This is a genomic window from Paenibacillus sp. J22P51 (genome assembly GCF_059692215.1).
This window is the reverse complement of sequence record NZ_JCAUAZ010000017.1, coordinates 1-115,343: the sequence shown is the minus strand read 5'-3', so window position 1 is coordinate 115,343 and position 115,343 is coordinate 1. Positions and strand designations below refer to the sequence as shown.

Genomic DNA, 115,343 nt, shown 5'->3' with positions numbered 1-115,343 from the left:
GACACATCCGTTGCGGAATCCAACGGATCACCTAAATGAAGCTTCTCCGTTTGCGATACGAATTTCCTAACAAATTCATCAAAAAGCTGCTCATGCACATAAATGCGCTGAATTGAGATGCAGACCTGACCAGCGTAAGAAAATGCCCCTGTGACCGCCCTCGCGATCATGGCGTCCACATCAATCCCTTGATCTACTATTAGAGCAGAATTGGAGCCTAATTCTAGAATGACCTTTTTCAAGCCAGCCTTATTACGGATGGCGATCCCGACCTCAGGACTTCCTGTGAAGGTTATCGCCTTAATCCTTGGATCCCTCACCAAGATGTCGCCAATCACACTGCCGCTGCCAGTAATCACGTTTAGTGCTCCTGCCGGTAGACCTGCTTGCTGCATAAGCTCTGCCAAAAACAAAGCAGTTAACGGCGTTTGACCTGCAGGTTTCAATACAATCGTATTGCCTGCAGCGATGGCTGGGCCAACCTTGTGCGCAACCAGATTCATCGGAAAGTTGAATGGCGTAATGGCCGCCACAACCCCTAAAGGCTGATGAATCGTATACGCAACACGACCCTCACCTCCAGGAGCCGCATCCATGGGGATCGTTTCTCCATGAATCCGCTTCGCTTCCTCGGCGGCAAACTTGTAGGTCGCGATCGTTCTCTCTACCTCTGTTCTCGCCGTAGTTATCGGTTTAGCGGCTTCGAGCGCAATCAGACGGGCGCATTCTTCCTTCTTCTCGCGGATCAAAGCTGCCAGCTTCTCCAGAATCGCTGCCCGTTCATGGAACGGCATACGCGCCATGATCGGTCTAGCTCTCTCGGCGGCTTCAATCGCACACTCCACTTCAGCTGCAGCTGCAAATGCGACCTCCGCTATTTGCTCGCCACTGTAAGGCGAGAATAAGGGACGATACTGCTCCGCTTCTACCCAGGCACCATCTAGAAATAGGTGCTTTCTCATGCCTCAATCCCCCTTCCACATTCGTTCATGAAGGCTTACTTGGGTGAATGCACGTTTTGATCGCTTCCTCCAGAACCTCCAAGCCCTCAGCAAGCTGCTCATCGGAAATGACCAGCGGACTTAATATACGAATCACATTACCGTAAATGCCCGCACTCATCACGATAACACCACGTTGATGCGCCTCTTGTATAATCCTGCTCGTCAGTTCTTTATCTGGCATTTTGGACGACGAATCCTTCACGATCTCAATTGCGCACATAGCGCCCAATGTACGTACTTCCCCTATGCAGCCTGCTTCCTGTTGCAGCTGAATAAATCGTTCGCTTACTGCTGCCCCAATCGCTGCTGCACGTTCAGCCAGTCGTTCTTGTTCTAGCATTTCAATGACTTGTAAAGCTGCTACACAGCTGAGCGGGCTGCCTCCATAGGTGCCGCCGATCTCACCGGTGCCTGGTGCATCCATGATCTCCGCCCGTCCAGTCACAGCACTAATTGGGAGCCCTGCGGCAATCGATTTGGACATGGTCATTAAATCAGGTACAACGCCAAAGTGCTCCATCGCAAATAGTTTCCCTGTTCGCCCGAACCCAGTTTGCACTTCGTCGGCAATTAGCAATATTCCGTATTTCTCGCAGATTGCCTTCACACCTTGCACGAACCTGACGGAGGGGATTACAAAGCCCCCTTCGCCTTGAACGGGTTCCATGATGATCGCAGCAACTTCTTCACCAGGAACCTCCGATAAGAAGAAATCCTCGAATTTCTGTAAAAGCTGATCATCCACTTCATCCTGCGTCATGCCGGAAGGAGCGCGATAGTAGTAAGGATAGGGCATTTTGTACGTATCAGGCGCAAAAGGACCGAAGCCATTCTTATAAGGCTTTACCTTACTGGTTAAGGACATCGCCATATACGTTCTCCCGTGAAAGCCACGCTCGAAGGATATCACTGCTCTTCGTCCTGTAAATTTACGGGCAATTTTCACCGCATTCTCAACCGCCTCAGCACCGCTGTTCAAGAAAAATGTTTTCTTCTTATGATTCCCAGGCGTCAACGCATTAAGCTTCTCAGCAAGCAGCACATAAGGCTCATACATCATGACATGAAAGCAAGGATGCAGATAATGATCTAGCTGGTTCTTTAAAGCATCCACGACCTTTGGCGGACAATGTCCGACATTTAAAGAGCCAATCGCACCTGCGAAATCAATAAAGGTATTTCCATCCACATCAGTAAGCAGGGCTCCCTCCCCTTTGGCCGCAAAGGTTGGCACCGTATTGAAAGGACCTCTTGGAATACTCGCCATGCGCCTCTCCAGCAATAACTGTGCCTGTGGCCCCGGAATTGCCGTTTTCATATCAATGAACTTCAACAGTTTCGGGTTCATCTCCATCCCTATACCTCCATTCCATCCAAACCACACCAATGAATCATGGTCAATGCGATGATTTCAGCCACTTCGAACACATGTTCCAAAGCAATATGCTCATTCGGATAATGAGCGACATGTGTGATACCTGGGCCAAAAATGATACAAGGTGTTTCACCAAGCTGCGTAAGCAAACCCCCGTCTGTTCCCCATGGCGATGCCTCAATCGTAGGTTCTTCCTGTTTAACCTCTCGATATTGCTGCATAAGCACCTTCATCAAGGCGTGCTCAGGATCCACGCTGCCCGGCACCCACTGAGCTCCAAACCATTCTACACTAGGCGGATGCTTCTCAAACCAAGGGTCTTTCGCGCTAAGCCTAGCCATCCATTGGCACATTTCCACCTTAGCATCATCAAGCTTTTCCTCGGGGGCAACGCCCATTCGTCCCTCTAGCTTCACCGTGTCCGATACAGACGATGGCCAATTGCCACCTTGAATGACTCCAATATTAATCGGAATCGGAATCGGGTTATTGGCGTACAACGGATCTGAGATCCGGGCATTTCGCTGCTCCTCAAGCTCGCGAATATGCTGGATCACAGCCATACTTTTCTCAATGGCGCTAACGCCCTCGTACCTCGTTCCCCCGTGAGCCGAACGTCCCTTCACCTCAATACGGAACCACATGGAGCCTTGTTGCTTCGGAAATATGCGCATATTCGTAGGCTCGGGGATAAGCGCAGCATCGGCCCGATACCCTTTTACAATGGCAGCCAGTGTCCCTGCCCCACCGCTTTCTTCTTCAATGACGCTTTCAAAAATGACGTCGCCTTTCAACCTCAGTCCGAGACTCTGAACAGCCTCAATAGCCAAAAGCAGAGAGACGTTCCCGCCTTTCATATCCGTTGCCCCGCGACCATACAGCTTCCCGTCAACCACTTTGCCGCTGTAAGGATCATCCTGCCATTGTTCGCGATTTCCTTCTGGAACGACATCCATATGACCATTAAGCAGCAGCGAGCGCCCCCCGCCTGCCCCTTTCAAAACACCAACAACATTGGGACTGCCTATAAAACGGTTTCGCGGGGAACAAAAATAAGGATGCGAAGCAAGCGACCCTCCATCCGGCTCCCACACATCCACGTCGAGCGCCATCTCCCATAATTTATCAGCAATTAAGAGCTGTGCCTCCTTCTCATTGCCCTGCACACTCGGAAGCCTTACCAGCTTCTGCAGTAATTCGATGCCGTCATTGCGATGAAGCCATATCCAGTCGTGAATTTGCTTTTGCAGCTGAGCATTCTCATTAGACAAAGGAAATCCCTCCTTCCGGGTATAGCCAAACACGGTTTTAACCACCGTCTATGGAATGTAAGTAATGTGTTCCGGGATGAGTAAATCTGCTTCCGTATGATTGACAACGTCCTCCACCGTATAGGGCAGCATAATTTCTTTTAAAAGCAAACCTTGCTCCGTAACCTCCATCACAGCCATTTCCGTAATAATCAATTTCACACAAGCTACTGCCGTAAGGGGCAATTCGCATTGTTTTTTAACCTTAGATTCCCCCTGCCGATTCACATGGTTCATCAGAACGATGACTTTTTTGGCTTTCTGGGCAAGTTCCATCGCCCCTCCGATTCCCGCCACACGCTTCCCAGGTACGATCCAATTGGCCAAATCCCCACGCTCACTCACCTCAAGCGCACCAAGTATTGTGATATCGATACAGCCTCTGCGAATCATGGCAAAAGCAATGGAGCTATCGCAGTAGGAAGCACCGCTTGTAATCGTGATGGGATACCCGCCCGCGTTGCAGAGAAAAGCATCTTCTTCCCCTGGAATCGGGCCGCCGCCTGCACCTAAGATCCCATTTTCCGCATGAAATACGACTTGAATGCCTTCTGGCACATAATCCGCGACCTTGGTCGGGATGCCGATACCTAGATTAACAGCCATGCCATCCTTTAGCTCTTGAGCAGCACGTTTTGCTATTCGGTCGCGGGTTTCTTTTCCCATACCCATGCCCAGTTCACCCCTCTGCTCAACATTACCATATCGACGAAAATGCCTGGCGTAACGATACTTTCGGGGTCCAGTTCACCGAGCGGCACAATTTCGTCTACTTCGGCAATGGTTATTTTTCCTGCCATCGCGACCAAAGGATTGAGGTTTCTGCCGCTTTTATCGTAAATGAGATTCCCATAGGGATCAGCCTTTTTCGCATGAACGATGGCGACGTCTGCCGTCAGTGCTGGTTCTACCAGATAGGTTTTCTCGTCGATGGAAACAGTCGCCTTACCTTGCTCCATGATCGTACCGACACCGACATCCACCAATATCCCGCCAAGTCCAACGCCGCCAGCTCGAATTTTTTCACAAAGCGTACCTTGCGGGTAAAAGACGACCTCCATGGTGCCCTGCTCCATCATTTGACCAGCGTTAGGATTTGAACCAATATGAGAAGCGATCACCTTCTTCACGCGACCTGCTGTAACTAAACGCCCAATGCCGATATGGGGAAATCCCGTATCATTCCCAATGAGTGTTAAATCCTTAACACCCTTTTGTAAAATCCCCTCAATTAACGTTGGAGGCGTACCGATGCCGCCAAATCCGCCAAACATTAATGTGCAGCCATTGGTAATCGAAACAAGCGCTTCTTCTAAAGTTCGAACTTTACCACCTGCGACCCCATGTGCATGTTCGTTTGGCATCATCCTATCTCCTCCGTTGCGGATGAGGTCATATCAGCCATGACTTCCCGTATGGACTCTTCCAAAATGTGCACTAGCTGGTCGATTTCTTCCTCGGTTATGACCAAAGGCGGCGCCACAATAATCGCATCCCCTTCCCCATCGACCGCCCCTGCCGCGGGGTAAACAAGAAGCCCTTTATGAAAGGCTTTCTCAATGATCCGTGACGTGACACCTAATCCAGACGGAAACGGCCGCTTGCTGATTCGATCAGCCACAAACTCTAAGGCTAGAAGTAGCCCTTTACCACGTACATCGCCGATTATATCGATCTCTTCCGCCATTTGCTGCAGATGGCCCATCAAATAACCGCCTTTGGTCTTGGCAGCGCTGACTAATTGATGTTTGTCGAGATAGTGAAGAACTGCCAATGATACAGCCGCCGATTGGGGATTCGCACTGTACGTGTGTCCTGACATGATACTTCTGGAGCCTTTCAAAATGGGTTCCATCACATGATCTTTGACAAGCGCTGCTGCCATTGGCGTATAACCGGCGCTCATGCCTTTTCCAAGCGCCATGAGATCGGGTTCAACACCATAGTGCTCCATACCGAACATGGCTCCGGTCCGGGCAATACCAGTCATAACCTCATCGGCGATGAATAAGATCTCATTTTGTTCGCAGATAGACTTGATCTTCTTGTAATAGTCTTCAGGTGGAACAATTGCACCGCCCGCGGCTCCAATGATCGGCTCCGCGATGAATGCAGCGATATGTTCAGCACCGATCCGCTTAATCGCGGTTGCCAAATCGTCCGCACATGCCAAGCTGCATGCTGGAAAGGTCTTACCCAGTGGACACCGATAGCAATAAGGCGGAACGACGACCGGAAAGTCCTCCAATAAAGGAATAAACCGTCTTCTTCGCAGGACATGACCTGACATCGAAAGAGCACCCAATGTGATCCCGTGATAGCTCATTCGCCTTGAAATCACTTTATTTTTGCCCAGCCGCCCTTTCTCTTGCCAATGCTGTATCGCGATTTTCATCGCAGTCTCCGTTGCTTCGGATCCACTGTTCACGAAGAAGGTCCAGTAATCGTTGCCGGGTGCTAAATCGCTTAACTTCTCTGCGAGCTTTTCGGCGGGTTCACTGGTAAATTGGGACCTATAGACAAAAGAGACCTTATTAGCTTGCTCCAGCATCGCATCAATGACTTCTTGCACCCCGTGCCCGATGCCTGCAGTCACAGCTCCCGACGAACCGTCTATATAGGCTTTGCCTTGATCATCGTATAGAAAAACGCCTTTCCCAGATTGAATGGTGGGATAATGGTGATCCAAAATCGGTTTGATGACATGCTCCCGCTTCATACGGCACCCCCACAGATCACTCTCGCTAAGTTTCTACTTCAGAAACATATTCTTTACCCGCGGAGCCTTCAACAGATCTTCATATCGAAAAGCAGTTCCTAACGCGGATACATCATGCCAATATAGCGTCTCTTCGATGTGCTGCGCAGTGCTTTCCAATACATAAGTACGACAGTTGGCGCATTCGATCGCGGGTATTTCCAATATCTGAACCGCCATTCTTCCATTTGGCAGGATCCAGTAGCAATCTTTCACACTTTCACGAATATCTTCCGCATCACACCACATGCAATTCATATGTCCCGATCCTCCTTCATATGGTATAGAACATTCTTCGCCTATCTGTATAAGATGCAAAATAGATGCCAACTTTTCGCAATGGGTATTTGTACAGCTACCAGGTTGAATGTATGGGAATAGCCGCCAAACTTTTGGCAGTATTTATTTTTTTGCAGCAAATTGAGGGTGTTAGGGGGATGCTGAATGCCAAATGAACTGCCGACCTACACGAATCAAATTGTGAACGGCACCGTTTATTCGATCATGATTTGCCTTGATTTTATGAATAAAAGGTTGCGGGTAGATGACTATTTGGGGAATATAGATGCCATTTATGTGCGGATAGTTGAAATTGCTAAAGAACATACCTTGACCAAAGTGTTCATCAAATCAAGAGAGGCTGACTGGCAGCTATTATTATCGAAGGGCTGTATGCTTGAGGGAATTTATAAAGGATATTACAACGGCTGCGACGCTTATTGTATGGCTATGTATAGTGATTTGGAGCGGCGAACCAGCGACTATTGGTTGGAAGAAGATCACATTCTTAAGCAAGTGCTCGCTCTCCCTCTCAAGCCGAATCGGCCATTGGTCCCGAACGACTACACACTGCGAATGGCTCAACTGGAGGATGCTGAACAACTTTCCGATTTATACAGTCACATTTTCCAAACGTACCCGACACCGATGAATGATCCGATATATGTCGAGAAAACCATGCGGGAAGGAACCATTTATTTTCTTGTTGAATCGCAGAATCAGCTGATTAGCGCTGCCTCCGCAGAGATCAATTCGGTCTATGCGAATGCTGAGATGACGGACTGCGCTACTCTACCCGCTTATCGTAATCAAGGACTGATGAGACTGCTTGTGCATGCCTTGGAAGATGAATTACTCGCACGGAAGATCACATGCGCCTATTCCTTATCAAGAGCGCTTTCCTTCGGTATGAATGCCGTTTTCTACCAGATGGGATACCGCTATTACGGCCGACTTACGAAAAATTGTGATATCTATGATAAATTTGAAGACATGAATTTATGGACCAAATCGTTAAAATGAACACCCCCTATCACCATGTATTCCAACTATATGCGTTTCCTTCTAACAGAAGAAGAAATACCAAGCTCTTCCCTATATTTGGTTATGGTTCGGCGGGAAATGTGAATACCTTCCTGCCTCATAAGCTCAGCCAGCTTTTGATCGGAATATGGCTTTTGATGGTCTTCACTGCTGATCCATGCCTTTATTATCTCTTTTACACGCTCAGATGAGGCGGAGTCTCCCCTGTCCATCTGCAATCCCGAAGGGAAGAAGTACTTCAGTTCGAAGATGCCCCAGGGCGTTTGGGCGTACTTCCCTGCCGTAGCGCGGCTAACTGTCGATTCATGAACACCCAATTTATCTGCAATCTGATTTAAGGTCATTGGTTTGAGATGGGCCGTACCCTTCCAGAAAAAATCGGCTTGCTCCTCCACAATAGCCTGCGCTACCCGGTATATGGTCCTACGTCTTTGCTCCAAGCACTTCAAGAAGAATTTCGCGGCATGTAATTTACCTGTGAGGAACTTCGTTACTTCGTTCTTATCACTGTTCTCCAGGACCATACGTTCATAATAACCGTTAATCGCAACTCGGGATGACACTGATTGGTGAAGCAACACAACGAGCTGATCACTCCCCTTCTCGATAATGACCTCAGGTATGATATATTGTATTGCTTCTATATGAAAGACTGCGCCAGGTCTAGGATTCAAACCTTTGATCACATCGATCGCAGCCTGTATTTCTTGTGTGCCCACTCGCAGCGTCGTCGCTAATTTATGAATTCTGTAATCAGCAACATCCTTTAGATGACCACGAATTAATACGGAGACTAATGGAAAGCTATCAGTCATGGACTGGACCTGGAGAAGCAGACATTCCCTCAAGTTTCTTGCTCCTACGCCGCGGGGCTCAAAGCTTTGCAAGATCTTTAGCGCTAGCTCCGCTTGGGCAAGCTCTGTTTTACATACTTCGGAAATTTCATGCAAAGTGGATCCAAGGTAACCATTGTTGTCCAGATTTCCGATCATAAATGAGACTAAATGCCGGATGGAAGGCGATATTTTTTTTACAAAGCTCAACTGCTCCTTTAATTGTCTTTCCAAGGATACCTCGTTAGATGCAGCGGATCGTATAGGGTCATAGATGTGATCACTACTGCTACTGCCAATCCCACGGAATAATTGAGGTTTGGCGTTATTAGCATCCCATTCGTTGCCGGCGAATTCCAATACCGGATTCTCATTGATCTCCTGTTGGACAGCTTCCAGCAATTCTGGTGTCGAAAGCTTGAGGATCGTTATTGCTTTACGCAGCTGAGGAGTCAATCGCATTTTGGCCGTTTGTTGTTGGAACATGCCGTAACCTGGGCGCATGGACATCACCCCCTTTTCGTTGTTGCTTCTATATGTATTCAGCAATGTTACCTTTTAGCAAATTCTATGTATATTGTCTCAGCAGCCCGGACATAATAATTTATGACGGTGACGCAGTGGTGAGGTGTTGTGTCGCAGACAATTTACACAAGGGAATTTGTTATTGAATCCATATGGAGGCGAGGAGATGTGCCGCATACCACTTACTGTAGTACCCGTACTGCAATGATGTGATGAGGTAGTGACCTAGCGAAGTAAGGTTCAAAGCAAGAGTACCAACAATCTACTCACCGTCGAAGAGGACTCCGCAAGGAGTCCTCTTTTCTATTTCCATATACTGGTCCCGAAAATACGGACTAAAGGGATAAGATTTCAACGAATTATTTAGGAACTATCGGAAAGTATGAGGTATATCTACATGAGGATTAGAAATGGTTTCCTTCAAGGTGTGAAGATTACAATTTTGAGCATAGTACTACTTCAAGGAACGTCGGTTCAAGCCGCTGAGAATGTGTCTCCCTCCGTATTTCTAGATGGACATCCGTTATCATTTCAGACACCACCTGTAATTGAAAACGGCTATAGTCTCGTTCCGATGCGTGCCCTATTTGAGGCTGAAGGTGCTAAAATCTCTTGGGATGAGAACACGCGAACAGTTACTGCCGTGAAAGAAGGCACCACAGTTACATACCAAATCGGAGACACGTATGCTTATAAAAATAAAGAGCGGCTAGAGCTGCCCCTACCCGGCAAAATTATTGATGGTTTTACCATGATTCCATTGCGATTTATTAGTGAAACACTAGGAAACCTCGTGAAATGGCATGATTATTCCCGATCGATTACCATTTCATCGGTTCACTCTTATGAAACCACGATCCAATATGGCGTCAACCTGCGTGACTTACCAGGCAAGGATCAGGATTCCCGCGTTCTCCGGATGCTTCCGAAAAGCGATAAAATTCACGTCATCCGAGAAATAAACACGGATTGGCTGGAGGTACAGACCCAAGACGGTACAATTGGTTTCATTTCTGCTGCTTCGATGTATACCGATTACAAGAGCTCGGAGTTAGTAGCGAAGCAAGCGGATGAAATTATCAATTTCGGGTCGAAATACCTCGGAACCCCATACGAATTCGGAGCCGCATCCGGTCAAACGAATACATTCGATTGCTCCTCATTTGTTCAATATGTGTTTAAACACGTGCTATCCATTGATTTGCCACGAGTCTCTTACGACCAAGCACTGGATGGAAAAGTCATCGGGATTAATGAAATTCGTAAAGGCGATCTTCTATTCTTCACAGCTCGCGGGCTCGATATTGGTCATGTAGGCATTTATGCGGGAGATGGTAAGATCCTTCAAACCTATTCCAAAGAGCTTGGCGTTCACTTCACGGATTTCGATGAGAAATGGAAGAAGCGTTTTGTTACAGCTAGGCGATTATTCTAAAAAAAACAAAAAGTCAGTGTTCCCTTTAGTGGGAATACTGACTTTATTCATTAGCTCTCGTGCGCGTATAATCTGTATAACGAAACTTTTGAATGGCAATAATGATGATTTCAAATCAATGAAAGTGATTGGCACAGTTTTAAAAGGAGGTATTGAACATGAAAGTTGTTCTGGGGCTTGTTATGTTTGTTTTGTACGCGTTGGTCACTTTTTTTGGTTTAGGTCCTGTGTTGTTTGCTGATGGCACTACCAAAGAGCGCATGATCACTCTTGTAGTTGTTATTCTCATCTATGTTGTATTAACAACGATCACTTATCTCATTTTCCGCAAAAAATGATAAGCCTTGCTCTCAATCTTTGAACAACTCATCTAGGATCATTTTCCTATTGTCGAGAAATCGTTTCGTAATCATGTAATGCAGCGTTTCCTCATATTGAATTTCACTGATCGGTTGCTCATCAAAATTAAGAATTTGTACATCTGGAAATCCAAGCAGTATCGGAGAATGTGTGGCGATAATGAACTGCGCTTCATTTTCCAAATCCTTAATCACGCGCATTAAGGCCAATTGTCTTGCAGGGGATAATGCCGCCTCTGGCTCATCAAGCAGATAAATCGCCTTTTTCCCAAATCGATGCTTAAAAAGTGAGAGAAATGCTTCACCATGGGATTGCTCATGTAAGGAGCGGCCGCCATAATAGTCCAAGCTTTCAGGCATCGTGTCTAAATAGCTGGCAAAACTATAAAAGGTTTCTGCTCTTAGAAAAAAGCCATTCGTAATTTTGGGCATCCACGAAAGACGTAAATGATCTCCCAGAATAGACTGGGAAGCATCAACATCATAAACATTGTTTCTCCCTCCACTTGCCGTGTTAAATCCGCATTGATACGCAATGGCTTCAAGAATCGTTGATTTGCCCGAACCATTCTCGCCAACGAGAAATGTGACATTCTTCTGAAAAGTAAGCGAAGTCAACGATTGTATAGAAGGGATTGTAAAAGGATATTTATTAGGATCGATATTCTCATTCTTCTGAAGGTCAATTCTTCTCAAGTACACGGTTAGTCAACTCCAATTAAAAACTTCCAATCCATACTTCTATTCTAAAGTTATATTAAAGTTCAATAATCTTGGTTGCTACTTGATTACAAAATTCCCTGTCATGCTCCACAAAGAGCAGGGTTGGTGCGTATTCAAGCAGTAACTCTTCAATCTGCATGCGCGAAATAACATCAATAAAGTTAAGCGGTTCATCCCAGATGTGCAAATGAGCTTTCTCACTTAGACTTTTGGCAATTAGTACTTTCTTCTTCTGGCCGCCGCTGAATGAAGAAATATCCTTTTCAAATTGAACTCTGGCGAAGTCCAGCTTTCTTAAAATTGCTTTAAAGAGACTCTCATCAATCTCATTTTTCTTCGCATAGTCCGTTAAATTACCTTGTAAATGCGAGGTTTCCTGTGAAACATAGGAGATTTGAAGCTGGCTTCCCACTCTGAAAGTACCTGTATAGTTTATGTTCTGACCACATAGTAACTTTATAATACTTGATTTGCCAGATCCGTTTTTACCTGAAAGCGCAATTCGATCACCTTGCTCAATGGTAAAGCTGATATCTTGGCAAACCACCTTCTCGCCATAATAAATCGAAACATGCTCGAGCTCCGCAAGTTGGTTCTTATGATAAGCTAGTTGTGTAATCTTTAAGTCTTCTGCGCTTTCGATATTCTTAAGAAGCTTAGACCTTTCATCAATCGCAGATTGCTGTCGTTGTTCGATGGATTTAGAACGTTTCATCATTTTTGCAGCCTTGTGACCAATATAGCCTTTATCAACCTTGGAACCAGAATTTCTTGAACCGTTTTTTGTTTTCTCGACTTCATGAGACCAGTTGCTTGTTCGTTTAGCAGATTCAGATAATCGTTTAATGTCTTTCTTCAGCTTTTCGTTTTCTGCGAGTTCGAAATGATCTTGTCGCTGTTTATTTTCCCACCAATCGGTAAAGTTGCCTTTTTGAATTTCGATATTCGTCTTATTGATGGAAAGAGTGTGATCAACGCAGTTATCCAGAAACGATCTGTCATGAGACACCAGAATATAACCGCTTTTGGTATTCAGATAATCACTGACCAATTTCCGAGCCTTCATATCCAGATGATTGGTGGGTTCATCAATTAACAGGAAGCTATTCTCCTTAAGAAACAATGCAGCCAGCAACACTTTCGTTTGCTCTCCATTGGACAATGATTCGAAGGGCCGATACAGCACATCCTCAGAGACCTTAAGCAAAGTTAGTTCACGCATTAATTCCCAGTGTTGATAGTCCGGAACAATGTCGTTGATGACATCGAGGGTGTTCATATGTTTATTTTCAACTTGGAAAGGGAAATATTCAAAGCCGACATTCGCAGCAATATGACCGCTGTATTCGTATTTACCAAGCAATAAGTTAAGAAATGTGGTCTTCCCTCTCCCGTTTCTTCCCGTAAATCCTAATTTCCAATCGGTATCGATTTGAAAATTGACGTTTTCAAATATGTTATCGTAGCTGCCATCATAGGCAAACGTTAGGTTTGTTACATTTATTAATGACATGAGTGGATCCTCCAATACTAAGCATGAACTCATCATATCATAATAGGTTTTACCAATTCGAAGTAAAGGATAACTAAAACGAAACTCTCCTTAAACACTTTAATGTTACGAAGGTTCTAGCTTTTTGGTACACGAAAACCTTTAGCTATGAGCCATACCGCTAGTGTCACTTCATAACAGGCAACTGGGATTGCTAGAACGGCTCCCCATGTGGAAAGCTGATCTATGACACTAAACATTTCTAGCAAAGCCGCGATAAATATAAGTGTTGCCCCGGTAAAACCCATATAGGAGATGAATCGGGGGACGAGTTTGGACTTATAGAGTAAATAACTACACATCATCGTATTAATGCCCAACATGAAATTAGGCCCAAGTAAAAACGTCCAGTCATGGATGGCAATAAGAAGTGTACCTGAAGCATGGAACGAGGATTCATTCGGAGCTGCTGTATTTACAAATTCCTGACTTAACGTTAATAAGGCTAGTACGCTGATTATGCCAATCGTAATGATAATGGCTTCTAGGAATCGGAAGCAAACATACCCAAGCGCGATGCTTTCATTGTGCTTTCGGAACAAAGGGAACAACAAGATCGAAGTGCCAATCGCTGAAACGACAAGTGTTAACTCGAATATCGCACCTAGGATAATTTGATCTGCATGTTCAGCACCTTGGATTAGATAATTAGCATCATTTAGAAGCGGATTATACAAAATAAGACCGATGATTGATGTTGCTGTTGCAACAATAAAAAGTATACCTACAAGAATGGCTGTCTTCCTGTTTGCGTTCATTTACTTACCTCCTTTGGATGTACATTCATTTAGACGTACGCTTTCTTCATCCAATCCGTGATGCCCACACCTTCTGATTCATGTAATTCTTCCACATCAGCCATTCTGAGTACCGAACCGTCCTTTATCGCAATGAAGCAGTCAAGTAAGGATTCAATTTCCGCAATCTCATGGCTCGTCATGATGAGTGTCTGCGTTTCCAAATCAACATAGGAAATCATCCCTTTCACAATGGAATCGCGCACCATGGGATCAAGTCCTGATAAGGGCTCATCGATCAGAAGGTAGGGTACTTCTCTGGCCAATGTCAGCATGATTTTTAAGCGGCCGCGGTTTCCTTTGGATAGATTTTTGATTTTCAAATGAGGCTCCAGCTGCATGAATGTCATAATTTCTTGCGCTTTGGTCATGTTGAAATCAGCAAATTGGGAGGCAAGGAATTCCATCGCTTGACCTACTGTGAAGAATGAATAATAGGAACCAAGCTCTGATAAATAGGAAACAACTTTACTTATTCTTCGGTTGGCTTTCTCGCCATTCACCGTTACACTCCCACTCGTTGGAAGCGATAATCCGGAAATGAGATTCAATATCGTAGACTTGCCGCTGCCATTCTCACCCACAATTCCTATGATTTTTCCAATGGGCAGTGTAAATGAAATGTCAGTAACTGCTGTTTGATTGACATACTTTTTAGAAACATTCGTCAATTGAATCACATTACTCATCTCCTTTTTCCGTTTTACTCAAATGATTCTGAACCCCTGAGATGATTTCATGCGTGCTGAAGCCCATTTCTTGCATGACCTGAACAAAGGTAAGGATCTGTTCATTTTTCAAATTTTCTCGTTGCAGGGTTAGATGCCCCTCTTGTTCCGTAACAAAAGTACCATTGCCTCTTCTTGTCTCCAGAATTCCTTCACGCTCCAATTCGCTGTAAGTACGCTGAATGGTGTTTGGATTTACGCTGTATTTCAACCCCATGTCACGAACAGAAGGCAGCTTCTCACCAGCTTTCAATTCATTACTCACAATCTGTCGTTTAATTCGATCGGCTAGTTGGAGATAAATTGGTTTTGAAGCATTAAATTCTTCCATCGTTACACCTCAACTTTGTTGTCAATCATCCATGCTGTTAGTACGAATAATCCAATAATGATAAGAAAGGTATAAACATATTCACCTGCATACGTTTGTATCGGCGATATTGAAAAAGTAGGGAAATCATAGGAAATACCGCCCCATTTGGTCAAGACATGATACAGTACAGTTCTTTCAAATAGCGCATTTATCCAGCCCGGTACGATAACAGCTCCTATTAGAATGAACCAGGTCCAACGTCCAATTCGATTTCTAAGAAAGTGGAAAAGCGCCCAGAGCAAGATTACCCATACACCAAACAGGATCGAAAGCATAATCGTATGGAGCCAAATAAGCAGCCCTGATACCCACGTATCTGTCCAATATGCTTCAATTAAATTGAACTTTGGAATGATTAACAAACCAGACATCACATATAGCATTAGAAGTGACGTAATAAGCATGATCAACCCGTTCAGAATCTTGCTAATTAGCAACATAGCTGCTGGTTGCGGATTATGCAGCCATAAGTGCAGCTGGTTGGCCTCTGATTTAAAGCTGACAAATAGCGTGATTGGCATATATAACACATGAAAAATAACGGCCGCTACCAGCGGGAGAAAAATAAATAGAGTACCCTTTGCTATCATCCCCAGATATAACGTCAGCATGACGATCAAGGCATTCATAACAAGTCCTATGAAAAATAGCGTTCGTGTTAATTTAAAATCTTTTTTGAATAAAGCTACCCATGCCCTCATCCTAATCTCTCCTTCAAATGGAAAAAATATGGCGATAAATTGTATTAATGTCATAATACACTAAGTCAGTATAACAAGTAAATAGACAAAATAAAATCTACAACCCATGTGTTTACATTCAGTTTAAAAAGGTACGTTACAATCAATTCATCAATTGTTATCTAGGAGGAATTACATTGGATTCTTTACAAAAACATACCCAAGGCGATTGGGCCGTCGAAGCGCGGGGACTTGTCAAAACATTTGGAGAAAATCGTGCGGTAGATGGCGTTGATTTGAATGTGAAGGCGGGGACGATTTACGGCGTACTGGGGCCGAATGGGGCTGGTAAAACCACCACAATTAATATGCTGGCGACCTTACTTAGGCCCGATGCAGGTTCAGCCAAAATCTTCGGTTATGATGTCGTGAAGGAATCGCAGATCGTTCGTCAATTGATTGGTGTAACCGGTCAATATGCATCGGTCGATGAGTCGCTTAGCGCAACTGAGAACTTAATCATTTTCTCTCGGCTGCTCGGGCTAAGCCGCAAAGAAGCGCGGCAAAAGTCAGAGGAATTGCTTGAGGAATTTGGCTTGACTGAGGCTGCAAAGCGCCCCTTGAAAAATTTCTCAGGCGGTATGAGACGCCGATTGGATCTCGCCGCGAGTCTTATTGCTCAGCCTCCCCTCATCTTCTTGGATGAGCCAACGACTGGCCTAGACCCGCGTACGCGTTCACAAATGTGGGATACGATTCGTCGTTTGGTCAACACCGGATCAACGATATTGCTTACAACACAATACCTCGAAGAGGCCGATCAACTGGCTGACCGTATCGCGGTCATCGATCGTGGTCGGGTCGTCGCCGAGGGTACGGTAGATGAGCTGAAGGCATCCGTCGGCACCTCCTCGCTGCAGCTAGTTGTTCAGAATCCACTGGACATTGAGCAAGCCCGTCGAACCGTTGAGCAGGTGCTCAAGGTGCCATCCACTTTGGCTGCTGGTAAGATCTCAGCTCCAATGGCGAACGCCGATCTAGTTACTGATCTGCTAATCTCACTCCGCACAGCAGGTATTCACTTGGCCGAGATGAGCGTGCAGAAGCCGACTTTGGACGAAGTATTTTTAACGATAACTGGTCATGGCGTTCAGGAGGACGATTCACAGTCGTCTGATGCAACAAGTATCAAACAGGAGGCAAGAGTATGAGTACATCCATTAAACCCGTTTCCGAACGCCAGCTGAGAAACCACACAAGTTTTCGTCAATCCGTACGAAATTCATTGACTATGGCCTATCGCGGACTACTGAAGATCCGCCGAACACCTGAACAATTATTCGACGTTACACTTCAACCGATCATCTTCACCCTGATGTTTACCTACATCTTCGGCGGCGCCATCTCCGGTGACGTGGTAAGTTATTTGCCTGTCATTATTCCCGGTATTCTCGTACAGACCGTAATCACAACGTCTATCGTCACCGGCGTTCAGCTGCGAGAGGACATGGATAAAGGCGTCTTCGACCGATTCAAATCGCTGCCCATTGCGCGTATAGCTCCTCTCGCGGGAGCCTTGTTGGCAGATACCATTCGGTATACCATTGCGACTGTCCTCACATTTTCCATGGGATTCATCATGGGCTATCGACCTGAAGGCGGCTTGGCGAATGTTGCAATCGCCGCGTTGCTTGTCATTTTCTGCTCATGGGCTATCAGCTGGATCTTCGCTTTCTTCGGCGTCATTGCTCGTACAGCGTCGAGTGTACAGGGGATATCGATGCTCGTTCTGTTTCCGTTAACGTTTCTCTCCAACGCGTTCGTACCGGTAGACACCATGCCTAACTGGCTTCAGTGGTTTGTTAAAATCAATCCGATTTCCCACCTCGTCTCTGCTGTTCGAGAGCTTGCTAATCAAGGTACAGTAGGCTGGGATCTTACGATCTCGCTCTTCGGAGCTGTTGTCATCGTGGCGATCTTTGCACCTATCACGGTTATTGCTTACATGCGCCGCACTTAATAATTTTCAGAAAATTTTTATCTGACAAACGGAAACAAGCCGCCTAATTGGCGGCTTGTTTCTATTCTTTTTGGTCTCTAAACAGGCTTCTTCATTTTCTTATCTATTGGCAACTAACTTACACGAATAATAATCTTCCCCATATGTTGCGCTTCTCCAAAATATCGCAGAGCTTCAGCCACATCATCTAATGGATAATGGCGATCAATAACAGGGACTACTTTGCCAGTTTCAATCAGCTCCATCATCTCATTCTGATCCTTGGCGTTGGGTTTGTGCATCAGGATTCCCAGTTTCTTATTCCCTCTCTTTGAAATCATTGGTCCTAGGATCATGACCTGGAAAATGCGAGACATAGCACCTCCCACCATGACATACTGACCACTGGGACTTAACGCACGTTTACAATCGAAAATCGATCGGTTGCCTGTAATATCGAGTATCAAGTCATACCGCTGCCCATTAGAGGTGAAATCGAGTTTCGTATAATCAATAACTTGGTCTGCACCAATCGCGTGAAGCATAGCCAACTTCCTAGTATGGTCCACAGCAGTCACTTCGGCCCCGATTAATTTGGCTAGTTGTACGGCAAACGTACCCACGCCCCCACCCGCACCATTAATTAATACCTTATGTCCTTTACGTATAAGTCCTTTATCTCGTAATCCTTGCAAGGCGAGAACGGCTGCTTGAGGAACAGCCGCTGCATGCTCAAAGGTTATACTAGCAGGTTTCAAGGATAATGCCTTTTCACCAGCGCAAACATACTCCGCAAACCCACCCCAGCTACATCCGGAAATGTCTCCGAATACCTCATCTCCCGGAACAAACTGTTTCACATTTTTGCCAACTGCTTCAACCCGTCCTGCAATGTCTGCTCCTAGTATGTTGAATTTAGGTTTTACAAAGCCGCCGAGTCGAACTATGTAGGGAATGCCTCTCAGAAGATCCCAGTCCCATGAATTTATGGATGCAGTATGTACTTTGATCAGTACTTCATTATCCTTGGGTTTAGGTTTTTCCACTTCTTCGAGTTTTAGAACGTCAGGCGTGCCGTATGAACGGTATATGATCGCCTTCATGAGGATTCCTCCTTTCTGATATGGTGTTGACTGTATCAGCTTATGTTAGGTTCCCTTATCTAAGTATAATCATAACGATTTGGAAAATCATAGAAGTAAAAAGGCTGAATGAAGGGTCCCCCTTAATCCAGCCTTGCATTCGTAAAGTCTCTTCTCTTTTTCCTCCAACACACCCATGCCAGAATGCCAAGAGACATAATCGCACCAGCTAATCCAAGCACCATGTCCTTATGAGAATCGAAGACATCCCCTTGCATTCCGACATATTCCTCTCCATATTGCTCAGTCACATAAGCAGCACCCATCTCGATAATTTCAAAGCTGGCACTGAAACTGAGAACGACTGCCGCGGGAATGGCATAAGACCAAAATCCACGAATTGCGGCGGCCCGAGTAAGTAATTCACGAAATGGATAGGCCCAGAACAGACCAAAAAAGAAATGGACAACCCGATCATAGTAGCTTCTCTGCGTTTCGAAGGAACCTTTCAGCCACATATCGAACGGTGTCCTTTGATAAGTATAATGGGCACCGTAGGTATGCAAGCAAAGAAAAATGAACATGAACAGGTAGGAAAGGTTGGAGAAGTGAAAAACTTTATACGTAAAAGATAGAACCAGCACCACAGCAATGAGTAACAGGTTCTCCATGAGCCATTGTATCCTGTCCGTTGGTGAAATAGCCGTATATCCCCAATACACTACGAACACGAACATCATCACATGTAAGAACCAATTTCGCGAAAATGGGATGTCGAGCCTCGTTAGCATATCGTTCGTCCCTCATCCAATAAAATTCTAATCATGGTGTCGTCCGACCTTCATTATTCAAATGTGTATGCTTTCATAGTGTTAACAAAGAGATAAGCATTATTCAGATTCTTAAGCAGCTTCGAATCCCATTCATGTAAGATGACCTCATCTTGCTATGCTTTCTTTTTTAACATAAGTGACTCTACCTTCCCGTCTTTGGATGTTGCATTGACGTACAATTCATATTCGCCAGCTTCGTAGAACAAGCCCCATACGCCATCTTCGCCATTTATTTCACTCTTAGGGTTTCCAAGAGCCTTCTTGATTTCAGGCAACGTGTAGTCTACCGAATCTGCGAGAATGCGAATCGCACCGATCCGATTATCAGGCGGCCAAAAATACAATTGATAATGATGCCACCGCTGAAATTCGACTTGCCTCGAACCGATTTCATGAGGTTTCCCCCATTTGGCGAGTACCTCATCCCGTGAAGCGCCGATGCCAAATTCCATTCCTCGAATTTTCCCCATAGCTGCTAGTTCCATAAATTTCGGATCCAACACAATTTTACTCTTCAAATGAGCAATCGTACTTTCGTCCCCAGGCACAGGCTCCTTACCATCAACTAGTGGGAAATTGGAGTAGGAATTCTGAAAGATGACTTCCCTGATCGTCATTCCCGGTATTTCCAACAACAAATAATCGTTGATTAGATCCTTATTGCTATTCGCGGCGTATTGATACGACTGGTACGAGATAACTACTTCTCCTGCAAAATTCGTCAGATCCTCCAACTCGACAGAATCCGAGTATGACGAGGAAGACTTGATCAAAGCATACGTTCGATCACCGAACGTTCGGTATTCTTTTTTCCATTCTGGTTGATTGATTAAGCTTTGAGCCCATTCCCTCACTTCCCCCGGTGCTTGAGCTAGCGAAATTGATATATACATTTCCGTAATTTGATCACCCTGAGGCACGTAATCCATAAAAAAACTAACAAGCCAAATCCCCTCATGCGAATAATCTTTTTTCATTTGGACCATGTACGCATGTTGATCCTCCGTAGTTATAAGTAGAGTGCGGGGATTGACTTGTTTACCTATCGTTTGGAATGTAGCGATTTCCTGATTTAATCGTGAGCGTACGAACTTTTGCAGAACTTTGCTATACGCCTTGTTTTCGGGATTGGCTTGCAGCTCCATCAGCTGATTATCCATGTATTCGAACCCTTCATAACTGTCATGAACTCTTGATAAAATGCGCAGTAAAGTATCCCTATCCTTTAACGATGAGCTTTGTGCAGCAATTGTTGGGGTAGCTGTGGTTTCCAGGTTAGGGGATGGACTCGGCACAGAAATCAAGGTCACCTCTTCCGTTGTCTGACCTCGCCAAATGTAGCCCAAACCAACGCCTACAATCAACACACCTATAAGGCCGATACCCTTTATCCAGCTTCTCATTGCATCCCTCCCGTTCTTTACATATCAATTAGACGTTGGAGCTACAGGAATGTTCTGTCATACTGCGATTCCAGCTTACATAATTTCGTTCGAAATGCATCAAAATAGCCACGAGGTGTCCCGAATGTCAAAAATAAGAAATCGTTATTTCATCATTTGTTCCATGCTGTTGGTTTGCACCCTTTTACACATAAACGCATATGCAGTGGAAGTTGTGGAAGAGCCTAAAAGCCAAACAGATGAGCTCGAAAAACGACTAAAAAGTCTAGAACCGCCACAACCCATGCATATGGATGAACTTCCTTTTGAAACTAATCTCAATAAACGTTATCCTTCTCAAACTGTCCCTATAAGCGAAGTAATTGAAAATGGCACAAAGATCCCATTTACTGTAATAAAAAACCTGCCTGATTATAAAAGACCCGTTTATGAAGAGCATTGGCATAGTACATACTGGGGCGGCAGATGGAGTTATATCCCGTCACGCATGTATTATGCTTCACATCGCATGTTTACCAACTATGATATTGGTCTTTCGGGTTGGATGAACTTCGAGAAAGACATGGGGATTTCCATAGAAATGTTCCAAAATGAGACTGCACTGGACATGTATATCGTAGTTTTTCAAACGGAGATTAGGGATGTTTATACGAAAGGAAATCAAGTGATTGTTGTCGGCAATCCCAAGCGAAATGGTGTAGAAGTCATTACGATTAAAACAGGTGATCTGCAACCCCTAAATAAAAAAGAAATGTTACTAGTCCAATTAGCTACCCCATCTGGCGATGAAATGGATTATTCACTTATCAGTTATGTGCCTCCTGATTTCTGGCTAAAACAGAAAGAGAAGCATAAATAAGCATCAATGAGAACAGCAAAAAGGCGCTATACTAAGCGCCTGATGCATGACGAACTATTTCGGTATTTGCTTTTTCAAAAGCATGATTTGACCGATGTGATAAGCGTTATGAATACACACATTTGAAATCACACCCCACCACTGAGCATTGAAATAAGCAGGTATCCTCTTATCAAGTTTGGCATCTTCACAGTTCGTAATCGCCTCTCTCCATTGTGCGAATCCATCGCTTAACCTCTGAACAGTTTCCTTCCAACTTACTTCATCCCGATTCATGTGCGTCAGTTCAAATGTTTCGTTGTTCGCTATATGCTCTGCATCAAAGGGTTCATCCTTAATAAAACGTTCTAACCACTTCTGATTCCAAAAAATAAGATGGTTCGTGATCTCCCAAATGGATTGTTGGTTGTCATCTAATTTCAAAACAGCCTCATTTACAGAGATATCATTTAAAATCGTTGTCGAAGATTTGAACCAACTCTCATCATTATGGCATGCGGCTAATTGATCGAGTAGGACATGTTTCACACTTGACAGCCTAACCACCTCCACGAAATTAGGACTTCCACCCTAAAATAATTTCAATTTCCAGTTATTACACCCTTCCATTTTACACTTTCTTGACGAATTTATGTTTTAATTAAGTAGTTATCGTATTTTGGGATGAAAAGGAGCGAAACCAAGTGGAAATTAAATCGTTTTTATACCCTAAGGACAAAGTATCTTACCTAACGACTTCTGCTTCAATGAAAGAAGCGATCGAGCGGCTAGAAGCCTGCCATTATACAGCGATTCCGATTATCGACGAGAATGGAAAATACGTCGGCACCTTATCCGAAGGAGATTTGTTATGGAAACTGAAGTGCACGCCCGGCCTAAATTTCGATAATATGGACGAAATTTCAGTTACCGGCATCCGAAAACGGATTTATAATGAGTGCGTCGCAATCGATGCGCATATGGAGGATATGCTTGCCCTCGCCGCTGACCAGAACTTTGTCCCGGTTGTCGATAGCGACCGCGTCTTCCTCGGTATCATCCGACGCAAGGACATTATTGAATACTATACTAGAAATATTACGGATTAATCTCAAAGGAAGAAGCAGTAGGAAAGGGCTCTAATAGCCCATACCTACTGCTTTTTCTTCAAATCATCCCCGATATGCAATGTTTCTCCGTTTGTTTATACATAAATCGCTCTCTCACTAATATTATCGATCATCACATGAAGCGAAGTCGATAGATCAATCTCATAATGGGACTTTAGCTTCTCTCCTCGCTCGTTTTTAAGCACTCTGACGACTGGTCTAGATGGAATGTAAGCGTTTTGTCGACAGACAACGCCAATTTCCCCTGTGCTTAGCTTAACGCCTTGTCCAACCGGGAAAATGGCCACTTTATTTCGAAATTGCGTTACTTTCTTAATATCGTATAAGCTCCCTGCATTCGCATATAAAATTTCCAGCGCATAATGCGGCGCTATGGAATTCCGGTAAGCTCTTGGGTGAGTCATAGCATCATAAGAATCAAGCATACCGATCCAACGAGCAAATTCATGAATCTCCATGCCTTTGAGATTATAAGGATAACCGCTGCCGTCGATACGTTCATGATGCTGCAGTGCACAAATTGCAGTCAGCAACGGAATACCGACATCCTCCTTAAGCATATTAAAGCCTAATTCAGAATGTTTCTGAATCTCCATATATTCGCTCGGGGACAGCTGTGCACTACTTAATAGCAGCTTGGATGGGATTTGAATGTTACCCACATCGTGAAGCAGCGCTCCTAGTCCTAGCTCAATTAACTCCTTTTGTGAGTACCCATGAAGCATCCCAAGCTTAGTGGCATAGACACAAACATTGATAGCATTTTGGCAAAAATGTTGTTCCAACGTAGTTGCTGGTGCCATATTGAGAGTGGTAATGGAGACAAGATGCTGTCTTCCCTTACTCATATCATCAATCACTTTATACATCCCTTCGAATAGCAATCGCGAGATATCAGAAGAGTTCGTCGATCCCCCCAAGGTGGAGGTTGCGCTGAATTTGTTGAAAATCTTGGACAACACCATCCGCAGCAAAGATCGGGTTTCTTCATCGATCGATTCTTCTATGGGAATGTCTTCGGTTTCTCTATCTTCGATGTACAAGAAGTCAAGTCCCATTTGGACTAACTTTTTAATCATAGATTGTGTGAGTTCTACACGATGTCCAAGCATTACACGTCCGTGTTCGGACATAACGGCTTTACCAATCCGCATGCCCGGTTGGCATAGGGCCGTAGGAACTATAATCATGAACTCAACCTCCGCCGAAAGATACATTTTTATCTGTATTCTTACTAAGTATACGAAGTGGATCACGAAAAAACTGTCGAACACTGCAAGTAATGAAAAAAAATTAGGCAAGAGTTACTTTTATATTCAGGAGCCTAGTTCTTGTTACCATGCCAGCACTCTCTAAAGTCTTCTTTGAGGCCTCATTATAATACCAGCATCCGCTAATTGGCTTCATATTATGGGTATAACACCAAGATTTTAAATGGAGGATGATATTTCTCCCAATTCCTTGCTTTCGATACGCATCATTAGTAAACATGCCTATACTCGCTACGCCATTTAACATTTTACTTTTTTCAAGAACGCCAACTCCTAACAATATAGGACCTCTATAATAGGTGAAGAGCTCACCTTGCTCAATTCTTACTTCATGCTGATCAAGAAAATCACCACTCATCTTTTGGATGTTAACAAGATCCTCTAACACCGCTTTGCCAAAAACGTCGCCTTGTAAGGCATCATTCACTTGAATATTGACTTGACTATCTTGAAAAAAATAGGCTTGTTTGGTGATGGTAAATTCTCTGTCTAAAGCTAAGCTTAGAAACAATTCATCACAGGTTGGAATGAAAAGTGACTTCACAGAGAAACGTTCAATGACTTGGATAAATTGAGTTTGGGCGTGCTTAAGGTGTGACGGACGAATATAAAATTGGGTAAGTTTCTCCTGATTATGAATTGCAAAATATCCTACGAACTCCAATCCATCAAGGAACACGTAGAAAGTTGACTTGAGAATATGTTCTTCTAAGAACGAATCAAAAGGCGAGGACAATGAATTTAGATAATCTTGAATGAGATGATGTATGTCATTCATTTGGCACTTTTTTGTAATCAAAATAAATTCACCCTCTTAAGATACTTATGGACTTTTTCCCATCGTAAAATAAGTTCTATGCCATTTCAAAGGATTGTTTGATTATAGTTATACTAGAACAATTTTTAGCCAATTTTTCAATCTTTCCGCTTCCCCCATGGCTTAAATACCGAAAGCAAAAACATCAAAACTAATGAAATAATCTGTATTCCTATTCCGATGAATAGCGAAATCGTGTTTACGACGAATGCCCCTTGATTCGCGTTTTCTACCCCCACATCTGTCAGTAGAGAAATGCCTTGCAATGTCCATACGTACATGCCAATCGGCCCTAAGAGAATTGCAACCAAGCTTAGTACTTCTTTCGCTATGATCCAATTATATTTCAAGAACCCCCAGTGAGTCCTTAGGGATAGAAGTATACCTGTCACGATTGTCCCGACAACTGAAGCTCTTACAGAGGTTTCGGATAAAACATGCATGGCTTTATAACATGAAAGTACTAATCCCGAGTCGTTCGTGCTCACAGCTGTTATGCTCAATATGAGAAACGTCACACTTGTCCCCAGCATAATGGCTGAGAATATGATATGTAAGCTCAGAAGCCACTTTTTCTGTGTCATGGTTAAGATTTTCATGGTTCCATTATCTCCCCTGTTATCTACTTACCTCTAAGATAATCAATTGAAATTAACTACATCTAAACCAACTATTAAATATTCATAAAGTGGGCTTTCATTCTGCTTACCGATTCGGATGTCCAGCAAGGTTTAATTCGGGATCGTACAGCTTATGGTCCTCTAGAAATGACTTTAATTTCACACTATTAAAATGTACAGCAATAAACCCATTTTCTTTCGTAAAAATGAGCAACGTAGGATAATAGGTTTTAGATGAACTGATAAACATGACAACTTCTGTAACGGTTCCAGTGATCCAGTCCGATTTCATCTTGTAAGGCGGCGTAAGCGGAATTTTAATGGCTATTCCATCGTGTGGCTCGATATCGAATGATACTACGGTACCATTAATGGAAGACAGCCATTCTTTAACCTGGTTCTGCAACAGATTTGAGTTTGGGATGGTCTGCATGATTTCACCTTTACGAATATCAAACGCCTCTGCCCCATCAGATGCTCTAATTATTTGAACCAAAAGGCTACTACATGTAACCACAAGGAATAGAACGAGCTCTAACCTTTTAAACACTATAATCAACCTCCATTCGAAGGTACTATTCCCCATCAAATGGAAATCATATCTTCTCAGCGTTTTATCAGATGTTGTCCACGATCTAAAAAAATATAAAAGGAGATGCTTTGGCATCTCCTAAACTTCTACTCGTATTATGTGCATTCAATGAATGCTGAGACAAGCTATTCTACATTTAGAAAGTACAACCGAAACAATCATTCCAGCCACTGGAATCCAAAATAGATATGATTTTAGAAGTTTAACCAATTGAAAGTGTTGTTTATTGACCATTTTTTTGTGATCGTGATTCATTTGTAAGTCTGTTAAAGCGCCTGTAGCGTTGGCGGCATTGATATAATTTGATTCACCGCCGCTCCCGGAGAGAAATATCATTACGGTTATTACCATGAAGATTAAGGAACCCAAAAATATATAATCCGAAATTTGTTGCAACATGCTTGGCCCCCCTCTCATAGTTGAACTTATCAATATTATACATGAACTATGGAAATAATACCATTTTTACCCTTTTATTCAATCTACACCACGAGTCCGCTCGATTCGTCACATTTCTTATTATGGTTAAATATAACATATACAAAACGGGTGCTCCCCCCGACGATGGAAGGAACACCCGCCTCATGTTTCTGTCATACTAGATTAGGTCAGTAGTGTAAGGAGCGCTTGTTTGACCGACGACTCAACAGTGTGATCAAAGCTCGAAGCCATCGCAAAGTACAAGGTCGATTCGTGTGTCTCGTAGCCTCCCTCTGATAGCTGCTGCGCTGTCGGGATGTAGCCAAACATCCCATTCGTATAGGCGATTGGCAACACACTTCCATGAGTTATGCGCTTGATAAAAAGTCCGTAATCAACCACAACTTCGGCATTCATGCCGATCAACGAGAGACCCTCTGCAAGCTTCAGCACCGTGATCTCAAGCGGAATACTAGAAGACAAACTGTCCAATCGTTCCAGCATGATACGGCTCCACTCACCAAGAACGCCTGAAGTCAAGGTTGCTCTCTCCAGCTGATCTCTGTCCGGTAACGATGTCAGCGGCAGTTCGATTATTGTCTTGCTCCATTGCAGCCGATGGGTATGCAAAGAGCTCATCGGTTTTTCCAACATTCCGATCACACAGTCAGCGAATGCTTTGCCGATTTGCATGACGACCTCGTTATCTCCCCGGATGACCTGTTTTCCGTCACCCGGATTAATATCACCGCAAGTTCCCTGCAAGAAGGCGGCTATTGCGCCTTCGCCCAAATCTTGCTCCACGACCTCCATGGCAACGCCAACATATTCGGAAGATACGGCATTCTCCCGCGTTATGACAGGATGACAAGCATAGTGGACTAGCAGTCCTTTCGTCGCGCCGTCCTCTTTGACAAAACGAACAACGCGCAATTCAAGATCAACCGGTCCCGTATCCGGCGGTGATTTCACCACGCCGCGACGATTAATTCCGAGCAGCGAATCCCCGATGCCTTGCTCGATTCGAACTGGATCAACCTGCTGGAATGCCATTCCGACGGCTTCGATAACGCGATTTTCCATCGCCTCTACATAGCTTAAGTCCATCACACCTAAGTACGAAGTGAACAATCCACTCGTTTGCGGCCCTGAATGTGTATGGGTGCCGTGTAGTAGTATAGCATCCTCCGATATCCCGAATCGTTCGCGAATACGCCGTTTGATTGACGGCACTCGGTCGCTGCCCCACCATAGCAAATCCGCAGATATCAATATGGCACTTTCTTCTGCCGAGTCGCCGCTCTCCCTGTTGCAATCATCACTTGTCACAAAGACAAAAATACGAGCATACAATCTGTGAGAGATGCTCTCGTATGGGCCAAGCTCGCTGCGTACGGCAAAGCCAGCGAGCGGCACGGGAAAGTCGGGTGTAATGTCCACTTTACTTACCCCTAGTCGAAAAGTTGACTTCAAATTCGGCACCATAGTCACCATTCCCTTGTGCACGATATAAGTAAGAATCAGAACTTAATACGATTCCACTACTTTTCGGATGGCCGCCGCGATGTCATACATAGCTTGCTCATCGGCTAGCAGCACATTTTGGGTAAGCCATAGGACTTCTTTGTCACTGAGCCGTTCGCTAATTGGACAAGCATACGACCTGTCTTGCCCTGACAAGGCTTGCGTGGCTTTCACAATCGCTTCGTTTCGGTTAAGCGGTACGTAGCCGTAGCTAATCGGAATTCCTTCCGCGTTCACTTTTCGAATGAAGTCTGATTTGTCAATCCGATCTGTGGCCTCTGAGGCAATTCGAAACATATACAGATGATAAGCATGCCGTGTGATGCGTGGATCCGACTTCCCGACCGTTATACCCTCAATTTGGTTCAACAGCTCGGTTAGCAGCTTCGCATTCGTTTCCCTGCGCTGCATCTGCTCTTCCAAACGGCTCATTTGTGCAAGTACAATGGCTGCTTGCAGCTCGGTCATCCGGTAGTTCTGCCCGATGCGATCATGTTGGTACCAAGCCCCTGTTCGCGAGCGGCCGACATTGCAAAGCGACCAAGCGATGTCCGCAAACTCCTGATTATTAGTAAGAATGATGCCCCCTTCGCCACTGTTCAGGTTTTTGCTAGATTGCAAGCTGAACGTTCCGAAATCGCCGATCGCCCCTACACTTCGATCCTCCCAGCTCGCCCCAACAGCTTGAGCCGCATCTTCTATCACCCGAAGCTGATGTACCGCCGCTACTTCCTTGATCCGACTCATGTTAGCAGGAGCACCGGCTAAGTGAACCGGGATGACAGCCTTCGTCCTCGATGTGATGGCGTCAGCAATCTTCTCTGGATCGAGAAGAAGCGAATCTTCTTCAATATCTACAAAGACAGGAACAGCGCCATAGGCAATTGCTGCCGCAGCCGTGGCGATAAAAGTGTACGGCGGTACGATGACCTCATCGCCTGGTTTGACCCCGGCCGCTTGCAGCGCAACTGTTATCGCTACGGTGCCATTTACGACGCTGATCGCATGCGCCGCATCGTGAAGTTCCGCAAATCGACGCTCCATCTCGGGGAGCTTCGGTGAATACTCGGGCGTTAGGACGGTTCCCGTACCGCCCCATTTGCCAGATCGAATGACATCGAGTATAAGCTGCTCTTCCAATTGCCCGAATATCGGCCAAGCCGGGAATCCATCCGTCCGAACAGGTGCACCGCCATTCACAGCTAGTGCCAGCTTCTCCATGTCCTCACCCCATCCTTTATGAAACTTCAACATTCATATTCATAACGACTTTGCGGCATGGGATTCCAAACTGCATCGCATGCCCTTCATCAGGTAAGAATCCTTCAGAAGTCAGCATCGGCACCCAAACGACAAGTCCCGCAACGGCCTCGTCTGACTGCAGCTCAACATTTCCATCGTCATCGCACGCGGTAATACGAACCGATCTGCGTAACCGCGTCCAATCTTGAATTTGCTTCGACTTCCAGAACGTGAATCCCATCTCATTTGCTGTGTTCACCAGCATCCGAATGGCGTTCCGAACTTCCTCCCGAGTATAGATGTGAATCTGATGGAATAGAAAATGCGCTGCACCGTTCACCTGCTTTGCTTGCTGCAGAAACGGTTCAATCACCGTGTTGTCAGCTAGATGGCCCAGATCCAGATCCTGCGTTAGGAATCCAATCTCAAGCACATCGTAGAACCGATTCTTCTCGTCAAATAAGGCGATAGGAAAATAAGGATGACAGGTGCCAAATAAGAAGCCGACATTTCCCTTTTTGCTAGGGCCTCTCGTTTGATCGCTCAGAATCCCGTTCCGTTCAAGCCACTGAAACAGCTCGCCCCAACCTTCCACACGGGTGTAATGGTTTTTATTGGTCGTCACCTGTTCCTGGCCTATTGCTTGCTTTAACCAACTAACTTGACGATTAAACTCCGCTTCGTCCCATTTACCATTGTCTTTCTCCAGTGCATTATAATGAAAGGCGAACTCATGACCCGCTTGCTTCACTTGTTCATAAATAGGAGTACCGTAGCCAGGTTCAATCATGCACCAGGTTGTCTGAATTTGGCATTCCTCAAGCAGCTTGAGCGTAGCAACTGCATGCTCATCCTGATTGGCATCACTGTCATGGGAAATAGTCGCGATATGACGGATGCCATCAGGCCAATATCCGGTGAATGGCAGCGTCAAGTCCTTATCAAGTGCACATTGCAGCACATGCCTTAGGAGTGCTTCTCTCCAATAGTCCGCATAAGGCCATGGGAAGTAAGGGATACCTGTTTCCGTATGAACGCGGTCATATATCCAATCCAAAGCAATGCGATCATCCGCTTTTAAAATATCCTCATTGACGTTCGCACTCCCATCGGCAGCTGGTACACCATCGTCTAGAACAGGTCCCGTGCCTTGCTGCATGTGCACGATAGTAAGTGGGATATTGACGGTCCAGCGTTGAAGGCTTCCTTGCCCGATTTCAAACTTAAGAAGTGCAGGACCTAATTCCTGCCCATCAGGGCGCCCCTGTTTGATAATACCAGTAGACGCCCAAGAAACTTGACCAGCTGCTTTCCTACTAATCTCATCGGCTTCTATCCATGGGTTGGCAGACATAAATCGCAGCGAACCCGGCTGACCAGAATTTGTCGGGTTAATTTCTGCGTAGCCAGCGCCAGTTTCTCCTGTCTGGATGTACCCGAGTCGGATGGCCATGGCGTTTAACCCAGCATAGCTAATGATTGTGCCGCCTTGCTCCGCATATGACCATAACAGGGAAGTCTTCTCACTATTCTCTTGGGAGCAAGCGACAATGAGAATATCGAACTCCTGCAGACTCAACGCATCCAACTGGGATACCGCCTCATATGGCAATCCGACATGCTGCAATATTTCTTCCACATATTTCTCAAATACGTTAAGACCGTATGTCCATTTACGTTCAGCAGCTTCGCTTTCTACGAGCACACCGACTTTGGCCATCTTCATTTCGATTCCTCCATCCGCTGTCGGCTACACGTCTTCCAACCCCGACTCACTGTAATGAGCAGCCACTTTTCGAATACCTGCAATAATGTCATCAATATCTTGTTCACTGTAAAACTCGCTGACAGGCACTCGAATCGCATACTTCAGAATGTGTTCGGCCGTGGGACAGAGCCCTTCGCCATATGCGATATCTGTCAGGTCAAATGGATAGTGACTGCCTGTATACGCTTCCCGATTCAGAAACAAAGGCTGCATATACACCGGTCTTGGAATATATCCAGCGGAGCATTCGATGCCTTCAGCTTGAAGTGCCTCGGCAAATTCATCTCGTGTGCAGGAGAGAACGGCAGGTTCAATCGTAAACATGTAGAACCAATATGTGCACCGACCCTCTGTCGTCACTTTATGCGGATTGATACTTGGCATACCGTTGATGCCGGAAGATATGTTGTCACCGTACCGATTGCGTCTGTCACAAATCCAAGTCAGTTTCTTCAACTGCGCGACGCCAACGGCACCTTGAAGTTCTGTCATACGGTAGTTTGGGGCAAGCAAACGCATCTCTCGCTGCACCTGATTACCGAATCGGCTGTAATTTTTGTCCGCAAATGCATGCGTTCGTTGATAATCCGCCTCGACTTGCGAGTTCACAACAACAATACCGCCATCCCCCGTCGAAATGTGCTTGTAATCATTGGTGCTGAAGCAGCCATAATCCCCGATCGTTCCGACTAAGCGGCCTTTATAGTAAGTCATATAACTTTGAGCGCAGTCTTCAATGACGATCAATCCATGCTCGCGTGCCACCTCAAGGATCGGATCCATATCCGCAGGATTCCCGGCTAAATGGACGACGATGATCGCTTTCGTCCTCGGCGTAATCCGATCTTGAATCGTTTCCGCCGTCATGTTGTACGTTTGAGGATCCAAATCTGCGAATACTGGAATCGCATTCTGATACAAAATACCGATGATCGAGCCCGCGTCCGTGATCGGGCTTGTAATCACTTCATCTCCTGCGCTTATGCCAGCCGAACAGATGGCCACATGAAGCGCTCCCGTGCCCGATGAGGTGGCGACACTATGTTTTACGCCGTAAAGCGCATTAAATTGCTCAAGAAACTGCTTAACTTTGCGTCCGGAATGATAAAAAAGTGTATTTTGTTCAAGCGCTTCAACAAGCTCCTTGACCTCTTCCTCACCAAATCGTTTACCGCTTCCGAAAGGCGTTGTTTTAATTTTATTTCCACCGAGAATGGCCAACTTTTCTTGGTTCATGCCAAACCCTCTCTCGTGTTGATTTAGGAGTTAAATTATATATTTCAATAGGAATATTCAGATATGTAATCACAGCACGCCCCCGTGCTTCACCTAGATAACACGGGAGTCGTGTGTGAAAGCCTTACTACGATTTCATTGTTCTTACGGGTTCTCAGACTTAAAGACAACAGGCGTTTTAAACACTTGCGAAATCGTCTTCGCGTAGTTATCGAAAATTTCTTTCCCGTGATACGTGGTCATCAGTTCTTTCCGATATTTCGGCCAGTTGCTTGCGTCCTTCTCTTCAAAGAGTATCTTCACCATATACGCACGCATTTGCGTACGGAATGCGCCGATATCAAAGCCTGGAGGAGGAGCGACGTTCGTGCCGAGTACTGGATACTTATAGGTTTTCAGCTTTGCGATGATGGCTCGGTCATGGTCAGTTTCGCGTGGGTCGATAATTGTCAGACCAATTGGGCTCGGATCTTGAACGCCATAAGCGAAAATGGAGCCATACACATCGAAGAAATTGCCGTTAGCTGTATTATCTTTCGTTATCGCATCAGGAATTAAGGTAATCGTGTTGCCGTTTTTCGTATAATTGGTGCCCTCTTTCCCATAGTGCGACAGCAAGTAACCTTCAGGGCCTGCCAACCAATCCATGATTTCAATACTTTTCTTGATTTTTTCTGGAGGTGTTTTGGCGCCAAACAAGAATGGCACACCCGGCAATGCTGCATAGTTAACAGCATCAGGCATAATGTGGAACGGAACGAAATCCGCCGTTTTAACGCCGCTGATATCAATCGTCTTTTTCTTCACGCTCGTAGCTACGTTATCAAATGCAGCCGTACGCAGCAGGCTTTGGAAAATTCCTGCTTTCCCTGCTTCTACTTTTTCGAGCTCTTGCCCTGGTTTAGCTAGAAACCAGTCAGGGTCCACTATTTTTTGCGCTATTGTTGCACGAATATCATCGAGCACTTTCCCCGCCCGAATATCGGATTGCGGATCTACATATTCACCGTTCGCTTGATCATACCAGAGATCAATCCCTAGTCCATTTTTGTACCATTCTGGAAATTGTTTTGAAACGCCGATTCCATTTCCAAATGTGGTGAAACCGTAAGTGTCATTTTTACCATTGCCGTCCGGATCGTTGAACGTGAATGCTTTCATGACATTGATCATTTCGTCATAATTCGTCGGCACCTTCAGGCCAAGCTTATCCAGCCAGTCTTTTCGCACATAATAGGATTGGTAAAGCTGCTTTTCATAAGGGACAGGAGCACGCATAAAGACTTCTTGGACTTGGTAGCGTGAAATGATTTCAGGGGTTACCCACTTGTAGTAGTTGGGCATCGTTTGCGGGTTCACGTAGGGGGTCAGATCGGCGACAGCTCTATCAATAATAAATTGATTCGTTTGCGCGCCGTCGGCTTGGAACATATCAGGGGTTGCACCAGATGAAATTTTCAAATTAATTTTGGTCTTATGATCTTCACCAGGGACGCCGTACTCCATGTTTAGTTTGACGTTGAACTTCTGTTCAATAGCTTGGCGAATGTAGTCTTTATCAGGCGAAGGCAAAGACACATCGTTGGTCGGAACGAAAGTTAACCAGTTCAAAGTCATTGGCGGTGCTTTCGTAGCTGCCGCTGTTTCTGGAGCTGCTGAGGTGGATGAAGATGCGGATGGTGTAGCCGTAGAGTCGTCTTTCGAGCACCCACTTAACACAACCAAGCTGGCGATTACGCCGAATGCTACATTTTTACGCAAATTCATGCAAACGACCTCCCATTTGTACTCGAATTCATTCACAAGTCTAATCTGGTTAATTTTGTGACTGAAACGAAGCAAAACAAAGCATCACTCCCTTCATATCCGGTTGGTCGAACCATGTTACCCTTTGATGGATCCGACAAGCATTCCTTTTATGAAATATCTCTGAATAAACGGATAGATGGCCAATAAAGGCAATGTTGTTACGACAACGGTTGCCATTCGAATGGTGTCCGGCGGCAGTGTTTGAATAACAGAAGGATTCGTGTTCAACTCTTGGCTCACGCTAGACGTAACAATCATGTTGCGCAGAATGACTTGAATGGGATACAAATTTCGGTCCGACAGATATAAGATGGCATTAAAGTAAGAGTTCCATTGAATCACGCCATAGAATAAGGCAATCGTGACGATAATCGGCATAGATAAGGGGATAACGAGCTGAAATAACGTTCTAACATCCCCACATCCATCTACTTTTGCCGACTCTTCTACCTCCGTAGGGAAATTGATAAAGTAGGTGCGCATAATAAACATGTAGAACGGTGAGACGAGTGTCGGGATAATGAGTGACCATATTGAATTGATCAATCCCATGCCCTTCACCACTAGATAGGTAGGTACAATACCACCGCTAAAGAGCATGGTGAACACGATCGCTAGTAGAAAAAATCTTCCTCCGGGTACATCCTTCTTCGAGAGTGGATAGGCTAGACAAATCGTAACCAGAAGACTTAAGAATGTGCCAATGACCGTAATCGTAACGGATATCTTAAGCGCATCCGGCACAAGCTTGCTGCCGAAAATTGCTCGGTAGGCCTGCAGAGTCACTTGTTCCGGAAATAGGACGAATCCTCCGTTACGGATCAGTTCTTTGTAGGGAGTAATTGACTCAATGAACACAAAGTACAGTGGGAACACGGCAGATAAACAACAGATCGTAAGGAATACGTAAATGAACACATCTATTAAGCGATCAGATTTGGTCTTATGTACCGCATATGACACATGTTCCACCACCTATTAATAGATTCCCGAACCACCAAATTTCTTCGCGATTCGGTTAGCGGCAATCACAAGCACAAACCCAATGACTGATTTAAATACCCCCATTGCTGCAGGAACGCTAAAATCGCTCTGCTCAATGATTCGGCGGAATATCCACGTATCTAGAATATCTCCGACATTCGTTACTCGCGCATTGAGAAATACATAAATTTGATCGAATCCTGCATCGAGAATCGTGCCAAGCCGCAGAATTAGCAATAAGATGAACACCTCGCGGACGCCAGGCAGTGTAATATGCCAAATTTGCTTCCAGCGACCTGCCCCATCCACGACGGCAGCCTCATAGAGCTCAGGATTGATCGTTGCTAGAGCTGCAAGGAAGAAGATGGCGCCGAAGCCCGTATTCCGCCAAACATCGGTTAGAATAATGAGCGGCCGGAATAAGTCAGAGTTTGCGAGTACGTTCAGCTCCCCCCACCCCATATTTTGATAGAACGTCGTGACGAGCCCTGTACCGGGTGAGAAAAACGAATACACCAAACCGTATACGATAACCCATGATAAAAAGTAAGGTCCGTAAGTGATGGTCTGCACGATCTTTTTGAACCAAACAACGCGAATTTCATTGAGCAGCAAGGCGAGAATTAAATCAGGAAGTAGGTTAAATACGAGTCGGTATACGCTTATGAGGAGTGTGTTGGTCATGAGTCGAAGAAAATCAGGTGAGTTAAAGATGATTTCGAAATTGCGCCAACCGACCCAGGGACTATCCCAGATGCCTTTGGTGACGCTGTAATCTTTGAACGCGACGAGCAAGCCTGCCATGGGGACGTAACGGAAGATGAGAAAGTACAACAGACCTGGGGCCATTAACAGATAGAACCATCGGTATCGATATACTTTTCGAAAAACACGATTTGACTTTGTACTGGCGATGGAAGCCATATGGTCACCCCCCGTTTACAATCCCATTATAATTTATAAACCTCAAAAAATACAAGTGAAATACATGTTTAAATCATGTCTTTAAATCGACCAGAACCCTTGCTGAGCCTCACTTTTTCCCTGTTGTATATTTTCCAAATATTGTTTAGAATACATACAACTGCGCTAATAGGTGGCGATTATAATTATGAGAAAAAAGGACCAATATTGCTATTCTTCTTTGACCGATATTCTGCGGGAACAAATTCTTTCTGGCTTTATCAAGAAGGATGAGTTCCTCATGTCGGAAAACGAATTAAGCAAGTATTACGAGCTCAGCCGCAGCTCCGTACGGAAATCGCTCGACCTCCTGCTGAAGGAAGGGCTTGTTGTGAAAAAGGCCGGACTCGGCACCTTCGTCTCCCCTAACGTCACCGTTCGGAAATCGAAGCGGAAGGTACTGCGCATTCTGACAATTACACCCTCTTACTTTGTCGACCACTGCTTGCCGTTTATTTGCGAAACGTTCGAACAGCAACACCTCGATGTCGACATTAAATTGCTCAGTTTTCCCATCACCCAATTCTGGGAATCCTTACACAAGTGCATCGAAATGGGCATTCATCCGGACATTTGTATCATTACAGACGGGATCTTCCAAGAGCTTAAATCCATGGATGAATTCGTTACTTTAGATCGGATAATGGACAACGAATTGACGAGTATGTACCCAAAGCTGCTTGACGGATTTCGCAAGGACGGCCATATCAAAGCGATTCCTGTCACATTTTCAGGTATCTGTCTCGCCTACAATCCGCGAATGTTCGACAAATACAACATCGAATCGCCTCGTCAAGGGTGGAACAAAGATACATTTATTCAGACGGCTGGGCAACTGACTTTTGATACGAATCAAGACGGCATTATCGATAATTATGGCTTTTCGCTGCCATCTACGCTCAATCGCTGGAATGTGATCGCTATGCAGAACGGCGTTGACTTTAATAAGCCGAATAAGAAAGCGCTTCTGGATACGCTCACCTTCATGCACGATATGATCTATCATAAACGGAGTGCACTCATTTCCCATATGCAGCTGCATCGTATCGCTTTCCAAAGCGAGCAAGTCGCCATGATGTTGACGACGATTATTGAGCTTGCTGGGTTTGGCGACAAGCTGCCGTTTGAGCCTAAGTTCGCGCCGATGCCGTTCGGCGATTCATCCAAAACATTGCTCATCGCCAATGCGCTGATGGTTCATTCCGCGAGCACAGAGCGTGAGCTGGCGATCCAATTTCTACAAACGGCGTGCAACCCAGAAGTTCAAGCCAAAATTGGCCAATCGCGATTCCTGTCGGTGCTCAACCCGATTAATGAGCAGCTATGGGACCAGCACGATCTCGCGTCGCTCCATATCTCAGACGGTCAATTACATGACGCTTATTATCAACATGAAACGATCTCGGACAATCAAGTCATGCAAGAGGTAAACAATGAGATGATGCTCTACTGGGAAGGCATGGAGTCGGCCGAGCAATGCGCGAAACGGCTGCATAAGCTGCTTTCACCACGTAAGAAAGTGACAAGCAGATGAGAAAATAAGGGCCGCCTCAAAGTAGATATACCTACTTTTAGGCGGCCCTTTTCCCTATTTATTGCAATTCAAAAAGGGAAAATACTATAAAATGTGTGCCTTACTCATTTCATTCTAGCAGGATGCTACATATGCTAGTACTAGTAGGACAACCTGATAGTGGGAGGCGATGCGCGTGTTAAGCCCAGAAGATGCCAATACAATTATTGAGACCTTTTTAAGTCCGATGTGGTATTTCGTCACTTCCCAAGAGGATAAGGATGAAATTCACCGACTTGCCAATGCGTTAAGATTAGCTTCAGGTCAGTCTCAGAATTAAGATACTTACGACATCATGATTGAGGGGGAGGTTGCTGGTGCTGCAAGAAAAAGATGCTCTCAAAATCATAGAATCCTTTCTCCAACCGCGTTTGAAATTCGTTCAATCCCAACATGAGAAAGACGAGATTCTCCGACTAGCTGATGAGCTGCGTAAAGCTGTTGAGTATTCTCCTCTCTTACGTTTTTCCGTTGTCAGTGATATTCATATTCAGTACTGGGATACTCAAGCTCAGGGTAAATTGAGTGCTGCCTTAGAGGATTTATCTCAGTTATACCCGAGTTTAGATGCTTTAGTAATAAACGGAGATCTTGGCGACGGACGTTCCAATGACTATGCCATGTTAGCTTCCATTCTGCAGAAGCATCCGGTTCCGAAAAAAGTTTGTTATACAATGGGCAATCATGATTTTTATAAGGCTTATTACAACCTTGCTGGTGATTGGTCACCAAGTACATTTCCGAATGGCGAATCTGTCCAAGCCTCTATCGCACGATTTCTATCCTTCGCACAAATGCCCAGAGTTTATTACGATCATTGGATTCAAGGCTATCACTTCATTTTTCTTGGTTCTGAGCAATATCGTCAATCCGCTCCAGCGAATGGTGAAGATGCCTGGTTATCGCAGGCACAATTAAACTGGTTGCAAAGTAAACTCCAAGAAAACTATATCAGGAACAGACCGCTCTTCTTATTTCTGCATCAGCCTCTGCAAGGCACCGTTTCTGGCAGCCTGCCTCGCGGAGTCGTACAAAAAGATGAATTAAAACGGATCCTATCTCAATACCCGGAAGTCATATTTTTTACAGGTCACACGCACTGGGAATTGCGGTTGTCTGCTACGCTCTTTAAAGATATCTTCACGATGGTCAATAGTTCGTCTGTGAGTTACCCTTACGACAGCAACGACCAACTGATTCAAGGAAATCGTTCGGAAGGCTTGGTAATCGACGTATACGAGGATCGTGTCCATATTCGGGGACGAGATTTTCAAGGGCTAACGTGGATACCTGAGGCTGATTTTACGTTAAGATTTTAAGAAAATGGAAAAAAGACCAACCACATAGTGTAGTAATTGGTCTTTTTTTCCATTCCCCCATATCAGGATCTACTCCTAATCCGCCAGATTAAGGAAGATACAACAATCCCTAAACACATGCCAGATATAGGCGCAACCACTAAGATGCCGAGAATGTTCTGGCTAGTTGATAAAAGTAATTTCATCCCAGTTAATACGATCGAAATTAATAATGCGACGCTCCAAAATAATAACTTTTGTTTGATTGTCAGGATAGGCATATCCGTGGCAATTGACTGACTTTTATATAAACTATAAATAATGAAATTAAGAATAACCATTAGCCCAACAGCAGATAAGCTATATTGCAAAATTTTATACAACGGAAGATTAAAACCTATTACTTCGCTTAAAACCGGAAAATGAGAAACAAAAAAACCATGCTCATGTGTAAAGGCATCCGTTAATACGTGCGAAAGATATCCAATGAACACAGAAAATAAGAAGATGATCCAAGCTCTCAGCTTATTGAGTCTCCATTGGCCAGAACTATTGTAAGCTCTCTGGCTAAGATTAAATCGTGCTGGTAGATGTAAGGCGAGCGCTTCTTTGACCAAATAATGAAAGATAACGGCTACAAACAAACTTAACGGTATTACTTGTATAAGTAAACCTGAGAACGAGTGACCGATACTGCGATGTGGCTCTAAATACATAAAATATTCAAGATCAGGTCCCATGCTCCCGAGAATAAGTCCCGTTAAGCTTACATATTTCGGTAACGCATATTTCAATGGGAATGCATAAGCAGGATGAGCAAATGTAAATGGCATAGTCCAACTCCTACTTGGCTTCAATCGTAAATGTAAACTCTTTCGTCCAATCGAGATCAGGCACTAGCTTCACTTCGACGATTCCTGGTTTAACGATTTGGAAGGCTTGCTTGTAGGCATCCAGGTATTTAACGATGTTTGAATTCCCTTGACCACCATCGATAAATCCTAGCTCCCTAATTTCATTCAAGTCGATTCTGATCGTTTGCACGATGGTCCCCACTGGAACTGTATACCGAGTTTTTCCAATTTTCACATGGCCATCTGGTAGTATTGCATATTCAATACGAAGTGCTCCTGGAATCTTAGGAATTATATAAGGAATCAGCGTTAAGTGACCTTTCTTGACCACCCACTCCGAATATCGGACATCTCTTTTCTCGAGCATTCTTCCATTCTCAAGGAAAATGTCTCCCTTATACAGATCCTCTTTGTCAACCATTACGACAACGTTGCCATTTTGTTTGCTTAGGATGGTATACGTTAAATAGCCGCCGCTTCCCCTCCAACCCTTAAGTATGAGAACAGGTTGTCTTGCAGCTTTAAAATAACCCGATGTAATTCGGTAACTAATCGGTGCATCTTTGGATTTCCTGTATTCGGTTATCCATTGACCTGTTTGCATATCCTTATACTGTAAGCTGATATCTTCGGCTGTTTGTACGACTCGTTCTTCTGCGTTACCTCCACCAAAATTAACCTTTGTAATTTCCAATTCTTGCTGATTACTATTTAAAGATGTCGGCCGGACGAATCGAATCGTTCGCCTGTTATTTGATTGATTTTGACGTTCCAAAGCATCTCCTCCTTCAAGCATCCACGAAATAGGAACATTACATTCTATTCGAGGCTGGCTCTATTGGAGTCAACAAAAAAGACCTACCGATAAGCAGGCCTCATACTTATTCATCATATTCATATATTACCATATTATTGAAAACCGAGTGATATCTTCTTGTGATAATTCATTGCCCAACAAAACTTCCATTACCTCTAGATCGCTAACGGCCTTAATGCCATGTTTGATACCAGCTTGAATATGCAACACTTCTCCCGCGGAAAGCTTATACAGTTTGTCCTCCATTAGAATCTCCGCACTGCCTGCTAATATAGTTAGGCTTTCTTCTCGATTGAAATGCTGATGGTAACTCGTTTGTTTCCCTTGGGAAAGCTTCATTAGTTTAATCATACTTTCTTTCCCCGATTCATTCTGCCAATATTTCAAGACTTGGTAAGATCCCCATCTTTTTTCCACATACATAGGCATTTGTGACACTTCAGAGAGCCGTTCCTTGATGAGATGAGCTTTCTCCTTATTGGCAATCAATATGCCGTCTGAATTGGCCGCGACAATCAGATCCGAGACACCTATAATTTCAATGGGATAAGGAAGTTCATTAATAAGATGTGTATCAACGGAATCGTCGGATATTCGCCCTGTTCCAATAACATGATCCTCTAAATAAGGGGTCAGCGCCTTCCAGCTTCCCACATCATGCCATGTACCCTCATATCCCATAACCGCTATTTGCGGAGTGAGCTCAACGACTTCTCGATCAAAGCTAGTATTTGAAAGCTGTTTATACGTAGTCATCCAGCTCTCAACTTGGACCGGATGTCCCTTGTCCTTCAAATAGTCCAGTATGAACTTTAAGGGAAATGCAAATACACCGCAATTCCATAAAGCATCATGCTCGATCAAATGAGCAGCTGCTTGCACATTTGGCTTTTCTATGAAATGCCGAACAAATGCAAATTCATCATTTTCTTTCGGTTGAATGGGTACGATATAGCCAAATTGATCGGAGGGCATGGTCGGTTTTGTTCCAAGGAGAGCAAGATCAGCCTTAGAACGTGAAATAACATCGGGAAATCGATGAAGCAGTCCGAAAAACGCGGAATCTACATAAGTATCAACGGGGAGAATACATATCGTTTCATCTGGATCTACGTGCATGATCTCATGCAGATACGTAGCGGCTAAAGAGACGGCTGGAAACGTTCCTCTTTTATAAGGCTCACTTATGATAGGAATGTGCTCACCAACATAATTACGTGTAATCTCCACTTGACTGTGATGTGTAACGATACAGGCAGCTTGCAGTAAGCCCACCTCATCCAATTGTCTGCATATTCGCCCAATCATTGATTCTCTGACCCCATCTTTGGATTTCAAAAGCTTAAGAAACACCTTGGAGCGAATCTCGTTGGACAAAGGCCATAGCCTTTTTCCCGACCCTCCGCACAATAGCACAATTCGCAAGCCCAATTCTCCTTTCCTTGGGAACATCATGCTGTACCCTTATTTCTTCGTTTGCATGACTTTCTCAACCACATGCTTCATCAGCATCCCCGCACGCTCCCAAGTTAAGTGAAGGACATCGCGCCTTCCCTGTCGTCCCTTACGTTTGCATAATTCGGGATTCTCGTACGCTTTTCGCATGATTATTCTCAAACTAGCATGATCAGGTTCCGCCCATAGCTGCCCTTTCTCCGCAAACAGGTAACTGAATGATCGCGAAATGGCATGCCGGCTGTTCATACTAACTGTAGGGTTCTTCAACTGGTAGGGAATCAGGAACGAGTTATTGTGCGTAAGGAAATCCATTTGACCGCCCCAAGCTGTTGCAATAACGGGAATACCACTGGCTAACGCTTCAAGAAAAGGGAGTCCCACACCCTCGCCTCGCGAGGGAAGGACGAAGGCATCTGCCATTGTGTATAACCCTTTGAGCTGGCTTTCACGGAGTCGTCGACCCATAATAACAACAGGAGCCGTATCTTTGCGAATCCCCAATCTCTTTTTGTAATTCCAAATTTGTTGTTGAATCCACTTCTCATTCTCATAGGATGCATAGCCATTCGTTTTGATGACCAGAATGACGTTATCATTCGAGGAAAATTCTTCCCAGTATGCTCTTAGCAAGCCTTCTGGGTTCTTTCGGTGTTGGAAGCCGAAGACAGATAAGAAGGTAAACTTGCCAGCCGCACGCGGCATATTAAATTTTTTATTGTTCGGATGAAATTCCTGCGTATTTACACCATGAGGTACGATGTAAATCGGAACCATAACCCCGCTATTCTGAAGTGCCCGCTTATTATGCTGCGTAGGCACACAAACCGCGTCAAATTTGTTCATGTGAGATAGCCATTTATTAGGCGTTCTGCTTGTTTCCCAAACGGTATTTAAAATAATGGAATCGTATACGCTTCGCTCGCTACTCCACTGAATAAAGCTAGGTACATCGTGATAGATCAATACTTTTTTGCCTTTGATGGTACGAGATCTAGACCTCGATGTACCGATCCTAACGTCAACACCCATCCGTTTCAGTGAAGCCGCATACGTTCTACTTGCATGACCCAGACCGCTTTCCTTGTGTACGGGTCCCTTCCAAACAACAACATAGGGCTTCATGGTGACATCAGCTTGACGGATTTCACATATCCTTTGCGTTTGTGCAGGGAAATGGACCTATATCTTTTGGCTAGAGAAGACATCCTTGAAGCTGTAAGCCCAGAATTAGGAACATGCAAGTGGATATTCAATGCTGGTTTCAAGATCATCTTATTGGCCGAGGACGAATAGAGGAAATTACCATACGTTTCAAATTCAGAAAAGGCAAACTGCCTGGATTTATTCATGCTTTTCATAATCGCTGCATACCAGCTACTGTTGTGTTTGGACTCAATAAACTGTTTCAATTGCTTAACTTTAGCTTTTTCGAACAGCATGTAATGGGTAACGAAGGACAATCGGGATGCGCGATTTCTTCCCATCAATTTACGATAGGTATTGAAATATTCTCCTTGACTCCAGTTACGGCAATAAAACACCGTTTTGCCGCCAACTTTGAAGACATGTGGACGAATGAGTACGGTATCAGCATCAATGACCATATAGTACTTGGATGAGCACAAGGTATCTCCATTTAACTTAAGTAACTGCTGATAGAGCCATCCGGTCCGATCCCACGTCTTGGATTGATAATGGATGTCCTTTTTCGTAATGGGGAGAACTGTATCTTCATTAACGAAGCGACATCCTTTTCTCTCACATAGATCAAGAATGCGTTGTTTCACCGGAGCTACAATAATGATTTCACCTATCGGGTGCTTCACATATTTTCTTACGGAATCAATCACAAGGGGGAGAGTCCCCAGATCCTTCTCAATCGCTGGGATCAGCACATCAATTTGGGTGGAGTTCACTGGCTCCTTTTTAATTTGCATGAACATTTACTCATCTCCATTATTCAAACGTATGGATTATCATATGTCAGGAGAATGAAATGGCATGGGTGAAGAGGTATGATGATTGCATTAAAATAACTTAAAAAAGCCGCCAAGGAGAGGATCCCTGACAGCTAATACTACTTCAACCTATTTATTCCAAAAGCCCGCCTAACTCTGAAGCTTTGATTTCCGCATTCGTTTTATTCCCTGGCGTCAAACCAAGACGCTGTGTCATTTGCTGGCTAATGTTCCCAAGCCGCTGCGTGTGCTCTGTAGCAGATTGAATGATCGTCCGATTCGACTGTTCAAAGAGATCCAAGGCAGCGAAAAGATCGGTCATACCTCTTTCGATCGAGTCCATTTGTAAGCCTGGTTGTCCAAGCAGCTCATTCGTTCTTTGCGTAGTTTCCTTCAACAAGCGCGAATTGTCCTCGAACATTTTGTTCAATGTTGAGTTCGCGGAATTTACCGCTTCAATCGTCTGTACTTGATCTTCAATAGCCATCGAGATCATCGCAGAGACCGTCAGCAGGTTCTGTGTTTTGTCGATCGTCGCATCCACCGCATCAATGAGTTTATCGTTATTGTCATTGATGATGTCCGTTCCTGCAATCGCCTGTTGATATAGAATGACCATTTCCTGAAAGGACTGAATGCGCGTAACAACTTTGCGAAGGCCTCTCTCCAAATGCGTTTTACGATTTTCATTCTCGGGCTTGGCTATTTCGACCTCGAAAAGCTGCTTTAAATTCTCACCCATCGCGATTCGCATCTGCAAATTGTAGACGGACTCAATCGAATTTTTCTTCAGCGTTTTCATGTACGCCATGTTCTCTTCCAGCGTTTCTTTCCCATTTCGCAGGGATTGCACAATCGCATTTACGTTCGTTTTCACGGATTGATATTTATAGATATAATTCTTTAGAGGTGTCTTCTTCATCATTTTCTCAAAGAAACCAAGCTGCTTGCTCTTGCTTAACGAGTCAATTTCGCCGCGCAGCTTCAGAATATTGTTTTGGACCTCTGAGCGTTTCCCTGACATTAATTCATTCACGGGACGCTCTAGCATTGCTAACGATTGTCCAGCCTGCTCCATGGTTTTGGAGCCCATACGTCCGATAGAATCCATCAAGGTTTCTAACTCCATGGTATCGGTCGAAGAGACTTTCTCGAGTAATTGTTTCGCTTCTTGTTCAACTTTCTGCAAATCTGTTGACTTTAATTGCACCAATTGGGTTGTCACAGTTCCATGCCTCCTTAGTCTGTTGAACGATAACGTTGTTGGATCAGTTCCATGCGAGTCTGTAACTCAATTAAATCTTTCTGTTCAATGGTTTCTACATAATCCGAGAGCTTAGAGTTAATGTCCTTAATTCCTGTAAGAAGTAACCGACGATTCAATCGTTTGGCTTCTCCTCCCAGCTTCAGAAACGGGTTAATCGCACCATTGAGGTCCTTGAAGATCAATCGCTGTATGTTATGATTCATGTTTGCATCGTTTAATTCTTTCAGCTGTGGAATCAGTCTGCCTACCCTAGCTAGCAAGCTTAGCGTTTTCTCCACAATCTCGTCATCTAACGTATTCTTCTGTCCCTCCGAGATCATCGTTTCTTCAATCACATGGATATATTCCGCAATTGGATCCCAGAAAGGATCACTTTCATCTTTGGGCGCAGCTTCCATATCAGGAGTAGAAATCCGCGTAGTTGGTGCATTAGGGGTAGTATCGTTAAGCGGAACGGGATTTGTTGTCCCTTTTAAAGCTATAGAAGTTCGGCTCAGTACAAGAATACTTCCGATCGATAAAGCCGTTGGTACTAATAAATTAATGGACTCTGGTAAAAAAGTAGCGGTTATAAGACTTGCAACATATCCTGCAACGGAGATGCCTGCAGCGACTTTGAATTGCTTATGCATAATACCTTCACACCCCTGTTCCTTTCGTGTTACCCCTTAAAATCATATATCCACTTGCGATTGATGTCAATTTGTTACAGTAAAATGATATTCTTGAAAGAGACTTGTCGTTATGTGTCACTAAGTACCATCACCTGTTTTCATGCCAAAAAGCCAGCATACGCAATATTACGTCTACTGGCTTGGCTGTATTGGTTGGTTTCCAAGCTTTACTTATTATAAAATAGGACGAATGAATTTGGTCAAATTACTTTTCGTTAGATTAATTGTGAGATTAAATATATGGAAGTCCCCCACATAATCAGGGCGGAAGCTTTATTTAGAAAAGTTATAAATGTTCTAGATTTATCTAGTTTCCCAACTTGTCTTCCTACTAACGCAAGCGCCAAAAACCATATCCATGAGACCAATATACACGCCACGGCAAATACTAGTTTTTCTTTCCCAACATAATGGATAGAGCTTGTTCCTATGACACCAATTGTATCCAAGATCGCATGCGGGTTTAATAAAGAAACGGAGGCAGCAAATGCGATTTGCTTCTTGGGCGATAATGCTTTTTCTTCGGATTGGCTTGAGGCAGGTTTACTCTTCCATGTTACGAACCCCATATAAATAAGGAACAATATACCCAGTAAAAACAGAACAGTTTTAACCATAGGCAGCGTAACTATAATCACCGATATACCCAAAATAGCCAAAGAAATGAGCACTGTATCACATAGTGATGCGGTAATAACGACTGGCAGCGCCCGAATAAATCTCGGTTGTGTCACACCTTGATTAAATACAAATACATTCTGAACGCCTAACGGCAAAATGAGACCTGCTGATAAAAGAATTCCTTGAAAGATGGCCGAAAGCATGATGTTTTTCTCCTATCTACAAATCGTTAACTACTAATAAGCACTAAGAACTTCATCAATCGTACGTCGGGATATGGCGGCGAGCCCAGGGTTCTTGTCGATGTAGTATGCGTAAGCAATCAATCCAAAGGAAAGTGCCCACCCGCATCCACGAGTCCAAGTGGCTTCGTCGATCGTTAGCGTTGTACGGAACAACTCTCGGCTTTCCGCTGAGAGGTACGTCCAAGCGACCATAATGTCGCAGGCAGGATCACCAACGCCTAACGTACCGAAGTCGATTACCGCGCTTAGTCGCCCCTGCTCTACTAATAAATTACCCGGATGAAGGTCTCCGTGGATCCAAACGGGCTTGCCCTGCCAAACAGGTGCCTGCAGGGCCTGTTCCCAAGCAGCAGTTGCCACATCTGTATCGATCATGTTGATCAAGCTTGCTATGGCCTGCCGGACAGATGCATCTCGCAAAGCCAAAGGCTCACCTCTGCCAGAATTGTGAGAACCAGGCATGGGACCATCCGTCGAATCAATTTGTTGGATGGCGTTAATGAATTGCGCAAGGACTGTTGCTGCTTGGAGTTGGTTGGCGATTGGTGCGATCGCTGCGTTCTCACCTCCGAGCCACCGATAGACGGACCAGTGCCACGGGTATCCTTCAGCGGGTACCCCCATCGCAAGCGGTACAGGGATAGATACGGGTACAAGCGGTGCTAGCATAGGCAGCCACCGTTGCTCTTTCTCCACTTGCCCGATGGCCCAATCCGCACGTGGTAATCGTACCGCCATGTCTTCGCCAAGACGAAAGATGGCATTGTCTGTTCCTGCCGAGTCAACCGGCTGTAGTCGCAGGTGTGCCCATTGTGGAAATTGTGAAGCGATCAACTGTTGTACGAGTCTTAAGTTGATCTCTATTTCATTAACTTGGCTCACTAGCACACTTCCTTCCGGCAAATACAAGCTCCATGTGTAATTACCTCAACATTTATCCATCAATGACGACCTTTGTCACTAATTTCTCCGTGCCAAACTCATATCCTGCAAACCATATATTAACTTGATTACCAACCTTAATTTCAGTAACATCTACTTTTTTTCCTTTTTTCCACACTTGGGCAAACGGAAGCACTCTATGTTTCACCCCATCAACTTCAATGATGCGCTCCACGTTCACGCCCTCGCCTTTTGTGACTAATCCTGTGAGTTTACCGCTTGCATCACCGATTCCTTTGTCCTGTGCGATTATTTGGAGGCGCAGCCCAGTAGTTTGGCTAGGGTAACTCGATAACATGATTCCCTCACCCCACATGTTGACGGTTGAACCGATTTGAACGTCACTCGGTTGAATCTTCTTCCCTTCAAACTCAATGTGTGCATCATCTGACATACCGTACCACGCGGCACTTGGCATTTTCTTTTCTTGATCAATGAATTTATCGCTGGAAACGACTAAAAACCTTCCCTTTTCGTCAATTGCTGTGATTTTCCCACTCATTCCGGATTGCTCATCAATCGTATAGACCTCTATCTGTAACGGAAACTCGACGCCAATCTCCTCATAGATAGCTTGTTTTAGCTTGGCTTTCTCTGCATCCGACAGCGTTTTGGCATGTTCGCCTACGCGGCGCACCTCCAGAAAGGCTTCTTTGTCAGTGCTATAAGAGGATTGCGGCTTCACTTGGTGTTTTTCAAATACTGCCGCTAAAGTGGCGAGTTGATTCGCATATTTTTGTAAATCTTCTTGAGAAACAGATTTCATCCTTTTAGGTGTCTGTTGGAGCTGAGCAGCTCCTTCGTTACGATCTTCTACATTTCGCTCACCGCAACCGGCTAAAAGGACCCCAACAAGAATCGTACATAGCATCGTAGGTAACCAATATCCCTTTTTCCACATGAAATACACCTTCTTTCTTCCACGTCCTCATTCATCAATTCCAGTGGTATGTATTAGACGATCATTCCCTTATTCATGTTTCTAATTCAAACGCTTCTTTGGTAAAATGGAAAAGACAAGTCATCATAGGGAAAAAATCGAGAAGGAGTGTTTTCTATGGCGTACGAAGCAAAAATGAAAGAAACAGATAGCAGCGTCCTTGAGTTTATAGAAAATGTTGAAAGCCCTAAGAAGCGCGAAGACGCCTATAAGTTATTAGATATTTTCACCGAAACGACAGGCTATGAAGCGAAAATGTGGGGACCGAGCATTATTGGATTCGGCGCCTATCATTATAAATATGAGTCCGGACATGAAGGCGATGCGCCACTAGCCGGTTTCTCACCTCGCAAAGCCAAAATTAGCTTATATTTTGCGACAGGTGATACGGGCCGAGAGGAATTATTGAAGGACTTAGGCAAACATGAAGCTGCTAAAGCCTGTGTGTACATCAATAAAGTAGCAGATATCGACGTTGATGTATTAAAGGATTTAATAAGCCAGTCGGTCTCATTTTTGAAAGAACGCTACCCGAATCATACCTAAGTAAAAAAAGGGGCCGTCTCCGTGTAGATCCATCTACGCGGGGATTGCCCCTTCTTGTATGGTTAATGGAATGGCCAAGCTCAGGTGAGGGGCATTCCAACGCTTTAATGCCCAAAAAGGGCCTTAAATCTCTCGCTTCGGCCGGCGAACTGACTTTAACGCCCAAAAAGGGCGTTAAAGTCTTGGGCTCGCTGCCTTTTCGGGGGCTTCAGGCACTTTAAGGCCCAAAAAGGGCCTTAAAGCTCTAGCTTCGGCCGGCGAACTGACTTTAACGCCCAAAAAGGGCGTTAAAGTCTTGGGCTCGCTGGCTTTTCGAGGGCTTCCGGCGCTTTAAGTCCCAAAAAGGGCCTTAAAGCTCTAGCTTCGGCCGGCGAACTGACTTTAACACCCAAAAAGGGCGTTAAAGTCTTGGACTCGCTGGACTTTAGGAAGCTTCGGGCACCGAAAGGCCCAAAAAGGGCCTTAAAGATCTTACTTCGCTTGAATGTAACCCTCTGCTTTGAGCAACTCGGCGATAAGAACAGCACCACCCGCTGCTCCGCGTAATGTGTTATGCGACAATCCTACAAATTTATAATCAAACATGGAATCCTCGCGCAATCTCCCTACAGAAACACCCATACCGCGCTCTATGTTACGATCAAGATTTGTTTGAGGTCTGTTTTCTTCTTCGAAATACGTAATAAACTGTTTAGGTGCGCTTGGTAAAGCAAGTTCCTGCGGACGTCCTTTGAATGACAACCAACGAGCAAGAATCTCATCCTTCGACGGTTTCTTTTCAAAGGATGCAAATACGGTAGCCAAATGTCCATCCGTTACGGGAACACGAATACATTGTGTAGTAATTAATGGTGCAGTTGCTTTAATAATTTCATTATTTACGATACTTCCCCAAATGCGCAGCGGCTCCTGCTCACTTTTCTCTTCTTCCCCACCAATATAAGGAATAACGTTATCCAACATCTCAGGCCAATCCGTGAAGTTTTTACCCGCACCAGAGATCGCTTGATAGGTCGATGCAACCACGTTAGTTGGTTTGAAATCAAGCAAGGCATGAAGCGCTGGCACATAGCTCTGGATTGAGCAGTTTGGCTTCACAGCAATGAAACCAGTCGATGTTCCAAGGCGTTTTCTTTGAGCAGCAATCACATCAATATGACCCGGATTCACTTCTGGGATGACCATTGGGATATCCGGTGTCCAGCGGTGAGCCGAATTGTTGGAAATAACAGGTGTGCCTGTTTTGGCGTAAGCTTCTTCTAACGCTTTAATTTCATCTTTTTTCATATCAACTGCACAAAAAATAAAATCAACGCCAGTGGCAACCTCTTCTACTTTCGAAGCATCTTGAACAACGATCCCTTTCACATTTTCAGGAATAGGGGTGGACAATTTCCATCTGCTCTTAACAGATTCTTCATACGTTTTACCCGCTGAACTGCTGCTTGCTGCAATCGCTGTAACCTCAAACCACGGATGCTGATCTAGTAATTCAACGAACCTCTGGCCAACCATGCCAGTGCCTCCGACAATACCAACTTTTAATTTTCTCGACATGTTAAGTTCAATCCTTTCAAATTCGTATGATGGTATGAAGTATCTCACTATTACATTCAAATTGCCTGATTTGGTGTGCCAAATGTTGAGGCACATGAGTTAAATTTTCTATTGCTACAACAAAAAAATCCCACCCCCAAGACTATTGCCAGTCTTAGGGACGAGATTAATATCCTCGTGGTACCACCCAGTTTCACCAATATGTCGCCATATCAGCCTCTTCAAGTACGACAAGCCATTGGCATGCGTATACTTTAGCTCTGTAACAGGAGCTCCTGTCACACCATCCCCTACTGAATCGGTTCCGATGTGCTGCTCTGAGGCTTTGTTCAATAAAGTTCTCTTTACTCCTTTTCAGCTAACGGAGCTCTCTGTGAAAGATATCATTTATTTACTCTTCTCTTCAACGCATTTGTTATTGCGATTATATTATCAAATTACCGGAGGTACGTAAACAAAAAATTTTGGGATTTGGTTGATTACTCCGTAATTGCACCTTTCGGGTTCGTGATCCATTTAGGTCCAACCCACGTCTCGATCAGATAGCTATCACTAAATTTACTGCGAAAAAGGCTAATAACATGAACCTTTTGAGGCGAAAGTGCAAGTGTTAGCGCGGTATCAGGGTGCGGCGTATTCTGGAGAGTAGTCGTATCTTGAAGCAGCAAATAGGTATCTGTATGTTCAATATTGCCTAATTGCTGCATCTCCAGTTGTATCCATTGATCTCCGAGCCATGTGGCAACTTGAAACCACTTCACGTCTGTTATTTGTTTAAAACTTAGCAATTCCTTTTCCGTCGCAACGATCCGAACATCTTGTGGTGAAATCAACCCAATCGGACTTTGTGAGGCATCTGGAGAGCTGTAAATTGGTGTATTTTCAAAAAGAGTAACGACGGCAGGAAAGCCTGGTTTAGTAGGAGGACTGAGTTTGATTGCCTCTTGTTCATATTTCTTCATTACTTTTTCCATGATTGAAATGGCTTCCGCATTCGTCAGGTTGTCTTTCGGTCGAAATTCCGTTTGCGTCGCACTGTCCAAGAGGCCATCCCGATAGGCAATTTGAACAAGCCCTTTTTGATGGTCACTGATGTCTTTGTAGTCAACGAATACCTTACCTGCATCTGCTTGTGAGTTATCCCAGCTCCCTTGCACAATGCTCAAGGTCAACAATTTTATTAATCCGCCTACGGCAGTTTCGCGGTTCAAGTGCTGTGCATACATCGGAGCAAGGTTATACACATACCCTTTGATCAGCTCGTCTTCTTTGCCTTTTGGCAGCTTCACGCCCATCTTGATCATCGTCACCCAGTTGCCAATATCGATCGGCTCATCGTACCGCTCAGGGGCCAGTACATAGAAGTAGAAGGAGTTCCACTCCTCTCTCGTGACCGGCCCTTCCATAGAGCTGCCGTCTTTAAACGGCACAATTCGCTGTTTGTACGGCTTTAGCACAGGATCAACCCAATGAGCACTTGCCGCGTACGTCAATAATGGAACCATCAACATCATGATTACAGACAGAATTGTTACTTTTTTGATAAATGGACCTAAACCAGCATAAATCAAAAGTCATCACTCCATACATTAAATTCTAATGAATTAGACGAAGTATGCTGCCAATAGTTTCCATTTCAATAAAAAAATCCGCCACACGGCGGACAATAATCGAACTATATGTCTTTATTCAACATCATCTCGAGGATGAGCTTGTCTATATCGGACGTGGCTTCATTCCCGATCCGACAGAAGTTGTCGATCGTTTTCTCGGCGTCATTTTCGATAAATCCATTCGTAGAGGAGATTGTCATCCCTTTAGAAGCGAGAAGCGCAGATTGTACCGCTGCACTCGTGCAGGTCGCTACCTTCATAGCACAGCCGCCTTTTGCGCCATCACACATCATCCCAGTTACATTGCCGAGCATGTTTTGGATTGCGGCCTTAATCTCATTATTTCCGCCACCTAGTAGATAGGTAATGCCGCAGCTTGCACCTGTTCCTGATACAGTAACGCCACATAAGGCGGATAATCGCCCAAACTTGGATTTGATATGAATGGTGACTAAATGGCTTAATGCCACGGCTCGAATGAGCTTATCCTCCGAAGCGCCAAGCTTCTCAGCAGCCGCGATAACCGGGTTAGTTGCTGCGATGCCTTGGTTACCGCTACCCGAATTCGCCATAACTGGCATGCTAGAGCCAGCCATCCGAGCGTCGGATCCAGCGGCAGCAAGTGCCATGGCATGTGAGATTAAATCATCTGACAAAATGCCTCGTTGCACATTTTCTTTAATCGTCTTCCCTACTTCAAGCCCGTAGGATTTCGATAAGCCGTCTAATCCTGCCTTACGATTCAGTTCAATACTCTGTTTAACCAAATCGAGCTTGCTAAGTTCAACGGAATTCACGAATTGCACGATGCCATCGATCGTCAGCTCGCCGCGTTCCTCTTTGGAACTCTTGAAGCTCGCATTCGCGCAACCTCCTGATTCAACGACCTTCCCATCAACCTCAATTAGCGTTATATTCGTGTGGTTATCCGTGATAACAACCTTCGCATACCCCTGCTCTGTGGTGACTACGACCTCAATATAAAGTTTCCTGCTCGTATCTGCTAGATGTACTACCGAACTACCACGTTCAACCAAATCTTGTGCAGCAACAATATCATCGGGCTTAATATCGGCAAGCACTTCTAATTGTTTGTCGGCATTTCCAGCAATTGCTCCTAGAGCGGCAACAAAATCGATCCCTGTCAGATTCGTCCCTGGAATCCCGACGGCAAGTGCATTCTTGATGATACCTGCGCTGGCATGAACTGTTATTTGCTCAATTGAACCATCCACATAACTGCGGGCTTTCGCAGCAGCTAAAGCAATAGCAACCGGCTCTGTGCACCCGAGTGCGACAACGAGTTCGTTTTTTAATATGTTTATGAATGTATCTGTATGCAAAGATGTACCCCCTTAACATCCAAGTAGCTATAACCCTTGAATGATAATTTAAAATATACTATAGCTGTTTAGTTTAGTTCAACTACTACTATAACGGAAAAGTATGAGGAGAGTATGTTGAAATTATGAGAAAAACTTACCAATTAGCCTTCCGCCACATCAGCCCCCAAAGCACTAGCAACCTCTAACATTCTTGGAATGACGGCTTCATTCGTGCCCGATACGTAAAGATCTCCCTGATAATGCCGGAAAGGTATCTTGATTTCACCATAGCTCCACATGAAGAAATCGCCCTCAATAGACATGCTGGTTGCACCAGTCACTGTAAATACGGACGAATACGTAAAATCTGGTTGGGTCGAAAAATATTGTTTGCACGTTTCCAAAGAAATGGTTTGTGCTTCTTGTTCCAATTGTTGAAATGCTTTGGTAATGCGATAGCGTTGACTCATCGTACTGCCTCCGTTCGTGATTGGATATGATTTCTGACAACATTAGTTAGAGTCTTAAAGATCTCCATCTCATTGAGCAGGACTCAAATTAATGGTTAACTTACGAATAATCTTATGATAGGACATTAATGAAAGAAAGCCAACCAGAGAAATTGGAGCGTGAATAACAAGTGGGTAAATGGAAATCAGGATCAGTTGGATTCTTGTGCGGCGCGTTATTTTTCTCAGGACTCTCCTACGCGGCGACAGAGTCAATCGGCATAGACGTATATTTCCGTAAGCTGCAGTATTATTTCGATGGAGAGAACAAGCAGCCCCCGGCAGACCTACAAGGATTCATTTACAAAAATACGACCTACGTACCGCTTCGATTCTTGTCAGAATCATTAGGGAAGCCAGTCGGTTGGGACGATCAAACCAGCTCAATCTTTGTAGGGGACAAGCCCCAACAGTTGCCAGTACCACCCAAGCAAACCGAAAATTCAACCTTGCAAGTGTTTCCGAAGGATAATCCTTGGAATACAGACATCTCTGCCTTCCCTATTCACCAGAAATCCAAACAATTTATCGACGCAATTGGCTTTAATACCAGTGTTCACGCTGATTTCGGTACGGAATGGGAAGGTGCACCGATTGGGATTCCCTATACAATCGTAGATGGCAATCAACCGAAAGTAAACGTAACGTTTACAGATTACGGCGATGAAAGTGATCCCGGACCTTATCCGATACCCGCAAATGCTCCCATTGAAGGCGGCCCAGCTGGTGATGGCGATCGACATGTGATTGTAGTGGATAAAGACAATGATATGCTATATGAATTGTTCAACGCACACGCCACGCCCAATGGCTGGCAAGCTTCAAACGGCGCGAAGTGGGATTTGAAATCAAATGCACTGCGCCCTAAATACTGGACGTCCGCTGACGCGGCCGGGTTACCTATCTTCCCTGGTCTCGTTCGATATGAGGAAGCAATGACTGGAGAAATCAACCATGCGCTGCGATTCACGGTACGAAAGACACAACGTGGATTCGTCGCTCCAGCTACCCATTATGCATCGAACAGTACGGACCCTAATCTTCCTCCTATGGGACTCCGGATTAGGCTGCGTGCCGATTTTGACATTTCCAGCTACTCTACGACCAATCAAGCCATCCTTCGAGCGATGAAGAAATACGGGATGATTGTCGCCGACAACGGCAGTGATCTCTATGTGAGTGGAGCGCCTGATCCCAAATGGGACGATGATGATTTGCATAAACTCGGCAAAATCAAAGGCAGCGATTTCGAAGTCGTGGATACAGGTCCCATTGAGAAATAGTTGAACTATGACAGGAAGCCTTTTAACGCCTCGATGCTTTTATTTGCTCTTAGGTTCAGTGATTTTTTGTCTTTCAAATCGAAGGATTTCAGCTCGTGTCCGGGATCTAAAATCAATGGATTTAACATAATATCATCGAGTATCACCTTCGCAGCCTGTAATGCTTCGTACAATAGTTCTTTGGTGATAACATCCTTCACTGAAGTCAGAATGAGGACGATCGATTCCGCATACATGAGTTTGACGATGCTGTCCGCGCTTTTAATATGCTTAGATGCGAAGCTTACTACCTTTTTCAAAATGACTATTTCTTTAAAATCCCGGGCTATGGATTCAAGGCTGTTCAAAGCCTCCCATTCTCTAATGGAAAGTCCTCTTGAAAAGTGGTCGATCATTTCTTGCACCCATGTCATTTCTGTCTCTTTCGAAACGGCAAATGATTTGTATTCATCGTGTGCCCCATCTCGAAACATTTGAATCGTGCTGCCGCGATAATAAGTAAATAGTTCCTTTGCTCTTTGTTGCTCTGACTCCATACGTGAACCGCCCCGACATTTCATTGCAAATTTTGTGATTTCTCAAATCATAGTACCATATCCAAGTTAAAATCAGCCATTCGCCTCTTTTTGGAATCAAAAAAGGCTGTCCTTAAGTAGATTGCTCTACTTTTGAAGGACGGCCTTTACTTTCCCTTATTCAGATAATTTCATGTTCTGGGCTTGGATCAAGCTTACTATGCCTGATTTGACCTTCGTATAAAACCTGAAAACACAATACCCCAGCACGCCCCCAGCACTATTGAGAATGAGATCATCCACATCGAAGCTTCCCATAGACAATATGACTTGTAAACCTTCCAAGGTTAAGCTTAAAGCAAATGAACGCATGAGCACACCGAGCAGTGAAATCTGCTTATGTCTCGACAGTAGCATTATAAAAATACCGTACGGCAAAAATACCGCGATATTTCCAAACAAATTAACAACATCATGAGACGATAGCCTTTGGATATTATCAGAAATAGATTCGAATGGCATAAAGTTCGCGAATGCCAAGCGATTCTTAATATGAACAGGATTCTCAACATTCCGCTGAAGTTGATGCCACAGAAAAGGTAAGTCTATTGAGCTGAACTTAAATAAAATAATTTTGAACACGACGTACATATAAACGGCAAATAAAGCCGGCAGCATCATCTCATTCCATACTTTCGTTTGTTTCATTTCGCATTCTCCCTCTCCTATAATTCTTAGGTGCTCATCATGGTAGTACGGTTACTATGACACCATCCACATTATTTCCTGATAGTTGATAGGAACGATTGCTTGGCACATGAATGGTACTATTCTGGGTAATCGGATAATAAGAAATCTCGTATTTCTTGCCTTGAATGGTCGTAGATACGCTCTTTTGCTGTTTCAAATATTCCAAATATTGCTCCAACGCGAAATTCTTCTGCTGCATAATCACACTGTGTGGCAATCCAACATAGCGAAAATGCCAGGGTTCATATTGGATGCCTGTAATGGCCGTTTTGTCCTTCGCATATCGTAAAATAAATCCGTATGCCGGTGCATGCTCGATCAACCAATCTCCCTCAGGAGCTTGATTCATCTCACCTAGGGTAGAACCAATATCAAGAGCTAAGCCTAAGTTATGCTCACTGTGCCCCGCGGGCAAAGCATAATTAGCACCCATGTCTTTGTACAATTGACTTTGTTCTTTATTGTCTCGGTAACCACTGTTGATCATAAAATGGCGAACCCCATCTTTTTCAGCTTGTCTGATCATCGTGATAAAAGATTGAACGACGTTTTGTGATAAGCGAATTGTGTTATCTAACAACCCAAATCCATTAACAAGCTCTTTATGCTGAGATAAATTGACGACATCTGATTCCATGCCTACTTGATGAATTGGATTATCCTGATTAATCAAAACTAGATTTCCTTGGTAGATTTGGTCTTTGGTCACTTTTATTGCCATATCCTTGGCTTGGGAAATCACCTCATATGCTCTATCGTTTTCTTTCACTTGATCATCTTTCGCGGCACCTGAATGCTGTTGTACGGCCTCATAGCCAAGCAGTATAACTATGACAAGCCAAAAAACCCACTTCTTCATCGACTGTTTTCCCTCCTAAACCTTGCTTGCATTTAGAATAAAGAAAACTGTTTAAAAAAGAAGTGGGACAAACATAAAATTTTTCTTAAATTTGATCAATGAAGGGCAATCGCACTTCAAAAAGTGTACGAATGACATTGCTTTGGACTGTAATCGTTCCCTTGTGTTGCTCCACAATATTCTTCGCGATGAATAAGCCAAGTCCCGTACTCCCACCTTGATGAGTTCGAGCTTGATCTCCCGTATAGAACATCTCAAAGAGATTAGGCAGATCGTCCGGGGAGATCATGTTGCCGTAATTGATGACTTGAACAACCGCTTCATCCCCATCACGATGGGCATGGATATCGACAAATTGTCCATCTTTCCCATACCGATTGGCATTCGTCAATAGATTTTCAAATACACGTGCTAGCAGCTCCCCATCGGCCGAAATTTCCAAATGCGGTACAACATCCATTCTGCTTATTAAATTACTTTTTTCAAATACGGGGAACAATTCCTCATTTAGTTGTATGAGCAGCTCGCTTAAATCAATTTGCTTCTTTTCAATAGTCAACATGCCATATTTCATACGTGTAATTTCAAAGAGTTCATCAATGAGCTTCTCTAAGCGTTGCGATTTATTAAAAGCAATGGTTGTATAATGGATCATTTGTTCCCGCGATAACTGTTCATCCTGAAGGATAAAGTCCAAATAACCAATCACAGAGGTGAGCGGCGTACGTAAATCGTGAGCTAAGTTCAAAACTAGCTGATCCTTACTGCTCTCTGCAAAATCCCCTCGTTCTACCGCTTGCTGTAGTTTCTCACTCGCCATATTGATATCTTCTGCGATATCCTTGAACTCATCATTGGAATCAATATGAATACGACTATGAAAGTCACCGCCAGCAAGTCGATGAATCCCTGTCGAGATTTCATTAAAATAAGTGGCATAAGGCTTGGTCAGGAAAAAGAAAAACAAAATGGAAAGCGGAATAAATACCAACAAAAAGAAGTTTAAGTCCCCAATCGTATTAACAAAATGACGTAATCTAGCTACAGGATCTTCAGCTCGAACGCCTGCGTAATAAAGCTTCAACACTCTGTACAGGATAAAGGTACATGTACCGGACAACAGCATGCTGAGCCCAAATAAACCGATCATTTTGGATCGAAAACTGCGCAGTAGGTTAGCCATTGAATGTATACCCCACACCCCATACCGTTTTGATTAGTTTATTTTTGTTGGAATCCTCACCAAGTTTTTTGCGCAGTGTACGAATATGTACCATGACCGTGTTACCACTTTCATAATAGGCTTCCCCCCATACATGCCCAAAAATATGCTCCGCACTAAACACTTTCTTAGGGTGACTGGCTAAAAGATATAGAATATCAAATTCTTTCGGTGTAAGCTCGACCTTCTCGCCATATACAAGAACGGATCTTTGATCAGGATCAATGGACACACCACCCGCTTCCAACACGGGGCTATTGACTGGTGCCGACTGGTTCAATTGCATAGAGCGCCGCAGCTGCGCATTCACTCGAGCCACCAATTCCATCGGATTGAACGGTTTCGTCATATAATCAACAGCGCCCATGACCAATCCCGTTATTTTATCCAAGTCGGAGGATTTGGCACTCAAAAAAATGATCGGCAATGAATAGCGCTCTCGAATTTGCCTAGTCACTTCATATCCATCTAGTTTGGGCATCATAATATCCAAAATCGCTAGATCAATGGCATGCGATTCAATCGCTTGAATAGCCTCTATGCCATTCGATGCCTGAATTAGCTGGTAGCCTTCTTTTTCTAAATGCAGCGCAACGAGATTAGCAATTTCCGGCTCATCATCAGCGATTAAAATCGTAGTACGTTTCATCCTTATCCCGCTCCTAAAAAAACTTGTCCTGCTTTTGTTTACAATTCATTCCTATTATAACCGATTCAGACAAAAACAGCTCTGCCGATGGCAAAGCTGTTCATTCTGACGTTGTATGAAAAAGACATGGCACGCGGCAGCTTATTTGGGAAGTTTTTTAACCAAACAGTTTTTACATTATTTGCGGCTACGTTAATTTAAGAAGGAGTATAAGATAGACTGGCACTAAATGAGAGCTGGGTAATATCAGCTGCTGAGGCATTAGATGCTACATTCGTCCTTATACGAATACCAATACGATCACCCTCTAAGACATTTAATGTATTGAGATTTATATTGGTTGCTGCATAGAAAAGACCAGCAGTAACCGGATTACCAGAACCTCCAAAAGTAAGCGAGCTAGTCAGCGCAGTCGTCAAGTATTGTGAAGCAATATGACTAACCCCATTATTAGGAGATGAAGGTGCTTTGAACACTGTGAACTCATATACAAGAGGTGTCACATTAATCGAAGCCACTGAAGCAACCAATAAATCTGCGCTTATTTGTAGATTTCGAACGGTACCGTTAAAGGGAACTGGGAATGCGAAACCACCTGCTTCTGGTGGCATAGTTGATTCTCCAGAAACGTTAATAACTTCAACCGCGCGATTACCAAAACCCATTAAAATTGGAGCAGCTGATACGACTGTAGCACCAATGAGGATGATACCCGTTGAAAATGGAATTAATCCTCCAGCAGCACCCGCTGGTCCTGTTGCTCCGGTTGGACCTGCTGCTCCCGCTGTTCCAGCCGTTCCCGTTGCTCCGGTCGGACCTGCTGCACCTGCTGCTCCAGCTGTACCCGTTGCTCCAGTTGGTCCAGCCGCACCCGCTGTTCCTGCTGTTCCTGCTGGGCCTGTTGCTCCTGTTGGTCCCGGTGGACCTCCTGCTGGCCCCGTTGCTCCTGTTGGTCCCGGTGGACCTCCTGCTGGGCCTGTAACCCCTATTGCTCCCGCTGGGCCGGTTGCTCCCGTTGATCCCGTAACTCCTATACCTGTCGCTCCTGTAGCTCCTGCAGCTCCTGCTGGGCCGGTAACTCCTGTTGCTCCCCCTGGGCCGGTTGCTCCTGTTGATCCCGTAGCTCCTATACCTGTAGCCCCTGCAGCTCCTGCAGCTCCTGCAGCTCCCGCTGGTCCAGTTGATCCTGTTGGTCCCGGCGGACCACCCGCTGGGCCTGTAACTCCTGTTGCTCCCCCTGGGCCGGTTGCTCCCGTTGATCCCGTAGCTCCTGTACCTGTAGCTCCCGTTGCTCCCCCTGGGCCGGTTGCTCCCGTTGATCCCGTAGCTCCTGTACCTGTAGCTCCTGTTGCACCCACTGTTCCCGCTGTTCCCGTTGGCCCCGCAGGCCCCATTGGTCCCATAGGTCCCATCGATCCCGCTGCACCAGCTGTTCCCGTTGGCCCCATAGGTCCCGTTGGTCCCATTGATCCAGTCGATCCTGCTAGTCCTTCTGGTCCTTCTGGTCCTTCTGGTCCTTCTGGTCCTTGGTGACCTCTTGGTCCTGTTGGTCCCTCTGGCCCTTTGTGACCTCGGGGCCCTTCTGGCCCTTCTTTCCCTTTGTGACCTCTCGGTCCTTCTGGTCCCGTTGCTCCCGTAACTCCCGCTGCTCCCGCTGCTCCTACTGGTCCTGTTGCTCCCGCAGGACCTGCTGCCCCTGGTGTCCCCGTAGGTCCTTGGGGCCCTCGTGGTCCCTCTGGCCCTGGAGGACCTGGTGGGCAATTACATTTCCCCATACTAATCTCATCTCCCTATTTTCAAACGTATTTCATCATATTAAAAGCCTAAATAGATAGACACAGTAAATGCCTATCAAATTATCAAAAGTGGAAAATAAAACTAATTACTCAACAAAAATCAACTCTTTTATGTGATTGTCCCATACCAAAATGACCGCGCTAGCATTATTTATTAAAGATGGATCGATGGCTAGGGAGTGATAGGAATGGACAAGCGCCCGTTAATAGGTATTATGGTAACCAAAAGGAATAGTAGGAAAAGAATTTTGGGTCTTTGTCAACGTTTTCAAAATCAAAACCTGAGACTTTTTGCTTTCACTCCAGCAGATATACATTGGAAAAAGCAACGTATTATTGGACTTAGCCTGAAAAATGGCCAATGGATACAAAGTATGTTTCCTTTCCCTCGTGTCGTCTATAACCGTTGTTATAACAAAGACTCAATGACCATTCAACGCCTAGAGAAAATAATAGGTAAGAATAAGTGTTTCAATATAATCAATCATTTTAATAAATGGGACCTCTATAACCAGATACAACAATCGAGTCTTTCGCAATATGTACCCGACACATTTCAATATAATGAAGTGAATATATCACAACTATTAGACAAACATAATCTTCTCTTTATAAAGCCGATTTATGGATCTAAAGGGGCGTCTGTCTATCGAATTGAACGTCTGGATAATAAAGATATTCACATTTCATTGCACAGCTTAGCTCCAAGAGTAATTTGCAGGAGTAATGAAAGCATTCAGGAAAAATTAGATGAACTTCTTGGACGACAGAAATATATGGTCCAGCAAGGTATTCGAATGAGTCAACTCGATCGTCAATATTTTGACATCCGGGTCCTTGTTCAAAAGGGGAATATTGGGCAATGGATGATTTACAACATCACTTGTAGAGTGGCATTCGAGCATTACTTTAACACTAGTATGTGTGAACGCGTTTATGATGTAGCAGACATTCTCCCGCGACTACTTTCGCCTGAAAAAGCAAATGAAATCCTACAGTCTCTGAATGAAGTAAGTGTAATGGCCGCTCAAGAAGCAGAAGCTCTTATGGGTTCATTGGGAGAATTGAGTGTAGATTTTGTATTGGACAAACAAAGTAAGCTATGGATAATTGAGCTTAACGGAAAGCCCCAAAAAAATATTTACGAAGATCTTAAGGGTTTTAAACATAAGGATCTGTATCGAAGACCAATGGAATATGCTTATTATCTTACTCAATCAAAAATAAACGAACTCATCGCTGCAAGAGATCGATGAGTTCGTTTTTTCATTTTATTCATGCGTACGAATTTCCCACTCACGTCATGCGTTAGGCTCGGAATCCGAGCCTATTCCTGTCTTCCCCCTGCTAACCTGCACTGAGTACACTTCTGATCTGCAGTGATACATCTTTATCCACTTTGTACCAAACTTCCTCTTCACCGGCTAAAATCTGGATACATTCATTGAACAGTTTCATCGTTATTTTGTCGCCATAGGAATAGAATAATAGGCTCTCATCTGAATCACCTGCATCCAATGGACGCGGAATCATATTGATCTGAGCTTTTAACAAGGTATAAATGACGCCCTGAATGCGGTTTTCTGAGAAGAAGATAACCCCATCTGAATCCGTAATTAACATGCCACTCGCGGCCATTTTGGCGAATAACGTTTGATCAGGCAGGAAGTTAGGTTTCTTCACTAACGCTTTGCATAGTTGGTGCAGATACGGACTTGTTCCGAAAGCATGATTAGGCAGTTGATCGAATGTGAGAACTCCGCGTGCAGGTACGGTAATACCATACGTTTCATTGTTCTCAAATTTGATTTGATAATTGCAAGGAAGAATGTCCGAGTTGTAGCTGCCGCCAGAATTTAGCCCGAATAGCTCACGCTGAATGACCAATTCGTTGGAAAAAGCTTGGAGTATCCTGCGATCAGTCACATTAACGGAAGTTTCATCATTGCCTGCTAGTGTTACTTTTAAGCTTAATATCGACTTTCCTGGTTGCTTAAATTGATTTAACCAAGGCTGATTTGTGACAATTTCATCCAGATTGACAGCCTCATGTTTGAGTTCGGCTATAATTCTGGTTAACTCATCTATTTTTTGAGTGAGTTGACTTTGTACAGTCTCAAATGTTGCACTTGGTGCTGCTTGCTCCACAGGTACGGCTTCTTGCTCACACCCAACAATAAAAATAAGGGATAATATAGTGCATATCATTACTCTGCAATATTTCAAACTCAACACCTTCTTCCAAAGTATTTCTATCTATATAGACGTTTATAAGCAAGAAAAAGAACCCCGAAGGATTCTCTAAGTACTACTATTTGTCCCGCTATCACTACTACCGCTACTGCTGCTATCAAATCCGCCACTACTGCCGTTATCTGAACTCCAACTACTGCTAGTGTCTGTAATGCTTGAACTACTATTGTCGATATTATCGCTGTTAAAGTTAATATTCGAATCTGAGTTGTGATGCCCGCCGCTTGATCCACCACTTTGCGAAACAAGTGAAACAATTACGCCAATAATGGCAACCAAGAAAAATATCCAAAAAAACGTCATAACATCCATCCCCATTTACGCGACATGTATTACAAATATTGTATTCGCTGTAAATGAGTTAAGTCCTTTATGACAATAAACATTCATTCGAACATTCAGTCATCTGGTTATTCTCAAAAAAAGATGCCATACGCTTATCACGTATAGCATCCCTTTGTTAAAATTACGGAGCAAGCGGCCCTACATTGGATGTGGTCAAAGGTACATTGACAACTGAACTTGTTGCATACTCATCCGCCCCAACATCATTTGTTCCTGAACGGTTTTGACCATCCATGTCCGTGGTTACAAATGTAAATGAACCTGTCGAAGCGTTAATTGCCGGGCTAGAACTAGAGAGCTTCTGTAACCCACCTGATGTCGTGAACAGTGGATTCACGTTGTTAATTTCAGCTGTTGTTCTAGCCACATTGCTTAATGTGGAGCCGTAACCAATGTTACCTTGGAACGAGGTATTACTTGTTTTCACCTGATTATACAGCGTACCGGTTGAATTTTTCACGATATTGTTAGCAATGGTGCTATCAACTGGCGCTTGTGTGTAATTACCGCCGATCACGATACCTGTTGTGCTATTTACGATTGTATTATTCACAATTTGGGCACGGTAAACTCTCCAGTGTTTACTTAAATCGGAGCTCGTATAGGTAGTTCCGTTCGTGCCTCCATCGAAATCTCCGCCATCTACGTTAATCGCATCCGAATAACCACTGCCTGTTAAATTTTCAAAATAATTATTGAAAACTTTATGATCATTGGCATACAAACGGATACCACCGATGCCCGATTTCACCCCATCACCAAGGAAGAAGTTCCCATAGAAGCTCTGAGCATGCCCATGTCTAGAAGATAGAACACCTTGCGAGTTGCGGAACGTATTAAATCGAACCGTGTTATTTCCGCTTTTTACAGAAATATATTCAGGATCGCCGTCGCAGTTTTCAAAAAGATTGTACTGAATCGTCGCATAAGCATTGGACATGGATAATGTACTGACACCTAAGCGAATCGCTTCCATTTCATTCGTTGCACGAGGACCAATATCGTGGAAGTAGTTATATTCGATGGTATCATATTGCGAAATTTGCGTTGAAGAACCATCAACGGTAATAAAATTACCCAAATCATGCTTAGGTCCGAATTCGTTGTGATCAATTCGATTGTGATGGCTATTCGCGCCTCCGATGTACACCCATTTGAGTGAGTTCCCATTTTCGGTAAGTGCAAATGTATTACGAGTAACACGGATGTTATTGCTTTGATCCAATTTTACTGCAGTATTGCCTGTGTTCGTAAATTTCAAGCCTTCAATCGTCACATAAGAGGAGCTGGTTACTACAAAATACGCCCCACCCGAAATGATAGCTTGTCCCGTATTGGCTGCTTTAATGGTAATCGGGTTCGAAGCCGTTCCATTTTTACCGTTGATGCTAAAATTACCGCCGTTGGTATATGTACCGTTAGCAAGAACAATGGTGGTACCTGCTGTCGCACTGCTAATGGCAGATGTCAGCTGGGCGGATGTAGAGACATTAACAACCGTACCGCCACCGCTTGCTTGCGTTGTTGCGGAAGCTGTGCTGCTGGCTGCAGACGTATTCGTCGCTGCGTCCTTTGCTTTTACAGTGTAGCTGTAGGCCGTTGATGCACTCAAGCCTGAATCGCTATACGATGTCGTAGCAGATGATCCTACAAGTGAACCGGCACGATAAATATCGTAGCCAGTAACGCCGACATTATCCGTCGATGCCGTCCAGCTCAGGTTAATTTGGCTGCTCGAAATGGCAGTAGCAGTAAGTCCCGTTGGTGCTGTTGGAGCTTGCGTATCACTTGAAGCCGCTTGGGTTGTTGCACTTGCTGAGCTGCTTGCTGCAGATGCGTTACCAGCTGCGTCCTTCGCTTTAATCGAATAGGTATAAGCAGTTGAAGCGCTCAAGCCAGAATCACTATAGGAAGTCGTAACGGATGATCCCACGAGTGAGCCCTCACGATAAACATCGTAGCCTGTCACACCAACGTTATCCGTGGAGGGTGTCCAGCTCAAGTTAATTTGGCTGCTGGAGGCTGCCGTTGCCGATAGTCCTGTTGGCACAGTTGGAGCTTGCGTATCACTTACGGCACTGTCCGTCACCGATACGTCGTCATATTCCGCTATGCCATTCGCATAAAACCCAGGAACGCCATTTGTTAGGCTGCTATCTGTCCCTTGAACCAATAATACCCCGTCCACATAACCTTTGACTGACGTCCCATTCACTTCCAGCTGTAGATTATAAAAAGATGAAGTATTCGCAGCGAACGGAACCTGCTGAATCGTCGTCGTGGAACCGCTTACTTTTTTATTCAAAAGTAAATTCCCATTATATAGAATCAGGAAATAGTAGTTATTCCCATTTGTATATCGGGCAACAATCCCATTTCGTACACTCGTAGAACCCACTTTCACTTTGGCTGAATATGTATAATTACTCCAAGAAGAGGTACCATTTGTCATGATATACGTATTAGAAGTGGATGAAGTCTGTGTCGCAACCTTGCTTCCATCCGTCGCAATACTCCAAGTTCCGTTCCCCGAAGCGTTCGTCCATCCCCCTGATGGGAAGCTACTGTAGGATTCAAAATTATCACTTAACAGTGTCGCTGCGAATGCGGGTGTCGCTAGTGGAAGTAGAGAGAATGAAAGCATACAACTAAGTGCAAAAGGAATCATTTTTTTCGACTTTACGATTTTCATGTTTGTTTGCTCCTTAAGTTTAATGTTCATTAGCTGAAGTTATTAATATGAGCCTCCTCTTTTGTATGCGCTTTCTAGTTGTCAAAAGCAAAATGCCTCGCTGCGTGTCTCCGTATAAAGCTTCCCACTCAACTCCTTTTACAAAATAAATTCCTTCCCGTTAACTTAATCCAACAATTACCAATCAGGTTAACAACTTCATTATAAAATCAATCTGAGTTAGATAGACAGGGATTATTCTAGGTATTGTTGTGTTTTATTCAGGAGATGTTCATGAATTTGAAATATTTGCTTTTATAAATTAATTGTCAAAAGGTGTAGAATAGTGTAATACGTTTTTTTCTAAGCATAAGGAGGATTGTCAGATGTCACAGACAACATTAGATCAAGAAGTAGCAGCAACGCTTGCTGCTGAACCCAAATCATTAGACGTACTTGACCAATTATTGAAGCCCGAGGTGCAACAATCACTGACACTTCTGGTAGATAATCTTCCGAAATTAGCTGAAATGGTTACTATGCTAACGAAAGCCTACGATTTCGCTCAAAACGTTGCGACTGACAAAGTTCTAATCAACGATTTTGCACAAGGTATTGGTGAATTCGTAAAACCTGTTCAAGAGAAAGCGAAAAACATTGCATCGGCGGCCATTGAAGCTGGTGAAAGGTCACAGGCTGACGTGGGAACAACCATCGGTCTTTTCGGTATGCTGAAAATGTTGAAGGACCCTGAAGTGCAGAAAACACTTCGTTTTGCTCAAGCATTCTTAAATGTACTCGCTGAAAGAAAAAATTAATCCGGACAAGGGATGATAACGATGGCTAAACAAATACTTATACTTGGCGGTGGTTACGGTGGTCTCTTGACCGCGTTAACAGCCCGTAAACATTTGACATCTTCAGAAGCAAACATTACGATTATCAACAAATTTTCAACTCACCAAATCATTACGGAATTACATCGATTAGCCGGCGGCACGATTAAAGAGCAAGCCGTTGCTCTTCCACTTCAAAAATTGCTAGGCGACAAAAATGTGAATATCGTCGTTGACACCATTAAAGAAATTAAACCTGGTGACAAACAAGTCCATACTAGTAGCGGAGCAGTACATACATACGATGCGCTTGTAGTTGCGCTGGGCAGCGAAACGAATTACTTTGGTATTCCAGGTTTGGAAGCGAACAGCTTTATTCTGAAATCAGCTGCTGACGCTAACCGCATTAGAGAGCATGTTGAAGCTCGTTTGGACGCTTATAAAACTTCTGGCAATAAAGCCGATGCAACGATTGTTGTTGGTGGCGGCGGTCTTACAGGCGTTGAGCTTGTTGGTGAATTCGCTGATAAATTGCCTGAAGTTTGCCGCAGCAAAGGCATCGACTTCAATGATATTTCGATCTACTGTGTTGAAGCTGGACCTGCCATTCTACCCGTATTCCCACAAGTACTCATTGAACGCGCAGTAACGAGCCTTGAGAAGCGCGGCGTTACTTTCTTGACAGGTGTTGCGATCACAGAGGCTACGAAAAATACGGTGGCGCTGAAAAGTGGGCAAACGATTGAGTCTAATACGATTATTTGGACTGGCGGCGTCAAAGGCAACCAGGTTGTCGGCAGCTGTGGGATTGCAGAAGATCGCGGTCGCGCAACGGTAACATCGACACTGCAATCCACGTCGCACAACGATATCTTCTTAGCGGGTGATTGCGCTGTTGTCTTCCCAGAAGGAAGTGAAAGACCTTACCCTCCTACGGCTCAGCTTGCTTGGCAAATGGGTGAAACCGTTGGATACAACTTGTCTGTACAATTAAAAGGCGGCGTGATGGAGAAATTCGTACCTGTATTCTCCGGAACCTTGGGCAGCCTAGGACGTAAAGACGGCATCGGTACGATCGGTGGCAAGAATACCCAGCTGAAAGGTTTACCTGCGACGCTGATGAAAGAAGCAAGTAACGTACGCTATTTATCTCATATTCATGGTCTCTTCGCTTTAGCCTATTAACATAATGAAAGATGTCCCACAGCCTAATGGCTTTGTGGGACATCTTTTTTTATCACATATGCAAATATGTTAGCCAAACTTAAGGACGAATCGTAACCCGTGTCCCTATAGGAACAAGATCTGCGAGCTGCAGCACATCCTCATTGTACATTCGGATACAACCGTGACTGATTTCCCTTCCGATCGTGGAAGGATCGTTAGTTCCGTGGATGCCGTAATGGGGTTTAGATAAGCCCATCCAAAAAGCTCCGTACGGACCTCCGGGGTTGGCTTGTTTATTTATTATCGTAAATTCACCCTTCGGCGTCTTCGTAACCATCTTGCCAATTCCTACCGGGAAAGACCTGACAACGATATTACCATCAAGCAAATACAGGTCCCGGTCGGACAAATCGACGATAATACGATATTTTGGCATTCATATCCCCTCCTAAGAACCATGCTATGCATGCCTCGTTTCGGAAGTGATATGTTGAACAATATCACATCAACGAAGCTGCCGCACACTGAAGCTATCCCCCGTGTCTTCCATTTCAAACAGCTTGCACCTCGAATCAGGCATTTTGAACGGCTGATGAAGGATTAACATCCAAGTTCCTGCAAATGTTTGGAACAGCATCCCATGTCCGCTATCTTCTTTCACTAATGGAGGGAGTTGTTCCCAAGGACCTTCTAGTTTGTCGGTTTGGGATCGAGCGATGGTCTGCACATAGCTGCCCGACTGATAACTTGACCAAAGCATGATTAATCGACCGTTCTTCGTTCGGTATAATTGGCATCCATCTGTTACATAAGCACGAATGTCGCCTTCTGGTAGTTCATCTTCGTTGATCCATGGTGCTTCTGATGCGTTGAACAGACGAATCGGTTCTCCGACTGCTTCGGACAAATCATTCTTTAATCGAACGCCTTCAATCGTACCGTCAATCGTCTGGATCCACTCATGACAATAAACCATCCAAGGGACGCCCTCTTCTACATATAAAGTTCCGTCTAATGTCATCATCTTTTCCGGCAGCAGATGTGAATCATCTTTCAACAATGTGAACGGTCCTTCTGGTGACTCGCTGACGGCTATGACGCTCCCTCTCCAATGCTTGGAATACCCATTCACAGGCTCGCCTTCCAGTCGTTTTTCATTGTTATGCAAGGTGACAAAAAGGTAGAAGCGTCCGTTATACGCATGGACTTCAGGCGCCCAGGCGCCATGCTGCGGATGGGCCCACCCGCCATCGGGCACGGTGAATACGATATAGGGTCCTTCCCACTCGGATAAATTTGTGCTTTTGTACGTGATAACCCCGTATCGTTCCATTCCGTGCAACCGTGGTGAACCACCGGTATATAAGTGATACATTCCGCTGCGGCTGTCAGCCAAAACGTATGGATCGTGTGCAGGAATATCCGCCAAACGGTGACCCTTTTGCGGGTTGTGTACATCGCAAGCCGCATTATAAATAGGCAACAGAAATCAACTCCATTTCATAGATTCGCAGAGAAAACTTCTTTTCATCAATAGTTGTTTAGATTTAGATAAAAACTAAGCTATAGTATTCGTTAAGTATTCGCACCTTCCTTTTTATGTCAGTAGACATGACGAAAATACCGATTTATTTTCCTATAAATTCCTATATACTAGTAGGTATCTGGGAATTGGAGGCGACCTTACAATGACTGAATTCATTTCCTTTTCTGCTACTGAGAATCTGACTACCATCCCCGGAAAGCTAATTTCTGGACATTATCGGCAGTCCTTTGGCTACAAGGTCAAGCGCTCCAACGGTACGAAAGATTATTATTTGACATTGACGTTAAAAGGCCGAGGTTTATTTAACAATGGAAAGGAAACCTACGAATGCCAGCAAGGTGAGGTAACTTTAATTACACCAGGCACTCCCCATTTTTATGGAACGCCAGAGAATACCCTATGGGAGTTTTTTTGGTGTCATTTTGTCCCCAAGGAGGAATGGTTACCTCTTTTACATTTGCCAGAGGTGATTAAAGGAATACGATTTGCTCGCTTTGATACAGAGAAAGAATTAGTCCGCTTAACAGGTGCCTTTCACAATTTGATTCAATATAACGAAGAAACGGATCATTTCTCAGAAAGATTGGCCATCAACGCTTTAGAAGAAAACCTCCTTCTCATTTCCAAAAGTGTCCTACAGACACAGTATCCACTGGATACACGTGTAGATCACACGATACAATTCATCTCACAGCATTATAACCAACCCTATACGGTTGCAGAATTGGCAGCACTGGTCAACCTTTCTCCTTCTAGATTCGCGCATCTATTCAAAACGCAGACAGGCGAGTCCGTCATGGAAATGTTAAATAAAATACGACTACGACAAGCAAGAAAACTACTTGAGACAACCTCTTTAAATATTGCCGAAATTGCAGAGGAAGTCGGGTTTAACCACCCCTTCTATTTCTCCCGTCAGTTTACTGCTTTTTATGGAACATCCCCTGCCGTGTTTAGAAAGCGCATACAACAATTGAGATTAGAATGAGAAAAAGAAACGCCGGAATTACCCGAACGTTTCTCTATGTCTTCCACTCGTTGTTATGGCGTGGTGTAAATATTCGGCTGTGTTGGCGTTGCCATGCCTGTGCCTAGGTAGAAGCTTGTGTGAGGAGGCTGGTTATACGCCACATTCTGCCATGCGATGTCTAGACGGTAAAGCGGATCATGCATTAAGGTCCACAGGCGCGTAGATGTTTCATATGGCGTTGCGTAAATACGTAAAGCCGTACTGTCCGACTTCCGCCAAATGACTTCTTCCCGCCAGTCGCCTAGTAGATCGGCTTGCAAGCTTGGATTCCCTTTGGTGCCGTTGTTGGAATTGGTGCCTGTTGCCGTCAATAAGGTCGTTGTGTTGAGCGAAGTATAGTTCCATTTATCAATCCGGCCAACGCCGTTGGTGCCATCCCAATTATGATCAAGGAGCTCACGGGAAACATCGCCGTCCCACCAGATGCCATAGTTGATGGAGGAAGGAACGGTGGAGCTGATTTTGGTACCGTTGATTTGATACAGACCGACACCATTGCTCGCCCACACTTCTTCGCCAGCATATCGTGGGTCAATATCAGCAGCCATACCTCTGCCCGTGTCAGCGCCGGTATTCACACCCCACTTGATGGCTCCGGTGCCAGCGTTCCATACGGCTGCGCCATACGCAGCGCTTGTGCTTTCCATGACTTTGAATACTTCGAGCCCAGCCGAGTTCGGATCCAAATCGCCGACATGAAGTGCGTCGCCATGGCCTAATGCCGTGTTGTACTTTTTGGCACCATTATCATCGATCGTCATCGCTCCATATACAATTTCATCCTTGCCATCATTGTCGACGTCGGCGGCTGTTAAGTTGTGATTCCCTTGGCCTGCATAAGCGGAATTGCCAGAGGTATTGCTGTCAAAGGTCCATAGTTTGGATAATGTGCCGCCCCGCCAATTGTAGGCTACCAGTACAGTTCGCGTATAATAACCGCGCGCCATTACGATGCTTGGCTTTTGCCCATCCAGATAAGCGACTGTCGCTAAGAATCGATCTACACGATTGCCATAGGTATCGCCCCAATCGCCAACTGTGCCACGCGGAGGATCGTAGCTTGTTGTAGTTAAGACTTTTCCTGTCGCCCCTTCGAATATGGTTAGAAATTCAGGTCCAGTTAGAACTCTTCCCACACTGTTCCGATAATCCGCAGTTGAGCTGCCGATAACGACTCCGGTACCATCCTTCGTTCCATCGGCAGTTTTCATGGCGATTTCGGATTTGCCATCCCCATCTAAATCATAGACCATGAATTGTGTATAGTGAGCGCCAGCACGAATATTTTTGCCCATACTAATCCGCCATAACCGTGTTCCATTCAACTTATACGCGTCAACGAACACTTCACCTGTGTAACCATCCTGCGAGTTGTCTTTCGAATTGGTAGGATCCCATTTCAAAATGATCTCGTATTGACCGTCGCCATCTACATCTCCAACACTTGCGTCATTAGCGTTATAGGTATAGTTAACACCGTCTGGTGTCGTACCGCCTGCTGGTTTCTGTAAAGGAACATCTAGATAAGTATTCGCCCATGGCGTAGCCGCAGCAGATGCGGCCTGCTCCACCCCACCTACCACAGCTTTGACTGTATAACTGGAGCTTGTTGTTCCAGCGTTATCTTGATAATTCGTGCTCGTCGTAATTGGTGAAGCATTGAGCTTAACTCCATTTCGATAGACGTTAAACGAAGTACTTGCGGCCTCTGTACCTAGAAGTCGCCAACTGACAAGTACACCAGTGCTTACCTTGACGGCAACAAGTCCGCGGTCTAATTTCTCCATCTGCCTAGCAACCGCTGCGTGCGCGGAAGGTGCTTGGATCCCGAATGAAGAAATGAGGAGTGAACCCAACGTAATGAAGCAAGCTGTTTTAATAAGATGCTTAGCGTTTTTTAACATTTCTACAACCTCCAGGTAGTTAGTAGTAGTTGAAATTTACTTAGCTGGGACATAAACTAACCTCCCGTTTCACCTCCCTCTACAAATTGTTCACCACCGATATAATTGCGCTTACATTTTCGTCTCGTTCCTCATTATATCGTGAAAATATGTTGGAATTAATGCAGACAATGGCTAACTTCCTGCACAATACTGCTACTTTTTGGGATTTATATGTCACTCGCAAAATGAAAAAACAACAGCCCCGCTCAATTAGCGAGCTGCTGTTGTTTTGCGTACTTATTTTATATATGAATCTAGTAGATAATTGGTCTTCTGTTGTTCTTTGTGTAAAATTCCATGTATTTGATTCACAGTCATTCGGTTGAATTTTCCCCAAATCAAGTTCCGGCATAGATTGTGTGGAAAAGCCAGATCGAGATACATCAACTTCATTTCATGCGTGCTGAGCCTATTCTGTTTGAGATATGCGCGCATCACTCTCACAAAAGCTTGTTGGTTCCAAGAGGTGGACTTTTTCAACATCGTGTACAATACCCGATTCAAATCTCTAGAAGGAAAGTCCAGTCTTACAAACTCCCAATCGATGATATACACACCGAAGGACTCTGTCTGTAACATATTTTGAGTGTGAAAGTCATTGTGACTTAGAACAAAATTTGGCTTTTTATCTTTCCAGGAGAGGAAACAAGCATTATTCTTAAGCCTCTCTTTCAGATACTGGCCCGTTGTAATATAAAAATCTATATAGGCCAGCACTGCTGAACGCCAGGCTTCATCTCTAGGGGAACTGTCTTTTTTCCATCTCTCCAAGAATCGAAGTGCTTCCTCGTACTCCAGCTCCCATCTGACACCGCCAATACATAGTGGACTAATGGAGGATTGATACTCCCTTGAAATGGCATGCATGTTGCCCAATATTTCGGCTAACCTAACAGATTGAGATAAACTTGTAAGTGGATAAGGAACACCATCAATCCATTGCTGTAAGACATACATTTCACCTTTATAGATAAAATATTTCATGTTCTCGTTGGTAGGATATACGTAAGGAATCTGAATACCTCGGTTTCTTAGAAAGTCTTCAGCTTCCAGCATAAATTGCAATCGATGCTCATCGGTACATATACTTTTCAATATAAAAAGGCCTTGGTTTGCAGTTACTTTTACAACAAAAGTTCGAGTTGTGTCACGAATAACCTCAATCTGTTGGATCGCCAACGTGTACATTCTCTCAACGGCTGCTAGAAGTCCATTAACCATCTGTACCACTTCCCGTAACAAGACTCTCAATATCGTTGCTCTTGATAGTTTATGCCCCTTGTCCACAAAGGTTTGGATGAAAGCGGATGAAACGATGCAGAATGAAGAGAATTGAGAAACACGAAAAAAGCAGTTCGCCGCGGCGCCTGCTTTGCTAGATCTTCTACCCATTTACTAATGCGTGAAGAAGACGATTTGTATAAAAAACAATACCGCAAATAAATAAAAAATAGGATGAACATCCTTCCTCTTCCCTCGAACAAATTTTAGAATCGGATACACGATGAACCCAATGCCAATACCTGTCGCGATACTATACGTTAACGGCATCAAAACAACGATCAGGAATGCCGGGAAGGCTTCCTCCAAGTCCTGCCATTCGATTTTGCGCAGCACATTCATCATTAGAAAGCCGACAATAATTAAAGTTGGAGCTGTAATGGCCGGAATACTCGCTAGAACAGCTATGATTGGCGAAAAGAATAAAGTCAACGCTAGCAACAGGCAAACCATGACCGCAGTCAGTCCCGTTCTTCCACCTACTGCAACACCTGAACTGGATTCAATATACGCGGAAGTTGGACTGGTACCCAGAAGTGCACCCGTCGTTGTGCCAACCGCATCTGCCAGTAGAGCTCCCCTTGAGCGTGGGAATTTATTGTCCTTGAGAAGACCTGCTTGTTCAGCCACACCTAGCATGGTCCCTGTTGTATCGAATAAGGTGATTAATAAGAAGGTAAAAATAACCGCGTATAAACCTCCCGTAAAAACACCCTGAATGTCGAGCTGAAAAGCTGTCGCAACTAATCCGCTAGGGGCTGCTACGAACGTATCTGGTAATGTTAATAGACCAAACATCCACGCCAGAACGGCTGTAATCAGCATGCCGAAGAATAAATAACCGCGAACATGATACGCTAGCAGAATAAGTGAGATAATGAGCCCCATCAAGGTAAGGGCAGTCATGGGCTCTCTCAAATTACCTAATGTGAGTAGGGTTGCAGGCGAACCTACGATGATTTTCGCATTTTGCAAACCGATGAAGGTGATGAAAAGGCCGATACCGGCGGTTATGGCATGTTTGAGGCTGGTGGGAATAGCGTCAAGCAAGACATAACGGAACGAGGTAAGTGACAGTACGACAAACAATATGCCTGCGATAAACACGGCGCCTAGCGCAACTTGCCAAGCCACTCCATTCCCTCCGACCACGGTAAAAGCAAAGTAGGCATTCAATCCCATACCAGGTGCAATCACGATTGGATAATTCGCAAATAGCCCCATGATGAGCGTTGCAACTATACTCGCAAGTACAGTTGCCATAAATACACCGTGAAAATCCATACCAGTTGTACTCAGGATCCCTGGATTCACGATAACGATATAGACCATGGTTAGAAATGTTGTCACACCCGCCATGAGTTCCGTGGATATGGTTGTCCCTCGCTCTTTCATTTTAAACAGCTGATCCATGGATGTCCTCCTCATTTGTCCTACCTTTATTGGGTTTATCTCGTATATACAACAGCACTAGTACTAACAAGGGTATGAAAACACAAAAGACGATGTCGAACCAATTATAGTACTTTACGAGAATGTCATTATAAACCGTTATATTAGGCGTACCTGCTATCGTTCCTACCAAAAGGATCATGCCAATGGGGATAGTCAGCATATGACTCTCACTCAACTGAAACAGTTCGGCAAGTCCTGACGTTAGTGAGAAATAGATAAGTAATGTTTTATAAAACACTGAAATGAACCATAGAAAAGCGATTACCGCCTCTACAGGCTCCAAAAAATGCCCAATTGTTATTTTCTGTGCGAGTACGTAGGTTGGATAATATTAATGATACGTTCTATGTTAATTTCAACATTCGGGTCTATAGGAATCGTTGCATCATCAGGCATGATGTTGGTCCCTCCTTATTGTCATCCCCTTCCCCATTATGACCATTTGGGTAGGGAGATAAACCGTGGTGAACGCATACACCAATTCTTGTTATGGACAGAAAAAAGCCGTTACCAATAGGCAACGACTCGAATTACATAGTATTGTGAGCACATATATCCTTTAGTGAGCATGTCATACACAACTGCGAATATACTCAATTAACAACTGAACCATAAGGGTACAACTGACGATTAAAAAGGAGAGGGCGATAATCATGTTAATGACGTTGACATCGGATGGAGATCTATTTACAGCCGCGCTATCTCAAACGACGGTATCTGTCTGGCAAACTGACGCAAATGGTGTTTATTGCGAAGTCGACCGGGGAATTATTGAAGAATTCACTCGAATATTGATTAGAATGAGTACAATTTCCGATGAGATTGCCTTTTACTTCCGAGATGATGGCACTTTGTTTCGTGCAGAAACATAGAACCACACTATAGCTCTAGCTGCATACCCCTATCCGCTAACCATACTTTCCCGCTAAACATAGTCTCTGCTTCCTTCTTCAATACTTGTATATCTCCAAAGTGGGGTAAATGTGAGAGCAATAGCGATTTGACTTCTGCTCCTGCAGCGAGATTTCCTGCTTCGACTGAAGTCATATGTCCATATTGGCTCGCATTGAATCCTTCATAAAATGAGGCTTCCGTAATCAGTAAGTCTGCATTGCTTAGTTGAGGGATGAGTGACTCGTCATAGCGGGTATCTGCTGTATATACGAGTACTTTGTTGTCCGCTTCGATCCGAACTCCCAAGCAATAAGCATCATGATTAGTTCGGAAAAAAGATAGCTCGACTCCGTCAACATACGAGACTTTTTCGTTCTCGTTAACACCGATCCCATACGTACCATTCATTTCAGGCATGGCCCAATCTTCTTCCATTTCTTCAGCTAATATAATTCTTAACGGCTTCTCTCGGCGTTTCAAATCCATATCAATCAAACAGGCGTATTGAAGACACCCTAAGTCGGCCATATGATCATGATGTTGGTGAGAGAGAAACACCGTTGTTAATTCACTGAGCTCCAAATAATTCTGTACAACAGACAAAATGCCGCTTCCACAATCAAGTAAAATCTTATGATTGCCTACTTCCACCAGGTAACCTGAAGTCGCTTCACCTGCTTTGGGATATGCACCCCATCTACCCAGAACGGTTATCTTCATGTAAGAGCCTCCGATTGATTTCAACTATATCTTGAAAAAGACTGCCTACTGGGCTGCGACAATGCAACCTCGATGACAGTCTCTTTACTTAATAGGTTATTTAATTATAACAGATTCTTGTCCCAGATCTTGAAGATTCGTAGATATCCATAACCAAGTTGAAGGCTTTGAAGCCTTCCGGGCCATTCAGACCATAGCTGCGGTCATTAAGTATGTGATCATAGAAATCAGCTATTTGCACGCCATGACTAATTCCCCAATACGATTTTACTCCCAAATTAGTAGCTTCTGGTGAAGTCAGCGTGGTTTGCTCGCCATCGATCACGCGATACAAGGTATCTCCCGTTAGGAGCAGTTTCCCTTTTTCAAAGACAAGCTCGATTTCTGGCGGTGAATTTACCCCATAGGCATTCGTAGCATAAAAGACAGCCGTTGCCCCATTGCGATATGTTAGGTGTGCATGAACGGTATCTTCCACTTCAATAATTCCCTCAAGTGAATCCGTTGACATCGTCCCTTTAATGCTCGTAACTTCGCCGCCTATCCATTGCAATAAATCCAAGGTATGAATGGACTGGTTAATGAGGACACCCCCACCTTCCGTTTTCCACTTTCCTTTCCATTCCGTTTCATAATAGGACGCCGTTCTGCACCACGTTACGATCCCTTTCAGACAGAGCAAGTTTCCTAGTTCACCGGACTCAACAGCTTTTTTCATGAGCTGGGATGCAGGATTATATCTATTTTGGAAGATGACACCTAACTGTACATTCGGATTGGCTTCCGCAGCACGAAGCATCGTTTGTGCCGCTTCTTTCGTTTCAGCCATAGGCTTTTCCGTGAGAACATGTTTTCCAGCATTCAGCGCATCAACCGCCATTGGTGCATGCAAATAATGAGCTGTACATATATGAACGACGTCAATATCAGGATTCTTCAACATCTCGAGATAATCCGTATAATAATTACATTGAAATGTTTCCGCTGTGCTGGCTGCCAGATCGGCGTTCGTGTCGACAACAGCCACTAATTTCGCTGTCGGGATCTGTGAAATGGCTTTCAAATGTACGCTGGAAATCGCTCCGCAACCAATGAGTGCAATACCAATCTGTTTCATGGGAAACCCCTTTTCTGCTTGGAAATGTAATTATACGACATGAGCATATTTCGTATGTATATACTAGGTTCGCTCATACAGCACCAAATCCTTTAAGGTTTTGCATGCGGAAATTGACTACTTGTTGCTTTATCATGACTATTTCAATTTGGCTTTAACGCAACTTCCCACAACATCTTCTTATTCGTGTATCGATCCATTTCGTACTCCTCTACATACAAGTACGTCCACTTTGTTTGATCGAAAAATCGTTCAATCTCATCTCGATCAAAAAACCTTCTGTAAATCCCTTCGTTTTCCAGTAAATATTTCTCCGCACTTGGCGCGTTTTCTCCTATATTGCCAATTTCATTGGTTGAGTTCAATCTGCATAGCAATAGGCCATCTTTCTTCAGCACATGATGGAGATCACGAATAATTTCATCGGTTGTGACTTCATTGAAATAATGAATACTTAGATCTGCGATCAGTACCTGTACGGATTCCTTGTCAAAAGGAAGTCCCTCTGTCATATCCAAACAGCGCGTTTGAATATCAGGCATGAATGCGTTTAATTTCTTAATTGCCTCTTCGGAAATATCGCAAGCCATCGTGGACAGCCCTCGATCGAATAAGTATTGTGTGTTATTGCCGACACCACAGCCTAGATCAACAATAAGATCATCATTGCAGTATGTAGAGAAATACTTGTCCCAATATTTGTCCAGCCAATTGTCATATTTAGGCTTGAGGTCAAGCCTCTGATACGATTCATTCCAATATTGTTCTAACGATTTCATTTCCATGCACCATCCACTATTCGTTCATCTTAACAAGGTTCTAAAGTAAAAAAGTGGCTGGTCCACAAGTAGATCTCTCTACTTATGGAACAGCCATATCTAAAATCAAATTACTCATCCTTTTGCTTCTCTTTCGTATCTTCCTCTAACAATCCCTTAGTTCCTTGTCTAAACTCTTTGATCGTTGTACCGAAAGCGCGACCTAACTGCGGAAGCTTCGTTGGCCCAAATAACAGTAATGCAACACCCACGATCATAATAAGACCCGGAATACCAATACCTGATAGCATACGAATCACCTATCCTTTTCATTATTGACACTACTTAGAATTTTACCATTAACGCGGTCACATACATAATCAGGATTCCTGCCGTAAGTCCGCCGAAATTTAACCAAGATACTGGTGATAAACCTTTTTTCTCGGATTCTCTAAGGATCATTTTCGAAATCACATAGATGACCTGCAGGATCGCACCCGCGCCTATGCCGAAGAAGAGCGCAGCTAATGTATCGTTAAAAATAAATCCTCCAGCCCATGTACCAATAATAGCAGGTCCACCGGCAATTAGCGCTAATTTGACAAAAGTCCGCCAAGTTGGACGATCTTTCAGTAAAGGAGATGCAATCCCAACACCTTCGGTGATGTTATGAAGGGTGAATCCAATGATAAGGAACGTACCTAGCGCCGCCTCACCTACCGCAAAAGCTGAGCCAATCGCAAGACCCTCACCGAAATTATGAAGCCCAATGCCTGTTGCGATTTTGTTGGCCACTCTTGTTCCTGCATACGACTCACTGCTAAGCTTACGCTCATTCGACTGATCTACCGCAATCAGGAAGAGACAACTCAATAATGCTCCAAACCACACTAGACCCGAACCTTGGAAAACGCCAGGCGCTTCCGCAGCCATTTCAAATCCTTCTCCGAAAGTATCAATGACGAGGAAGAACAACAGACCTACGGTTAAGGCGAGAATGGCATGCATGCCTCTAACCGAGAATCTACGCAGGAATGGATACCACAGCAGGCCTAGACCTACCGGAATAACCCCAACATAGAAGCCGATTAACGCATATTGCCAGAAAAGCTTCCCATTGGGTACAGGTGTTGCAGCAGCAGCGGCAACTTCACCTGTGAAAATCAACCCATTGGATGTAATGAATTTCACTTCATGCGGGTCACCTTGTACCCAAGGATAAGGGATATCGACCATGCCTCGTTCAAATCTTTTTAACGTATCACTAGGTGAAAATGAAGCATTCCAAAAAGCTCCATCGACCACGACTTGTGCAATCGTTACATCCTCTGGCCCTGAGTTTAACACTTTAACATGGATGCCATCATCATTTAACGTTATTTTCTCTACATTTAGGACTTCGATTGGAGCAGCGGGCTCGCTCTCGATTCCTGTACCTACTTTGGCAATCGTCGTAATAATGGCAAATAACAATAGTAACGGAAGTAGGCCCCAAAGAATTGCTTTCATTTTAGATGGAGATGATTTCTTAATGGTTTGATCGTTGTTACTCATACTGTACGCCGCCTCCTTTCTTATTCTGCTATGAAGAATCCCATCCAACCTAGCTCAGCAAATTCGCTTTGATGCGCATGGAACATATATCGCCCTGGCGATGGGAAGACAATTTCAAGAATGCCACGTTCGCCTTGGCACTGCATAATCGTATCGGTAAACGCTGGGCGAGCTTCAGGATCTGCCCCCGTTGCGTAATAATTAAAGAAGTTTGCATGGAGATGGAACGAATTGATCAAGTCAAATTCCGTCAGATTGCTCAAATAAATTCGCACAAGCTCTCCGACTTTCACTTTAATCGGTTCTTGCTGATAGGCAAATGCATAACCATTCACGGTGTAAATTTCATTTTCTCCATCGAGGTCCAGATCATAGCCATTCATCAGCATACTGAATTCCTTGGCTGCTGCTCTTGGCTTCTTTGGGTCAATAATGAAATTGCCGTAGAGCCCTTTATGAATATGCCTTGCAAGAGGGGCTACATGACAATGGTAGACATGCATTCCAGCTGGTTTGGCTTCAAATTCATACGTGAAAGTATCACCTGGAAGAACGGATTCAAGACCATCCATATTCGTAGGATGCATACCATGAAAATGAATGGAATGCGGATGTGTTGATGCATTGTGAAATTTCACTCGAAGGACATCCCCTTCTGTGCAACGTATTGTGGGACCTGGAATCGTACCATTGAATGTCCATCCGGGGAAATTGATTCCCTTCGCGATCTCCACGTTAGTTTCATAAGATGTGATGTCATATTCCCTTAGTGTTCGACCGTCAGCAAGCTTACTAACCTTGCCATAATCAAAAGCAGTAAGGGCATGTTGAGCTGCTTGGAACCCTTTTGTCACTTCCGTGCTAGGCACATAGCCATGCTTCATACCTTCATGTAATTGTTCTTTCATGGCATGGTGAATATCATGCTTATCATGTGCTAGTGCAATTGATGACTTACCGAATAACGAGGAAGGATTCAACAATGCGCTCCCTATAACAGCAAAAGCACCTGTCGTTCCTAGCTTCAAAAGATTACGTCTCGAAAGCTTTTTGTCTGATTTCTGAAACATCGCTTTGACCTCCTATTTTTAAATTGCTTGTTTACAATAGTTTTTACCTAGGGAAACATTTAGGGTGAAAATAAAGTTTCCGATGGGACAAAAAGTTTACCACAGGAAACACCGTGTTTTAACTATATGCTGAATGAGGGCGAAAGTAAACCTATTTGTTAAAAATTTCATTCGAAAATTCGAAAAACTTTTCCAATTAGCAGAATTGCGCATTTGTAACGCGAAAAAAGATGCTTTGCAGCATCTTCTCTTCGAGGGTTGCAATCCACTCAATAGGCTAGTTTTTGGGCGATTAATGTACTCATCGCATGTTGATGTGGAATGCCCGACGAATTGCAATCAAATACGATTTCGGAGCTGTCTTTAATCAACCAATCCTGATAGTGTGCCAGCAATTCGCCCGAATGCCACTTATATGCGTTCGGTTCATTCTCAGGTGGCGGCTCAATGAATGGTTTATTTACGAAAACATTAAATACATGAATGCCGTTCATATTGGTATGTTTTTGATAATTGGCAAAAATGTCGTTTCGATATTCGGGCTTGATATAATGCAAAACGCCGCTTGAGAATAAGATGTCAAAGCTGCTATCCAACCGATAGTCTTGGATATCTGCTTTAGTGGCTTTCACGGATACACCGACTTGATCAGCGAGCCTTTTCGTTTTTTCAATACCCGCATCTGAAATATCAATGGCCGTCACATCGTACCCATTTCGCGCAAAAAATACCGCATCTTTCCCCTCACCGCAGCCAATATCTAATAATTTCAAGTGTTGGGTCGGGGGCATTAAACGAAGCACGTCATAACACGCTGAATTGGGCTCAACACCCCAGTAATAGTCTGGAATTCGGTAAGCATCCTCGTAAATGGAAATCGGATTATCTTGCGAAGCATAGCCTAGCAGCTTGTCGATATTGATTTCTAATGCTTGCGACAAGCTTGGTAGTACTGTTATATCTGGCATTGTGATTGCATTTTCCCATTTGGAAACTGCTTGAAAGGTAAGTCCGAGCCTTTGCGCAAGCTCTTCTTGTGTGAGGCCTTTTTGCTTCCGATATCTATTTATATTTCTTGCTAATGTGTCTTTCATTTGTCAGTCACACTCCTTCGTTATACTTATTGTATGAATAAGAGGTGGAACAAACAATAACCTGGTATTTGAACTTCCGCTCGGATTCAACTCACAGTTGAATTGAAGGAATAAAAAATGAGAATAGCCTGACAATTCCTTATTGCAAATAGTGTTTTCGACAAAACTAGCATGATCCCCATCTACATTTTGACAAATATTTTCGGAAAGGTCATTTATAATGAAGTTAGGATTGTTGATTTGGATCTTAAACATTTGTGTAAACACTTGGGAGGATGATCGACATGGACGAGCAGTTTATTAAAAGATTACACACACTTAACCGCCGCGATTCATTAAGGTCTTTACTGCTAATCGAAGGTGTTCGACTGACTCTCAGACGTAAAAAGCAAGTTAGCATGTTCAAAAAGCTATTTACTCGCAAAAAACAAACGATAACCGCCAAAGGTTGGAAATAAGAATAATTGGTAAAAAGTAAATGCCCTCTCCTCTCAATCGTATGTTGATAGGATGGGCATTTCTCGCGTAATGGCGACTTTTATTGTAGAATGGGATTTCAGCTACATGAAATGGATACGGGGTGCAGGCATGGCTATTAGCTTTACCAATTCAATTGTCAGTCAGTTAAAAAAAGAAATCGCTGACCTAGAGAGCAAGAGCATAAACGAGAAGAAGAAAAAAGAACGAGCGCAAGCCAAAATGAAACAAATTCAAAGAGATATGAAATTAAGTCAATCACATAGCGATTTGAGCAGCAAATTGACTCGAGTGAATAAGCTGAATGAAGAGATTAAAACAAGTGATCGTTTGCAAAGAGAATTCTCTAAAGAATTAGTCGCGAAGAAAGCTTCGTTGAAGCTGAATGTAGCCAAAGTGTCGAAGCAAGATGAGTCTTAATCGTCAGCGAGAACAAAACAAACCGCCCCTGCTTAGCAGGAGCGGTTTGTTCATGTTTGCGGGCCTTATGATGAAATGATGTGCAGCTCAGGTATATATGTTCTCATATGTTTCTTCATCATGTCATACTGAGAATCGGCATGAATGAGCTGTTCATTGGTTAACCTATCCATGGAAATAATTTGAAATTGACGTCCTTGACGACTATACGTATAGGTTGGGAGAAAGCTGGGTTGGGTAAGCTCAATTTTCTTGGCATCTTTTTTTGTGGTTTTATTGACCTCAATGGTTGCCATTCCACCTACTTGCTTATACAAATTGATTTGACCGGATAAAAAGTTACCCAACGAGTAAATGACAAAGGTTCGATGTCCATCTTTCCCTTTTACCCATGCTGGCGGTTGCAATACATGCGGGTGGTTTCCGATGATAATATGAACCCCGAGGTCTGCAAGCTTTTGAGCAAGACTAGTTTGATTGTTGTCCGGTAATCGTTGATATTCGTTCCCCCAATGTAAGGCTACCACTATGACATCAGACACTTGTTTCGCTTGTTCCACATCATGATGAATTTGCCTATCATCGATCCGATTGATCAGGAAGGGTTTTCCAGTAGGTGTTGAAATCCCATTCGTCCCGTAGGTGTAGCTCAAGAAGGCAAACGTAATCTCATTCTTCGTGATCGTTCTTATGCTGTCACGGTCATTTTGAGATTTATATGCGCCAGTATAAGGAATTCCGAGAGTATCCCAGTACGTGAGCGCACTTTGAATCACCTTTTCTCCCCTGTCTAGTGCATGATTATTTGCAATCGTAACAACGTCTACCCCTGCATATTTCAATGCGTCGCCTACTTCATGGGGGCTGTTAAATGCGGGGTAACTGGATAGTCGCAGTTCCTTGCCACCGATCATCGTTTCTTGATTGGCAACAAGAATGTCAGGTGCTTGTAAATACTTCTTCACTCCTTCGAATATGGGCTTAAAGTTATATGTGCCATCCTTCTGCTTAGCGTCCAAATAAACTTTATCATGAATGAGAACATCTCCAATTGCGCCAAGTGTAACCTTAGAGACGCGCGGTTCTGATTGTTTTGTAGAGGAAGCTTGATATTTCGGAACTGGCGGTGAGGCTGGTGGTGAGGGTAACTCGACAATGGGCAAGATTCGCTTAGCTTCGATCCGTGTCTCCTTTGGCGTCACGGAACTGCCTATGCATCCGCTTGCCAATAACAACGAAGAAACAATCGCAGCAGTTCGCTTCATCACGAAAACCAGCTCCTTATGCGTCAATCCTAGTATTGTCCAGTAGTATTCCCCCTAAGAAAATCTCTCATGAATGAGGATTTTTACCAATTCCTAGCCACATTAAATTTCATTTGGCGCTTGTAATCCGATCAGCTTTAAACCATTACGCAATGTGATTTGAACGCATGCGACCAAGGCAAGACGAGCTTCACGCAGTTGTGTGTCATCAACAAGGATGTAACATGCGTGATAGAAGCGATTGAACGCTTGAGCGAGATCAATGAGATAACGCGAGACAATCGAAGGCTCCAGCTTCACCATCGCCTGTTCAACACGTTCTGTGAAGAGATAGAGCATTTTAATAACCGCGATGGCTTCTTTATTTTCGAGAAAGGTACCGTCCAGCTCCGATGCTTGTAAGTCATGACCGACTACCTGTTGAGCTTTTCTCAACACACTGCATGTTCTTGCGTACGTATACTGCACGTAGGGACCCGTTTCACCATCAAAATTAAGTGCTTCTTCCCAATTGAAATCAATATCTTTGATACGATTCGCACTTAAATCGTTAAAAATAACAGCACCAACCCCAACTTGCTGGGCAACTTGTTCTTTATTCGCCAAGCTCGGGTTTCTAGCTTCGATGACGCCCCTAATTTTCTGAATGGCTTGCATCAGCAAGCTTTCCAACTTAATCACATTGCCTTTACGTGTCGATAAGGTCCCTCCCTCAATACTCACACGGCCAAAAGCAACATGTTCAAGCTTGGATGCCCACGTGTAGTCCATTAATTCAACAACCTTAAACCATTGCTGAAAATGAAGATTCTGTGCATAGTCGGTCACATAAATCAGCTTGGCGAAATCATACTTTTCCGCTCTATAGATAGCTGCTGTTAGATCACGCGTATGGTAGAGGGAACTTCCATCCTTTTTCAGCATTAAGGCAGGCGCCATGCCGAAAGGATCCAAACGCACTAACCAAGCGCCATCGTCTTCCTCGAGTAGTTGCTTCTCTTTCAGCTCCAGAATAACGGGCTCCATTTTGTCATTGTAGAAACTTTCACCTTGATAAGCATCAAATTGGACGCCTAACAGCTTATAAATCTTTTGGAATTCTGTGATGCTTATGTCTACGAACCACTGCCACAAAGCAAGTGCTTCTTGATCTCCTTGCTCCATTTTCGTAAACCAAGCACGAGCTTGATCCTCTAAAGAAGGATCCTTCTCTGCCTCCTCATGGAATTTGACATAAAGCTGGAGAAGCTCATCAATGGCACCGCTAGTTACTGCTTCCTTACTTCCCCACTGCTTATAGGCAACAATCAGTTTCCCGAACTGTGTCCCCCAATCACCCAAATGGTTAATCCCCACACAGTTGTATCCTAAGAAAGAATGGATTTGATACAAGGCATTTCCGATCACCGTGGACCTTAGATGGCCAACATGAAAGGGCTTTGCAATGTTCGGAGAAGAGTAATCGATAACCACCGTGCTGCCTTGCCCTAGATTTTGCGATCCATATTGTTCGCCAGCTTGAATAATATGCTTAACCAGTGATTCCGCAAAGTGTGCCTTCTTGATATAAATGTTCAGATATCCTGATACGGATTCCATATAGTCGATTTCTTCATCTTGGAGCGCTGCTTTCAACTCATCAGCAATGACTTGCGGTGGTTTACTAAGCGATTTACTCAGTCGAAAACAGGGTAATGTTACATCTCCTTTTTCCGGACTCGATGGGTATTCCATCCAAGCAGCAATTTCCTGTGCGTCGATACCAGCGAGTAATGATGAGATTCTCACAGCAAAATAATGCTTAACATTTATCATGGTATTCCACTCCTTTTTTTGAAAATATAAAAAGCCCCCGTCTCTAATAAAGAGACGAGAGCTGAAGATTCCCGCGGTACCACTCTAAGTGTTAAACGTGTCGTTTAACCCCTCTGTTTCGTAACGGTCGACAGACCGGATTTACCTACTCCATTTCGGCAAACCATTTCCTGGGTCCGTTTCATTCGTAACATCCGTACCGGCTTACACTGACCCGGCTCGCTGTGACTGTCTGTTAGGAATTACTGTCCCATTCATCAATATTTCGATATGAATTTTTGAATATCTTACAAGGGATTCGGGGGAATGTCAAGGGTAATCAAGGATAATCCGCTTATTCACGCTTGATTGCAACCCACACTGTCCCAGGCATCGCCCACGCGAAGAAGCGCTCGGATTCGTACTTTTAACGCCCTTTTGGGGCGTTAAAGGCATCCCGCGCGCGTATAAGCGCTCGGATTCCTACTTTTAACGCCCTTTTTGGGCGTTAAGGCTTCAGCCATTCCATAAACTCGAGTCGATTGCCGAACGGATCATTCACGTAGAAACGTTGGATGCCTTCCTCCGATCGTGCATCATCATCTATAACATGTACGTTGTATCGAGACAAGTGATCTCGTAATGCATCAATACTTTGAACTTGAAATGCTGGATGTGCTTTTGTTGCAGGGGTGAAATCCTTTTGAACACCGATGTGTACCTGATGATTTCCGCATTGAAACCAAACACCACCACGTTGCCTCAAGATTTCAGGTTTTGGGATCTCATCCCAACCTAGTATTTCAGCAAAAAATTGTCTCGCAGCCAATTCACAACCTTCAGGCGCAGCTAGTTGAATGTGGTCAATCCCTAGAAATTGAAATGACATTGTAGTGATCTCCTCTCACGATGTTTCATTACATGAAACTCAGTTTCATTATACTTGTATTATAAGTGGTATCCCTTTATATGTAAATTTAATTTTCAACAAGACGCAGTACAGCACGACAATGATATTCAGAAAGGTCCCTCGCAAATTGTTGATTAGGAAATCCCCTTTGCAACAGCTTTAAACCGCCACAAGTCAAAGAAATATGATGATGAAATCGATAAAATTGCATGCGATTAAGATCCAACGTTTCATTTCGTAAATAACGATAATACTCCCCGAATCGAAACTCTAAAAAACTGTGCTCATGCTCTAGGTCATAGAACTCAGCCCCTTCGATATCAATCAAATATGGTTCTAGGTTCTCATTTATTAACATATGATCCGGTCCTAGTTCCCCATGGATAAAGGTATATCGCTTTCTAGATTCAATTTTCGATTCAAGCTCATACAATTTATCGAGAATCCTATTATGCTTTGGCTTTAAGACATCTATATATTGGCATACATATGCTAAATCGTTCTTGGCATTGTTGATTTGCAGATGATGACATTTACCTGATTGGGCTCGATTATCTTGATTCACTTTTCCAAAAGTGTCCCTGACGTTTCCATGCAAACTTGTCAACATATCTCCAATCCGTTGAAACACCGTATCTCGAACTTGTATATCAGGATCGTGGAAATAGATTTCCGCTTTTTGACCCTCTATATATTCAACAAAAGCAAAGTCAAATGGATAGCGTGTCCTTGTCTTATCAAGCTTATATAATGCAGGAGTTTGAATCCCATGTTGTAGTAAAAACTTATTATTTACTTCAAACAAATCCGCTCCAAAGCTTTGCTCATGAATTCCCGATCTTTCTATTTCTTCACGAAAAAAATTCATAGTGAGATCCCATACATATACAACGCATGAAAATCCATTCTTACAATCCAACTTATAGACGACCTTTTGCGCACCACCGTGCATGCTGGAAACTTTAGAGATCAAATAACTAGATCCAAATATAGTTGTCACATAATCCTGTAAATCAACATGATCAAAATAATTGGTGTAATCCATTGAACAACGCTCCATTCCTAGAATTGCCGGCAACCCAACTATATGGTTAATTTAGGAAAAAGTATAGACTGTTTATTTCATATCGTTTATGATGTTGAATAAGGTCTTTCTAAAAATACACATACAAAAATCCATTGGGACTTCCAATGGATTTTTTCTTTCTGGTTAATATAGTACCCCTAATGAATCTTGCCCTGCAAATACTTCCGGATTCATCTCGTGTTGTATTCTTCATATTTAAATCCTATGTATCCAAAGCATAGGTCAGGTTCAAATTGCTCATACTATCGCGTAGGTGATGGTTAATGTTGGATAAAGCGATATATACGCCACGAAGTCAAGTCATGGAGAAGTTGGGGGTCTGTCAGGATCTTCATCATCAAAACATAGTCATATGCGGATTGCAGCTTGAGCTATTCGCTCTTTCCAGCTTGGTTGACATTGCGGGAACTCTTCGTCGTCTCATTGACATAGATCAAGAAGGACTATGTTCATGGGAAACCCTGCAACTGAAGCTGGGCTCAGAAGAAGCTCCTCCGCACGAGGACATTGCTCAAGGTATTCTTGAGGGCCGTACCCTACTTTTACAGGATGGTTTGAAAGCAGCATGGATGCAATCTGTGCCACAGAAGCTTACACGCTCGGTTACGAATCCACAAAATCAGAATATACTAGGATCTTCTCTAACAGGCTTTATCGAAGATCATATGACCAATCTTGGCTTGATTCGTAATGAACTTCGATCTTCCTATCTGCAGCAAGCACATGTGACCGTTGGAACCATTCACAAGAAAAGAATGATTCTACTTTCCCTAGAAGGTGCAGTTGATTCAGCAGCTTTCTTGGAATCAGAATCAGCTCTGCGTGCTCATAGCAGTGAGGATTTTACATCCCTTAGGCAAATTACGAAGTGGCTTTGCAAAAAGCCGATATGGAGTCCTATCCCCTCTTTTATAAAAACGGAATCGCCTCATGAAACGGTTTACTTCATTAAGCAAGGAAGAATCGTTCTTCTGATTGAGGGCTACGCCGAAGCGATTGTTATTCCCGTGCATCTCCCCGACTTATTTATGTCGGATACAGATCGAGATTATCCAATTGCACTCACATCCATGCTCGTTTTCTTTAGAATCCTTGGTTCGATTATTGCGATCACTGCCCCTGCTGCTTATGTCGCCTTGCTGTCAGTGAATCCAGATGTTATGAAGCTAGAATTGATATATTCTCTTGCCAAGAGCCGCGTTGGTGTTCCTTATCCGACCATTACTGAAGCGCTGATTCTATTGTTCATTATTGATATGCTGCTCGAAGCCATTATCCGATTGCCCAAAAGTATCGGGCCCGCCATGACCATGGTAGGAGGAATTATACTCGGACAAGCAGTCGTCGAAGCCAATCTAGTAAGCAATCTGTTGATCATTGTGTTAGCAGCGTCAACTATCGCTAATTTTACCATTATCGGCTATCATTTCGCGTTAGCTGTTCGAATATGGCGGTATCTCATGCTGTTCTTCGCAACGTTATTTGGTCCCATGGGTATCGTATGTGGGTTATTTTTGCTTCTTTCTTTAGTAGGCTCCTCAACCGTATTGAGTAAGCCTCTCGTTTCTATGCCGCAAACGGAAGGTAGGAAGAGTTCAGAATGAATCAAGGGATCAGTTTCGCTGTTCTATACATCGTTCTACAATACGGACTGCTTATGTTTATTTATCCCCAAAGCATCATTCAGTCACAAGTATCCGGCCACTGGGTCATCATACTGATCGGTTGGCTGGTTCAAGGAGGCTTGCTTCGCTTACTTATTGGTGGATTCCATAAGGGTAACGAAAATCTGTTAACTTCCTTCATTAAAGCTGGGAAATGCTTCCGCATCTTGCTTGTCTGGCCATTAATCGCGGGAAATATGTTTGCCATTACGATCATTATTCGCGGACAATCCCAAATCGTCAGCACGCTATTTCTACCTGAAACACCTCGATGGATTTTGATGGCCTTATTACTAATAACAGCCGTAAGTGTTTCTTATGCAGGACGCGATTCACTCTTGCGACTCGCCTTACTTCTTGGGATTTTCGGATTGCCACTGCTTCTATTATCACTTTCTGCTACATTCTCAAATGTTAGTTTTCACTTGCTATTACCACTTCAACCGAAATTTACATTTCTATTTGATCCTGGCATTTTACCCTTATTGTTCGTTTTCTCACATGTTATTGGTTTAATCGGTTTTTTCGGACCGATTTCTTTGGATGGCAGAAAATGGATCTGGGGAGCATGGGCTTTTTCCTTGCTTTTTTTGCTGCTTTACGTGTACCTCCCTCTTGGTGTCTTCGGTCGTGAAGTGGCTGTACATTTGCGATTCCCGTTAATAACCGTCATGGATTCGGTCAGAGTTAATTGGTTTTTCTTCGATCGGATATCACTGCTATATATCATGGCTACCATGTTCAGCACGCTGCTGAACATAAGTGGACTTCTCTGGCTCACAAGACAGCTTACCACTAGTTCTTCAGTCGTCGCCAAGCTTTTTACGAATCCATTAATGACTGGCCTGATTGCGATCAGCTTAGCTCTATTTATTTCGGATTGGAGGATGTTGGAGAAGATTTTAGATTGGGGAGGCATGTACCGTCTTGGCTTGATATTTGCTGTTGCGCTAGTTGGAGTACTTCTGCGAGGACGAATGAAGCTTGGGAGATGAATGGATGCGTATGTTTTTACGTTATAGGCTATGTTTAGTCGTGGTTTGGATCGGATGCGGATTGCTCCTAAGTGGTTGTTGGGATAGCCATGATATCAATCTTAGAGCAATGCCCGTTATTATGGGTGTTGCCAAAGGTCAATCTCATCGCTATGAAGTTACCCTTCAAATACCGATACCTGTTGAGAAGAGTTTATCGATTAAAACCATTTCCCAAGAGGCTAATACGATTAGCGAAGCTGTCGACAACTTGAAAATAAACATAGAGAATTACGTTGACTTGTTAAACGTGGAATTGTTAGTTGTCCAGCAATCGCTAGCTGAAGCAGGTTTGGAAGAAGAACTAAATTATGCAATCCGTTCCAGAGACTTATCCCCCAAAGCATTATTAGCGATTACCGATGCCGATATGAAAGAGCTATTGTCTAATACGAAGAATGCCGTAATGAATGACGTTACAACTTTTTTTAAATATTCCGATCGAAGAGCTGGCTGGAACCCCAAAACATCGACAACAAGTATTTGGGAAGCCTTCAGTTCCACAAAATCATATACGAAAGACCACCTTTTACCGATTATTCGACCAGGCAAAGAAACTGTTCTTTCCTTTGCCGGATCAGCTGTCATGCGTAGAGGAAAAATGATAACGCGATTGAGCAAAGAAGATACGCTGCTAATAAATATAGAGTTAAATAATTACCATGGTGCAGCAGTTGAAGTACTAGAAGATGCGAATCTGATACTGGAATCTGCGAGAATGCGTTGGACTTCCAAGCTAACCAAGGAAGGTCCTACACTTGAGGGCAAGCTATTTGTGCATTCTTCACTAAGTGAGACGAAGATAAAGACCACGAAGGAAGAGTTAGTTTCCAAACTTCAAGCGCATATGACGAATCACCTTAATCAGTTAACGAAGAAGCTTCAACAGAGCGGCAGCGACCCCATTGGCTTTGGCAATTACTTCCGAGGCAAGATTCCCTTTGACAAACTAGAATTTTGGCGCAGCGAATATTATCCAAACTTAAACGTAACCTATCAAGTGATCGTTGTAATAGATAGCGTAGGGAATTTGGAGCTAGAGGAATAAGGCTTTCTTTGACACTAGAGATCACCAATATAATAAGCAAACACTTGTTCAATCGGTTTAAAATACAAATGTCCATCCTCTTTCCATGGCTGAAAATGCAAGTCCATTCGTGAATCGTTCCAGTTCTCGGGGGTCCCCTTGGTATTCAAACGCCCCTTTACAACAGGTTCCTCTATGACCTTTGGAAATTCCTGATAACCAAATAAGAGATTCTCATGCATCGCAATAATTTCATATTTGTCCCCATAGAAAGCCCGCTCTTCCTGCAGCTGATAATGGTAATAGATATAACTGCTCATCATCTCAGGCTTCAAATGGGCAACCCTCCCTACCCGAGTCACAACAGGGTCTTTTCTTAACCAGTGTTCATAACTGGCTGGCTCATTAAAGTGAAACACATCAATCATACGTATCCACTTCCGAAGACTTTCTTGTCCCGGCCATTCTTTTAAAAAGGGTACCGCGGCCCCTGCGATCTCATCAGGTGACACCTCTCGGTTCAAACACTCATAATAAAGGAATACATGATTTCGCCAACTGAAAGCTGCAGCAGTCATTAGTTCTCCTTGTTTTACCAGCTTTTGTGCTTGTTCGTTTAACACCAAGGTCTTCAAGCCAACAGCCTCTTGTCCAGTTTGCCACTCGGCCCGATACATCCATCTTGTAATCATCTATGACTCTCCTTTGACTAATCGTATTAATTTGATCTACTGGCTCTTTTTTTGCCTACATTGATTAGTTTAATAATAGGAAGTTTATTCACTAGTTATCAATGCAAATCTATTGATTTGAATGCAAAAAATAACCGTGCTAAAATTCGTACAGTATTGACAAGGTGGTGAATGGACTTATCGGTACAACTACGGTTACCTTCAATAAATCTCTTAAGCTGATCGTTGCCCTGATAACTGCCCTTGCAGGCGGATACTTGTTCAACCTCTTGCACATCCCCATTCCTTGGCTGCTCAGCCTCGCTCCAGGTGGCATGGATCAGATGGGGATTATTGCCCACGAAATTAATGCGAATTTATCCGTCGTTGTCGGCTATCAATTATTTCGTACATTTTTCATTTTCTTTGCTGTGCCACCACTCTTGCGCATAATATTCAAATACAGCGCTGCTAAAAGCGTGATCAAAAATAGCCCATCCTGATCAAGGAGTGGGCTATTTTACGATTTCAATCTTTTACACGGTAGGCTTGCTCATGATACTCAGTAATGTAAGTGAATAATTGTCTCCCATCTTGCTGTTGGAACTCACCTAATCTTAAGTACATTGCCCGATAAGTTTCTGGGACCCAAATGTAAGTATGTACATACTCGGTCAAAAGAAATCCGGCCTTTTGCCAGAATCGAATCCGTTCCTCATTTTCCGTGCTAGCTTCAGCCTCCACCTCAATGACGATGCCTCGGCAGCCCTCGTTTTCTGCCCAATTTCGAACGTCACGCATACACGCCAAACCCACACCTTTACCACGCTGCGCTTGGCGAACCGCGATATAGTCGATAATTAGGAGTTTGGCCTTCTGATTCCATGCAGTCAAAGCCATAGCAACCACATCTGAACCATCGCTCCATGTGTGCAGCACACAAATTCCTCTTTCAAACATGCTGCGAATCAGAGCTCGATTCTTTCTTCCATGTTTAGGAAAGGCTGCGTTATATACTTCCTCTGCTTTCAGCCACAGAGCTTCATCCCATATTGTTGTTATTTCATAAACCATCCACTTCGTACTCCCCTAGAGCAAATTCTACCGCATTTTCAGCATGAATTTTCGTAGCCTCAGAAAAACTATTTACTTTATCATAACAGAAGTCTATCCCTGTGATAAATTCAGCACTCTTTATGCTTGATTATGCAACTTTTTCCTTTTTTTGGCGTTTAATTGAATGTTCCTACTTTCGTAATAAAGGAGAATTAACTTCAATGAGACGTAAATCAATTGCAGGTTTAGCTGCGATTCTATGTGCGGCAATGGTTATCATTCCTCTCCCTCTTACCGATGTGCACGCTAACGAGCTGCCCGTTGGAACGGTTGTCGGTAAAGTGGTTACAACAGATATTCGCGCATTCGTAAATGGAGCTGCCATCCGATCGATGAATATCGACGGAAAAACCGCTATTTATGTGGAAGATTTGCGCAAACATGGCTTTCACATCGCTTGGGAACCGAACAAGCGACAAGTCTCCATTTTCCCAGACAATAACGAATTAGAAGCTTCGAGTGACTATCCTGACCACGGCTTTACCGAGGTAGGGGTTGGCAACAAAATCGCTGACGTGCTCTCAACCAATATTCATACTTTTGCCCTAGGCAAAGAGATTCCTTCCTACAATGTAGACGGCAAAACGGCCGTGTTCCTGCAAGATCTTACCCCTCTTCTTGGCGGACTCGAATGGAACGAACAATTACACACAGCCTCCTTCCTCTCGGATACCAACTTGACTACTGATCCGTTGGCAGCCCAAAGTGTCGAATACCCCTTACAGGTAGAACAAATATCGAGCAATCGCATGTCCATTCAGTTTCAGGATGACGGACTTTTCGTTGGAGATGACCTCATTGGGTTCGGTCAAGACGGAAGAGCGATGCTCTCATTATCGAAAATGGCACAATTACTTAACTATCAGACGGAACCCAAAGATAACGGGCTTTATTTGTATGACAAAACTTATGGATTTCACATAAATCCAAACCTCGATACAGTCAGTTTGTACTGGTTTAATGGTAAAACCAACGAGGAAAAATTGACCTTTCCTACCATATCGCGTAAGGGGGAACTCTACGTGTCCGAGTATGATCTGAAGCAATTATTCGGATATTCTGGTATCTGGCATTCGGATACTAGACAACTGGACATTGATTATGCCCATTTCAATGTGAAGGATTTCGGCGTTTCAGCGCATACGAACAACTATTGGTACGCGTTAAAAGGGCTGTTCTTTGGACCAAGTACGATGGAAATGCCGAATCTTACGATGTCCGTTACTAGGGACGGCACTAAGTCCGGAGGTAACTCTTCTACATCGTTAATGGAACAAACATCAGCAACTGGGTCACCGGTATACCAATTTTCATCCGCGGTGCAGCATGACTTAGGTGACAATGAAATCCAGATCGTGTATCACATCGGCAAACGAATTTTGTATAGTAACACCTTCGTCAATACCCTTACACCTACCCTGCTGAATCCCGTTATCAATTACAGTGATTTGTCGACTGGATTGGGCAGCTTCAGTTCGATCACCTTGGCGTCGCCAGAAAACGGCTTGATTCAGACAAATAGCGGCAAGATAGAGCTTAGGGGAACCGTACTCCGAGCACAAGGAACGGGTCTACACGCTGTGATCGAAAAGGAGGACAGTGGCGGCTGGATTGAACCGGAGACAGCGTCAATCCCTTTTGAAGATGCGCAATTTACTGCACCACTACCACTTCTTCATGGAATTGGACGATATCGAGTTACACTTCGCTCTGATTTGTCCATTCCAGCTCCACGTCAATACAATCCCTACATCGATGTTGCCCGTTTTTATGTCGATTACAGAGAGAGCCTCCCCCGTATTCTCGGCATGCAAGGTTCGGAAGGCTTCAGTTGGCGCGACGGGAAGCTGCTGCAAACCTCGGATAAGGGGCAAACATGGGATGTCTTTATACCTGATGGAATCGGCGAGAAGGATCGCTTGATTGCAGCAGATTTTAACAATCCAAGTTGGGGCTATGCATTTTACCTCACAGATGCACAACAACCAAAGCTCATTGCCACCCATCCCCTATATGACGGAGGCTGGGAAACCGGGGCGCTGCCAACGCTTGAGACTTGGGAAACTTCTTCTGATGTAACGCCGTTCTTAGCCAATCTTTACTATGACCCTGCTTATGTCATGCTGACCTCTTCACCTGCGGCAGGACAAATGTTGAAATCGCTGTACCGAACCGACGACCGAGGTAAAACCTGGATACGAATAGGTAATCTAAACGCAGGCATAGGCGGATACCCAACTGGCATCAGCTATCGCAAGGCGAAGGAAGGTTGGATTACCGCGATGAACCGTGGACAAAATGAGATTCCGCTTTACCGCACACAGGATGGCGGCCAAACCTGGTCTCTTCAACATGTCGACATCCCCGTCGATCTGCAGAGTGGCTACGTCAACGCCTATCCCCCCGTTTTCGATCAGGAAAGCGATTATCACGCTATTTTCATCGCCGAGTTCGTACAGGACAGTAAGAAAACATATGTGTTCTATGAATCCAGAGACGCCGGCGAGACATGGACACCTCTTCCTTATCGACTAGATGACGTGCAAGACATTCCGGTGTTGCACTTCGATGACTTGCTCATGGGCAGAGCGATTTCTCAGGACGGCAAAACCATCTACACAATGGATACCTATAACCATACAAATTGGCAAACAATCAAGTCTAATATTTCATTGCAAAATGCTACGCAATTTTACCTTCGTACGGCTGGTTACGGTTGGGTGCTTTTGAACGGCAGCGTCTTAGTCACGAATGATGGTGGAAGAACATGGGACGAACCGGAACGAAAATAGTCAATGAGTAGAAACGACAAAGCTGCCGCTCTATGAGAGTCGGCAGCTTTTAAATCTAATGAATACAATCAAAAAACAAATGTTACCGCATTTTCTTCTCCATCATGGCTTTGATCTCATGTACGAGCCCAATCGAAGCTTCGATTTCAACTTTTCGTGTGGAGACACTTTCAACGCTGCACCCGATTGGAATCCCTTTTTCCAGGCCGAATTCGAAAATTTCTTCAAATATTCGCTTGGAAACCGCTACTGATTTATCCAAGACATCATTAGAGTATTTTAAATCATTTTCCAACCATTTCGGTATGCTAATCCCTAGCCATTTCATAAATTCCAGAGTTTTTGTGGATCCGCAAGGCGCAATATTCATTAATATCGGCACCATGTCTAGTTTATTTTCTTTACAGTGATAGTAATAATCAGATAAGAAGTTTTTCGATGCTTCCACATTATAGGTTGCCTGAGAAATGAAAAACCGACTTCCGCTCGCTATTTTACTAACCATTCTAAGATGCTCGTCATCTTTTTTCATGTGTCTTTCAGGAATGACGACTGCGCCTAAAGTTAGCTTATCATTCAGCTTTTTGCTTAACTCATAAGCTTCTGGCAGCCCCATACTTACTTCTTGCTTACTGGAAGATGCCCCGACAAAGACGGAAAACCGATCTTCATCTAGATCAGCTTTAATCCATTCAGACAATTGTTCCTCTGTATATTTGCCAACACACCGATAGATAATTTTCGGGATATTTAATTCCGCTAAATACTTCTTACTGTAAGTAGTCGGGTCAACCGTTTGCAAATAAGGAAAAGGCCGATTTTGATCAATCCGATCACTTTCCTCCTGCACATCATAGAGAATTAAGCCATCTATTTGAAGCTTCTGGAGCCGTTCACATTGCTTTTGTGAAATCTCAGCCATTTTCTCTAGCGATTGCGTTTCCTTAGGAGGCGTCATCCCGTAGGTCATGATCCCTGTTTCTCTTCTAACTATTTTGTCTTTTAGCATATGCGTCACAACCTTATCTTCCTAATATCCGAAAAAGAGAAATCACAGTTAGCTACTCGGTATTCTATATTTTCGACCCCAATTAGCGAATTCCTTTCCTATCGATACGATCATCAAACGAACTTTCCTCTCAAAAAAGCCAAGCTAGCAGCAAAATCCTTCTCTGGATCTTCAATTTTACACTCTGCTGAAATCATCCCAGTGTAGCCTGAAGCCTTCAATGCCGTAACAAATTGATCGTACGGATACTGCCCTGTCCCCGGCGACAATCGTCCTGTATCGGCAAGATGAATGTGCTGAAGCCAATCTTTATTTTCGATGAGGGTATGTAACTGATCCTGCTCTTCATCCATATGATAGAAATCTGCCAAAATCCGAATGGACGGATGGTTTACTTGTTTGGCAAACATAGCCGCTTCCGAGACTGTGTTAATGACGTTCGATTCCTTGTCATTCAATGGCTCAATAGCTAAATTAACACCTGTTCCTTGGAACTCCTCACCGATCAATGCTAGTAGTTGTAGAAGCTGTTGCTCTGCACGATTTCGCTCCCAGCCATCCGGAATATGACGCGCTTTCCCGCTTCCTAGTACGGCTGTCTTGGCTCCGATCTTATTTAAAGCGTTTGCAGCTTTGTGGACATAACGTCGTATTCGTTCCTCATCCGCTTCTGGACCCACTACTTTCAAGTCTCCCGGAAAAAATATGTTGAACGCCTGTACCGGAAGCGGACTGTTCAAGTACAAGGGAAGCTTAGCCGCGAAATCTGCTTCATCTTCTAAATTTAATGATACGAGCGCACATTCAATATAGTCAAAGCCCAGTTGTTGAAGTCTTTCGGCATCCTGAATTCCACTGCACCATCCAAATGTGTACATGAACATTCCTCCCAATCGTTATATCAACTCCAATATAACAAAATATCCCAACAATTAGGATCATGAATTTATCCAAAACCATGGTTATTTTATATAAACTGTCGTATTTAAACGAAAAGAAGAGCTGCCTTATGGCAGCCCTTCAAACCAACTAGCAATTATGTATTCTTTTTAACGTGCATTCGAATCCGCTTGTGAAATCCCTACAATCGTTCCACTAGGATCCGTAAAATAAGCCAGGTAGCCCATACCAGGCATACTCATTTTCGGAACAACAATCGTTCCTCCATTCGAAGTAACTGCTGTTAAATAATTATCGATCGAAGTAACCTCAATGGAATTAATGGTTCGGGTCAAGCCATCAGGTGACTTCAATAATCCCCCATCAATGCCTGGAACATCACTGCTTCCGGTTTTAATAAACCAATAATCTTGCGGTCCTGGAAACTTCGTGAATTCCCAATTAAAAGTTCGCGTATAGAACTCAATGAGTTGATTAGGATCTGCTGCCTGCATTTCAAATCTTAAAATCCTGCTCATAACAACACCTCCTTTTCTTCATTTTATCAATTGAGTCGCTGTTCCGCAAAACCCATCCTACACATCGAATAATCGAAGCTCGTCTGCTGAATTTTATCACATAGATCCCACAAATTGTCTATGACTCGAACCTCCACATTTCTTCTAAATAGCTCACCGAACAAATCTCGTATTTCAATACGATGTATAGGAACTTGTGATTTCTCACTCACATAGTACCCCGCACTAGGATCTTGCGAATAAAAATCTGACGAATCAAATTCGTATACATATAACGTTGTATTCTTCATGATCTCAAACCACTTATGCTCAATCGCCACGACATGATTCGTTGAACTCGATGAAATAAAGTGCCTTTTATCCTCATCTGTGGTTGCTGAGTGACAATGATAGGTGACTCTCGGACAATTCCGAGGTGTTAGGAAATTGGGCAAGCACTTCTCATTGATCGCCCATACCAACCCTTTCTCCGGGTCCAGATCTTTTCTTGTGGGAATTCTAGGGTTGAAAATAGGAATGTCTTTTTCTTCGCTGACGTGAAATAACTTCACTTCTGCTCCCCCTTAATAACTTCAACTAGACAATAGCACCTGTATATATTTGCATGGGAATACCTACAAAGCTGCCGGCGACATAAAGAACGAATACCACATATTCGTCATGAAAACATCAAGAGCAACGAAGTAGAACATCTCCAGTCCAACATTCCGTTCAGACAGTCCATTTCTCCAAAGACGAGTACAAAGGTAGGAAATCGAGGCAAAAATGAGAAGTAACAGCAAACTAACCCACACCGATTGCAAGAAATCTGGCATCACCTGTAGCGCGATTGTCTTTCGGTAATCTCCGATAAATAACGTCTTCACCACCAGATACATCGCGAGTGATATTCCAAAATGCCTCTTCGCATACTCATCATAATGATATTGCCAAAATACACTGATGACGACTAAATAAAGGCCAGGTAATAAGATCCATTTTAAGCTTATTAGTGCCGTGAGAACGCCAATCCCCCAAAAGAGCGGTAAATTTCCAGCTGCATTTTGTAAGTCTTCTCCTCGCATACTGTTCATTCGCTCTTCATAAGGAAGCTGATCAGTAGCATAGTAAACACGAAATGATCCCGTATTAACGGCATCCAGCCAAATCGCTAATGAACTCGCTTTATTCGCAGCATAAATTGGATAAGTAGCGAAACCGCCGAATTGACTGATTCGAGTGGCATCTATCATTTTACCATCCTTAAAACCAACCTTATAAACCTCTTGACTTGTTTGACGTCTATTCTTCTCATAAACCGACGATACCACAAGGGTTACTTCATCAGAAGTAGAATGCGTAAACGTGGGATGCAAAATCGTATCGGAATCTATCCCCTTCGTAACAGGTATGCTAAGGATTTCATCTTGCACCTTGTCTGGTTGATTGGGCGGGAATGTAATCATATGTAATGTACTTTTTCCAGATTTGCGTGAGCTGGTCGTATACACGGTGATCAAAGTTGAACCCTGAACACTTAGTGCCATGTCATCCAAACTACTTGATACAAATTCCAAGTCCTTCAGTTTGTTCTGCGTAAGCAGCTTCCATGAATCAGATGCTAGCTTTGCGTAGTGAAAAGATTCATTCCCTTCCTTATTTACTGCGTAAACTAGGGAAAGGCTGCCGCCAGAGGTATCAATCACACCTTTTATATGCTTCATATTCGCTATTTCGAGTTTGGACCAACTCAGCTTTTCATTCGGATGAAATGAGCCCACATAAAGGGCTGATTCATTGTAAGCCAAGAGGACGCTTTCCCCTTTTGAGCTATTTACCGTTTGGATTCCTGTGATCTCATTTTCATTGATTGCGCTCTTGGGAGACCATGAACCGCTCTTCCACTCACTCGCATACAGCTTATTGTCGTCTCCGATCCAGATCACATGATCCTTACTAATCAGCTTATAGGAACGGAATGAACCAGCATCAGGCAAACTGCGCGTCTCCGAGCTATTCCGCCCCTCGTCATCAATTGTGACATTTTCGAGCGTATTCCCAGCTCGATACGTAAAGCTGCTCTCGCCAACCATTTGCACGGGTTCACCGAGTGTAGCTAATTGAGACAACTCCGTTGCTCGGCCGAACGGCTCCGGATATGGCTTCACATTTTCATTCGCCAGCATGAATGTTTGAACCAATCCTATGACTAGAAAGGCTGCTAGAAACGGCACATACGTAAACAACTTCCATCTTGCTCTTTTCACTTTTCAAATTACCTCCAAAGCTTTCTTACTGACCTATATGAAAATAGATCATGTTTCGCTCGTTAATTTTCCATTGTTCAATAAACACTCAACCCAATGATAACATTGATTCAATTGCTCATCACTAATTAAATCCGATCGATGCTCAAACATAATTTTCACATGATCGTTTTCTTCGGCAATAATCTCAAGATATTCATCAATTGGTGCCCAGCCATCATGAGGATCGAGCTCAGGTAAGACAGGTTGACGATGATTAGATATGATTTCATTTACTTGTACATTACTCAGATGGACCGAATAGGCAAAACGAGCAAATTTACGAATGACTTTTTTAGCATCAAAAAATGGATCCAGCTTTTCCTGCAAGTACAGTCTTGCCGTATCTAGACATAGCTTTATTGCAGGGTATTTCGACAATAGGTCGTCTAGGAAATTCGTTTCGTAAATGGTTCGATTCAGCGCATCGAATTCCAGAACAGGAATGAAATCATACGCTTCGCCTTTCCTAGTAAGCCACTGAAATAGTGCCTCTGTCCGCTCGATCAATTCCTCAAGTGAAATCTCACTTTCATACATATACTCTGATTCGTCTGAAAATCTCCATTGACTCCAATCTACTCGCTCGTCTAATATGACAGGCTTAGGATAATGAAATAAAATGTATGTAGGCCTTAGACATGTGAGGTAATCTAGCTCGTTTTGAATCCAATCAAATGCTGAATTTCTAATTTCGAGAGTAGTAGCAAGGAATAAAGCATCCCTAGCTTTAGATAAACTAGAGCGTAAAGGAAAATGAATACCAACATGAAAGTCGTTCTTTTTCGACTCATTTACTAGGAACTGAACATCTTCCTCCGGATCAAATAAGCAGGCTTCTATCCCGAAAAAACCGCATCGGAAGTCCCGTTTATATTTGTTCTTATCAAAATTTCCATATTGACCAATCATGAATCGGTTCATCAAGGGCAGCTCCCTGGTCTAATTTATATCCCCTAAATAAAGTCCATTTGGTATACTCCCATTTGCAATTTGAACGAGCTGAGGAATCAATTCTTTTGGGAAAAACCTATATTCATTGAGGCTTGCTACTGGAATCCATTCAATGCCCATGTGATCCTCGTCGGGAGCTGTTCCCTTTCCAACAAATTGTTCATCAACGATTTCACAAATAAAGATGTGGTCCACGACATGCGTATTGGGATCTACGGAAGAGCTGCCATGATGATTTTTACCTATATACTCTCTAAGAAAGGCGAATTGTTTCACCGATATGTGGCAGCCTACTTCTTCAAGAAACTCCCTCTTAAGCGCTTCAACTAGATTCTCACCATGCTCTTGACCACCACCAGGTAAAGTAAAATCAGCACCAAACCTGTCATCATGTTTCTTGATGGTTAGTAATCGATGGTTCATAATGACAATACCTTTCACGCCACAACGGACATTCAAATGATCCCCTCCCAAATTAAGGTAAGTCGTTCATTTATTCTTCAATTTCAAAAATAGAATCCACAATAATCGGCAGGTTATCTCTAACCGAAACAGCCCCGAAGACAGATCTCGCGTGCATCCCCTTTTCGCCGAAAACATCCAACATAACATCCGAACAACCATTCAACACCTTGTGATGCTCCTCAAATTCAGGAACTGCGTTAACAAATCCTTGTAGTTTAACAACTCTTTTAACATGATCCAGAGAACCTACAGCAGATTGCAGAACAGCGAGAATCTCTATGCCAGCTTGTCTAGCAAATTGATACCCTTCTTGGGTAGTATACTCCTTACCTAATTTCCCTTTTGGGCTGCCCGAGGGTCCTTTTCCTGAAACAAACAAAAGCCCGTTCACTTTCACATAGTTGGCATATTTCGCTGCTGGTTCACTTGCCTGGGGTAGTACGATTCCTAGTGCTTCTAATCTTTGAGCAATGGTTTGTTCTGGCATGTTGGGTCCCCCTAAAATTGTTTAGTTTCTAGTAAACGCTTTATAATGAACTCGTCATACTCTCTATTTCATCTTTACTCTTCATGGCCCAGAACTCAAGCTCTTTATTTGGTATTCTCCCTCAGTCTTCTGAAGCGTAACATAAAGAACTCGGTTTTTGATCCAACCATCCTCAGTTCGTTCACCACCGCCAGCAAGTATGAAATCCAGAGAAGCCGGCAATGTGTCATAGGAGACAATATAATAGGTACCCTCATCATTTTTTAAAATTTGCATATCATCATGAATCTTATAATTTAAAATTCTTCTGCCTGCGGATACCGTGGATTCCTCTTCCTTTTCTAATTTCTCAGCAAAAAGTTTTTTTACGATCGGCTTTAATTCATCTTGATGCTGAGTACTCACCTCATGGCTCGATCCTTTTGCAGCATAGGCAGAGCATCCAGCCAAACAACTAAAACTTACAAGTAAGATTAGAGTTTTCAACCATTTCATAGCATCGCCTCGCAAAATGAATTTATCGTTGGTTCATTTTAACCCAAAATTTAACAATTCACTTCATTAGACGATGTTAATACGGATAAGTTGCAACCCATTTCAATTATTTACAAACATTCATCGGGCTTGTTAAAATCACGGGTCCCAACCTCCCCGTTTTTGTATTCGAAAGCCGAACCTCCATCGTACTATTCGTTAAATCTGCCGTGATATCATCGATTCTCCCTGCCCATGTCGGACCACCTTCCTGAGGCGTTGGGTATAATCTGAACCGCCAACTAATCTCATTTTGAATATAAGTAAAACCTTCATACCCATCATAATCTCCTATTGAAAATGGCACAGGAAGATGATTCGCAAGCATGCTGATACTGGTACGAGGAAAGCTTGGCGTTAGTTTCACTTTGTAGACGAGCGCTGCTCCTTTGGCATTGGCATTGTCCGCAATTACTGGTTCTAGAACGGCACTGCATGGCATGGGTACATCAGCTTTGCCCTGCTCTGGACGAATCAGGACACTTCCCGCAATCAACACAACTACAATAATTTTCTTCACAAGAACCCTCCACAAATGTTTTGTGGTTATTTTTCCCACTTCGCCAATTCCTATGATGTTTATTTGAAAAGCCACCTCACGGTGGCTGAAATAAATAGTCGTTATCGTTGAATAACTTGTTCCCGTCTTGGCCCCACAGAAACCGTTGTAATCTTTACCTCGATTACGGATTCTACGAAATTGATGTAGGACTTTGCCGCTTCTGGAAGTTCCTCCATTCGTCGCACTTGTGAGATATCGCATTTCCAACCTGGCATTAGAGTTAAAACAGGTTTAGCCGAATCCATCAAAGCGGTGACTGGAAACCGATCAACGATCGTCCCGTCCGCTAATTCATATCCGACACAAACCGGAATTTCATCCAAGTATCCTAGCACATCCAGATTTGTTAAAACAACACTCGTCGCTCCCTGCAGCATGCACCCGTACCTCGTGGCAACCGCATCAAACCAACCCATCCGTCTAGGGCGCTTCGTGTTTACACCATATTCCCCGGCATCGCCGCCGCGACGACGTAATTCCTCAGCCTCACTGCCTTCCAACTCCGAGACGAAAGGACCTGCTCCGACACAGCTGGAGTAAGCTTTAACGATCGCGAACACATTCGAAATCGCACTGGCAGGGAGTCCGGCACCGACTGGAGCAAAGCCTGCGAGGGTTGAAGACGAAGTCGAATATGGGTAAATACCATGATCCGGATCTCGCAATGCACCAAGCTGACCCTCAACCAATATGTGCGCTCCATTTGCATTCGCATGTTGGAGAAGTGTTGTCGTATCACACACGTATGGAGCTATTCGTTTTGCTTGACTCAACAGCTGCTCCATGAGTTCATCCGTCTGGATGGCCGGACGTCCATATAGATGCGTTAGTAATACATTTTTCGCCGTGAGCAAATGCTCGAGTCGTTCCTGCAACCGAGTTTGGTTAAATAAATCGGCCACCTGAATGCCCAACTTTGCATACTTATCTGCGTAAAATGGTGCGATCCCGCGCTTGGTTGAGCCGTAGCCATGAGCACCAAGGCGCTCTTCCTCTAGCTCATCGAAAAGTTGATGTACCGACAAAACCACTTGCGCCCGCTCAGAAATACACACCTTCGGATTGGGCACACCTCTTGCTGCAAGTTCATCAATTTCTCCTAGCAATATATCGATGTCCAGTGCCGTTCCAGGCCCAATCACATTCGTAACATGAGAATAAAACACGCCTGATGGCAACATGCGCAACGCGAATTTTCCGTATTCATTAATGATCGTATGCCCTGCATTGCTCCCACCTTGGAACCGAACAACGAAAGATGATTGTGCCGCTAACACATCTGTCATCTTCCCTTTCCCTTCGTCTCCCCAATTCGCTCCAACAATCGCAGTTACTGTCATATCCAACGCCTCCACACTTGTTTTGCCTTACAAAGCTTATTATAATAGCGTCAATGACATTAGAATAATTGATATAAGTAATATCCGATATAAGGTGAGGTAATGTGTGTGGAGGTTAATTTAGAGTGGTATCGTGTCTTTTATTGGACCACGAAGACAGGCAGCCTATCGAAAGCAGCTGAAGAGCTGCATATCACCCAACCCGCAGTTAGTCATACGATTAAACAGCTGGAAGCCTCGTTGGGAGGTCAACTTTTCTTCAGAACGGCTAAAGGAGTCACGTTAACCGTTGAGGGAGAAGTCTTATTTCGTTACGTCGAGCAGGCCTTCAGCTTTATGAAAATCGGTGAAAAAGCCATTGCTGACATGCATAGCTTACATAGCGGGGAAATCAACATCGGGGCAAGCGATACGTTGTGCAAGTATTATCTCTTACCGTATTTAGAAGCTTTCCATGAGCAGTATCCGGGAGTTCGAATCCGTGTTACGAACCGTACAACACCTGAAACCTTGGCATTACTCAAGGAAGGCAAAATCGATTTCGGTATCGTCAGCCTTCCAGCCTCGGACAAGCAGATTGACTTCCGTGAAAGCTCTTCGATTCAGGACTGTCTTGTCGGTGGGAAGGCTTTTGCCGGGTTGGCAGAAGGTCCGTTAACCCTAGCAGATTTGCATAAATACCCCTTGCTATTATTGGAAAATGGAGCAAGCACGAGGCGCTATATCGATGATTACGCTACCTCCAACGGAGTTACCCTCTCGCCCGAGTTCGAGCTTGGCAGCATCGATCTACTTGCGCAATTTGCCAAACGTGGCTTTGGACTCGCTTTTGTAATCGGAAATTATGTGTCCGAGGAGCTCGCTGCTGGCGACTTATTCGAAATTCCGCTAACCCCGCCAATCCCTGCGCGTAAAATAGGGCTCGCCACCCTTCGAGGTGTTCCACTCTCGGCGGCATCGAAGTCTTTTATGGCATTGTTGCCCTGACTTCACCAACAAAATCGAAGCTGCGGCTCATTCAAATTTGCTCACTTCAGGCTGAGCTCTCAATGGACTGCGGTTGAGAAGATAAGCAAGATAAACTTGCTTATCTTCTCTCCTTACTGCCATTCCCCCTAGATAAGACCGCCGAAAATGCTTATTTACTTCGATAGGTCCCATTCTTGTCGAATAAGCGAATGATAAGCACTTCTACCTTGCTTATGTCCCCCTAACCAGCTTTCACCAGACGAATAAGCACATTTCATTATCTTAATCGCAACATAAACTGAAAAAGCAAGCCCTGTGAATTGGACTTGCTTTTTTTATATTATTCTACAGTCACAGCTTCAACCTTTGATAACCAATTATCAATAGCTTTTACTGAATAATACATTGTCTTACCTATTTTCACATACGGAAGTTGACTTGATGTTACTCCATTCCCAATTGGCTTCGGCCCCAATTTATTGATATCTGCTTCACTAATACCTAAATATTCGGCTAACTCTGAACGAGTTAAAAGTTGATTCTGAGGTTTAGAACTAGAAGTAGGAGTAATAGCATCGACGGCATTGGGTTGATCGGGATTTGAAATAAACCAACATCCTACTAGGATACAAACTCCTAGAAAGGCTACAGATAGTGCATTTATATAGTTTTTCATTAGTTCCTCCTGCTCTTATAATTCCTTAATAATGCAATGAAGCACCAGTATTTACTAGTTGAACTCTAGAAAAACAACTTCTATCTCCCTTAAAACAAAGCAGGCGCCACCAACTCCACTTTGATACGATCCGGATCCTCAAAGAAAACGGCGTAATAATCCTTACCTCCAGCATAAGGATGCTTATCCGCATACAGAATGGGCACTCCTTTTTCGGAAAGCTTCGTTGTCAGCTCATCTACTTGATCTCGTGAATTTGCATGAAAAGCAAGATGATTAAGCCCGACGCGGCTTCTATGATACGGGATCTCCATAAACCTTTCCTCCGCCTGGACAAATACGATATAAGTTTCACCGATTTTCCAACTCTGCCCGCGTTCCCATTCTTGATACAGATGGTACCCTAATTCATCTAACAGCCATCCCCAGAATGCTAGGGACCGCTTCAAATCGGAGACATAAAGCTCAATATGATGAATGAGGCCTATTATTCATAGAACACCATATGAGACTTATCCTCTTTGTAATAGGATAGTCGGTCCTCTAACGTTCCTGTATGGAATTCGAATTTATGCCCGTCTGGGTCTGCAAAGTAAATGGATCTTTTATCTCGCTCGTCTCGTGTTCGACCTGGAAGCAGCGATACATTCAATTGAATAAGCTTTTCTTTGATAGTCTCAAAATCATTCTCATCTACTGTAAACGCAATATGTGTATACGAATATTGGATGTCATGACGGGGAATATCCTTCTCTTGATTCAAAGCCAACCAGTTCCCGTTCAAGTCAAAATAGGCTAAATTTCTTCCTTTGACCAGCAGCTTAGCCCCAAAGACCTGTTGATAAAAGGCAATCGATTGCTCTAAATCTGACACTGAAAAAAGCAAATGATTAATCGCTCCTATTTTCATGAAACTATCTCCCTTCGCTTATTGATGACTTCCCCCAGCTTCTGTACCGGGACACTAAACAGGATGAGAACCGCTGCTAGACCGTCCATCCAAGTCAGCCTTTCCCCTAACAAAATCATGATGAAGACAAGTGTTACAAAAGGAGCAAAGAAGGTAAAGCTCGCGATAAGTGACGCTGACGAGTACTTCAAAGCCCTGAAATACAGAAAAAATCCGAAAACGATATTGCTCAGACATAGCCATAATACGCCATAGAAATCCGTCATTTGAAGGAAAGTTCCCTGTGAATATACCAGCATGCCCACAATCGCCAATAACCAGGCTACTACCGTGATCACAAAGGTGCTGATTAGCATGTCCTTCTTATTTTTCTTAACAAGATTCGTAAACAAACCCCAGCTCACAGCTGCAAGAATCGCGAACAAATCACCTTTTATGTTCGTAAAGCTGAGATTGGCGAAGTTCCCCTTCGAAATTAATAGGATCGTTCCTATAAACCCCATAACAATGGAGAGGGTTTTGTACCGATTCAGCTTCTCCTTATGGATCGGAATGGCAAATACCACGATAAAAATCGGAAATAAATAATTCAACATGGACGCTTCTACAGCTGGTATGAGTTCTAGTGATTTTAGATAGAGAAAGTCATATAAGAACGTAAATACTCCACACGCAAGCACCAACATCCACTCTGAAAACCTCCACAACAGGAAGGTGCTCCACTGCGCTTTGACTACTAAAATGACTGCAAATATGACCACGCCAATGCCATACATATAAAATAATACCTGATAGCTGTCTAATTCATTCAAAACAAGCTTACTAACTGCTGCAACTGATCCCCAGATCAACAATAATATAGGCATGAGTACAAAGGGGCTCTGGGATGCGTTTAATTTCTTTTCACTTTTTATCAAAATCGTTTGCTCCTAGAGTAGGTTATGTTCCTTGTAAGCCCTAATCTTACATGATAGAAAATGGTAAATTCAAGCGAACAGGCACATCTTCTAGGAAATTTGTTAGCTTTAAATAGAAGTTATACTCATTTAACTTAAAATATAGCTGGTCATCCTCTTTCCATTCAAATAGTATCCCTTTAGCATTCAGCTTGGTTACGATCTCTTGCAAATACGCCATGCTGCTTACCCCAAACGTAACAATCATGTCTGGTTGTAAAGCCGTCATTGCAATTGGAATCCACTTACGCTTCTTCGACGGAATTACCGCATGTGCGGTTCCCCCAATCGCAAAGCTAAAGTTCTCCGACACTTTATCCAACTTGAAATCAAAGAGATATACCATCAACTGTCTAAAATCTGCTACATCGTCCACTGGAAATCCGATCTCTCGCAAGTATAAGATTTTCAGATCCCCATTAGTTGTCAAAATATCTTCCTTTACATAAGGATGAGCAATGATTTCTAGTAAATTCCCGTCACCATCACGAAAGTACACATTCTTCCCGGTTCCGAAATGGTCAATGGTTCGGCCATCTGGCCATTTTAAAAGAATAACACCCGTCGCTCGAAGCTCGCTAACAACAGTATCAAATTCAGAAAAAGGCACTTCGAAGGCAAAGTGCGCAGGACGTAAAGCTACTTCCGTTTCTCTAAATGTCAATGTGAAAAATGCGGTAGGCTGGAAGCTAATCTCATGCTCGGATTCCGAGATCACTTGGAATTTCAACTGTTCCTGATAAAATTGTTTCACGCCTTGAAGGGATACCGTAGGTAGTTGCAGCTCAGCAAAATGAGTAATCATGGCTAGTCACACCCTTTCTGGAGTCTCTATTTATGTTGTTAGACTTAGTATACATCTATGTTTCGAAAGTACAAATCATATTATTTTATACAACCTTCATATTCCAATGATATTCCCCGAATATTCACTTGCTACGCTAAAGTTAAATTGGAACTACAGGAGGGATTCATATGCGTCTCGCGTTGTTTACCGACACTTTTGTTCCTCAAATGAACGGCGTTGCACTCACGCTTGGGCGACTAACAGATTATTTGAATCGCCGTGGGGTCGAGCATCTTGTTTTTTCACCGAAAAGCACAGCAGATATGGTGTACTCCGATCACATTCGCTCCATTACGAGCATCCCCTTTTTCCTGTATCCGGAATGTCGCCTAGCCTTACCCAACCTTGCAGCCATACGTTCTGAGCTCGACCAATTTCGTCCAGATTTACTTCATCTGGCAACCCCTTTTAACCTCGGCTTATGTGGCCTGCATTACGCTCGCAAGCATCACATTTCACATGTAGCTTCCTACCATACTCACTTTGATCGTTATCTGACCTATTACCGGATGAAGGCTGCTGTCCCCCTCTATTGGAGTTATACGAAATGGTTTCACAGCTCCTGCGATGCTACCTTCGTGCCGTCACAGGATACGATAAACACCCTGCAAAATCAAGGTATTGATCGCCTATTGCTCTGGTCGCGTGGTGTAGATTGCTCCTTATATACACCTGATAAGAAGAGCGATGAAGTTCGGGCACGATATGGTATTACAGCTCCCTTCCTTTTCTTATATGTAGGTCGAATTGCTCCTGAAAAAGACATCGACACCTTATCGGCCATCATGAGATTCTTGCCAGCCTCCGTGAAAGATCGCGTTCACTGGCTTATTGTAGGGGATGGACCACAGCTTCCAGAACTGCGTGAACAAGCACCCGCAAATGTTACATTCGCAGGTTATAAGAATGGCGAAGAGCTTGCACAGATTTACGCTTCCGCAGACCTCTTCGTCTTCCCTTCCAGTACGGAAACATTTGGGAATGTCGTACAAGAGGCTATGGCTTCTGGGCTCCCAGTAGTTGCTGCCAACAGCGGCGGTGTGCGAGAAATGGTGCTCTCTGGTGAAACAGGCGTACTATGTGAACCGCGTCAGCCGGAATCTTTTGTTCGAGAAATTTGTGCATTGGTGGATGATGTTGATCGCATGACAAGCTTTCGCACAGAAGCCAGAAATTTCGCTCTCGAGCGTTCATGGGATGCCATCTTTGATCAACTGCTTCATGATTATGAGCAGATTATTGATTTCCGCCGCTTTGGGAAGATATCAGGATTCTAGTCAATATAAGGGGGATCACACATGCGATTAACGATCATAGGAACGGGTTACGTCGGTTTGGTGGCTGCTGTTTGTTTTGCAAAGCTGGGGCATATGGTAACAGCGGTCGATCGTGAACATGTGATCCAAGGCTTACAAGTAAATAAATTGACCAATTGGGAGCCTGAACTGCTAGAAATGCTTGTTGCATGTAGAAGCAATGAGACCTTGTTCTTCGACTCCGACATAGCAAGAGCATCAGCTGGAGCCGATGCTCTTATGATCGCTGTAGGAACCCCTACTCGGGAGGATGGACAGACCGATCTTAGTCAAGTGGAGGATGTGGTTGCCCAGTTGATGCTGGGTGGCGTCTGTCCTCCTCTTTTGATTATGAAAAGTACAGTTCCCGTGGGTACCTGCGATAAGCTTGAGACGAGTCTACTTGCTTCAGGACTCCGGACTGAGGTGGCATTTAACCCGGAATTTTTACGACAAGGTAGTGCTGTAAACGATTTTATGAATCCCGATCGTATCGTAATCGGTTGTCGATCACGTCAAGCAGAAGCAGCTCTTCGCCAATTATACAAAGGGATTGATGCCCCTATTCAAGTCTGTGATCGACGCAGTGCGGAACTTGTCAAATATGCATCCAATGTATTCCTTGCTATGAAGATTTCATTTGCTAATATGATGTCTGATGTATGTGAAGGCTATGGCGCGGATATTCGCCAAGTCATGCAAGGCGTAGGCACGGATCGACGCATTGGTCCTCACTTTTTGCAGGCTGGCGTTGGGTACGGAGGATCTTGCTTCTCCAAAGATTTACAGTCCCTGCTAACTTCCGGAAAAGCAATTGGCCGCTCGCTTCCCTTACTAGAAGCAACAGCTCAAATCAATGATGAGCGAATCCCGCAGATGCTGGATAAGCTCATTTCGCAATGGGGGAATCCTCGTGGAAAGCGATTAGGTGTGCTTGGAATCTCCTTCAAACCGAATACCAATGATGTGCGCGATGCGCCATTTCTCACTTTGGTACAGCTCTGTCACCTCTATGGTATTGATATACAGGCCTATGATCCAGTCGTTCAACATGTTTCGATGGATGGCGTCATGGTGATGGATTCTGCTTATGAGGTATCGGCCGGTGCTGATGCCCTCATCATCATGACAGAATGGCCGCAATTCGCCGAATTGGATTGGGCTCTTATGGTTCAGTTGATGCAACAGCGTATCCTGCTTGACGGCCGAAATGTCTTATCGGATAAGGTGATATCGAGGTTGATGACGATAGATGATGTTATCTATTTGCCTGTTGGTAGATCAGTGGTACGAAGTGGCGAACATGAGCAGGAACGAATTATGAAGTCTATTTCGGCAGGTTAATATTATAACTGCAGCCAAAGACGAGAGAAAAGTCTTTGGCTGCAAGCGTATCAGCTTCAATTCAAAGTATCAAATATTTACAATATCTCGTAATATTTTCCGCGCAACAGCCTCTGGTTCAACTAAATTCCCGTCTTCTTGCTGTTTTGTGAAATAACGCGATAACTCGAAAACAGTTTCTCGTGCTGTTTGTTGCATCCCCGTATTCATCATTCCTGGGTCTATTGTAAGTAACCGAACAGGATTCGCTTCTACGCCTTGCTCAAGCTCCACACATTTCGTGAACATGGTCAGCGCAGCTTTCGTCCCGCAATATAGACTCATACTGCTTGCTGGATATTGCCCCGAGCCTGATGAGATGTTAACAATCGTTCGTTTAGTAGTCCAGTTAGTCGTTGCTCTTATAAAACTAGAAGTAAGAATAATCGGAGAAGTCAGATTGAGTTGAATGGATGCGACAATTTCAACTTGCGAACAATTTTGAATATTTTTAATTGGGACTACGGTTGCAGCATTATTAATAAGCGTGATCGTTTCAATATTTGTCGCATTCATTGATTCGATAATCTCCAATAAGATTGCTTCTATAGTATCCACCTGTGTGAGGTCAACAGAAATGAATTTATAGCTAAATCCTGCAACAAGTGCAAGTTGTTGAATATCCTTGTTCACCGTCCGCGATAATCCGAATACCTGATTTTCCTCCGACAACAACTGTCGTGATACTTCTGCCCCTAACCCACTTGAGGCCCCCGTAATGATGTATACATGTTTAACCATTCAAAGCACCTCCTGCTACTCGTTCATTTTAGGATCGAACCCTACTACAATCACCAATGCTTCTCCAAAGCTTCCTCACTTCGAGTGAACCCATTTCTCGCATAAAACTCACCGCTTTGGCTGCTTGGCCATAGTATAAGAAACTCGACATGATTGTCATTTGACCAATGTTCCATAGCTCGATGAATTTGGGTCCCTATGCCTTTATTTCTAAACGCTGGACGTGTATATACATTGGTCACATATCCAAAGATGGGATCTAACGATTTACCAGGTCTTGGTACTTTATGTACCAATTGAAGATACATATGTGAGACGATCTCGTCATTCACTTCTGCAACCCAAATGTACCAGTCACCGCCTGTGATTGCTGAAAGTAAAAATGTTTTGCAAATCAAGATGAACTCCTCAAAGTTTGCCTCGCTCCTGTTATCTTCTTCTGAGAAATCCCAGCGCATTTGTGCAAGTTCATCAACATCAACTAATGTAGCCAAACGAACATTTACCATCTCATACCCTCGCTAACTTAGCAAGATTTCTCAACCGCCAATTTACAAATCAATGCATACTTCTCAAATAATTCGTCTGTTTGCGTATCCCAATTGTCCCATTCGATTCCGCGCGGTGCACGTAACGCCCGAAAAGGGCGTTAACGCTTCGTTTCCGCGCGCTTTCTCGCTCGCGCGGGGCACTTAACGCCCGAAAAGGGCGTTATCGCTTCGTTTCCGCGCGTTTTCTTGCTCGCGCGATGCACTTAACGCCCGAAAAGGGCGTTAACGCTTCGTTTCCGCGCGATCTCTCGCTCGCGCTGTGCACTTAACGCCCGAAAAGGACCTCTGTCAACTAAGTAGACACTCGCTAAGAGAATTAACCAACGACTCTGTAATAGTTTTTTTCAAATTGAACTGGTGAAAGGTAACCCAAAGAGCCATGGATCCTTT

General features: G+C 43.9%; 116 protein-coding genes, 1 pseudogene and 2 other annotated features (1 of these 119 running past the window's edge). Of the genes and pseudogenes, 27 read left to right on the top strand and 90 right to left on the bottom strand.

Translation table 11 applies throughout. The annotated features are described in order from the left end of the window. The 7 genes in view from AC58QC_RS26120 to AC58QC_RS26090 are tightly spaced (at most 48 nt apart) and all read right to left on the bottom strand, a layout consistent with a single transcriptional unit that may run on beyond the window. On the bottom strand, window positions 1-962 hold the 5' portion of the coding sequence (locus AC58QC_RS26120) for an aldehyde dehydrogenase family protein (protein ID WP_497417974.1). Its footprint begins 457 nt before the window's first position; 962 of the gene's 1,419 nt are visible here — the first part of the coding sequence; it begins with the start codon at window positions 960-962; its stop codon lies off the left edge, out of view. A gap of 25 nt (window positions 963-987) precedes the next feature. Beyond that, window positions 988-2,352 (bottom strand): 4-aminobutyrate--2-oxoglutarate transaminase, encoded by a 1,365-nt coding sequence (gene gabT, locus AC58QC_RS26115; RefSeq protein ID WP_497417981.1) that lies wholly within the window; start codon window positions 2,350-2,352, stop codon window positions 988-990. 8 nt (window positions 2,353-2,360) lie between these two features. Then, window positions 2,361-3,650, bottom strand: coding sequence for a peptidase (locus AC58QC_RS26110; RefSeq protein ID WP_497417973.1), 1,290 nt, complete (start codon window positions 3,648-3,650; stop codon window positions 2,361-2,363). A 48-nt stretch (window positions 3,651-3,698) separates the two neighbouring features. After that, window positions 3,699-4,361: a 3-oxoacid CoA-transferase subunit B gene (locus AC58QC_RS26105; RefSeq protein WP_497417972.1), complete on the bottom strand. Its 663-nt coding sequence runs from the start codon at window positions 4,359-4,361 to the stop codon at window positions 3,699-3,701. Beyond that, window positions 4,328-5,053 carry a CoA transferase subunit A gene (locus AC58QC_RS26100; RefSeq protein WP_497417980.1) on the bottom strand — a complete coding sequence of 242 codons (726 nt, stop codon included), beginning with the start codon at window positions 5,051-5,053 and terminating at the stop codon, window positions 4,328-4,330. The genes AC58QC_RS26105 and AC58QC_RS26100 overlap by 34 nt, the downstream gene beginning before the upstream one ends. Beyond that, entirely contained in the window at window positions 5,053-6,408 is a 1,356-nt protein-coding gene (locus AC58QC_RS26095) for an aspartate aminotransferase family protein (protein WP_497417971.1), read from the bottom strand. The genes AC58QC_RS26100 and AC58QC_RS26095 overlap by 1 nt, the downstream gene beginning before the upstream one ends. 33 nt (window positions 6,409-6,441) lie before the next feature. Further along, window positions 6,442-6,705, bottom strand: coding sequence for a YokU family protein (locus AC58QC_RS26090; RefSeq protein ID WP_497417970.1), 264 nt, complete (start codon window positions 6,703-6,705; stop codon window positions 6,442-6,444). 186 nt (window positions 6,706-6,891) lie between these two features. On the opposite strand from AC58QC_RS26090, the gene ablB reads away from it, so the two are divergent. Further along, on the top strand, window positions 6,892-7,749 hold the full coding sequence (ablB, locus tag AC58QC_RS26085) for a putative beta-lysine N-acetyltransferase (protein WP_497417969.1): 858 nt from the start codon (window positions 6,892-6,894) through the stop codon (window positions 7,747-7,749). A 26-nt stretch (window positions 7,750-7,775) separates the two neighbouring features. Here ablB and rpoN read toward each other — a convergent pair whose 3' ends face one another. After that, window positions 7,776-9,107: an RNA polymerase factor sigma-54 gene (rpoN, locus tag AC58QC_RS26080; protein WP_497417968.1), complete on the bottom strand. Its 1,332-nt coding sequence runs from the start codon at window positions 9,105-9,107 to the stop codon at window positions 7,776-7,778. Window positions 9,108-9,525: 418 nt separating this feature from the next. Here rpoN and AC58QC_RS26075 point away from each other — a divergent pair, with 418 nt between their 5' ends. Both AC58QC_RS26075 and AC58QC_RS26070 read left to right on the top strand, forming a co-directional pair. After that, window positions 9,526-10,563: a stalk domain-containing protein gene (locus AC58QC_RS26075; RefSeq protein WP_497417967.1), complete on the top strand. Its 1,038-nt coding sequence runs from the start codon at window positions 9,526-9,528 to the stop codon at window positions 10,561-10,563. A 158-nt stretch (window positions 10,564-10,721) separates the two neighbouring features. Continuing rightward, complete coding sequence (locus AC58QC_RS26070) at window positions 10,722-10,901, top strand: DUF6954 family protein (protein WP_497417966.1); 180 nt, start codon at window positions 10,722-10,724, stop codon at window positions 10,899-10,901. Window positions 10,902-10,913: 12 nt separating this feature from the next. On the opposite strand, the gene AC58QC_RS26065 is transcribed toward AC58QC_RS26070, so the two are convergent. The 6 genes from AC58QC_RS26065 to AC58QC_RS26040 form a co-directional block, all read right to left on the bottom strand. After that, window positions 10,914-11,624 carry an AAA family ATPase gene (locus tag AC58QC_RS26065; RefSeq protein WP_497417965.1) on the bottom strand — a complete coding sequence of 237 codons (711 nt, stop codon included), beginning with the start codon at window positions 11,622-11,624 and terminating at the stop codon, window positions 10,914-10,916. 55 nt (window positions 11,625-11,679) lie between these two features. Then, entirely contained in the window at window positions 11,680-13,158 is a 1,479-nt protein-coding gene (locus AC58QC_RS26060) for an Lsa family ABC-F type ribosomal protection protein (RefSeq protein WP_497417964.1), read from the bottom strand. A gap of 116 nt (window positions 13,159-13,274) precedes the next feature. Beyond that, window positions 13,275-13,955, bottom strand: a complete 681-nt coding sequence (locus tag AC58QC_RS26055; protein ID WP_497417963.1) for a DUF4386 domain-containing protein — start codon at window positions 13,953-13,955, stop codon at window positions 13,275-13,277. A 29-nt stretch (window positions 13,956-13,984) separates the two neighbouring features. Continuing rightward, the gene (locus AC58QC_RS26050) at window positions 13,985-14,674 is read right to left on the bottom strand and encodes an ATP-binding cassette domain-containing protein (protein ID WP_497417962.1); all 690 of its coding nucleotides are present in this window, start codon (window positions 14,672-14,674) and stop codon (window positions 13,985-13,987) included. A gap of 1 nt (window position 14,675) precedes the next feature. After that, window positions 14,676-15,053, bottom strand: a complete 378-nt coding sequence (locus AC58QC_RS26045) for a GntR family transcriptional regulator (RefSeq protein ID WP_497417961.1) — start codon at window positions 15,051-15,053, stop codon at window positions 14,676-14,678. 2 nt (window positions 15,054-15,055) lie between these two features. Beyond that, complete coding sequence (locus AC58QC_RS26040) at window positions 15,056-15,796, bottom strand: hypothetical protein (RefSeq protein WP_497417960.1); 741 nt, start codon at window positions 15,794-15,796, stop codon at window positions 15,056-15,058. A gap of 176 nt (window positions 15,797-15,972) precedes the next feature. Here AC58QC_RS26040 and AC58QC_RS26035 point away from each other — a divergent pair, with 176 nt between their 5' ends. Together AC58QC_RS26035 and AC58QC_RS26030 are read left to right on the top strand one after the other, a co-directional pair. After that, complete coding sequence (locus AC58QC_RS26035) at window positions 15,973-16,986, top strand: ATP-binding cassette domain-containing protein (RefSeq protein WP_497417959.1); 1,014 nt, start codon at window positions 15,973-15,975, stop codon at window positions 16,984-16,986. Then, the gene (locus AC58QC_RS26030; protein WP_497417958.1) at window positions 16,983-17,795 is read left to right on the top strand and encodes an ABC transporter permease; all 813 of its coding nucleotides are present in this window, start codon (window positions 16,983-16,985) and stop codon (window positions 17,793-17,795) included. The genes AC58QC_RS26035 and AC58QC_RS26030 overlap by 4 nt, the downstream gene beginning before the upstream one ends. 113 nt (window positions 17,796-17,908) lie before the next feature. On the opposite strand, the gene AC58QC_RS26025 is transcribed toward AC58QC_RS26030, so the two are convergent. The 3 genes from AC58QC_RS26025 to AC58QC_RS26015 all read right to left on the bottom strand — a co-directional run bounded on the left by AC58QC_RS26025 (window position 17,909) and on the right by AC58QC_RS26015 (window position 21,092). Beyond that, window positions 17,909-18,877: an NAD(P)-dependent alcohol dehydrogenase gene (locus AC58QC_RS26025; RefSeq protein ID WP_497417957.1), complete on the bottom strand. Its 969-nt coding sequence runs from the start codon at window positions 18,875-18,877 to the stop codon at window positions 17,909-17,911. Between the two features lie 122 nt (window positions 18,878-18,999). Further along, window positions 19,000-19,647 carry a DUF2238 domain-containing protein gene (locus AC58QC_RS26020; RefSeq protein WP_497417956.1) on the bottom strand — a complete coding sequence of 216 codons (648 nt, stop codon included), beginning with the start codon at window positions 19,645-19,647 and terminating at the stop codon, window positions 19,000-19,002. A gap of 155 nt (window positions 19,648-19,802) precedes the next feature. Continuing rightward, the gene (locus tag AC58QC_RS26015; protein ID WP_497417955.1) at window positions 19,803-21,092 is read right to left on the bottom strand and encodes a DUF4309 domain-containing protein; all 1,290 of its coding nucleotides are present in this window, start codon (window positions 21,090-21,092) and stop codon (window positions 19,803-19,805) included. Window positions 21,093-21,216: 124 nt separating this feature from the next. Between AC58QC_RS26015 and AC58QC_RS26010 the strand changes: the two genes are divergently transcribed. After that, the gene (locus tag AC58QC_RS26010; RefSeq protein ID WP_497417954.1) at window positions 21,217-21,951 is read left to right on the top strand and encodes a hypothetical protein; all 735 of its coding nucleotides are present in this window, start codon (window positions 21,217-21,219) and stop codon (window positions 21,949-21,951) included. A gap of 54 nt (window positions 21,952-22,005) precedes the next feature. Here the strand turns inward: AC58QC_RS26010 and AC58QC_RS26005 are convergent, their stop codons facing one another. Then, window positions 22,006-22,479 carry a DinB family protein gene (locus AC58QC_RS26005; RefSeq protein WP_497417953.1) on the bottom strand — a complete coding sequence of 158 codons (474 nt, stop codon included), beginning with the start codon at window positions 22,477-22,479 and terminating at the stop codon, window positions 22,006-22,008. 155 nt (window positions 22,480-22,634) lie between these two features. Between AC58QC_RS26005 and AC58QC_RS26000 the strand changes: the two genes are divergently transcribed. Next, window positions 22,635-23,039 (top strand): CBS domain-containing protein, encoded by a 405-nt coding sequence (locus AC58QC_RS26000; protein ID WP_497417952.1) that lies wholly within the window; start codon window positions 22,635-22,637, stop codon window positions 23,037-23,039. Between the two features lie 95 nt (window positions 23,040-23,134). On the opposite strand, the gene AC58QC_RS25995 is transcribed toward AC58QC_RS26000, so the two are convergent. The 12 genes from AC58QC_RS25995 to AC58QC_RS25940 form a co-directional block, all read right to left on the bottom strand. After that, on the bottom strand, window positions 23,135-24,250 hold the full coding sequence (locus AC58QC_RS25995; protein ID WP_497417951.1) for an HD-GYP domain-containing protein: 1,116 nt from the start codon (window positions 24,248-24,250) through the stop codon (window positions 23,135-23,137). 103 nt (window positions 24,251-24,353) lie between these two features. Continuing rightward, window positions 24,354-25,130: a GNAT family N-acetyltransferase gene (locus tag AC58QC_RS25990; RefSeq protein ID WP_497417950.1), complete on the bottom strand. Its 777-nt coding sequence runs from the start codon at window positions 25,128-25,130 to the stop codon at window positions 24,354-24,356. A gap of 116 nt (window positions 25,131-25,246) precedes the next feature. Beyond that, window positions 25,247-25,747 carry a hypothetical protein gene (locus AC58QC_RS25985; protein WP_497417949.1) on the bottom strand — a complete coding sequence of 167 codons (501 nt, stop codon included), beginning with the start codon at window positions 25,745-25,747 and terminating at the stop codon, window positions 25,247-25,249. A gap of 106 nt (window positions 25,748-25,853) precedes the next feature. After that, window positions 25,854-26,318, bottom strand: coding sequence for a hypothetical protein (locus AC58QC_RS25980; RefSeq protein ID WP_497417948.1), 465 nt, complete (start codon window positions 26,316-26,318; stop codon window positions 25,854-25,856). Window positions 26,319-26,465: 147 nt separating this feature from the next. Continuing rightward, window positions 26,466-26,759: a hypothetical protein gene (locus AC58QC_RS25975; protein WP_497417947.1), complete on the bottom strand. Its 294-nt coding sequence runs from the start codon at window positions 26,757-26,759 to the stop codon at window positions 26,466-26,468. Window positions 26,760-26,963: 204 nt separating this feature from the next. After that, a complete protein-coding gene (locus AC58QC_RS25970; RefSeq protein WP_497417946.1) occupies window positions 26,964-28,265 on the bottom strand; it encodes a neutral/alkaline non-lysosomal ceramidase N-terminal domain-containing protein in 1,302 nt (433 codons plus the stop codon). Between the two features lie 42 nt (window positions 28,266-28,307). Continuing rightward, window positions 28,308-29,525 (bottom strand): DegT/DnrJ/EryC1/StrS family aminotransferase, encoded by a 1,218-nt coding sequence (locus AC58QC_RS25965; protein ID WP_497417945.1) that lies wholly within the window; start codon window positions 29,523-29,525, stop codon window positions 28,308-28,310. A gap of 16 nt (window positions 29,526-29,541) precedes the next feature. Continuing rightward, window positions 29,542-31,272: a polysaccharide deacetylase family protein gene (locus AC58QC_RS25960; RefSeq protein ID WP_497417944.1), complete on the bottom strand. Its 1,731-nt coding sequence runs from the start codon at window positions 31,270-31,272 to the stop codon at window positions 29,542-29,544. A gap of 24 nt (window positions 31,273-31,296) precedes the next feature. Next, window positions 31,297-32,550: a DegT/DnrJ/EryC1/StrS family aminotransferase gene (locus tag AC58QC_RS25955; RefSeq protein WP_497417943.1), complete on the bottom strand. Its 1,254-nt coding sequence runs from the start codon at window positions 32,548-32,550 to the stop codon at window positions 31,297-31,299. A gap of 144 nt (window positions 32,551-32,694) precedes the next feature. Beyond that, the gene (locus AC58QC_RS25950) at window positions 32,695-34,317 is read right to left on the bottom strand and encodes a type 2 periplasmic-binding domain-containing protein (protein ID WP_497417942.1); all 1,623 of its coding nucleotides are present in this window, start codon (window positions 34,315-34,317) and stop codon (window positions 32,695-32,697) included. A gap of 117 nt (window positions 34,318-34,434) precedes the next feature. Beyond that, the gene (locus tag AC58QC_RS25945; protein WP_497417941.1) at window positions 34,435-35,322 is read right to left on the bottom strand and encodes a carbohydrate ABC transporter permease; all 888 of its coding nucleotides are present in this window, start codon (window positions 35,320-35,322) and stop codon (window positions 34,435-34,437) included. A gap of 15 nt (window positions 35,323-35,337) precedes the next feature. Next, the gene (locus AC58QC_RS25940; protein WP_497417940.1) at window positions 35,338-36,267 is read right to left on the bottom strand and encodes an ABC transporter permease; all 930 of its coding nucleotides are present in this window, start codon (window positions 36,265-36,267) and stop codon (window positions 35,338-35,340) included. A gap of 187 nt (window positions 36,268-36,454) precedes the next feature. Between AC58QC_RS25940 and AC58QC_RS25935 the strand changes: the two genes are divergently transcribed. The 3 genes from AC58QC_RS25935 to AC58QC_RS25925 all read left to right on the top strand — a co-directional run bounded on the left by AC58QC_RS25935 (window position 36,455) and on the right by AC58QC_RS25925 (window position 39,198). Then, window positions 36,455-37,840 (top strand): extracellular solute-binding protein, encoded by a 1,386-nt coding sequence (locus AC58QC_RS25935; RefSeq protein ID WP_497417939.1) that lies wholly within the window; start codon window positions 36,455-36,457, stop codon window positions 37,838-37,840. Between the two features lie 175 nt (window positions 37,841-38,015). Then, window positions 38,016-38,159 (top strand): hypothetical protein, encoded by a 144-nt coding sequence (locus AC58QC_RS25930; protein ID WP_497417938.1) that lies wholly within the window; start codon window positions 38,016-38,018, stop codon window positions 38,157-38,159. 37 nt (window positions 38,160-38,196) lie between these two features. Beyond that, window positions 38,197-39,198: a metallophosphoesterase family protein gene (locus AC58QC_RS25925; RefSeq protein ID WP_497417937.1), complete on the top strand. Its 1,002-nt coding sequence runs from the start codon at window positions 38,197-38,199 to the stop codon at window positions 39,196-39,198. Window positions 39,199-39,260: 62 nt separating this feature from the next. On the opposite strand, the gene AC58QC_RS25920 is transcribed toward AC58QC_RS25925, so the two are convergent. From AC58QC_RS25920 to AC58QC_RS25875, 10 genes are all read right to left on the bottom strand, one after another. Then, window positions 39,261-40,010 carry a DUF4184 family protein gene (locus AC58QC_RS25920; protein WP_497417936.1) on the bottom strand — a complete coding sequence of 250 codons (750 nt, stop codon included), beginning with the start codon at window positions 40,008-40,010 and terminating at the stop codon, window positions 39,261-39,263. A gap of 10 nt (window positions 40,011-40,020) precedes the next feature. Next, complete coding sequence (locus AC58QC_RS25915) at window positions 40,021-40,806, bottom strand: hypothetical protein (RefSeq protein WP_497417935.1); 786 nt, start codon at window positions 40,804-40,806, stop codon at window positions 40,021-40,023. 126 nt (window positions 40,807-40,932) lie between these two features. Beyond that, window positions 40,933-42,264, bottom strand: coding sequence for a sugar phosphate nucleotidyltransferase (locus AC58QC_RS25910; RefSeq protein WP_497417979.1), 1,332 nt, complete (start codon window positions 42,262-42,264; stop codon window positions 40,933-40,935). Window positions 42,265-42,312: 48 nt separating this feature from the next. Then, a complete protein-coding gene (locus tag AC58QC_RS25905; protein ID WP_497417934.1) occupies window positions 42,313-43,428 on the bottom strand; it encodes a glycosyltransferase family 4 protein in 1,116 nt (371 codons plus the stop codon). Then, window positions 43,425-44,243: a DUF6492 family protein gene (locus AC58QC_RS25900; RefSeq protein ID WP_497417933.1), complete on the bottom strand. Its 819-nt coding sequence runs from the start codon at window positions 44,241-44,243 to the stop codon at window positions 43,425-43,427. The genes AC58QC_RS25905 and AC58QC_RS25900 overlap by 4 nt, the downstream gene beginning before the upstream one ends. A 154-nt stretch (window positions 44,244-44,397) precedes the next feature. Then, window positions 44,398-45,489, bottom strand: a complete 1,092-nt coding sequence (locus AC58QC_RS25895) for a toxic anion resistance protein (protein WP_497417932.1) — start codon at window positions 45,487-45,489, stop codon at window positions 44,398-44,400. A gap of 14 nt (window positions 45,490-45,503) precedes the next feature. Beyond that, window positions 45,504-46,163, bottom strand: a complete 660-nt coding sequence (locus AC58QC_RS25890) for a hypothetical protein (RefSeq protein ID WP_497417931.1) — start codon at window positions 46,161-46,163, stop codon at window positions 45,504-45,506. Between the two features lie 257 nt (window positions 46,164-46,420). Then, entirely contained in the window at window positions 46,421-47,029 is a 609-nt protein-coding gene (locus tag AC58QC_RS25885; protein ID WP_497417930.1) for a LysE/ArgO family amino acid transporter, read from the bottom strand. Window positions 47,030-47,062: 33 nt separating this feature from the next. After that, a complete protein-coding gene (locus AC58QC_RS25880) occupies window positions 47,063-47,953 on the bottom strand; it encodes an aminoglycoside phosphotransferase family protein (protein ID WP_497417929.1) in 891 nt (296 codons plus the stop codon). Between the two features lie 52 nt (window positions 47,954-48,005). After that, window positions 48,006-48,914: a DUF3221 domain-containing protein gene (locus tag AC58QC_RS25875; RefSeq protein WP_497417928.1), complete on the bottom strand. Its 909-nt coding sequence runs from the start codon at window positions 48,912-48,914 to the stop codon at window positions 48,006-48,008. A 156-nt stretch (window positions 48,915-49,070) separates the two neighbouring features. Here AC58QC_RS25875 and AC58QC_RS25870 point away from each other — a divergent pair, with 156 nt between their 5' ends. After that, window positions 49,071-49,499 carry a DUF1801 domain-containing protein gene (locus tag AC58QC_RS25870; protein WP_497417927.1) on the top strand — a complete coding sequence of 143 codons (429 nt, stop codon included), beginning with the start codon at window positions 49,071-49,073 and terminating at the stop codon, window positions 49,497-49,499. 471 nt (window positions 49,500-49,970) lie between these two features. On the opposite strand, the gene asd is transcribed toward AC58QC_RS25870, so the two are convergent. From asd to AC58QC_RS25850, 4 genes are all read right to left on the bottom strand, one after another. Next, window positions 49,971-51,056, bottom strand: a complete 1,086-nt coding sequence (gene asd / locus AC58QC_RS25865) for an aspartate-semialdehyde dehydrogenase (protein WP_497417926.1) — start codon at window positions 51,054-51,056, stop codon at window positions 49,971-49,973. A gap of 153 nt (window positions 51,057-51,209) precedes the next feature. After that, window positions 51,210-51,472: a binding site (T-box leader), on the bottom strand. Window positions 51,473-51,535: 63 nt separating this feature from the next. Then, window positions 51,536-52,627 (bottom strand): hypothetical protein, encoded by a 1,092-nt coding sequence (locus tag AC58QC_RS25860; RefSeq protein ID WP_497417925.1) that lies wholly within the window; start codon window positions 52,625-52,627, stop codon window positions 51,536-51,538. Between the two features lie 104 nt (window positions 52,628-52,731). Beyond that, window positions 52,732-54,012: an L-cysteine desulfidase family protein gene (locus AC58QC_RS25855; protein ID WP_497417924.1), complete on the bottom strand. Its 1,281-nt coding sequence runs from the start codon at window positions 54,010-54,012 to the stop codon at window positions 52,732-52,734. A 143-nt stretch (window positions 54,013-54,155) separates the two neighbouring features. Next, on the bottom strand, window positions 54,156-54,464 hold the full coding sequence (locus tag AC58QC_RS25850; RefSeq protein WP_497417923.1) for a hypothetical protein: 309 nt from the start codon (window positions 54,462-54,464) through the stop codon (window positions 54,156-54,158). 170 nt (window positions 54,465-54,634) lie between these two features. Between AC58QC_RS25850 and AC58QC_RS25845 the strand changes: the two genes are divergently transcribed. Further along, window positions 54,635-55,786, top strand: a complete 1,152-nt coding sequence (locus AC58QC_RS25845) for a stalk domain-containing protein (protein WP_497417922.1) — start codon at window positions 54,635-54,637, stop codon at window positions 55,784-55,786. A gap of 5 nt (window positions 55,787-55,791) precedes the next feature. On the opposite strand, the gene AC58QC_RS25840 is transcribed toward AC58QC_RS25845, so the two are convergent. From AC58QC_RS25840 to AC58QC_RS25815, 6 genes are all read right to left on the bottom strand, one after another. Continuing rightward, complete coding sequence (locus AC58QC_RS25840) at window positions 55,792-56,322, bottom strand: hypothetical protein (RefSeq protein ID WP_497417921.1); 531 nt, start codon at window positions 56,320-56,322, stop codon at window positions 55,792-55,794. Between the two features lie 156 nt (window positions 56,323-56,478). Further along, the gene (locus AC58QC_RS25835; RefSeq protein WP_497417920.1) at window positions 56,479-57,009 is read right to left on the bottom strand and encodes a VanZ family protein; all 531 of its coding nucleotides are present in this window, start codon (window positions 57,007-57,009) and stop codon (window positions 56,479-56,481) included. Between the two features lie 37 nt (window positions 57,010-57,046). Continuing rightward, window positions 57,047-57,910, bottom strand: coding sequence for a M15 family metallopeptidase (locus AC58QC_RS25830; protein ID WP_497417919.1), 864 nt, complete (start codon window positions 57,908-57,910; stop codon window positions 57,047-57,049). Between the two features lie 85 nt (window positions 57,911-57,995). Next, complete coding sequence (locus AC58QC_RS25825) at window positions 57,996-59,093, bottom strand: sensor histidine kinase (protein WP_497417918.1); 1,098 nt, start codon at window positions 59,091-59,093, stop codon at window positions 57,996-57,998. Beyond that, window positions 59,086-59,781, bottom strand: a complete 696-nt coding sequence (locus AC58QC_RS25820) for a response regulator transcription factor (protein WP_497417917.1) — start codon at window positions 59,779-59,781, stop codon at window positions 59,086-59,088. The genes AC58QC_RS25825 and AC58QC_RS25820 overlap by 8 nt, the downstream gene beginning before the upstream one ends. Before the next feature lie 197 nt (window positions 59,782-59,978). Beyond that, complete coding sequence (locus AC58QC_RS25815) at window positions 59,979-61,556, bottom strand: hypothetical protein (protein ID WP_497417916.1); 1,578 nt, start codon at window positions 61,554-61,556, stop codon at window positions 59,979-59,981. A 209-nt stretch (window positions 61,557-61,765) separates the two neighbouring features. Between AC58QC_RS25815 and AC58QC_RS25810 the strand changes: the two genes are divergently transcribed. Then, window positions 61,766-62,833, top strand: coding sequence for a YheC/YheD family endospore coat-associated protein (locus tag AC58QC_RS25810; RefSeq protein WP_497417915.1), 1,068 nt, complete (start codon window positions 61,766-61,768; stop codon window positions 62,831-62,833). Window positions 62,834-62,924: 91 nt separating this feature from the next. Here AC58QC_RS25810 and AC58QC_RS25805 read toward each other — a convergent pair whose 3' ends face one another. From AC58QC_RS25805 to AC58QC_RS25795, 3 genes are all read right to left on the bottom strand, one after another. Further along, window positions 62,925-63,803 carry a hypothetical protein gene (locus AC58QC_RS25805; RefSeq protein ID WP_497417914.1) on the bottom strand — a complete coding sequence of 293 codons (879 nt, stop codon included), beginning with the start codon at window positions 63,801-63,803 and terminating at the stop codon, window positions 62,925-62,927. Window positions 63,804-63,878: 75 nt separating this feature from the next. Then, complete coding sequence (locus AC58QC_RS25800) at window positions 63,879-64,133, bottom strand: hypothetical protein (protein WP_497417913.1); 255 nt, start codon at window positions 64,131-64,133, stop codon at window positions 63,879-63,881. A 163-nt stretch (window positions 64,134-64,296) separates the two neighbouring features. Beyond that, window positions 64,297-66,867: a chondroitinase-B domain-containing protein gene (locus AC58QC_RS25795; RefSeq protein ID WP_497417912.1), complete on the bottom strand. Its 2,571-nt coding sequence runs from the start codon at window positions 66,865-66,867 to the stop codon at window positions 64,297-64,299. Window positions 66,868-67,232: 365 nt separating this feature from the next. Between AC58QC_RS25795 and AC58QC_RS25790 the strand changes: the two genes are divergently transcribed. Beyond that, window positions 67,233-67,664: a DUF1641 domain-containing protein gene (locus AC58QC_RS25790; RefSeq protein WP_497417911.1), complete on the top strand. Its 432-nt coding sequence runs from the start codon at window positions 67,233-67,235 to the stop codon at window positions 67,662-67,664. A gap of 21 nt (window positions 67,665-67,685) precedes the next feature. Next, the gene (locus AC58QC_RS25785; RefSeq protein WP_497417910.1) at window positions 67,686-68,867 is read left to right on the top strand and encodes an NAD(P)/FAD-dependent oxidoreductase; all 1,182 of its coding nucleotides are present in this window, start codon (window positions 67,686-67,688) and stop codon (window positions 68,865-68,867) included. 79 nt (window positions 68,868-68,946) lie between these two features. On the opposite strand, the gene AC58QC_RS25780 is transcribed toward AC58QC_RS25785, so the two are convergent. Both AC58QC_RS25780 and AC58QC_RS25775 read right to left on the bottom strand, forming a co-directional pair. Next, window positions 68,947-69,285, bottom strand: coding sequence for a L,D-transpeptidase (locus AC58QC_RS25780; protein WP_497417909.1), 339 nt, complete (start codon window positions 69,283-69,285; stop codon window positions 68,947-68,949). A 69-nt stretch (window positions 69,286-69,354) separates the two neighbouring features. Next, window positions 69,355-70,332 carry a glycoside hydrolase family 43 protein gene (locus tag AC58QC_RS25775; protein WP_497417908.1) on the bottom strand — a complete coding sequence of 326 codons (978 nt, stop codon included), beginning with the start codon at window positions 70,330-70,332 and terminating at the stop codon, window positions 69,355-69,357. 205 nt (window positions 70,333-70,537) lie between these two features. Here AC58QC_RS25775 and AC58QC_RS25770 point away from each other — a divergent pair, with 205 nt between their 5' ends. Continuing rightward, the gene (locus AC58QC_RS25770; RefSeq protein WP_497417907.1) at window positions 70,538-71,383 is read left to right on the top strand and encodes a helix-turn-helix domain-containing protein; all 846 of its coding nucleotides are present in this window, start codon (window positions 70,538-70,540) and stop codon (window positions 71,381-71,383) included. Window positions 71,384-71,436: 53 nt separating this feature from the next. Here AC58QC_RS25770 and AC58QC_RS25765 read toward each other — a convergent pair whose 3' ends face one another. The 4 genes and pseudogenes from AC58QC_RS25765 to AC58QC_RS25750 all read right to left on the bottom strand — a co-directional run. Continuing rightward, window positions 71,437-73,329: a rhamnogalacturonan lyase gene (locus tag AC58QC_RS25765; protein WP_497417906.1), complete on the bottom strand. Its 1,893-nt coding sequence runs from the start codon at window positions 73,327-73,329 to the stop codon at window positions 71,437-71,439. A 279-nt stretch (window positions 73,330-73,608) separates the two neighbouring features. Then, on the bottom strand, window positions 73,609-74,592 hold the full coding sequence (locus tag AC58QC_RS25760) for a YutH/CotS family kinase-like spore coat protein (protein ID WP_497417905.1): 984 nt from the start codon (window positions 74,590-74,592) through the stop codon (window positions 73,609-73,611). Between the two features lie 174 nt (window positions 74,593-74,766). Next, the gene (locus AC58QC_RS25755; protein WP_497417904.1) at window positions 74,767-76,065 is read right to left on the bottom strand and encodes an NCS2 family permease; all 1,299 of its coding nucleotides are present in this window, start codon (window positions 76,063-76,065) and stop codon (window positions 74,767-74,769) included. Next, a pseudogene (locus AC58QC_RS25750) lies at window positions 76,049-76,423 on the bottom strand (GerAB/ArcD/ProY family transporter); the annotation flags it as partial. The pseudogene AC58QC_RS25750 and the gene AC58QC_RS25755, both read right to left, overlap by 17 nt. 337 nt (window positions 76,424-76,760) lie before the next feature. Here AC58QC_RS25750 and AC58QC_RS25745 point away from each other — a divergent pair. Then, window positions 76,761-76,979, top strand: a complete 219-nt coding sequence (locus AC58QC_RS25745) for a hypothetical protein (protein WP_497417903.1) — start codon at window positions 76,761-76,763, stop codon at window positions 76,977-76,979. Window positions 76,980-76,986: 7 nt separating this feature from the next. Here AC58QC_RS25745 and AC58QC_RS25740 read toward each other — a convergent pair whose 3' ends face one another. The 7 genes from AC58QC_RS25740 to AC58QC_RS25710 form a co-directional block, all read right to left on the bottom strand. Beyond that, window positions 76,987-77,721 (bottom strand): MBL fold metallo-hydrolase, encoded by a 735-nt coding sequence (locus AC58QC_RS25740; RefSeq protein WP_497417902.1) that lies wholly within the window; start codon window positions 77,719-77,721, stop codon window positions 76,987-76,989. A gap of 100 nt (window positions 77,722-77,821) precedes the next feature. Beyond that, window positions 77,822-78,838 (bottom strand): Gfo/Idh/MocA family protein, encoded by a 1,017-nt coding sequence (locus tag AC58QC_RS25735; RefSeq protein WP_497417901.1) that lies wholly within the window; start codon window positions 78,836-78,838, stop codon window positions 77,822-77,824. A gap of 143 nt (window positions 78,839-78,981) precedes the next feature. Further along, the gene (locus AC58QC_RS25730) at window positions 78,982-79,617 is read right to left on the bottom strand and encodes a class I SAM-dependent methyltransferase (protein WP_497417900.1); all 636 of its coding nucleotides are present in this window, start codon (window positions 79,615-79,617) and stop codon (window positions 78,982-78,984) included. 110 nt (window positions 79,618-79,727) lie between these two features. Beyond that, on the bottom strand, window positions 79,728-79,907 hold the full coding sequence (locus tag AC58QC_RS25725) for a twin-arginine translocase TatA/TatE family subunit (protein WP_497417899.1): 180 nt from the start codon (window positions 79,905-79,907) through the stop codon (window positions 79,728-79,730). Window positions 79,908-79,941: 34 nt separating this feature from the next. Beyond that, window positions 79,942-81,150 carry a ZIP family metal transporter gene (locus AC58QC_RS25720; RefSeq protein ID WP_497417898.1) on the bottom strand — a complete coding sequence of 403 codons (1,209 nt, stop codon included), beginning with the start codon at window positions 81,148-81,150 and terminating at the stop codon, window positions 79,942-79,944. A 20-nt stretch (window positions 81,151-81,170) separates the two neighbouring features. Beyond that, window positions 81,171-82,220, bottom strand: coding sequence for a multicopper oxidase domain-containing protein (locus AC58QC_RS25715; RefSeq protein WP_497417897.1), 1,050 nt, complete (start codon window positions 82,218-82,220; stop codon window positions 81,171-81,173). Between the two features lie 269 nt (window positions 82,221-82,489). Further along, window positions 82,490-83,314: a methyltransferase domain-containing protein gene (locus AC58QC_RS25710; RefSeq protein ID WP_497417896.1), complete on the bottom strand. Its 825-nt coding sequence runs from the start codon at window positions 83,312-83,314 to the stop codon at window positions 82,490-82,492. A gap of 284 nt (window positions 83,315-83,598) precedes the next feature. Here AC58QC_RS25710 and AC58QC_RS25705 point away from each other — a divergent pair, with 284 nt between their 5' ends. Both AC58QC_RS25705 and AC58QC_RS25700 read left to right on the top strand, forming a co-directional pair. Then, window positions 83,599-83,772 carry a hypothetical protein gene (locus AC58QC_RS25705; protein WP_497417895.1) on the top strand — a complete coding sequence of 58 codons (174 nt, stop codon included), beginning with the start codon at window positions 83,599-83,601 and terminating at the stop codon, window positions 83,770-83,772. Between the two features lie 106 nt (window positions 83,773-83,878). Further along, on the top strand, window positions 83,879-84,211 hold the full coding sequence (locus AC58QC_RS25700; RefSeq protein WP_497417894.1) for a hypothetical protein: 333 nt from the start codon (window positions 83,879-83,881) through the stop codon (window positions 84,209-84,211). A gap of 65 nt (window positions 84,212-84,276) precedes the next feature. Here AC58QC_RS25700 and AC58QC_RS25695 read toward each other — a convergent pair whose 3' ends face one another. The 4 genes from AC58QC_RS25695 to AC58QC_RS25680 form a co-directional block, all read right to left on the bottom strand. Beyond that, the gene (locus AC58QC_RS25695) at window positions 84,277-85,476 is read right to left on the bottom strand and encodes a CapA family protein (RefSeq protein ID WP_497417978.1); all 1,200 of its coding nucleotides are present in this window, start codon (window positions 85,474-85,476) and stop codon (window positions 84,277-84,279) included. A gap of 102 nt (window positions 85,477-85,578) precedes the next feature. Next, entirely contained in the window at window positions 85,579-87,288 is a 1,710-nt protein-coding gene (argS, locus tag AC58QC_RS25690; RefSeq protein ID WP_497417977.1) for an arginine--tRNA ligase, read from the bottom strand. Window positions 87,289-87,338: 50 nt separating this feature from the next. Next, window positions 87,339-87,558 (bottom strand) — a binding site (T-box leader). Between the two features lie 220 nt (window positions 87,559-87,778). Next, a complete protein-coding gene (locus AC58QC_RS25685) occupies window positions 87,779-88,159 on the bottom strand; it encodes a VOC family protein (RefSeq protein WP_497417893.1) in 381 nt (126 codons plus the stop codon). 88 nt (window positions 88,160-88,247) lie between these two features. Then, a complete protein-coding gene (locus AC58QC_RS25680; RefSeq protein WP_497417892.1) occupies window positions 88,248-89,225 on the bottom strand; it encodes a phosphotransferase family protein in 978 nt (325 codons plus the stop codon). A gap of 305 nt (window positions 89,226-89,530) precedes the next feature. Between AC58QC_RS25680 and AC58QC_RS25675 the strand changes: the two genes are divergently transcribed. The 3 genes from AC58QC_RS25675 to AC58QC_RS25665 are packed head-to-tail and all read left to right on the top strand — an operon-like array spanning window position 89,531 to window position 93,013. Next, the gene (locus AC58QC_RS25675; RefSeq protein WP_497417891.1) at window positions 89,531-90,871 is read left to right on the top strand and encodes a spore germination protein; all 1,341 of its coding nucleotides are present in this window, start codon (window positions 89,531-89,533) and stop codon (window positions 90,869-90,871) included. Further along, a complete protein-coding gene (locus AC58QC_RS25670; protein ID WP_497417890.1) occupies window positions 90,868-91,926 on the top strand; it encodes a GerAB/ArcD/ProY family transporter in 1,059 nt (352 codons plus the stop codon). The genes AC58QC_RS25675 and AC58QC_RS25670 overlap by 4 nt, the downstream gene beginning before the upstream one ends. Window positions 91,927-91,930: 4 nt before the next feature. Then, complete coding sequence (locus AC58QC_RS25665) at window positions 91,931-93,013, top strand: Ger(x)C family spore germination protein (protein ID WP_497417889.1); 1,083 nt, start codon at window positions 91,931-91,933, stop codon at window positions 93,011-93,013. Window positions 93,014-93,027: 14 nt separating this feature from the next. Here AC58QC_RS25665 and AC58QC_RS25660 read toward each other — a convergent pair whose 3' ends face one another. Further along, window positions 93,028-93,684, bottom strand: coding sequence for a hypothetical protein (locus AC58QC_RS25660; RefSeq protein WP_497417888.1), 657 nt, complete (start codon window positions 93,682-93,684; stop codon window positions 93,028-93,030). A gap of 164 nt (window positions 93,685-93,848) precedes the next feature. On the opposite strand from AC58QC_RS25660, the gene AC58QC_RS25655 reads away from it, so the two are divergent. Further along, on the top strand, window positions 93,849-94,166 hold the full coding sequence (locus AC58QC_RS25655; protein ID WP_497417887.1) for an AbrB family transcriptional regulator: 318 nt from the start codon (window positions 93,849-93,851) through the stop codon (window positions 94,164-94,166). 25 nt (window positions 94,167-94,191) lie between these two features. Here AC58QC_RS25655 and AC58QC_RS25650 read toward each other — a convergent pair whose 3' ends face one another. Next, window positions 94,192-94,737 carry a GNAT family N-acetyltransferase gene (locus AC58QC_RS25650; RefSeq protein ID WP_497417886.1) on the bottom strand — a complete coding sequence of 182 codons (546 nt, stop codon included), beginning with the start codon at window positions 94,735-94,737 and terminating at the stop codon, window positions 94,192-94,194. Window positions 94,738-94,940: 203 nt separating this feature from the next. Between AC58QC_RS25650 and AC58QC_RS25645 the strand changes: the two genes are divergently transcribed. Then, entirely contained in the window at window positions 94,941-97,571 is a 2,631-nt protein-coding gene (locus AC58QC_RS25645) for a WD40/YVTN/BNR-like repeat-containing protein (protein ID WP_497417885.1), read from the top strand. A gap of 82 nt (window positions 97,572-97,653) precedes the next feature. Here the strand turns inward: AC58QC_RS25645 and AC58QC_RS25640 are convergent, their stop codons facing one another. The 11 genes from AC58QC_RS25640 to AC58QC_RS25590 form a co-directional block, all read right to left on the bottom strand. Next, complete coding sequence (locus tag AC58QC_RS25640) at window positions 97,654-98,580, bottom strand: methylenetetrahydrofolate reductase (protein WP_497417976.1); 927 nt, start codon at window positions 98,578-98,580, stop codon at window positions 97,654-97,656. 113 nt (window positions 98,581-98,693) lie between these two features. After that, a complete protein-coding gene (locus AC58QC_RS25635; RefSeq protein WP_497417884.1) occupies window positions 98,694-99,458 on the bottom strand; it encodes a sugar phosphate isomerase/epimerase family protein in 765 nt (254 codons plus the stop codon). Between the two features lie 171 nt (window positions 99,459-99,629). After that, complete coding sequence (locus AC58QC_RS25630) at window positions 99,630-99,998, bottom strand: VOC family protein (protein WP_497417883.1); 369 nt, start codon at window positions 99,996-99,998, stop codon at window positions 99,630-99,632. Window positions 99,999-100,024: 26 nt separating this feature from the next. Next, window positions 100,025-100,549 carry a DUF6886 family protein gene (locus AC58QC_RS25625; RefSeq protein ID WP_497417882.1) on the bottom strand — a complete coding sequence of 175 codons (525 nt, stop codon included), beginning with the start codon at window positions 100,547-100,549 and terminating at the stop codon, window positions 100,025-100,027. Window positions 100,550-100,612: 63 nt separating this feature from the next. Continuing rightward, window positions 100,613-102,244 carry a hypothetical protein gene (locus AC58QC_RS25620; protein WP_497417881.1) on the bottom strand — a complete coding sequence of 544 codons (1,632 nt, stop codon included), beginning with the start codon at window positions 102,242-102,244 and terminating at the stop codon, window positions 100,613-100,615. 48 nt (window positions 102,245-102,292) lie between these two features. Then, window positions 102,293-103,207 carry a sugar phosphate isomerase/epimerase gene (locus tag AC58QC_RS25615; protein WP_497417880.1) on the bottom strand — a complete coding sequence of 305 codons (915 nt, stop codon included), beginning with the start codon at window positions 103,205-103,207 and terminating at the stop codon, window positions 102,293-102,295. Window positions 103,208-103,225: 18 nt separating this feature from the next. Continuing rightward, complete coding sequence (locus AC58QC_RS25610; RefSeq protein ID WP_497417879.1) at window positions 103,226-103,696, bottom strand: NUDIX domain-containing protein; 471 nt, start codon at window positions 103,694-103,696, stop codon at window positions 103,226-103,228. Between the two features lie 34 nt (window positions 103,697-103,730). Beyond that, window positions 103,731-104,189 carry a RidA family protein gene (locus tag AC58QC_RS25605; protein WP_497417878.1) on the bottom strand — a complete coding sequence of 153 codons (459 nt, stop codon included), beginning with the start codon at window positions 104,187-104,189 and terminating at the stop codon, window positions 103,731-103,733. Window positions 104,190-104,270: 81 nt separating this feature from the next. Next, on the bottom strand, window positions 104,271-104,684 hold the full coding sequence (locus AC58QC_RS25600) for a hypothetical protein (protein ID WP_497417877.1): 414 nt from the start codon (window positions 104,682-104,684) through the stop codon (window positions 104,271-104,273). Between the two features lie 106 nt (window positions 104,685-104,790). Beyond that, window positions 104,791-105,243 (bottom strand): YoqH family protein, encoded by a 453-nt coding sequence (locus AC58QC_RS25595; RefSeq protein ID WP_497417876.1) that lies wholly within the window; start codon window positions 105,241-105,243, stop codon window positions 104,791-104,793. A gap of 101 nt (window positions 105,244-105,344) precedes the next feature. Further along, window positions 105,345-106,625 (bottom strand): adenylosuccinate synthase, encoded by a 1,281-nt coding sequence (locus AC58QC_RS25590; RefSeq protein WP_497417875.1) that lies wholly within the window; start codon window positions 106,623-106,625, stop codon window positions 105,345-105,347. Between the two features lie 108 nt (window positions 106,626-106,733). On the opposite strand from AC58QC_RS25590, the gene AC58QC_RS25585 reads away from it, so the two are divergent. Next, window positions 106,734-107,612: a LysR family transcriptional regulator gene (locus tag AC58QC_RS25585; RefSeq protein ID WP_497417874.1), complete on the top strand. Its 879-nt coding sequence runs from the start codon at window positions 106,734-106,736 to the stop codon at window positions 107,610-107,612. 322 nt (window positions 107,613-107,934) lie between these two features. On the opposite strand, the gene AC58QC_RS25580 is transcribed toward AC58QC_RS25585, so the two are convergent. From AC58QC_RS25580 to AC58QC_RS25560, 5 genes are all read right to left on the bottom strand, one after another. Further along, the gene (locus AC58QC_RS25580; protein ID WP_497417873.1) at window positions 107,935-108,270 is read right to left on the bottom strand and encodes a helix-turn-helix domain-containing protein; all 336 of its coding nucleotides are present in this window, start codon (window positions 108,268-108,270) and stop codon (window positions 107,935-107,937) included. Between the two features lie 89 nt (window positions 108,271-108,359). Then, window positions 108,360-108,761 (bottom strand): VOC family protein, encoded by a 402-nt coding sequence (locus tag AC58QC_RS25575; protein ID WP_497417975.1) that lies wholly within the window; start codon window positions 108,759-108,761, stop codon window positions 108,360-108,362. Beyond that, window positions 108,758-109,180, bottom strand: coding sequence for a metallothiol transferase FosB (gene fosB / locus AC58QC_RS25570; RefSeq protein ID WP_497417872.1), 423 nt, complete (start codon window positions 109,178-109,180; stop codon window positions 108,758-108,760). The genes AC58QC_RS25575 and fosB overlap by 4 nt, the downstream gene beginning before the upstream one ends. Continuing rightward, window positions 109,177-110,097 carry a DMT family transporter gene (locus tag AC58QC_RS25565; protein WP_497417871.1) on the bottom strand — a complete coding sequence of 307 codons (921 nt, stop codon included), beginning with the start codon at window positions 110,095-110,097 and terminating at the stop codon, window positions 109,177-109,179. Before AC58QC_RS25565 ends, fosB begins: the two co-directional genes overlap by 4 nt. Before the next feature lie 46 nt (window positions 110,098-110,143). Beyond that, the gene (locus tag AC58QC_RS25560; protein ID WP_497417870.1) at window positions 110,144-110,941 is read right to left on the bottom strand and encodes a VOC family protein; all 798 of its coding nucleotides are present in this window, start codon (window positions 110,939-110,941) and stop codon (window positions 110,144-110,146) included. A gap of 170 nt (window positions 110,942-111,111) precedes the next feature. Between AC58QC_RS25560 and AC58QC_RS25555 the strand changes: the two genes are divergently transcribed. Both AC58QC_RS25555 and AC58QC_RS25550 read left to right on the top strand, forming a co-directional pair. Next, window positions 111,112-112,260, top strand: a complete 1,149-nt coding sequence (locus AC58QC_RS25555; RefSeq protein WP_497417869.1) for a glycosyltransferase family 4 protein — start codon at window positions 111,112-111,114, stop codon at window positions 112,258-112,260. Window positions 112,261-112,281: 21 nt separating this feature from the next. Next, a complete protein-coding gene (locus AC58QC_RS25550; RefSeq protein ID WP_497417868.1) occupies window positions 112,282-113,622 on the top strand; it encodes a UDP-glucose dehydrogenase family protein in 1,341 nt (446 codons plus the stop codon). A 69-nt stretch (window positions 113,623-113,691) separates the two neighbouring features. Here AC58QC_RS25550 and AC58QC_RS25545 read toward each other — a convergent pair whose 3' ends face one another. Continuing rightward, entirely contained in the window at window positions 113,692-114,402 is a 711-nt protein-coding gene (locus AC58QC_RS25545) for an SDR family NAD(P)-dependent oxidoreductase (protein ID WP_497417867.1), read from the bottom strand. Window positions 114,403-114,452: 50 nt separating this feature from the next. After that, window positions 114,453-114,911: a GNAT family N-acetyltransferase gene (locus AC58QC_RS25540; RefSeq protein WP_497417866.1), complete on the bottom strand. Its 459-nt coding sequence runs from the start codon at window positions 114,909-114,911 to the stop codon at window positions 114,453-114,455. Window positions 114,912-115,343: the final 432 nt, after the last annotated feature.

Coding starts and splice junctions, on each gene's coding strand:
- AC58QC_RS25820 (WP_497417917.1), bottom strand. CDS start 59,781: ATGAAACGTACTACGATTTTAATCGCTGATGATGAGCCGGAAATTGCT.
- AC58QC_RS25975 (WP_497417947.1), bottom strand. CDS start 26,759: ATGTTGCAACAAATTTCGGATTATATATTTTTGGGTTCCTTAATCTTC.
- AC58QC_RS25605 (WP_497417878.1), bottom strand. CDS start 104,189: ATGCCAGAACAAACCATTGCTCAAAGATTAGAAGCACTAGGAATCGTA.
- rpoN (WP_497417968.1), bottom strand. CDS start 9,107: ATGCGCCCAGGTTACGGCATGTTCCAACAACAAACGGCCAAAATGCGA.
- AC58QC_RS25540 (WP_497417866.1), bottom strand. CDS start 114,911: ATGGTAAATGTTCGTTTGGCTACATTAGTTGATGTTGATGAACTTGCA.
- AC58QC_RS25710 (WP_497417896.1), bottom strand. CDS start 83,314: ATGAAAGACACATTAGCAAGAAATATAAATAGATATCGGAAGCAAAAA.
- AC58QC_RS25745 (WP_497417903.1), top strand. CDS start 76,761: ATGTTAATGACGTTGACATCGGATGGAGATCTATTTACAGCCGCGCTA.
- AC58QC_RS25955 (WP_497417943.1), bottom strand. CDS start 32,550: ATGAACCAAGAAAAGTTGGCCATTCTCGGTGGAAATAAAATTAAAACA.
- AC58QC_RS25580 (WP_497417873.1), bottom strand. CDS start 108,270: ATGAAAAACTATATAAATGCACTATCTGTAGCCTTTCTAGGAGTTTGT.
- AC58QC_RS25680 (WP_497417892.1), bottom strand. CDS start 89,225: ATGGATTACACCAATTATTTTGATCATGTTGATTTACAGGATTATGTG.
- AC58QC_RS26010 (WP_497417954.1), top strand. CDS start 21,217: ATGTCAAAAATAAGAAATCGTTATTTCATCATTTGTTCCATGCTGTTG.
- AC58QC_RS25670 (WP_497417890.1), top strand. CDS start 90,868: ATGAATCAAGGGATCAGTTTCGCTGTTCTATACATCGTTCTACAATAC.
- AC58QC_RS25785 (WP_497417910.1), top strand. CDS start 67,686: ATGGCTAAACAAATACTTATACTTGGCGGTGGTTACGGTGGTCTCTTG.
- AC58QC_RS26060 (WP_497417964.1), bottom strand. CDS start 13,158: ATGTCATTAATAAATGTAACAAACCTAACGTTTGCCTATGATGGCAGC.
- AC58QC_RS25825 (WP_497417918.1), bottom strand. CDS start 59,093: ATGGCTAACCTACTGCGCAGTTTTCGATCCAAAATGATCGGTTTATTT.
- AC58QC_RS25760 (WP_497417905.1), bottom strand. CDS start 74,592: ATGGTTAATGGACTTCTAGCAGCCGTTGAGAGAATGTACACGTTGGCG.
- AC58QC_RS26100 (WP_497417980.1), bottom strand. CDS start 5,053: ATGCCAAACGAACATGCACATGGGGTCGCAGGTGGTAAAGTTCGAACT.
- AC58QC_RS25630 (WP_497417883.1), bottom strand. CDS start 99,998: ATGAGCAGGATTTTAAGATTTGAAATGCAGGCAGCAGATCCTAATCAA.
- AC58QC_RS25935 (WP_497417939.1), top strand. CDS start 36,455: ATGAGAAAAAAGGACCAATATTGCTATTCTTCTTTGACCGATATTCTG.
- AC58QC_RS25765 (WP_497417906.1), bottom strand. CDS start 73,329: ATGTTAAAAAACGCTAAGCATCTTATTAAAACAGCTTGCTTCATTACG.
- AC58QC_RS25770 (WP_497417907.1), top strand. CDS start 70,538: ATGACTGAATTCATTTCCTTTTCTGCTACTGAGAATCTGACTACCATC.
- AC58QC_RS25800 (WP_497417913.1), bottom strand. CDS start 64,133: ATGACGTTTTTTTGGATATTTTTCTTGGTTGCCATTATTGGCGTAATT.
- AC58QC_RS25590 (WP_497417875.1), bottom strand. CDS start 106,625: ATGACAGTAACTGCGATTGTTGGAGCGAATTGGGGAGACGAAGGGAAA.
- AC58QC_RS25875 (WP_497417928.1), bottom strand. CDS start 48,914: ATGTGGAAAAAGGGATATTGGTTACCTACGATGCTATGTACGATTCTT.
- AC58QC_RS25885 (WP_497417930.1), bottom strand. CDS start 47,029: ATGCTTTCGGCCATCTTTCAAGGAATTCTTTTATCAGCAGGTCTCATT.
- AC58QC_RS26090 (WP_497417970.1), bottom strand. CDS start 6,705: ATGAATTGCATGTGGTGTGATGCGGAAGATATTCGTGAAAGTGTGAAA.
- AC58QC_RS25645 (WP_497417885.1), top strand. CDS start 94,941: ATGAGACGTAAATCAATTGCAGGTTTAGCTGCGATTCTATGTGCGGCA.
- AC58QC_RS25835 (WP_497417920.1), bottom strand. CDS start 57,009: ATGAAACAAACGAAAGTATGGAATGAGATGATGCTGCCGGCTTTATTT.
- AC58QC_RS25950 (WP_497417942.1), bottom strand. CDS start 34,317: ATGAATTTGCGTAAAAATGTAGCATTCGGCGTAATCGCCAGCTTGGTT.
- AC58QC_RS25830 (WP_497417919.1), bottom strand. CDS start 57,910: ATGAAGAAGTGGGTTTTTTGGCTTGTCATAGTTATACTGCTTGGCTAT.
- AC58QC_RS25545 (WP_497417867.1), bottom strand. CDS start 114,402: ATGGTTAAACATGTATACATCATTACGGGGGCCTCAAGTGGGTTAGGG.
- AC58QC_RS26045 (WP_497417961.1), bottom strand. CDS start 15,053: ATGGAAGAATTTAATGCTTCAAAACCAATTTATCTCCAACTAGCCGAT.
- fosB (WP_497417872.1), bottom strand. CDS start 109,180: ATGAAAATAGGAGCGATTAATCATTTGCTTTTTTCAGTGTCAGATTTA.
- AC58QC_RS25840 (WP_497417921.1), bottom strand. CDS start 56,322: ATGGAGTCAGAGCAACAAAGAGCAAAGGAACTATTTACTTATTATCGC.
- AC58QC_RS25640 (WP_497417976.1), bottom strand. CDS start 98,580: ATGCTAAAAGACAAAATAGTTAGAAGAGAAACAGGGATCATGACCTAC.
- gabT (WP_497417981.1), bottom strand. CDS start 2,352: ATGAACCCGAAACTGTTGAAGTTCATTGATATGAAAACGGCAATTCCG.
- AC58QC_RS26105 (WP_497417972.1), bottom strand. CDS start 4,361: ATGGGTATGGGAAAAGAAACCCGCGACCGAATAGCAAAACGTGCTGCT.
- AC58QC_RS26030 (WP_497417958.1), top strand. CDS start 16,983: ATGAGTACATCCATTAAACCCGTTTCCGAACGCCAGCTGAGAAACCAC.
- AC58QC_RS25795 (WP_497417912.1), bottom strand. CDS start 66,867: ATGAAAATCGTAAAGTCGAAAAAAATGATTCCTTTTGCACTTAGTTGT.
- AC58QC_RS25905 (WP_497417934.1), bottom strand. CDS start 43,428: ATGAAGCCCTATGTTGTTGTTTGGAAGGGACCCGTACACAAGGAAAGC.
- AC58QC_RS25995 (WP_497417951.1), bottom strand. CDS start 24,250: ATGATTATAGTTCCTACGGCCCTATGCCAACCGGGCATGCGGATTGGT.
- AC58QC_RS25965 (WP_497417945.1), bottom strand. CDS start 29,525: ATGGAGAAGCTGGCACTAGCTGTGAATGGCGGTGCACCTGTTCGGACG.
- AC58QC_RS25960 (WP_497417944.1), bottom strand. CDS start 31,272: ATGAAGATGGCCAAAGTCGGTGTGCTCGTAGAAAGCGAAGCTGCTGAA.
- AC58QC_RS25715 (WP_497417897.1), bottom strand. CDS start 82,220: ATGTTTCAGAAATCAGACAAAAAGCTTTCGAGACGTAATCTTTTGAAG.
- AC58QC_RS25705 (WP_497417895.1), top strand. CDS start 83,599: ATGGACGAGCAGTTTATTAAAAGATTACACACACTTAACCGCCGCGAT.
- AC58QC_RS25650 (WP_497417886.1), bottom strand. CDS start 94,737: ATGGTTTATGAAATAACAACAATATGGGATGAAGCTCTGTGGCTGAAA.
- AC58QC_RS25675 (WP_497417891.1), top strand. CDS start 89,531: ATGTTGGATAAAGCGATATATACGCCACGAAGTCAAGTCATGGAGAAG.
- AC58QC_RS25725 (WP_497417899.1), bottom strand. CDS start 79,907: ATGCTATCAGGTATTGGTATTCCGGGTCTTATTATGATCGTGGGTGTT.
- AC58QC_RS25695 (WP_497417978.1), bottom strand. CDS start 85,476: ATGAAGCGAACTGCTGCGATTGTTTCTTCGTTGTTATTGGCAAGCGGA.
- AC58QC_RS25615 (WP_497417880.1), bottom strand. CDS start 103,207: ATGAACCGATTCATGATTGGTCAATATGGAAATTTTGATAAGAACAAA.
- AC58QC_RS25550 (WP_497417868.1), top strand. CDS start 112,282: ATGCGATTAACGATCATAGGAACGGGTTACGTCGGTTTGGTGGCTGCT.
- AC58QC_RS26025 (WP_497417957.1), bottom strand. CDS start 18,877: ATGAAGGCGATCATATACCGTTCATACGGCACGCCTGACGTTCTAAAA.
- AC58QC_RS25790 (WP_497417911.1), top strand. CDS start 67,233: ATGTCACAGACAACATTAGATCAAGAAGTAGCAGCAACGCTTGCTGCT.
- AC58QC_RS26020 (WP_497417956.1), bottom strand. CDS start 19,647: ATGCTAACGAGGCTCGACATCCCATTTTCGCGAAATTGGTTCTTACAT.
- ablB (WP_497417969.1), top strand. CDS start 6,892: ATGCCAAATGAACTGCCGACCTACACGAATCAAATTGTGAACGGCACC.
- AC58QC_RS25635 (WP_497417884.1), bottom strand. CDS start 99,458: ATGTACACATTTGGATGGTGCAGTGGAATTCAGGATGCCGAAAGACTT.
- AC58QC_RS25985 (WP_497417949.1), bottom strand. CDS start 25,747: ATGAAAATCTTAACCATGACACAGAAAAAGTGGCTTCTGAGCTTACAT.
- AC58QC_RS25755 (WP_497417904.1), bottom strand. CDS start 76,065: ATGGATCAGCTGTTTAAAATGAAAGAGCGAGGGACAACCATATCCACG.
- AC58QC_RS25730 (WP_497417900.1), bottom strand. CDS start 79,617: ATGAAATCGTTAGAACAATATTGGAATGAATCGTATCAGAGGCTTGAC.
- AC58QC_RS25810 (WP_497417915.1), top strand. CDS start 61,766: ATGGACAAGCGCCCGTTAATAGGTATTATGGTAACCAAAAGGAATAGT.
- AC58QC_RS25940 (WP_497417940.1), bottom strand. CDS start 36,267: ATGGCTTCCATCGCCAGTACAAAGTCAAATCGTGTTTTTCGAAAAGTA.
- AC58QC_RS25560 (WP_497417870.1), bottom strand. CDS start 110,941: ATGATTACTCATTTTGCTGAGCTGCAACTACCTACGGTATCCCTTCAA.
- asd (WP_497417926.1), bottom strand. CDS start 51,056: ATGTCGAGAAAATTAAAAGTTGGTATTGTCGGAGGCACTGGCATGGTT.
- AC58QC_RS25900 (WP_497417933.1), bottom strand. CDS start 44,243: ATGCAAATTAAAAAGGAGCCAGTGAACTCCACCCAAATTGATGTGCTG.
- AC58QC_RS26075 (WP_497417967.1), top strand. CDS start 9,526: ATGAGGATTAGAAATGGTTTCCTTCAAGGTGTGAAGATTACAATTTTG.
- AC58QC_RS25665 (WP_497417889.1), top strand. CDS start 91,931: ATGCGTATGTTTTTACGTTATAGGCTATGTTTAGTCGTGGTTTGGATC.
- AC58QC_RS25700 (WP_497417894.1), top strand. CDS start 83,879: ATGAAATGGATACGGGGTGCAGGCATGGCTATTAGCTTTACCAATTCA.
- AC58QC_RS26015 (WP_497417955.1), bottom strand. CDS start 21,092: ATGAGAAGCTGGATAAAGGGTATCGGCCTTATAGGTGTGTTGATTGTA.
- AC58QC_RS25660 (WP_497417888.1), bottom strand. CDS start 93,684: ATGATTACAAGATGGATGTATCGGGCCGAGTGGCAAACTGGACAAGAG.
- AC58QC_RS25555 (WP_497417869.1), top strand. CDS start 111,112: ATGCGTCTCGCGTTGTTTACCGACACTTTTGTTCCTCAAATGAACGGC.
- AC58QC_RS26040 (WP_497417960.1), bottom strand. CDS start 15,796: ATGAGGGCATGGGTAGCTTTATTCAAAAAAGATTTTAAATTAACACGA.
- AC58QC_RS25740 (WP_497417902.1), bottom strand. CDS start 77,721: ATGAAGATAACCGTTCTGGGTAGATGGGGTGCATATCCCAAAGCAGGT.
- AC58QC_RS25720 (WP_497417898.1), bottom strand. CDS start 81,150: ATGAGTAACAACGATCAAACCATTAAGAAATCATCTCCATCTAAAATG.
- AC58QC_RS26055 (WP_497417963.1), bottom strand. CDS start 13,955: ATGAACGCAAACAGGAAGACAGCCATTCTTGTAGGTATACTTTTTATT.
- AC58QC_RS25600 (WP_497417877.1), bottom strand. CDS start 104,684: ATGAAATGGTTGAAAACTCTAATCTTACTTGTAAGTTTTAGTTGTTTG.
- AC58QC_RS25850 (WP_497417923.1), bottom strand. CDS start 54,464: ATGAGTCAACGCTATCGCATTACCAAAGCATTTCAACAATTGGAACAA.
- AC58QC_RS25815 (WP_497417916.1), bottom strand. CDS start 61,556: ATGGGGAAATGTAATTGCCCACCAGGTCCTCCAGGGCCAGAGGGACCA.
- AC58QC_RS25735 (WP_497417901.1), bottom strand. CDS start 78,838: ATGAAACAGATTGGTATTGCACTCATTGGTTGCGGAGCGATTTCCAGC.
- AC58QC_RS26095 (WP_497417971.1), bottom strand. CDS start 6,408: ATGAAGCGGGAGCATGTCATCAAACCGATTTTGGATCACCATTATCCC.
- AC58QC_RS25780 (WP_497417909.1), bottom strand. CDS start 69,285: ATGCCAAAATATCGTATTATCGTCGATTTGTCCGACCGGGACCTGTAT.
- AC58QC_RS25870 (WP_497417927.1), top strand. CDS start 49,071: ATGGCGTACGAAGCAAAAATGAAAGAAACAGATAGCAGCGTCCTTGAG.
- AC58QC_RS25890 (WP_497417931.1), bottom strand. CDS start 46,163: ATGCATAAGCAATTCAAAGTCGCTGCAGGCATCTCCGTTGCAGGATAT.
- AC58QC_RS25685 (WP_497417893.1), bottom strand. CDS start 88,159: ATGTCATTTCAATTTCTAGGGATTGACCACATTCAACTAGCTGCGCCT.
- AC58QC_RS26070 (WP_497417966.1), top strand. CDS start 10,722: ATGAAAGTTGTTCTGGGGCTTGTTATGTTTGTTTTGTACGCGTTGGTC.
- AC58QC_RS25920 (WP_497417936.1), bottom strand. CDS start 40,010: ATGCCATTTACATTTGCTCATCCTGCTTATGCATTCCCATTGAAATAT.
- AC58QC_RS25970 (WP_497417946.1), bottom strand. CDS start 28,265: ATGGTGCCGAATTTGAAGTCAACTTTTCGACTAGGGGTAAGTAAAGTG.